The sequence below is a fragment of the Amycolatopsis sp. NPDC004169 genome, assembly GCF_040610315.1.
In the GTDB taxonomy this organism is placed as follows: Bacteria; Actinomycetota; Actinomycetes; order Mycobacteriales; family Pseudonocardiaceae; genus Amycolatopsis.
Genome location: NZ_JBEXMD010000021.1, coordinates 1 through 114990, shown reverse-complemented (window position 1 = coordinate 114990; position 114990 = coordinate 1). Strand labels below are relative to the sequence as shown.

Below are 114990 nucleotides of genomic sequence, written 5' to 3'. Positions count from 1 at the left end.
CGACTCCCCGCGCCGCCTCCGCTGGTTGATCCCGGCCCTCCTGGTGATCGCCTGGCTGGGCCTCGGCGGGTTCGGCGGCCCGTTCGCGGGCAAGCTCAGCGAGGTCGCGAAGAACGACAACGCGGCCTTCCTGCCGCGCTCGGCCGAGGCCACCGAGGTCTCCGACGAGCAGAAGGCGTTCAGCCCGCGCCAGGTGCTGCCCGCCACCGTCGTCGCCGAGCGCACCAGCGGCCTGACCGCCGAAGACCGGCGGTTCCTCGAGGCCAAGGCCCAGGAACTGGGCCGCGTGCCCGGGGTGGCCGGCCCGCTGGGCAAGCCGGAGCCTGCCCCGCGGGACGACCAGGCCGCGCAGCTGGCGGTGCCGATCTTCGCCGACGGCAACCCCGCGGACGTCGTCAAGGAGGTCCGGGCGCAGCTCGGCGGCGCGCCCGCCGGGCTCACCGTGCTCGTCACCGGGCCTGCCGGGCAGATCGCCGACCTGGTCAAGGCGTTCGGCGGGATCGACGGCATCCTGCTGCTCGTCGCCGGCGGCGTGGTCGCGCTCATCCTGGTGGCCGTCTACCGCAGCCCGCTGCTGCCGTTCCTGGTGCTGCTGTCGGCGGTGTTCGCGCTCGGCCTGGCCAGCCTGGTCGTCTACCTGCTGGCGAAGCACGACGTGCTCGCGCTCAACGGCCAGAGCCAGGGCATCCTGTCGATCCTCGTCTTCGGCGCCGCGACCGACTACGCGCTGCTGCTGGTGGCGCGGTTCCGTGAGCAGCTGCGTGACACGCCGAGCCGGTTCGACGCCCTGAAACTCGCTTGGCGCGCGACGCTCGAGCCGATCGCGGCTTCGGCGGGCACCGTGGTGCTCGGCGTGCTGTGCCTGCTGTTCAGCAACCTCAACTCGAACAAGGGCCTCGGCCCGGTGGCGGCAATCGGCATCGGGGCCGCGCTGCTGGCGTCCACCACGTTCCTGCCGGCCGCGCTGGCCCTGTGCGGGCGCGGGGCGTTCTGGCCGTTCAAGCCGGCACTGGGCTCGCCGCACCCGGAGACGTCCGGGATCTGGGGCCGGGTGGCGCGCCTGGTCGGCCGCCGCCCGCGCGCGGTCTGGGTGGTGACGGCGCTGGTGCTCGGTGTCGGGGTCGCGTTCCTGCCGCAGCTCAAGGCGTCCGGGACCGCGCAGTCGGACGTGTTCCTGACCCCGGTCGAATCCGGGACCGGGCAGGAGATCCTCGGCCGCCACTTCCCGGGCGGCCTGGGCGCACCGGCGATCACGATCGCCGACGCGGGCGCGCTGCCCGCGGTGCTCAAGGCGGCCGCCATCGACGGAGTCGCGCAGTCGTTCCCCTTGCCGGGTCCTGACGGCCGCCCCAAGGTGGTCGGCGGGCGCGTCGAGATCCTGTCGGTCCTGACCGACCCGGCGGATTCCGAGGCGGCGGTCGCGACGGTGGGCCGCCTGCGCGACGCGGTGCACGCGGTCCCGCAGGCGAACGCCAAGGTGGGCGGCCCGACGGCGATCCAGCTGGACACGCAGCAGACGTCGAAGCGCGACCGGGCGCTGATCATCCCGATCGTGCTGCTGGTGATCTTCCTGGTCCTGGCGTTGCTGCTGCGGTCACTGCTGGCGCCGCTGCTGCTGATCGCGACCGTGGTCCTCTCGTTCGCGGCGACGATGGGCGTGTCGGCGCTGGTGTTCAACCACCTCCTGGACTTCCCGGGTGCGGACCCGGTGGTGCCGCTGTTCGGGTTCGTCTTCCTGGTCGCGCTGGGGATCGACTACAACATCTTCCTGATGACCCGGGTCCGGGAGGAAGCACTGAGCAGGGGAACGCGGGCCGGGACGCTGCGCGGGCTGTCCCTGACCGGCGGGGTGATCACGTCGGCGGGCGTCGTGCTGGCCGCGACGTTCTCGGCGCTGGCGGTGATCCCGATCCTGTTCCTGGCGCAGATCGCCTTCATCGTCGCGTTCGGCGTGCTGCTGGACACGCTGCTGGTGCGGTCCCTGCTGGTCCCGGCCCTGACGATCGACGTCGGGCGGCGCATCTGGTGGCCGTCGAAGCTGGCCCGCCTCGACGGGTGAGGCGCTACAGCATCGGCACCAGGGCGCGGTACCGGTCGAGGAAGCCTTCGTTGGCGGTGTCGCCGCCGGGGAGGTTCGAGCTCTGCCAGAGGGGGACCGGGACGGCACCGGCCAGCGTGGTCAGCCGGACGAGCAGCAGGTTCCACAGGTAGGTGGCGCAGAGGGTGGACAGCGCGCCGGTGGTGCCGCCGGCCGTGGGGACCACGGCGTCGCCGGGCGGGATGGCGGTGTCGAGCACGGCATCGGCCAGCTCGCCGAGCTTGGCGAAGGAGCGCGCGGGCGCGCTGTCCATGTGCGGCCGCGAGCAGAAGGCGACGACGTAGGCCTCCCGCTTCCGCAGTTCGGCGGCGACCTCGACGGGGAAGGCGTTGACGCCCGAGTTGGAGAAGACGACCCCGACGTCGCCGGGCTGCACCCGCGCCTGGGCGACGAGGGTCGCGGCGAGCCCGGGCACGCGTTCGAGCTGGGTGCTGGCCTGCGCACCGTGCAGCGGCAGCAGGCCGGGGTGGAACAGCGGCCGCACGCAGGCGAGGCCGCCGGCGCGGTAGAAGGTCTCCAGCACGGCAGCGAGGCCGTGGCCCGCGGCCGCGGTGTGCACCAGCCGGCCGGCGCGGACGGCGTCGAGGAGCCGGGCCGCCACCGCGTCGAGGGTGGCGGCGTTGCGGTCTTCGACCAGGCGGAGGTGCTCGCGCACCGCGGTACCGAAGTCGGCGGAAAAGTCCACGGGGTCTCCTTGCTGGGGGACGTCTCCTATGGTCTAGACCATTGCGGGGTCGGTTGTCTTTGCGCTGTGGCGCGTGTCACCTCCGGGCCGCTGGACTTGGTCGTCGCGGCGAGCCGGGGGCGGCCTGGATCGTCGACGCTGCCCCGAGGGAATGTGGCCGACCCCGGCACACCGCGAGGCGGTCGGAGCCGCCGGCCGGCGGCCGAGCGCGGGCGGGCTGATCCGGCCGTCTGCCGCAATCTAGGCCGCGGCGCGCTCGGCGAGTGGACGGCGGCGCAGGCCCGGGTCGTGCACGGCCGGCGGCTGGTAGTTCTGGTCGAGTGCCCCGACGTTGGTCCCCGGCGGCACGATCTCGTCGATGCGGTCGAGGACGTCGTCGGTGAGCCGGACCTCGATGCCCGCCAACAGGTCGTCCAGCTGCGGCATGGTCCGCGGACCGAGCAGTGCGCTCGTGACTCCCGGGTGGGCGATGACGAACGCCATCGCGAGGTGGGTCATCGGCAGGCCCGCTTCGGCGGCCAGCGGGACGAGCTGCTCGACGACGTCGAGCCGGCGTTCGTCGGTGAGGTGCTTGAGCAGGTGGGCGCGGCGCAGGTCGTTCCGCTCGCCCTTGCGGACGCGCCCGGTGAGCAGCCCCTGGCCGAGCGGGCCCCAGATCAGCGTGCCCATGCCGAAGCGCTGGGCCAGCGGCAGCACTTCGCGTTCGACGCCGCGGTTGAGCAGGGAGTAGGCCGCCTGCTCGGCGCGGAAGCGCGCCAGCCCGCGCCGCTCGGCGGTCCACTGGGCCTCGACGATGTCGGACGCCAGGCTCTGGGACGTGCCGATCGCGCGGATCTTGCCGGCACCGAGCAGATCGGTCAGCGCGGAAAGCGTTTCCTCGATGTCCGTCTCGGGATCGGTGCGGTGCAGCTGGTAGAGGTCGATGTGGTCGACCTGTAGGCGCCGCAACGATTTTTCGACGGCGGTGGTGATCCAGCGGCGGGACGCGCCTTGGTGGTGGGGGTCGTCGCCGACCTGGCGGCCGAACTTGGTGGCGAGCACGACGTCGTCGCGGCGGCCCCGCAGCGCTTTGCCGACGACCTCTTCGGAGTCGCCGTAGGCGTCGGCCGTGTCGAGGAAGTTGATGCCCGCGTCGAGTGCCTTGTGGATCATGCGGGCGGAGTCGTCCGGGTCGGGATTGCCGAAGGACGTCGCGAACATCATCGCGCCGAGTGCGTACGGGCTGACCTTGATCCCGGTCCGGCCGAGGGTGCGGTACTGCATGGGTTCTCTCCTGACGGGTGCCGGCCGGCGCGGATGGCGTACGCTGGCCGTAAGTGGAAACCTATTCCGGAACTATACGGAAAGGCTTTCCGGTTAGGCAACCGAGAGGGGCGAAGTGACCCAGGAGACCCGACGGCGGCGCGCCGACGCCCAGCGCAACGTCGAGGCCTTGCTCGAGGCGGCGCGCACGGTCTTCGGCACCTCCGGCGTGGACGCGCCGGCCAAGGAGATCACCGACCTCGCCGGTGTCGGCGTCGGCACGCTGTACCGGCACTTCCCGCAGCGCTCGGACCTGGTCAAGGCCGTCGTGAAGACCGGGATCGACGCCGTCGCCGACGCCGGGTCCGAGCTGAGCGCCGCCCACCCGCCGGTGCGGGCGCTTTCGCTCTGGATCGACCGGTTCGTCGAGCTCCTCGAGACGAAGCGCGGGCTCGCCTCGGCCCTGCACTCGGGCGATCCGGCGTTCGAAGGGCTGCCCGGCTACTTCATGGAGCGCCTGGGCCCCACACTCACCGCCCTGCTCGACGCGGCGGCCGCCGACGGCGCGATCCGCGGCGACCTCGGTGCGGAGGACCTCCTGCACGCGATCGCGTTGCTGTGCCGGCCCGTACCCGGCCGCGAGCCGGGCCACGGCAGGCGCCTGGTCGCCGTCCTCGTCGACGGCCTCCGCTACGGCGCCGGCTGACGGGACGGCCGTGCCACCAGCCGGGGAGTCGCCCGCCGGCCGGGGGAGTGGGCGTCAGGAATCCCGGCGGGCCCGGGTGTCCGCGGCCTCGCCGGTCAGGTACACCGCCGTCCCGGTGCGGAGGAGCAGGCGGTCCAACGCCGGCTGCCGGTTGTCCAGGTGCAGGCGGGCGCCCGCCTCGACCACCACGCGGTGCACCTTCATCAGCTCCGACAGGCCCGACGAGTCGCAGAAGCCGATCTCGCCGCAGTCCAGCCGGACGTCCCGGACGCCGGGGTGGCCGGCCAGGCGCTCGGTGACCAGCCGCAGCAGCGTGCCCGCCGTCGCGAACTCGAGGTCGCCGCTGATCGTCACGGCGGCCGTGGCGTCCTCCGGGGTGGTCCAGGTGCAGGTCAGCCCGGTGGTCATGCCGTCCGCTCCGATCCGGCGGCCGGCTCCGCCAGGTGGGTTCGTGCGGCGCGGAGCAAGCCGGTGGCCCGCGGGAAGTCGTGCAGCTCCGCGCCGAGCAGTTCGAGAGCGGGCACGAGCGAGGCCGCCGGGACGCCCCGCGCGGTCAGGATCCCGGCCGTCCAGCTCAGGAACCCGGTGAACAGCTCGCCGTCGCCGACGTACAGCGCCGTCGCCAGGTACTCCACGATGTGCGCGAGGTCCTCGGCCGTGTACTGGCGCTGGAGGTCGGTGTAGGACCGCATGGCCGGGATCCGCTCCTCCAGCCCGGCCAGCACGGTCTTGACCAGCCGGGCCGAGCTGCGGGTGACCAGCGTGTACTCCTGGTCGGCCAGGTGCGGCAGGTCGTCGAGCGGCTGGTGGGCCGCGTGCGGCCGGGGGAGCGGCTCGGTCAGCCGGTCGGCGGCCGCGCGGGCGTCCGGGGCCCACGCTTCGGCGCCCAGCAGGCGGGCGTACCGGCCGTCGTGGCCGAAGGCGGCGCCGCCCGCGATGACCGGGGTGGCCGCCGCCTGGCACGCCGTGATGGTCGCGTGCGCCGTCGGCAGCCGGGTCGCCAGCGATCCCGACAGCGCCACCGCGTCCGGGCCGGTCCGGTGCAGGTGCGCCACCAGGTGCGGGGCCGGCACCTGCGCGCCGAGGTAGTCGACGCGGAAGCCGCGCAGCCGCAGCACTTCCGACAGCAGCCGGGCCGGCATCGCGTGCCACTCGCCGTCGACGCACGCGACGGTGATCCGGCCCAGGTGCGGCTCCGGTCGCTTCAGCACGTACCCGAAGGAGGCGATGACGCGGTCGTTGATCGCGGTCGCCGCGTGCTCCTGGGCGACGGTGAGGCGGTTGGCCGCCCACTCGCGGCCGACCCGCCGCTGCACGGCGCCGATCACGTCGAGCAGCACGCTCTCCGGGTCGGTCCCGTCGCCGAGCGCCCGGACCACGGCGTCGCCCGCGGCGTACTCGTCGCCGGCGGTGACCGCCTCCCAGAGCCGTTCGGTGTGCTCGGCCACCGCGGAGGAGCGGGTAGCGGTGCTCATGCGGTGTACCTCCCGCGCCCGTGGCCGCCCACCGCGGCCAGGTGCTGCCCGCGCGGCGCGGTGATCGCCAGCACGGCCATGTCGTCGTGGCTGCCGCGCCCGATCCACTGGGAGGCCAGCATCTGCACGCGCTCGACGACGGCGTCGGCCGGCATGTTCGCGCACTCGGCCACGGCCTGCTCGAGCCGTTCCTCGCCGAACATGGCGTCCCCGAGCGGGCCGCCCTTCGCCTCGACGATCCCGTCGGTGTAGAGCAGGCACGTCTCGCCGGGGTGCAGCGTGATCTCCGCGGTCGTCGACTCGATCTCGGGCAGCACGCCGATCAGGCTGCCCTGGCTGTCGACCTCTTCGACGCGGCCGTCGGCCCGCACGATCAGCGGCGGCGGGTGCCCCGCGCAGGTCACGCGCAGCCGGACGGTGGCGCCTTCGCGCCGCGCGGAGGCCAGCACGAGGGTGACGTACCGGGCGTCGGCGTTGTCGCCGAGCGTGCGGTTGAGCAGGTCCAGCAGCCGGTGGTGGTCTTCGGCCATGGGCAGCAGCGCGCGCAGCGTGGTGCGGATCTTGCCGGTCAGCACGGCCGCGTCGAGGCCCTTGCCGCAGACGTCGCCGAGCACGGCCAGCGACTCTTCGCCCTCGGCGGTGATCGCCGAGTGGACGTCGTAGAAGTCGCCGCCGATCCGCTCGCCGTCGCGCGCCGGGCGGTAGCGGCCGGCGTATTCGACGCCGCCGAGCTGTTCGAGGGTCGGCGGGAGCAGTTCGCGCATCAGCGTGTCGGTGATCGACGCCTGCAGCGCGAACACCCGCGCCGCCGACATGGCCGCGCCGGCCCGCGCGGCGAACAGCCGGGCGAAGAGCTCTTCGGAGTCGCTGAACGACGCCCGGTCGCCGCGGCGCAGCAGCACCAGGGCCCCGGCGGGGACGCCGTGGCCGGGCAGCGGCGTCACGACGATCGAGCCGACCGGCCCGAAGCCCTCCGGCAGCACCCAGGACGGGGCCGCGCCGGGGTCGAGCCAGCGCGAGGGCACCGGCGGGAAGCCCTGCAGCGCTTCGCCGAGCCCGGGCAGCTCGTCCGGGTCGATCTCCAGCCGGGTGCGGGTGGGCTCGCCGCCGCGCACGCAGGAGACGGCCGGGAAGGTCGACCCGGTGGTCGGGGCCAGCACCAGGGCGGCGTCGGCGAGGTGCTGCGCGGCCAGCCGGGCGGCGACCTCCATGCACCGGTCCAGGTTGAGCGAGCCCAGCAGCGCGGCGGAGGCGTCGCTGAGGAACGCGGTCCGCTCCTGCTCCCGCGCCAGCGCCTCCCGGGCCGAGCGGGTCTCGGTCTCGTCGATGAGCCACCAGGTCACGGCCTCGCCGTGCGGGACCGGGTGCGCGGCGAACGCGCGCTCGCCGACCTCGCCGCGGGCGACCTCGTCGGAGCCGCGCTCGTGCGCCTCGGCCAGCCAGTCCGCGATCGTGCCCGCCGCCGGGCGCCCGAAGCCGGCGGCCGGGAAGAGCGCGCGGGCGGCTTCGTTGAGGGCCCGGACCGTCCCGGACCGGTCGACCACCACGGCGGCGGCCGGGGCGGCCGCCCAGCCACCGGTGCCGTCGACCGGGGTGATGGCCGCCGTGTGTGCCGGATCAGCCACGGGCGCCCGCCGGATCCGGGTCGGTCGCCAGCTCGGCCCACAGGGTCTTGCCGCTGGGCCGGCGCAGCTGGCCCCAGGCCGCCGCGCAGCGTTCGACCAGCAGCAGCCCGCGGCCGCCGTGGTCGGACGGCGCCCGGCGGCGGGCCGGGTCGGTCCCGCTGTCGTCGACCTCGATGCGCAGCCGGGCGGCGCCGGGCAGCAGGCGGACGTGGTAGGGCGCGCGGCCGTGCCGCAGCGCGTTCGACGTCAGCTCGTCCACCACCATCACCGCCGTGCCGACGAAGTGGGCCGGGAAGCCGCGCAGGACGGTCCGCACCCAGTGCCGCACCCGCGCCAGTTCGGACAGCTCGGGGGAGATGCCCAGTTCGTGCCGGGCAAATCGGAGCTTCACATCCGCCTCCTTCGCCGTGCCACCCCCAGCCGGGAGGCCCTCCCCCTCTTCATGCCCGGAACCGGGCCCGCCCACACGGGTGTCCGAGGTCGTCATGCCGCACCCCAGGCGTCGGCGACCGCCTCGTGGGTCGGGTGCACCGGCAGGACGTCGCCGAGGCGGAGCAGGCCGATGGGCCGGGTCACCGCCGGGGCGGCGGACACGACGGCGAACCGGCCGCCCGCCGCGTGCAGCCCGCGGGCCAGCCGGAGCAGGACCTGCAGGCAGCTGGAGTCGCAGTACTCGACCTCGGCCATGTCCATCACGACCCGGGCGGCGCCCGGAGCGGCGACCAGCAGGTCCGCGAGCTTCGTCGAGGCCGCGAAGTCGAACTCGCCGCGCAGGGTGTAGACGCTGGTCTCGCCGGAGTCGTGGGCCTCGAGCGACCAGCCGTCACCCGAGTACCGCTGCCGCGGCCGCGTTGCGTCGGTGGTCATCACAAGCTCCAGGAAGGGATCGGGACACGGGCTGGCCGGCTCAACCCGTTCCCGACGCAATCTACCAGCGCTGTCGACCAGGGGCAGGCCGGTGTCGCCTACTGTCCTTTAAGGACTTTCTCGGCAGGCGCCGTCACCGGCGCCTGCTCCGGCGTCCCCGGCGGCACGACGGCCGTGTTCACGGTGCGGGTCAGCCGCTCGTAGGGGGCCCGGTGCTCGTCGTCGAGCAGCACGGCCAGCGGCGTCCAGACCCCGACGACGAACACCGACGCGGCCAGCGCGACCGGCAGGAGCAGCCGCTCCGGGTGGTTCCCCAGGTCCCAGTGGTCCAGGTCCAGCACCAGCCAGGTGAGCCACAGCGGCGAGAGCAGGACGCCGTTGCGGACCAGCAGCGCGACCGGTCCGGCCCGGCGGCCGCCCCGGCGGGTCACCCGCAGCAGCATCGCGCGCTTGCCCGGGGTCGACCCGGTGACGGCGGGCAGGACCACGAACCACACGAGGGCGAGGATGACGACCGGCGTGTCGCGGTGGCTCAGGTCCTCGCCGAACAGCGTCAGCAGGCCGAAGAGGAAACCGAGCAGCGCGGCGAACCCCACCAGGTCGGTGGCCAGCGCGAACAGCCGCCGGGTGAAGGTGACCTTCGCGGCGTAACGGCTCCGCTCGTGCTCCGGCTGCGGCGAGGGGAGCAGCCGCCCGAGCGGTCCGGCCACCAACCAGCCCACGACGACGCCGGCGGTGTTGAGGATCAGGTCGTCGACGCTGAAGAGCCGGTACGGGCACGGGTAGACGAACCACAGGCCGGTCAGCTGGGTCAGCTCGAAGAACAGCGACAGGCCGAAGCCGATCAGGGTGGCCGGCAGCAGCCGCACCCGCTGGGCGTACCGGAGGTAGAACCCCAGCGGTGCCAGCATCACGACGTTGAGCGCGGTGGTCCACACCGCCGGGTTGTGCAGCAGCGCGGAGGGACCCCAGTGACCGCGGGCCCGCTGGGAGACCACCTCGACGAAGTAGAACGGCCGCAGCTGCGGCGAACTCGCGTAGGTGTGGCCCGCGCAGTAGGACGGGTCGGCGGGCAGCGGCAGCACCGTCTGGGTGGCGATCGCCAGCAGGTAGAATAGGAACGTGTAGAAGACGAAGGTCGGCCACCCGCCGGCGCGGCCGCGGCGGCGGTAGCTGACGAAGGCGGCCGGCAGCATCACGGCCAGCGCGAGGAGGGGGAACAGGAGCAGCGCGGTCCGGACGGGGACCAGGTAGGTGGCGACCACGGAGCCGGTGGTACCCAGCCGCGGGGGCGGCGAAGCGTGCTTCCCCCGGACGGCTGGGAATCACCGGTGACGGCTCACTGCGGCGGCGCGTCCTGCCCGCCGCCGGTCTGCTTGTGGAGGAACTCCTTCGCCTTCTCCGACCCCTGGTCGATCTTGTCGGAGTGCTGGCCGAAGCGCTGCTTGGCGGCCTCGGCGGCCTTGTCGACGCCCTGGTCGGCCTGGTCGGGGTGCTTCCCGAGCGCTTCCTTCGCCTTATCGAACAGATTCATCGTGGGCCTCCGGTCGGATTCGATCTTGGGACACCCCGAGGAGAACACCGGGGCCGCGGGGGCGCAACGCTCGTTCCCCTGCGCCGGGGATTTCCGGTGTTCCTGCGGGTGAACGGCCCGGCCGGCGGTTTCGGTGCGGCCGTGCCCGGGTACGGCCGATTCCCTTCGGGTGCCCGGTCGGCGCGGAACCGGCGCTGCTGCACGAAACGCCCACGCGACACAAGGGCGGGGCGACGCCGTCACCGGAACTCCGGGAGCATCTCCGGTCCCCGGCGGGTGGCACGTGAACCGCGCGCCTCCGCGCTCCGTATATGTGGTGACGATCGCCGCCCCGCCGCACGGGCCGGCGGCCACCGTGCACCACGACGTGAGGCTCGCCATGGTTGGAAACACCGGTCTGCCGCTGGTGCGGCTCGTCCGCCGCCGCACCCCGGTCACCGGGGCCGCGCTGCCCGACTTCGGCCTGCCCCGGCCCGGACGGGGGCACCACGTCGTCGCGGGCCGGGTCCTGACCGTGCTGGCCGCGCTGCTCGTGCTGTTCGGGCTCCTCGCCCCGGACGACCTCAGCTCGTTCTCCGCCGCGGCGCTCGTGCGGGTGCCGGTCGAGGGCCTCGTCATCGGGGCGGTCCTGCTGGTCCTGCCGCCGCGGCCGCGCCGCGTCGCCGCCGTGCTCGCCGGGCTGGGGCTCGGCCTGCTGACCCTGATGAAGGCCCTGGACACCGGCTTCTACGCGACGCTGGAGAAGCCGTTCGACCCGGTCTACGACTGGAGCTTCTTCAGCGCCGGTGTCGAGTTCCTGGCCGGGCAGATCGGGGACGCGGCCACGGTCGCCGCCCTGATCGGCGCCGGCCTGCTCGCCGTGGCCGTGGTCGTGGTCATGGTGCTGGCGATGCTGCGGCTGAGCCGGGTCGCGGCCGGGCGGCGGACCGGCGCGACCCGCGTGGTGGCCGTGCTCGCCGTGGTCTGGATCGTCTCCTCGGTGTTCGGCGTCGAGATCGCGCCGGGGCAGCCGGTCGCCGCCCAGAGCGCTGCCGCGCTGGCCTACGGGGACCTGCGCCAGGTCGGCGCCGACCTGCGGGACCAGCGGCCCTTCGGGGAGCTGGCCGCCGAGGACGCCTTCCGGGCCACCCCGGGCGCGCAGCTGCTGAACGGGCTGCGCGGCAAGAACGTCGTGCTGACCTTCGTCGAGAGCTACGGGCGGATCGCGCTCGACGACCCGGTCATCGGCGCGAAGATCGGCCCGGCGCTCGACGCGGGCACGGCCGAACTGCGGGCGGCGGGCATCGGCGCGAGGAGCGCCTTCCTGTCCTCTTCGACGTTCGGCGGCGGCAGCTGGCTGGCGCACTCGACCGTGCAGTCGGGGATGTGGATCGACAACCAGCAGCGGTACAACGACCTGCTCGCCGGCGACCGGCTGACCCTCGGCGGGGCGTTCCAGCGGGCGGGCTGGCGGACGGTCTGGGACGTGCCCGCGCACACCAAGGACTGGCCGGAGGGGCAGAAGTTCTACCACCCCGACGCCTACTACGACGCCCGTTCCATCGGCTACCACGGGCCGGGCTACGCCTACGCCACCATGCCGGACCAGTTCTCGCTCTCCATGCTGCAGCGCAAGGAGCTGGCGAACGCGACGCCGCAGCGCCCGGTGATGGCGGAGGTCGACCTGGTCTCCAGCCACGCACCGTGGTCCCCGCGGCCCTGGCTGGTCGACTGGAACCAGGTCGGTGACGGCTCGGTCTTCAACCCCCAGCCCGCGGCGGGCGAAGCGCCGGAGTCGGTCTGGAAGGACCCGGAAAAGATCCGCGAGGCCTACCGCGACGCGACCGACTACTCGCTGAAGACGGTGATCTCGTTCGTCAAGCAGTACGGCGACGAGAACACGGTCCTGGTGTTCCTCGGTGACCACCAGCCGCCGGTGGTCACCCCGCAGGGCGCGGTCCACGACGTGCCGGTCACCATCGTGGCCAAGGACCCGAAGGTGCTCGACCGGATCGCCGGCTGGGGCTGGCAGGACGGCCTGCACCCCGGTGCGCAGGCTCCGGTGTGGAAGATGGATTCCTTCCGCGACCGGTTCCTCAACGCCTTCGCCCGCTGACCGTCCTCTCCGGACGGACGGCAGCGGTTCCGTGCGCCCGGGCGGGGAATCCGCCACCGACCAGTGGCCCGGGCTAGCCCGGATGGAGCAGTGGGGTGACTTTCCGCTGCGCGCCGGTTCACTGGCCCGATGAATTGCCGGTAATTCCCGTGCACTTCTACGCTCGGGAAGTCGGGTTCTCGGCGGTTGAGGAGTGGCCATGTTCAGGAAATGCGCGGTTTTTGCGATCGCGGTGTTTTCCCTTTTCGGTCTGTCGGTCGTGCCTGCGGTCGCGGCGACCGGTGATTTCGCGCCACCCGGCTGCATCGGCGAGCGCTACGGGACCCTGTTCGGCGAAGGGGTCTCCGTCAGCTGTTTTCCCGGCTCCGGCTACGGATACCGCGTTCTCGCGCATTGTTCGAACGGTTCCGCGTACTGGCTGGTGGCCGGGCTCCCGGTGCCCTACGGATTCGGTCCGGCGGTTGCGGAGTGCTCGGGGGCGCTGCTCGTGCCGGCCCGGCTGATCGTCTACCAGGTCGACGAAATCTGATTCGGGCAGGGAACCGCCCGGCCACCGTTTTCCCGGTGGCCGGGCGGTGTCGTGCCCGCATTCCGGTCGGCCGGAGGGACGGCCGGGCACCTCCGGTGCCCGGCAGACTCCCGTTCGCGCCGGTGCCCGGTGCGGCGTGTTCTACTTGGTTCAGACCTTTGCGATGCCGCGACGAAGGGGTGGCGGACACGGCGCGGGCGGCCCGGCGGCTGGTCCGCGGCCTGGTCGTTGTCGGGGAAAACCCTTGCCTCATAGCGGGTTATGACTATCCATAGTGGACTTCAGGGCGGGAAATCCGGACAGAACACCGGACAAATCTGGACCCGGCGCGGGCCTGCCCCGCACACTCGGCGGACGGTGTGTTTCTTTCCCCCGGCCTTGGAGGAGTTCCCATGCGTCGAAGAATCGCCCTGACCCTCGGCAGCGCCGCCGCCGTCCTCACCGCGTCGCTGACCGCGCTCACCCCTGCCGTGGCCCAGGCCTCACCCGGGCTGATCGCCGCCATGCAGCGGGACCTCGGCCTCACCGCCGCGCAGGCGTCGGCCCGGCTCACCCAGGAGATGTCCGCCACCCGGGTGCTGCCCGGCGCGCAGCGGGCCGCCGGCGCCGCGTTCGGGGGCGCGTGGTTCGACCCCGCGCGGGGCAGGCTGGTGGTCGGCGTGACCGACCCGGCCGCGGCCGCCGCCGTCCGGCAGGCCGGGGCCGAACCCGTCGCCGCCCGCACCAGCGCGGCGCAGCTCGACGCGGCCAAGGCCGCGATCGACGCGTCGGCCAAGGCGCAGCCCGCTCCGGCCGCCGTCACCGGCTGGCGCACCGACCCGCGGGCCGGCAGCGTCGTGGTCACCGTGGCGCCCGGCGCACGCGGCGCGGACGTCGACGCCTTCCTGGCCCGGGCGGCGAAGGCCGGCCCGGTCACCGTGGCGACCGCACCGGCGGCCGCGCCCTTCTCGGCCGGGACGGTCGGCGGCGACCCGTACTACATCAACGGCAACACCCGCTGCTCGATCGGCTTCTCCGTGCAGGGCGGGTTCGTCAGCGCCGGGCACTGCGGCGGCGCGGGCAGCTCGGTCGTCGGCTGGGACGGCTCGTGGATGGGCACCTTCGCCGGGTCTTCCTTCCCCGGCAACGACTATTCGTTCATCCGCATCGGCGGCGGCTGGTGGACCGCGCCGGTGGTGCTCGGCTGGGGCACGGTGAGCGACGCGCTCGTACGCGGGTCCTGGGTCGCGCCGGTCGGCACGTCGGTGTGCCGCTCGGGCTCCACCACGCACTGGCACTGCGGCACGGTGCTCGGCCAGAACGAGACGGTCAACTACGCCCAGGGCGCGGTCTACCAGATGACCCGCACCAACGTCTGCGCCGAGCCGGGCGACTCCGGCGGCTCGTTCATCACCGGTGACCAGGCCCAGGGCGTCACCTCCGGTGGATGGGGCAACTGCAGCTCGGGCGGCGAGACGTGGTTCCAGCCGGTCAACGAGATCCTGCAGACCTACGGCGTGTCCCTCGTGACGGCGTAGCGGGTGCTTCCGGCGGCGGTGCGATGAATCCGGCGGCCGCCGCCGGTAGGTACCGGTGCGGCCGCACCACCGGGGTGCGGCGTGAAGGCACCGGGAGCGGACATGAGCGTGATCGTCGTCGAGTTCACCACCCTGGACGGCGTCGTCGAGGACCCCGACGGCTCCGGCGGCACGGCTTCCGGCGGCTGGGCGTTCCGGCACGGTCCGGAAGCGGTGGCGGGGGACAAGTTCCGGCTGGGGTCCCTGCTGGAGACCGGCGTCCTGCTGTTCGGCCGGACCACGTGGGAGCTGTTCGCGAAGCTCTGGCCGGGCCGCTCGGGCGAGTTCCCCGACCGGCTCAACGCGGCGGCGAAACTGGTCGCGTCCCGGACGCTGCCCGACGTGTCGGCGTGGCAGAACTCCGTGTTGCTGAGCGGAGAACTCGCCGACGCGATCGCGGAGGAGGAGCGGGACGTGGTCGTCATCGGGTCGGTCGGGATCGCCCGGCAGCTCGCCCGCCGCGGCCTCGTCGACGAGTACCGCCTGCTCGTCTTCCCGAGCGTCGCGGGGGAGGGCAGGCGGCTGTTCGAGGAGGCGGTGGACTTCGACCTCGTCTCGGCCATCCAGGCCGGGCCGGCGATCCTCAGCACGTACCGGACGCGTTAGGTCCGCAGGAGACTGCCGAGCCAGCCGCCGAGGACCTGCTGGACCTCGGCGCGGGTCCGGGCCGGTTCCCCGGACGCGGCGATCATCCGCGCCGCCTCCATCACCGCGCTGAGCACGAGCTGGGCCAGGGCGCGGACCGGCATCTCGACGATCAGCCCGTCCGCACGGGCCTGCTCCAGCACGGACACGATCAGGCCGAGGCCGTACTCCGCCTCGATCTCGCGCCAGGCCTCCCAGCCGAGCACCGCGGGTGCGTCGGTGAGCGAGATCCGGCGGACCTCCTCGCGCAGGCAGGCGTCGAGGAAGACGCCGAAGCCGGCGAGCATGCCGGCGAGCGGGTCCGCGCCGGCGGCGAACGCGGCCCGGACCTCTTCGGTCAGCTCGCGTTCCAGCTCCTCGACGACGGCGCGGAACAAGCCCTGCTTGTCGGCGTAGTGGTGGTACAGCGCGCCGCGGGTCACCCCGGCGGCGCGGGTGATCTCGTCGGCCGGCACCGCTGGGTAGCCACGGGCGGCGAACAGCTCCCGCGCGGCGGCGACCAGTGCGGCCTTCGTGCCGGCGGAACGGTCCTGCTGGGTACGTCGCACCCGCCTAATCTGCCATGGCGCCCGCGAACTCCACGACGTGGCGGGCCAGCACCGCCGGCTGGTCCTCGGACAGGAACGTGTAGCAGTCCGCCACCTCGACGAGCCGCGCGTCGGGCAGCAGGGCGGCGAGCCGGTGAGCCAGCCGGATCGGGAACAGCCGGTCCTCCGTCGCCCAGGCGAGCAGCACCGGCCGGTCGAACCCGCGCAGCGCCTCGGCGGCCGCGAGCGTGTACCGCGGGTGCACGGCCCGCAGCAGTTTCCGCAGGTCCCGGCGCACCCCGGCGGACTTGCGCAGCGGCGAGAGGTAGGCCTGCGCGACCGCGTCCGGCAGCGGCCGCTTGACCACCCGGCCGAACAGGACCGGCAGCGGGTACAGGGCCCGGATGCGGAGCAGCTGTCCCAGCACCGCCATCGAGCCGGGGATCCGGGCCAGCGGCGGCAGCGCCTTGAAGATCGGCGGGAAGAAGTACTCGAAGCAGTCGGACGGCGTGAGCACGACCCGGCCCACCCGCTCCGGACGGCGGCTGAGCAGGATCTGCGTCAGCGCACCGCCCGTGTCGTTGGCGACGAGGGTGACGTCCCGCAGGTCCAGCGCGTCGAGGAAGTCCGCGATCAGGTCGGCGTGGCCGACGGGGGAGAGGTCGGCGTCCGCTCGCATCGGCAGGTCGTGCGAGCCGAGGGGCAGATCGGGAGCCAGGCACCGGAACCCGGCCGCGGCGACGTCGGGGACGACCTTCCGCCAGAGTTCGGCGTTCGTCAGCACGCCGTGGATGAAGACGACCGGGGTGCCGCTGCCGCGCGCCCAGTAGCGCACTTCGCCGGCGGGCAGCCGGACGCGGTGTTCCCGACCCAGTGCTTTGCTGCGGTTCGTCATGCTCGCAGGTTACATACATGGTGTATGTATGTAAATGTGCCGGGATGGCTCGGGACGTGGGCGTGGCCCGGCGCGGGTTCGGGCTTGGCGGACGCGTTCGGCTCGCAGAGCTGATGGCGGGAGAGCGGCAAGATCGGCCGGCTGATGCGGTGGTGCCCCGGGACTTGGCTTCGGGGAAAGGTCGGATCCGGGGGCACCACCGCCCGCGGGACGGCTGAAGGGTGTCTCGCGGTGGACCCACCCTACGAACGGCCGAACGCCCTGACCAGGGCCTCGATGCGGTGTCGAAGGTTTGTCGCCCGGTCGGTCACCGGGCCTACCGAGAGTGGGTCCCGGTCATCGGTTCCCCGGCTTCGGGCTCGTCCGGCGGCCGGTCGGCGTGGCGGTGGACGATCTTCCACTCGCCGTCTTCGCGGCGGTACACGTGCGTGGCGCGCAGGGTGTACGTCGTCGGCTTTCCGTTGACCGACACCGTGTTGTGCTCGAAGCCGATGGTGTACGCGAGGTCGCCGCTCGCGCCCGCCGCGATCACCTCGAACCGGTAGCCGCGCGAGTCGGAGAACTGGGCCGCGACGCGCTTGAAGGCCGCGCTGACGTCGGGCCAGCCGGTCCGGATCGGCAGCCAGGCCCCGAACAGGCTGACCGGGTCCGCGTGCGACCACAAAGCGGTGCGCGGCTCCGGGTCCCCGCGGTGGATGGCCTGCTCGGCGGCGGTCTGCCGCGGCAGCACGTCGGCCAGGAAACTCTCGGCTGGTGCTGGCATGATGACTCCAATACAGTCGTGCTGTTTTCAATACAGTGAGGATGTATCGGATGAGTGGGCCCGTCAAGCGCCAGTACGACGCGAGCCGGCGCCGGGAACAGGCGCGGGAGAACCGGCGGCGGATCGTGGCGGCCGCGCACGAGCTGTTCGTCACGCGCGGTTACGGCCGGACGACCATCGCCGACATCGCCGCCGAAGCCGGAGTCGCCGCGGAGACGGTGTACGCGGCGTTCAAGAACAAGCCCGCGCTGCTGCACCGCGCGTGGGACGTCGCGGTGGGTGGCGACGACGAGGACGTGCCGCTGCTGGAGCGTCCCGAACTGCGGGCCGTGCTCGCCGAGCCCGACCTGCGGGCCCGGCTCGCGGGATTCGCCGCGGTCAACACCGCGGTGATGCGGCGGACCGCGCGGCTGCACCTGGCCGTGCGCGGCGCGGCGGCGAGCGAGCCCGCGGCGGCGGCGCTGCTGGCCGAGATCGACGGCGCGCGGCTGGAGGCGATGGCCGAGCACGCCAGGGTCGCGGCGGCCACCGGGCAGCTGGCGGTTTCCGAAGAGGAGTGCCGGGACGTGCTGTGGTCCACGACGGACGGGACGCTCTGGCACCGGCTCGTCGAGGGCCGCGGGTGGTCCGGCGAGCGGTACGCGGCCTGGCTCGGCCGGCTGTGGGTGGCGGCCCTGCTGGGTTGACCGGCGTGGGTTGACCGGTGCTGAACGTGCGCTTAACCTTAAGTTGAAACTTCAACCGATCTGCGCGCAGCACGGAGTCGTCGATGTCGATCTTCCGCCTGAACCACGCCGTGCTCTACGTGCGGAACCTGGCCGAAAGCGTGGCCTTCTACCGGGACGTGCTCGGCTTCGGGTACATCGACGGCGGTGACGCGTACCGGGGCGCGGCGTTCCTGCGGGCGCCCGGCTCGGCCAACGACCACGACCTCGGCCTGTTCGAAATCGGGGCGGACGCGGCGGACTCCGGGGCCGGGCGGACTTCGGTGGGTCTCTACCACCTGGCGTGGGAGGTCGACACGCTCGGGGACCTCGAGCGGCTCGCCGCCCGGCTCACCGAAGCGGGCGCGCTGGTCGGCTCGTCCGACCACGGGACCACGAAGTCCCTGTACGCCAAGGACCCCAACGGGCTGGAGTTCGAAGTGGTCTGGATCATCCCGCGCGAGCTGCTGACCGATGAGGACCGCGCGAAGGGCGCGTCGATCGGACGGCTCGACCTCGCGGCGGAGCTGGCGAAGTACGGTCCCGACGCGCGCAGCGGCGTCGGGATCTCGCGCTCCTCCTAGACCGCGGCGCCCGCCCGCGTCGGCTCGGACGACCGCTGCCGGACGGACAGGTTGCCCAGCGCGAAGCGGCCCGGGCCGGTGAACGCGATGAGCAGCAGCGACCAGCAGAACAGCGCGGCCGCTTCGCCGCCGTTCTGGATCGGGAACAGGCCGGTCGGCAGGTGGACGACGAAGTAGGCGTACGCCATCGAGCCGGAGCCGAGCACGGCGGCGACGCGGCTGCCGAGGCCGACGCAGACGAGCACCCCGCAGACGAGCTGGATGACCGCGGCCCACCAGCCGGGCCAGGCCCCGACGGCGATCGTCGACTTCGCACCGAACAGGCCGAAGAGCGACTTGAGGCCGTGGCAGGCGAAGAGGAAGCCGATGACGATGCGGTAGAGCCCGAGGACGTGGTCGCGGGCCGGGTCCAGGCGATGCATGGTGCCTCCGGTGAGCGGGGAGAGGGCGGCATCGAACCGGCCGGCAGTGCGGCCGGCCGTGTGCGAATTCGGGTCACCCAGATATACCGGTCGTGGACTGTTGCCACAAGCTCCAAATGTCGTGTAAAGCAGTTTCGAAACCCATGATCGGCCGGCGGCGATGCGCACGGCAGCGTTGTGGCGCAACGAGAATCCGCCGTACGGGTGATCTTCCTTCAGTGGTCCAGACCTCTGTGTAATCGGGGTCGATGTTACCGCGGTGTTTCGGGATTATTTTCGAGTCTTTCGATGTCGCTGCTTAACGCGCGACTTAACAAAATGGGGGGATCCGAATGTCGTATTCGACGCGTCCGGATGATGTGTGACGGCCAGGGGGAGCCGCTCGCCCCGCGGGCTCCGGATGCGACGTTCGACATGATCGCCGAGTTGCTCCACCGGTTTGAGGTGCCACCCCCTAAGGTGGCTCCATGGTGGACGAAGAAGTCGTCTCGGAGCGCATCCGGCAGATCGCCGCCACCCTCGAGGGCCGCGCGGCCGAACTCACCGGCGAGCTGGTCCAGCTGTACGCCACCGATCTGCCGCAGCTGGTCAACGACGACGAGCGCATGGTGAGCCTGCTGTCGGCGAGTGTGTACCAGAACATCGAGACCGCGCTGCAGATCTTCCGGCACGGCATCGACCCGGCGGGCGTCGAGCCGCCGGCCGCGGCGATCGAGTACGCGCGCCGGCTCGCCCAGCGCGGCACCCCGGTGTTCGACCTGATCCGCGCCTACGACCTCGGGCAGGCCGCGATGCTGGACTTCGGGTTCCAGGAGTGCATCCGGGCGGTGGACGACGCGGCCCTGCTCGGGGCCATGATGCGACGGCTGCTGCGGGTCGCCTACGAGTTCATCACCCGGGTCGTCCGCCAGCTCGTCGGCGTCTACCAGGACGAACGCGACCGCTGGCTGCTCAACCGCAGTGCCGCGCGGGCGGCGAAGGTGGCCGACCTGCTCGACGGCAACGGCGGCCTGATCGATGTCGACGCGGCCGAGGCGGTGATCGGCTACCGGCTGCGGGGCACGCACGTGGGGATGATCGTCTGGCACGCGTCGGCGGCCTTCGTCGACGACGCGCTGTCGCTGCTGGAGTCGGTCGCGGGCGCGGTGTTCGAGCGCGTCCGCGGGCAGGGCCGCCCGCTGTTCGTCCCGCGCGACGAGGCCAGCGCCTGGGTGTGGCTCCCGCTCGCCCCGGGTGCGACGGTCGGCCGCGACCACCTCGACGCGGCGCTCGCCGAGGCCGAAACGGGCGTCCGGGTGACCGTCGGTGACCCCGGCACCGGCGTCGCGGGCTTCCGCGACACCCACCAGCAGGCCCGCCGCGTGCACGCGCTGGCGCTGGCGGCGGGGGAGCACTGCGACCGCGTGCTGACCTTCCGCGAGGTCGGCACGGTGGCGCTGATGACCAGCGACCTGAACGCGGCCCGCCTGTGGGTCGCGAGCACCCTGGGCCCGCTGGCGGCCGACGACGAGAACTGCGCCCGCCTGCGCGAGACGCTGCGGGTGTTCCTGACCACGGGCGCCAGCTACACGGCGGCGGCCGCGGAGCTGACGATGCACAAGAACTCGGTCCAGTACCGCGTTCGCAAGGCCGAGGAGCTGCTGCCCCGCGGCCTCGGCGACGAGCGCCTGGACGTCGAGCTGGCCCTGGCCCTGTGCCGCCGCCTGGGCTCGGCGCTGCTCTCCCCGCCGTGAGCTGGGCGTCTTTGGTGTCCGGGACCACCGGGTCCCAAGATCGTTGGGCCGCGGGCACGAAGCCCGGGAGCCGATCTTCACCTACCGTGCTCGCATGGGTGAGAACGGTGGGATGCTCGCACTGGTGCGGCTACGCCGAGGCGTCGTCGGCGAGAGCAGACGCGTCTGCCACCTGATCCCGGTCCCGGCCGGTCCGGTCCCGGAGCACCTGACGGCCTTGTGCGGCGAGTCGATCTTCCCCGGGGACGCCGAGGTGCTGGACGGGCTGCGGGGGATGCCGTGCCACGCGTGCCTCGTGCGGAGCGCCTCGCCGGAGCCGGGCCGGCTGGCGAACGCGGGCTGACGGCTCCGCACGTCCTTCGCTGAATCGATCTCGTGAAAACGCCACCGGCTTTGCCATCGCGGCGTTCACGGTGAATTGTTTGTCGGTGAATATCCGACCGGACAACTCGACCATTTCTCGCGCGATCACCGCACGTAGTCAATCGACTGTCCACAGTGGCGAACACGGCCGATTCCACTGTGGATGGCGTGGGAAACTGCGGCGACTGGTCCAGGTTCGATAGGTCATTCGGCTGAACTCTGCGAATTACGTACCCAAGTACGGTCTCGTGCCCCTTAACCTTGCGTGATTCTTCGTCAATCGCACTGGGGAGTGAGATGAAGTCCACGTCACCGCCTTGGTTTCCGCGCGCCCATTCGCCGTCGGGGGCCGACCGCCGGCGATGACGGAAGCCGGAACACTCGAACGTTTCGCGGAAATCGCCCGGCGTTCGCCCTCGCGGGTGGCCGTCCTCGGTGATCGGCCGGTGAGCTACGGCGAGCTGGCCGAGCGGGCCGGCGGGCGGGCCGCGCGGCTGCTCGACGCCGGGGTGCGGCCGGGGGAGTTCGTCGGCCTGGTCACCGGGCACGGCACCGCCGCCATCTCGGCGATCCTCGGCACCCTCGCCGCGGGCTGCGCCTACGTGCCGCTGGACCCGACCTTCCCGCGGGACCGGCTGGCCCACCAGGTCGCCGCCGCCCGGGTGTCGGCCGTGCTGGCCGATCCCGAACACCTCGAGCTCGCGGAAGCCCTGTGCCACAACGGGTCCGCTCGTGTGGTCCAGTCGCCATCGGACGACACCGCGCCGCTGCCGGTGCCCGGACCGGACCCGGACGCGCCGGCCTACGTGCTGTTCACCTCCGGCTCCACCGGGACGCCGAAGGCGGTCGCGCAGACCCACCGCAACCTGCTGCACGTCGTGGACAACCAGATCGCCACGCTCGGGATCACCGCCGCCGACCGGGTCAGCCTGCTGGCCTCCTTCGGCTTCGACGCGGCCATCCCGGACCTCTACCCGGCGCTGCTGACCGGCGCCGCCGTGGTGCCGGTCGACGTCCGCGCCCACGGCGTGGCCCACGCGGCCCGGGAACTCGCGCGGCACGCGGTGACCGTCTACCACTCGACGCCCACGGTCTACCGCTACCTGCTCGACGCCCTCGAAGGGGACCTGCCGTCGGTGCGGACCGTCCTGCTCGGCGGCGAGCAGGCCACCTACGCCGACGTCCGCCGCGGCCGGTTCGCGCCGGGGTGCGTGTTCGTCAACGGCTACGGCGCCACCGAGGTGACCTTCGCCGCGCAGTACCGGCTGACCGCCGCGGACGCCGGCGACGACGCCACCGGGCCGCTGCCCATCGGGACCGCGCTGCCCGGCTACACGCTCACCGTGCTCGACGGCGGCGAGCTCGAAGTCAGCGGCGAATACCTGGCCGAGGGCTACTTCGGCCAGGCGAGCCCGGCGTTCGGCACCACCGCCGACGGCGTGCGCAGCTACCGCACCGGCGACCTCGGCCGGGTGCTGCCCGACGGGAACCTCGTCTGCCTCGGCCGGCTGGACCGGCAGGTCAAGGTGCGCGGGTTCCGCGTCGAGCTCACCGAGATCGAGGCCCGGCTCGGCGAACAGCCCGGGGTGGCCGAAGCGCGTGCCGTCGTCCGCGACGGCGAACTGCTCGCCTACGTCACCCCGGCGCCGGGCACCCGGCCGGACGGGACGGCGCTGCGGGCCGCGCTGGCCGAGGTGCTGCCCGGGCACGCCGTGCCGGCGGCGGTCACCGCGGTCGCGGCCTTCCCGCTCACCGTCAGCGGCAAGCTCGACGAGGAAGCGCTTCCGGACCCCCGGCCGGCCGCCGGGCCGGAACCCAGCGGGCCGACGACCCCGGCGCAGCGCCGGGTGCACGCGATCTGGTGCGCGGTGCTCGGCCACGACCGGATCGGCACCACGGACGCGTTCTTCGACGTCGGCGGCCACTCCCTGCTGCTGGGCCGGGTCCAGCAGCGGCTGGCCGCCGAGTTCGGGACCGACGTCCCGCTGCTGAGCCTGCTGGAGCACCCGACGGTCGCGGCGCAGGCCGCCTACCTCGACCAGTCCACTGCGGACGCCGAACCGGTGGGGGAAGCACCGGACGCGGACGAGCCCGGCGGCGACCTGATCGCCGTCGTCGGGCTCGCCTGCCGGTTCCCCGGGGCGCCGGACACGCAGGCGTTCTGGTGGAACCTCTGCGCCGGCGCCGACGCGATCCACGACTACACCGACGACGAGCTGGCCGCGCTCGGCATCGGCCCCGGCCTGCGGGCCGACCCCGCGCACGTGCGGGCCGGGGGCAGGCTCGCGCACGTGGAGGACTTCGACGCCGGGTTCTTCGGGTTCACCGCCGAGGAAGCCGCGCTGACCGACCCACAGCACCGGCTCTTCCTGGAGACCGCGTGGCACGCCCTCGAAGACGCCGGCCGCGACCCGGCACGGGAAGCCGGCCCGGTCGGCGTGTTCACCTCCGCGGGCGTGAACCGGTACTTCCTGTTCCACCTGTTCGGGAACCCGGCCGTCACCGGCAACCTCGACCCCGACGACTGGGAAGGCAGGCTGACCGGCCGCCAGCTCACCGACCACCTGCCCGGCCAGCTCGCCTACCGGCTCGGCCTGACCGGGCCCGCGGTGGCCGTCCAGAGCGCCTGCTCCAGCTCGCTCGCCGCGGTCGGGCTGGCCGCACAGAGCCTCGCCGAATACCGCTGCGACCTGGCGATCGCCGGCGGTGTCAGCGTCACGTGGCCGCGTTACCGCGCCGGGGGGATGGCTTCGGCGGACGGCCGCTGCCGGTCGTTCGACGTGGCGGCCGACGGCGCCGGCTTCGGTTCGGGCGCCGGGGTCGTGGTGCTGCGGCGGCTGTCCGACGCCCTCGCCGACCGCGACCACATCCACGCCGTGCTGCCCGGCTGGGCGATGACCAACGACGGTGGCGACCGGGCCGGCTACGCCGTGCCGAGCCCGGCGGGCCAGGCCGCCGCGGTCGCCGAGGCGCTGGCCGTGGCCGAGGTCGAGCCGGCCGAGGTGCGGCTGGTCGAGGCGCACGGCAGCGGCACCCCGCTGGGCGACGCCATCGAGGTGGCCGCGCTCAACCGGGTGTACCGGGACGTCGCGCCCGGGACCTGCGCGCTCGGCTCGGTCAAGACGAACATCGGCCACCTCGACGCGGCCGCCGGCGTGGCCGGGCTGATCAAGGCCGTGCTTTCGGTGCGCCACGGCGTGATCCCGCCGAACCTGCACTTCACCGCGCCGCACCCGGAGGTCGACCTCGCCGGCGGGCCCTGGTACGTGCCGGTCAAGGCGGCCGACTGGCCCGACGTGCCGCGGCGGGTGGCCGGGGTGAGCGCCTTCGGGATGGGCGGGACCAACGTCCACGTGCTCGTCGAAGAGGCGCCCGCGCCCGGCCCGCGGGTGAGCGCGGCCGGCCCGCACGTCCTGCCGGTGTCCGCGCAGGACCGGACCGCGCTGCGCGAGGCGCTTTCGACGCTGTGGGAACGGCTCGCCGCCGACCCACCGGACCTGGCCGACGCCGCGTTCACCCTCGCCGTCGGCCGCCGGGAGCTCGCCGTCCGCGCCGCCGTGGTCGCTACGACGGCAGCGGAGGCCGTCGAAGCCCTCGGCGCGCTGCTGGCGGAGGACACCGACCTGGCCGGGCCGCCCGGCGCGGCCCGGGAGCTGGCCGCCCGCTGGGTGGGCGGCGCGAGCGTCGACTGGGCTGCCCGCCACGACGGCGCCCGCCCGGGCCGGGTGCCGCTGCCCGGCTACCCGTTCCAGCGCAGCAGGTTCTGGATCGACCCGCCGGCTCGGGGACACCACCCGTGAGCCGCACGCACGACCACACGGCCGCCACCGCGGCCGTGCCGAACTGGGGAGTTCACGTTGACCGACACGTTGCCCGGCACGGGCATCGACGTCCCCGCACTGTCCCGTGTGGACACCACGGTCGCCGCGCTGGTCCTGGCGCAGGCGGAGCGGACGCCGGACGCGCTCGCCGTGCGGCAGGGTGCCACCCGGCTCACCTACGCTGACCTCGCCGCCGCGGCCTGGGGCGTGGCGGCGGCTCTGCGCGAGCGCGGGGTGGGCCCGGAATCCCGGGTCGGGGTGTGCGCCCACCGGACACCCGCCCTGGTGACCACCGTCCTCGGCGTCCTGTTCTCCGGCGGCTGTTACGTCCCGCTCGAACCGGGCGGCCCGCGGGCGCGGCTGGCCGGGATCGTCGCCGACGCCGGGGTCTCGCTGGTCGTCGGCGACGCCGCGGTCGCGGAATTCGGGCCCGCGCTGGGCCTCGACGTCCCGCCGCCCGCCGCGCCCGGCGTCTGCCCGGCCACGCCGGACGCCACCGCGCACGTGCTCTACACGTCCGGGTCGACCGGGCGGCCGAAGGGCGTGCTCACCACCCACCGCAACATCGTCGCGTTCGCGACCGGGTTCGCCGGGCGGCTGGGCGTCGGCCCGGGCACCCGCACGCTCGGCATCGCCTCGCCCGGGTTCGACGCGTTCACGATGGACGTCTTCGTGCCGCTGATGACCGGCGGCTCGGTCCAGCTGGCGAGCTCGGCCGACCGCGCCGACCCGGAACGGCTGCGCCGGTTCGTCGTCGAGCACGACGTCAACTGGGGGTTCATCACCCCGACGTTGCTGGCGCTGCTGGACCCCGACGACGTGCCCGGCTGGCGGATCGTCGCCTGCGGTGGCGAGCCGGTTCCCGCGGACCTGGCCGCCCGCTGGCTGCCCGGGCGCCGGTTCTTCAACGTCTACGGCCCGACCGAGACGACCGTCGTCGTGCTCACCGACGAGGTCACCGGTATCCCGGCCGACCCGCTGCCGCTGGGGACGCCGACGCCGGGCCACCGCGCGCACGTCGTCGACGCCGAGCTGCGGCCCGTCCCGCCGGGCGAGGTGGGTGAACTGGTCATCGGCGGGCCCGGCGTGGCCGCGGGCTATCTCAACCGCCCGGAGCTGACCGCGCGGAAGTTCGTCGAAGACCCGTTCGCCCCGGGGGAGCGGCGCTACCGCACCGGCGACCTGGCCCGGCTGCGGCCCGACGGCAGGCTGGAGTTCGCCGGCCGCGCCGACCGCCAGGTCAAGGTCCGCGGGCAGCGCATCGAGCTCGGCGAGGTCGAGGCCGCCCTCGGCGCGCACCCGGACGTCGACGCGGTCGCGGTCGAAGCCGTGCCGGGGCCCGGCGGCACGCGGCTGGTCGCGTTCCTCACCCCGCTGTCGGCGCCGCCGGACGAGGACATCCACGGGTACGCCGGGGACCGGCTGACCGAGGCGATGCGCCCGGCCGCGATCCGGCGCCTGGCCGAGCTGCCGGTCAGCGCGGTCACCGGCAAGATCGACCGGCCGGCCCTGCGCGCCCTCGCCGAAAGCGGGCCCGTGGCGGCCGAAGCACCCGCGTCACCGGTGGAAGCGGTGTGGCGCAGGGTGCTCGGCCCGGCCGCCGGGCCCGACTTCCTGCTCGCCGGCGGCGATTCGATCTCCGCGATGCGGCTGGTCGCGGCGCTGCGGGCGGAGCTCGCCGCCGATGTGTCCGTCGAAGACGTCCTCGCCGGACGGACTCTGGACGGGCTCGCGCGGCGGGTCGCCGAGGCCGCCCCGCTCACCGGAGCCGGCCTGGCGACCGGGCACGCACCGGCGTTGTCCCCGCCGCAGCGGCGGCTGTGGTTCCTCGACCAGCTCGCCCCGGACGCGGCGCCGTACAACATCGCGATGGCGTTCCGGCTGACCGGACCCCTCGACGTCGCGGCGCTGAAGGCCGCACTGCGCGCGGTGGCCGAGCGGCACGACGTGCTGCGCTGGCGGATCCGGCCGGTCGACGGTGTCCCGCGGGCCGAGTGCCTGCCGCCGGACGACGTGCCCCTGCCGGTCGTCCCGGTGGCCGCCGAAGCGGTGGCCGGCCGGCTGGCCGCCGACGCGGCGACCCCGGTGCGCCTCGACCGCGAACCGCCGTGGCGCGTGCGGCTCTACGCGCTGGGGCCCGGCGAGCACGTCCTCGGCCTCACCTTGCACCACGCGGTGTTCGACGGCTGGTCGCAGGAGCTGCTCTGCGCCGACCTGGCCGCGGCCTACCGGGGCGAGGCGCTGCCGCCCCTGCCGGTGTCCTATGCGGACTACGCGGTCTGGCGCGCCGACCGCGACCGCCGTCGCGAGGCCGTCGACCTGGCCTGGTGGACCGGGCACCTGGCCGGTGCGCCGTCCACTGTGGACCTGCCGCGGGACCGGCCGCGCCCGGCCGTGCAGACCTACCGCGGGGCGAGCCACCACCAGGCGTTCCCGAGCGGCCTCGCCGAGGCCGTCGGCGCGCTGGCGACGAGCACCGGGACCACTCGCGCCGGGGTGGTGCTGGCCGCGTTCGGGCAGCTCCTGCACCGGCTGACCGGCGGGGACGACCACCTGGTCGCCACCGTCGTCGCCGACCGGCAGCTGGCCGAGACCCAGGACGTCGCCGGGTTCTTCGTCGACATCGTCCCGGTGCGGCTGCGGGCCGGCGCCGGCGGCTTCACCGCGCTCGTGCGCCGCAGCGGCGAGGAGCTCCTGGCCGCCACCGCACACCCGGCGGCGCCGATCGACCGGCTCGTGGACGCCCTCGGCGTGCCGCGTGACCCGTCGCGGGCCCCGCTCGTGCAGGTGATGGTCAACGTCCTGAACTTCACCGAGCCCCGGCTGGACCTGCCCGGGGTGCGCGGGGCGTGGCTGCCGGTCGGGAAGCCGGGCTCGCCGTTCGACCTGACCGTCTACGTCCTCGAGCACGGGATCGAACTGCTCTACAACCCGGACCTGTTCGACGCGGCCCGGATGGCCGCGCTGGCCGAGGACTTCACGGCGCTGCTCGCCGCGCTCGTCGCCGAGCCGGACCGGCCGGCCGCGGCCTGCGCGCCGGAGCTCCCGCGGGCGCAGGTCCGGACCGCCTCGCCGGGCGCCGCCGCCCGTGCTCCGGCCCGCGCGGATCCGGCCCCGGCCGCCGATCCGGCCGCGGTGGCCGCCACCGAGGCGGTCGTCGCGGCGGTCTGGCGGGAGGTGCTCGGACGCGAAGCCGTCGGCGTGACCGACAACTTCTTCGACCTCGGCGGGCATTCGCTCGCCCTGGCCCGCGTCCACGCCGAGGTCACCGCCCGGCTCGGCCGCCGCATCCCGATGGTGGACCTGTTCACCCACCCCACCGTCCGCGCCCTCGCCACCCACCTGCACGTGGGGGCCGCACCCAGCCCGGAGCTCGCCCGCGCCGCCGAGCGGGTCGCCGCCCGCCGGGGGCGCACCCCGTCCAGAAGACCCCGCCGCAGTGCCGGCACGACCGGCCAGGAACAGGAGCGACCGCTGTGACCCACGACCTCGAACCCGACCCCGGCACCGAGCCGATCGCGATCGTCGGGATGGCGGCCCGCGTCCCCGGCGCCGGCGACCTGCGCCAGTTCTGGCGCAACCTCGTCGACGGCGTCGAGTCCATCAACCCCGCCACCCGCGAAGAACTGCTCGCCCGCGGCGCGGACCCGGCCACTTTGGACGATCCCAGCTGGGTCAACGCCACCACGGTGGTCGACGGCTTCGACGAGTTCGACGCCGACCTGTTCGGCATGACCAGCCGCGAAGCCGAGATCACCGACCCGCAGCACCGCGTGTTCCTCGAAGCCTGCCACTCGGCGCTGACCGACGGCGGCTACGACCCGGCCCGCTACCGCGGGGCGATCGGCGTCTACGGCGGCACCGGCCGGACCGGCTACCTGATCGAGAACCTGCTGCGCAACGAGCGCGTGATGGCCTCGCAGCACGGCGGCATCGGGATGTCGACCGGCAACCAGCCGAGCTACCTGACGACTTCGGTGTCCTACAAGCTGAACCTGCGCGGTCCGAGCCTGGCCGTCCACACGGCCTGCTCGACGTCGCTGGTTGCGGTGCACCTGGCCTGCGAGGCGCTGCGCAACGGCGAATGCGACATGGCGCTGGCCGGCGGCGTGAACCTGGAGATGCCGCACGGCATCGGGTACATGGGCGTCGAAGGCTTCACCTCGCCGGACGGGCACGTGCGCGCTTTCGACGCCGGCGCCAACGGCACGGTGTGGAGCAGCGGCGTCGGCGTCGTCCTGGTCAAGCGGCTTTCCCAGGCACTGGAGGACGGCGACCACATCCGGGCGGTCGTGCTCGGCAACGCGATCAACAACGACGGCGCCACGAAGGTCGGCTTCTCCGCGCCGAGCGTCGCGGGGCAGACCGAGGCCATCGCGCAGGCGGTCGGCATGGCCGGGGTGAACCCGCGCACCATCGGGTACGTCGAGGCGCACGGCACCGGGACCGCGCTCGGCGACCCGATCGAGATCACCTCCCTGTCCACTGTGTACGGACACGGTGTCGCGGACACCGGCTGGTGCGCCATCGGCTCGGTGAAGTCCAACATCGGCCACCTGTCCCAGGCGGCCGGGGTGGTCGCGCTGATCAAGACCGTCCTCGCCATGGAGCACGGGCTGATCCCGCCGACCATCAACTACGAAGAACCCAACCCGGGCATCGACTTCCCGCGCAGCCCGTTCTACCCGGCGCGGACGGTGACCAAGTGGGAGGCGGCCGACACCCCGCGCCGGGCGGGCGTCAGCTCCTTCGGCGTCGGCGGCACCAACGCCCACCTGGTGCTCGAGGAGGCCCCGGCGCCGCGGCGGCAGCGCCGCCCGCACCCGGCGCACCTGCTGCGCGTCTCGGCGAAGACGCCGGAAACCCTCGCCACCGCGGTCGAGCGGCTCGCCGACCGGCTGGCCGGGGACGTCGACCTCGACCTCGCCGACGTCGCCCACACCCTGGCCGCCGGGCGCACCGAGTACCCGCACCGCGCGGTCGTCGTGGCCCGCGACCCCGAAGACGCGGTCGACGGCCTGCGCGACCCGCGGCGGCTGCAGACCGCGCAGGCGGCCGAGCTCAAGGTCGCGTTCCTGTTCTCCGGCCAGGGCTCGCAGTACGCCGGGATGGGCGCCGAGCTGTACCGCAGCGAACCCGTGTTCGCCGCGGCCGTCGACGAGTGCTGCGAACTGGCCGGCCTCCCGGGCCTGAAGGAGCTGATCTTCGACCGCGGCGGGGACGCGAAGCTGCGGGAGACCCGTTACACCCAGCCGGCCCTGTTCGTCGTCGAGTACGCGCTGGCGATGCTGTGGCGCAGCTGGGGCGTGCGGCCGGGGGCGATGATCGGCCACTCCGTCGGCGAGTACGTCGCCGCGACCCTCGCCGGGGTGTTCACCCCGGCCGACGCGCTGCGGCTGGTCGTCCGGCGGGGCGAGCTGATGCAGTCGATGCCCGCCGGCGCGATGCTCGCCGTCCAGCTCGACGAAGAGGCCGTGGCGAAGCGGTTGCCCGAGGGCCTGGCGATCGCGGGCGTCAACGGCCCCGGCACCTGCGTCGTCGCCGGGCCGTCCGGCGCGGTCGCGGACTTCGCCGCGCTGCTGCGCTCGACTGACGTGCAGTGCCGCGAGCTGGTGACCTCGCACGCCTTCCACTCGCCGATGATGGAGCCGATCCTGGCGGAGTTCACCGAGGCCGTCGCCGCGGTGCCGCGGTCGGTGCCGTCGCTGCCGTTCCTGTCGAACCTGACCGGCGGCTGGATCACCGGCCTGCAGGCCACCGACCCGGCGTACTGGGCCGCGCACCTGCGCCAGGCGGTCCGGTTCGGCGACTGCGTCCGGACGCTGTTCGCGGGCGGCGACCGCTGGGCGCTCGTCGAATGCGGCCCGGGCCACCAGCTCGCCGGGCTTGCCCGCGGTCAGGTGCCGAAGGGCCTGCCGGCACCCCGGCCGAGCCTGCCCGGCCGCACCGACCGCGAAGGCGACGTCGAAACGCTCCACGCCGCCGCCGGTCTGCTGTGGACACACGGAGTTCCCGTCGAGCCCACGAGTCCCGGCTACCGCGTGCCCCTGCCGGGCTACCCCTACGCGCGCAAGCGCTACTGGGTCGACCCCGACCCGGCGGGAACGGTCGCCGCGACGGCCCGGCCGAGCGGGCCGCTGCCCCTCGACGAGTGGTTCGCGGTGCCGTCCTGGCGGCAGGCCGGGCCGGAGCTGCGGCGCGAGCCGTTCACGTCGTGCCTCGCGTTCGTCGACGACGAAGTCCTGCCCCGGCTGCTGCGGAACGCCGGGGTCATGGTCACCGAAGTCCGCCCGGGTGCGGGGTTCGCGGCCGTCGAAGGTGGCTTCACCGTGCGGCCCGGTGTCCGCGAGCACTACGACGCCCTCGTCGCCGCGCTCGGCGACCGCCCGGAGCGGGTGGTGCACGCCTGGGCGCTCACCGGGACCGAGACCGGGATGGCCGCACAGGACCGCGGGTTCTTCAGCGTCCTCAACCTGGTCCAGGCCTGGGGCGAGCCGGTGCGCCTCGACGTGCTGAGCACCGGGACCGCGGACGTCACCGGCACCGACCTGACCCGGCCGGAGCACGCGACCCTCGCGGGCATCGCGCGGGTCGTGCCCCTGGAGGTCCCGGGCACCGTCGTGCGCCGGATCGACGTCGAGAGCGTGTCCGCCGAAGTCGTCGCCGAGCTCTTCGGGCCGGCGGACACCCCCGAGGTCGCTCTGCGCCGCGGCCGCCGCTGGGTCCAGGAACACACGCAGCTCGCGGTGCCCGAGGCGACGTCGCCGGTGCTGCGCGACGGCGGCCGGTACCTGATCACCGGCGGGACCGGCGGCATCGGCATCACGCTGGCCGAGGACTTCGCGCTGCGCGTCCGCGCGAAGCTGATCCTGCTGACCCGATCCGGCCTCCCGCCCCGCGAGGACTGGGCGGCCCACGACGGCGACGACCGGACGGCCCGCGCGATCCGCGCGATCCGGCGGATGGAAGCGGCCGGCGCGGTGGTGCACGTGGTCGCCGCCGACGTCACCGATCCGGCCCGGCTGCGGGAGGTCCGCGAACTGGCCGAACGCGAGTTCGGCGGCCTCGACGGGATCGTGCACGCGGCCGGGCTCCCCGGCGGCGGCGTCGCCGAGGTCAAGGAGCGGGCGGCCGCGGAAGCGGTGCTCGGCCCGAAGATCGGCGGCACACTGGCGCTGGCCGAGGTGTTCGCCGACCTGCCGATGGACTTCGTCGCGCTGTGCTCGTCGGTCACCGCGGTCTCCGGCGACTTCGGGCAGGTCGACTACTGCGCGGCCAACAACTTCCTCGACGCCTACGCCCGCGGCGACCACGGCTGGCGGGCCCGGGTCGTCGCGCACGACTGGGGTGGCTGGGACGAGGTCGGCATGGCCGCCGAGGTGGCCGCGCCGACGACCATCCGGTCCACCCGCACCAAGGCGGACGGCCCGGTCGCGCACCCGGTGCTCACCACCCGCACCGGCGAAAGCTGCCACGGCCTGGTCTCGGCGGCCGGGCACTGGCTGCTCGACGAGCACCGCATCGCCGGCGTGCCGGTCGTCCCGGGCACCGGGCACCTGGAGACCGTGCGGGCCGCGGTCGAGGCGGCCGTGCCGCGTCCGGGCGACGGCCACGTCGTCGCACTGCAGGACGTCGCCTTCCTGGAGCCCTTCTCGGTGCCGGAAGGCACGGTCGCCGAGTACCGGGTCGCCTTCGACGGCGACGGCTTCACGGTGACCAGCCGCGCGGCCGGCGTGACCAAGGTGCACGTCCGCGGCTCCGCGGGCTGGGTCCCGGCTCCGGAAGCGTCCACTGTGGACCTGGCGGCGATCAAGAGCCGGACGAGCGTGCTCGACGACGGCAACGCCTTCGGCACCGGCCGGACCAGCATGGTCACCTTCGGCCCGCGGTGGGCCGCGCTGCGCACCCACCACGTCGGCGCGCACGAGGAACTGGCTTCGCTGGTCGCACCGGACGCCGCGGTGGGGGACAAGGGCTGGGGCCTGCACCCGGCGCTGCTCGACGTGGCGACCGCGTTCGGCCGCGGCCGGGGGAGCGGCACCTACCTGCCGATGAGCTACGGGCGGGTGGTCGTGCACGCCCCGCTCCCGGCGCGCTTCCACAGCCACCTGCGCTACCGGGACTCCGGCGGCGACCAGGTGATCGCCGCCGACCTGACGCTGTGCGCGGACGACGGCCGCGTGCTGGTCGAGATCGAGGACTTCGTGCTGCGGCAGGTCGACGAGAACGCAGTCGGCAACGGGCTGAGCGCCGCGCGGGAGTCCACTGTGGAGTCCACGGGCATCCGGCCGGTCGACGGCGCCGAGGCGTTCCTGCGGGCCCTGACGCCCGGCCTCGGCGGGCAGGTGGTGATCAGCACCCGCCCGGTGGCCGACCTGTTCGCCCGCCGGGTCACCGCCGAAGCGCTCGAGGAGACCGAAGAGACCACTGAACCGGCTTCCCCGCAAGCGCAGGACGACTACCTCGCCCCGCGCACCGACCTCGAAGCGGAGATCGCCCGGCAGTGGGCCGAAGTGCTCGGCGTCGAGCGCGTCGGCGTCCACGACGACTTCTTCGCCCTCGGCGGCAACTCCCTGGTCGCCATCCAGCTGATCGCCCAGGTCCGCAAGACCACCGGCGCCCGGCTGGCCATGAAGACGCTGTTCGAATCCTCCACGGTGGCCGCGCTGGCCGAGCGGATCGAGGAACTGCGCGGCGGCGCCTCCGCCCCCGCCGCCGAACCCGCCCCCGCCGCGACCACCATCCCCAAGCTCGAGCGCTGAAGCAGGAGACATGACCGAAACGAAGGAATGGACGTTCCCGGCGTCGTTCGGGCAGGAGCGGATCTGGCTGTCCAACCAGCTCGACCCGGCGTCCCCGGTGTACAACCTCCCCTGCCAGGTGCGGCAGGACCTGCCGCTCACCGAAGCGCAGTGGCGGGCCGCGCTCGGCGTGGTCGTCGGGCGCCACGAAGCCCTGCGGACGGCGTTCCGGATGGACGGCTCGGACCTCCTCCAGGTGGTGCACCGGGACGTCCCGATCGACTTCGAGGTGCACGACCTGCGGGAGTTCCCCGACCGGGAAGCCCGTGCGGTCGGGCTTTCGGAGGCGATCGCCCGTCGCCCGATTCCCCTCGACACGGCGCCGCCGTGGCGGGCGCAGCTGTGCCGGCTCGGCGACGCGGACTGGCTGCTGACCTTCGTCGTGCACCACACGGTGTTCGACGCCGGATCGGCGGTCGTCCTGGCCGCCGAACTCGACGAAGCCTGCAACGCGGCCGCGGAGGGGCGGCTGCCGAAGCTGCCCGAGCTGGCCATCCAGTACCCCGACTACTCGGCGTGGCAGCGCGGCCGGCTGCCGGCCGTCCGCCCGCAGCTGGACTACTGGCGCGAGCGGCTGGCCGGGCTGCCGCCCGTGCACAGCCTGCCCACCGACCGGCCGCGGCCCGCGGAGTTCGGGTTCGGCGGCGACCAGGTCGATTTCGCGCTGCCGGACGGTCTCCTCGACCGCGTCGGCGAGGTGGGCCGCGAGCTGTCGGCGTCGCCGTTCATGGTGCTGCTCGCCGCCTACACCGCGCTGCTGTCGCGGCTGTCCGGCTCCGGCGACATCGTGGTGGGCGTGCCGGTCGCGGGCCGGGACCTGCCGGAGCTGGCGCCGCTGATCGGGATGTTCGTCAACCAGCTGGCCATCCGCGTGGCCTGCGACGGCGGCCGGCCGTTCGCCGAGCTGGTGGGCGGCGTCCGCACCGCGGTGCTGGACGCCATCGAGCACGGCCGGGTGCCGTTCCAGCTGGTCGCCGACGAGGTCCGCCCGGAGCGTGACGGCCGCGTGCAGGCGGTCTACCAGCTCGGCTTCAACTTCATCCCCGACTCCGGCATCGAGCCGGTGCGCTACGCGACCGCCAAGGACGACGTCGCCATCGACCTCACCGCGACCGGTGGCCGGCTGCTCTACCGCACCGACCTGTTCGACCGGGCCACCGCGGAGTCCATGGTGGACCGGTTCCTCCGGGTGCTGACGGCCGCGGTCGCGGACCCGGCCGTCGCGGTGGCGGACCTGCCGCTGCTGTCGGAGGCCGAACGCGGCCAGGTCCTGGAGGAGTGGAGTGGTTCGTCCACCGAGGACGCTCCGCTGGTGCTCGCCTGCTTCGAAGACCGGGTGCGGGCGACGCCGGACGCGGTCGCCGTCGACCTCGGCGGCGTCCGGCTGACCTACGCCGAGCTGAACGCGCGGGCCAACCGCGTCGCGCACCGCCTCGGCGGTGGCGGCGTGGCCGGGATCTGCGCGCCGAACTCCGCCGAGCTGGTCGTCGGCATCCTCGGCGCGCTCAAGAGCGGGACCGCCTACGTCCCGCTCGACCCGGCGAACCCGCCCCAGCGGCAAGCGCTGATCCTGGCCGACGCCGGGGCGCGGGTCGTGCTCACCGCCGGGGACGTGACCCTCGACGGGGAGACCCTCGCCCTCGACGACCCGGCCGTCTGGGCGGAAGCCCCCGAAGAGAACCCCGCGCCACCGGGCCCGGACGACCTCGCCTACGTCATCTACACGTCCGGCTCCACCGGGCGGCCGAAGGGCGTCCAGGTCGGGCACCGCGCCCTCGCCACCTACCTGGGCTGGGCCCGCCAGGCGTACCCGAGCCTGGCGGCACGCGCGCTGCTGCACACGTCGGCGTCCTTCGACCTGACCGTGACGACGCTGCTCGGCCCGCTCACCGCCGGCGGGTCCATCGTGGACTCCGGACGGCCCGACTTCGTCAAGGCGACACCGACGCACCTCGCCGTGCTGCCGGAGGAGTCGTACCCGACCGGCGATCTGGTCGTGGGTGGCGAGGCGCTGCTGGGCGAAGCCGTCCGGCCCTTCACCGGAATCGCCGTGACCAACGAATACGGCCCGACCGAGGCGACGGTCGGCTGCATCGCCCACCGGCTCGACGGGCCGGTCGACGGGCCGGTCCCGATCGGCCGCCCGATCCCCGGCACCCGCGCCTACGTCCTCGACGACCGGCTGCGGCCGGTCCCGCCCGGCGTCGCCGGCCAGCTCCACCTCGCCGGCGCCCAGCTCGCCCACGGCTACCTCGGCCTGCCCGAGCTGACCGCGCAGCGGTTCCCCGACGGTCCCTTCGGGCGGATGTACGCGACCGGCGACCTGGCCCGCTGGCGCCGCGACGGCACCCTCGAATACCTCGGCCGGACCGACGACCAGGTCAAGCTGCGCGGCTTCCGGATCGAGCCGGGCGAGGTGGAAGCCGCCCTGAAGGAGCTGCCGGACATCCGGGACGCGGCGGTCGCGGTCCGCGAAGGGACGCTCGTCGGGTACGTCGTCGGCACCGCCGACGGCGCGGCCGACGCCCTGCGGGCCACCCTGCCGGAGTACCTGGTGCCCACGGTGTTCGTCACCCTCGACGCGCTGCCGGTCGCGGCCAGCGGCAAGCTCGACCGGGCCGCCCTGCCGGATCCGCAGCTCGACGGCGGCCCGGCCGAATACGTGGCGCCGGGCACCGCGGCCGAAGAGCTGGTCGCCGAGGTCCTCGGCGAGCTGCTGGGCGTGGAGAAGCTCGGCGTGCACGACGACTTCTTCGCCCACGGCGGCAACTCGCTGCTCGCCATCCGCGCGATGGTCCGGATCCGCAAGCAGGTCGGCGTCGACCTGCCGGTGCGCGGGCTGTTTTCGTTCACCACGGTGGCCGAGCTGGCCGCGGAGGTCGAGCGCCGCCTGGAAGCCGACCTCGAGCAGCTCAGCGACGAAGAGGTCCAGGCCCAGCTGGCCGAAGGCGGGCCGGCGTGACGACGATCGACGAAACCGGCCGCGCGGCCGCGCGCCGCGCGTTGCTGGAACAGCGGCTGCGGCGGCGCGCCGAGCCGGCCGCGACCATCACCCGGCGGCCGGACGGCGACCCCGTCCCGCTGTCCTACCAGCAGGAACGCGTCTGGTTCATGGAGCAGTTCGCGCCCGGGACCACGGCGTACGCGATCCCGGTGCCGATCCGGCTCACCGGCCGCCTCGACACCGCCGTGCTCCAGGCGGCGCTCGACGCCCTCCCGGCGCGGCACGAGGCGCTGCGGATGCGGTTCCCGGCCGGGGAGGACGGGCAGCCGTCCGTCCACCTCGAACCGGTCGTCACGGTGCCCTTGTCCATGGTGGACGCGGGCAGTGAAGACGCGGCCCGCGCGGCGGTCGACGCCGCCGCGGCCGAGCCGTTCGACCTGGCCGGCGGGCCACTGCTGCGGGCCACCCTGGCCCGCATCACCGACGAGGAGCACCTCCTCGCGGTGTGCACGCACCACATCGTCGGCGACGGCTGGTCGGTCGACCTGCTGCTGCGCGACCTCGCCGCGCACTACCACGGCACGGCGGCCGCCCTGCCCGCGTTGCCCATCGGGTACGGCGACTTCGCGCACTGGCAGCGCCGGACGCTGACCGGCGCCGAACTCGACCGGCAGCTCGACCACTGGCGGGCCGCGCTCGACGGCGTCGAACCCCTGGAGCTGCCCACCGACCACCCGCGGCCGGCGACCCAGGCCTTCGACGGCGCCATCCACGAGTTCTTCGTCGAGCAGGACCTGGCCCGCGCCCTCGGTGCGCTGAGCCGCGAGCACGGCGTCACCCTGTTCATGACCCTGCTGGCCGCCTACCAGGTCCTGCTGGCCCGGTACTCCGGGCAGGACGACTTCGCCGTCGGGTCGTCCTCGGCCGGGCGCGGCCTGCCGGAGCTCGAAGGCGTGGTCGGCATGTTCATCAACATGCTGCCGTTGCGGGCCCAGCTGGCCGGCGACCCGACCTTCGCCGAGCTGCTGGCCCGGACCCGCCGGCACGTGCTCGACGCGTTCGAGCACGCCGACGTCCCGTTCGAGCGGCTGGTCAACGCCCTCGGCGTGCCGCGTGACGTCAGCCGCTCGCCGGTGTTCCAGGCGATGTTCGTGCTGCAGAACTACGAAATGGGCCGGCTGAGCACCGCCGGAACGTCCGAAGTGGACTTCCGGTGGCTGCCCATGGACCTGCCCTCGACCCGGTTCGACTTCGAGTTCCACGCGATCGAGGTCTCCTCCGGGCTGATCGGCAAGTTCGTGCACAACACCGCGTTGTTCGGCGCGGACACGGTCGCGGGCATGGCCGGGCGGCTGGTGACGCTGCTGCGGTCGATCGTCGCCGACCCCACCCGGCCGGTGTCCGAACTGGACCTCCTCTGCGACCAGCGGGACCTGGTACTGGACCGCTGGAACGACACCGCGGGCGAGATCCCGCCGGGCACGCTGCACTCGCTGGTCGAAGCCCAGGTGGCGCGGACGCCGGAGGCACCCGCGCTGACCTTCCGCGGGGCGTCGCTGTCCTACCGGGAGCTGGACGAGCGGGCCAACCGGCTCGCCCACCGCCTGCGCGAACTCGGCGTCGGACCGGGCACCCTGGTCGGCGTCTTCGCCCAGCGGTCGTTCGAACTCGTCGTCGCGCTGCTCGGGGTGCTCAAGTCCGGCGGCGCGTACGTGCCGCTCGATCCGGAGTACCCGGCCGACCGGCTCGCGTTCATGCTCGAAGACGCGGCCGCGCCGGTGGTGCTGACCCAGGCTGCCCTGCGCGAAACCCTGCCGCCGAGTGACGCCACGGTCGTGGTCCTCGACGACCTGACCGGGCCGGCCACGCCCCTGGAACCCTTGGCGGGCGCGGAGGATCCCGCGTACGTCATCTACACGTCCGGGTCGACCGGGCGGCCGAAGGGCGTGCCGAACGGCCACCGCGGCATCGTCAACCGCCTCGACTGGATGCAGCGCGCATACGGCCTCGACGGCTCGGACGCGGTGCTGCAGAAGACCCCGGCGAGCTTCGACGTCTCGGTGTGGGAGTTCTTCTGGCCGCTGATCACCGGCGCCCGGCTGGTACTGGCCGAACCCGGCGGCCACAAGGACGCCGCCTACCTGCGGGAACTCCTGGACACCGAAGGCATCACCACCGCGCACTTCGTGCCGTCGATGTTGAGCCTCTTCCTCGCGGAGCCGGGCGTCGAGCAGGTGACAGCGCTGCGGCGGGTCGTCTGCAGCGGCGAGGAACTGCCCCTGGACACCGCGCGCGAGTTCGTCCGGCGGCTGCCGCACTGTGAGCTGCACAACCTCTACGGGCCGACCGAAGCCGCGATCGACGTCACCGCCTGGCACTGCACGGCCGAAGCGCTCGCCGAGGTCGCGTCCGTGCCGATCGGGGCACCGATCCGCAACCTGCGCATCTACGTCCTGGACCGGCGCGGCAACCCGTGCCCGGTGGGCGTGCCCGGCGAGCTCCACATCGCCGGTGCCGGCCTGGCGCTGGGCTACCACAACCGGCCGGAACTGACGGCCGAACGGTTCGTCCGGGATCCGTTTCACAGCGGCCGGATGTACCGCACCGGTGACCTCGCCTCCTGGCGTGCCGACGGCACGATCGCCTTCCTCGGCCGGCTCGACCACCAGGTCAAGCTGCGCGGGCTGCGCATCGAACTCGGCGAGATCGAAGCCCGGCTGCGCGAACAGCCCGGGGTGGCCGACGCGGTCGTGCTCGTCCGGGAGGACACGCCGGGGGACAAGCGCCTGGTCGGGTACGTCGTCGGCGACGCGGACACCGGCGCCCTGCGGACGGCGTTGAAGGAGACGCTGCCGGACTACATGGTCCCGCCGTCGTTCGTCACCCTCGACGCCCTGCCGCTGACACCGAACGGGAAGCTCGACCGCAAGGCGCTGCCCGCGCCGGTCGCGGCCCGCGACGCGAGCACGGCCCTGGTCGAAGCCTCGACTCCCCTGGAAGTGCTGCTCGCCGAGATCTGGCGGGACGTGCTCAAGGTGGACGAACTCGGCGTGGACGACGACTTCTTCGACCTCGGCGGGCACTCGATGCTCGCCACCCAGGTCGTCGCGCGGATCGCCAAGGCCGGGCACCAGGCGGGCGTGATGGACCTGTTCCAGCACCGCACGATCCGCGAGCTGGCGGTGTTCCTCGACGGCGACCGCGACGACTCCGGGCACCTGCTGTACGAGCTGACCAAGCCGGTCGCGAAGCCGACGCTCACCTACGTCTGCTTCCCCTACGGCGGCGGCAGCGCGATCGTCTACCAGCCCCTCGCCGACGCCCTGCCCAGCGGGTACTCGCTGTTCTCGGTGGCGATCCCCGGCCACGACGTCGGGCTCTCCGAGGAAGCCGTGCCCTTCGACGAGCTGGTCGAGCGGCTGGCCGACGAGGTCCTCGAGCGCATCGACGGGCCCTTGGCGATCTACGGCCACTGCGGGGTCGGCAACGCCCTCGCCGTCGGTGTCGCCCGGCGTCTCGAAGAGCGCGGCCGGGAACTGGAGGTCGTCCACATCGGGGCGATCTTCCCGTTCGCGCGGATCAAGGGCGCGGTCGGCACCCTGCGCACGCGGCTGGAAAAGCTGCGCAGCAACCGGTACTACGCGAACTGGCTCAAAGGCATGGGCGTCGACACCGACGACCTCGACCCGGCACAGGCCGACCGGATCATCAGCAACATGCGCGCCGACAGCCGCGCCGCCGAGGAGTACTTCAGCGGCCTGCTCGACGCCCGCGTGGCCAAGCTGCGCGCGCCGATCGTCTCGGTCGTCGGCTCGGAGGACCCGGTCACCGACTACTACGCCGAGCGCTACCGGGAGTGGGAGTTCCTCACCGACCGGACCGCCCTGGTCGTGCTGGACCAGGCCGGGCACTTCTTCCTCCGCTACCGCGCGGAGGAACTCGCGGAGATCCTCACCCGGGTGTACCCGGCCCTCGACGAGCCCGGCGACCTGCACGTCTCGGCCCGCGGCGAGGACGCCGGCTGGGCGGTCCACGACACCCACCGCTCCCAGGTGGACGAAAAGCCCGCGGTGAAACCGAGCATGGCCCGGTTCGTCACGGTCACCGTCGGCCAGCTGGTCTCCTCGACCGGCTCCGCGCTGACGTCGTTCGCGGTGCCGATCTGGCTCTACACGAAGACCGGCTCGGTCACCGACCTCGGCCTGCTCTGGGCACTGGCCCTGCTCTGCGGGGTGCTGGTGCTCCCGGTGGCGGGCGCGCTGGTCGACCGCGGCGACCGGCGCCGGATCATGATCGCGGCCAGCGCGATCGCCGGCGTCATCCAGCTGGCGCTGGCGTTGCTGCTGACCGCGGGGAACCTGCAGCTGTGGTTCCTGTACGTGCTGATCCCGCTCGGGTCGGTCGCCGGGTCGATCCAGCGGATCGCCTACCAGTCGTCGGTGGCGCAGCTGGTGCCCAAGCAGTACCTCGGGCACGCGATGGGCCTGGCCCAGCTGTCCAACGGCTTCGCGCAGCTGCTCATGCCGGTGATCGCGGCGGGGCTGCTCGCGGCGATCGAGCTGTCCGGGATCCTGGTCCTCGACATGGCGAGCTACGTCTTCGCCGTCGTCAGCCTGCTGTTCGTCCGGTTCCCCGACCTGCTCGGCTGGCGCCCGCGCGAGCCGCTGCTGACCGCGATCGCGGGCGGGCTGAAGTACTCGTGGAACCACCGCGGCTTCCGCACCATGCTGCTGTACTTCGCGCTGGCCAACGTGTTCCTGGCGCCCGCGCTGGTGCTCGTCTCCCCGCTGGTGCTGTCGTTCGGCACGGTCACCGACGTCGCCCAGGTGGCGCTGGCCGAAGCCGTCGGCGCGGTGGCCGGCGGCATCGGGATGGCGCTGTGGGGCGGCCCGCGCAAACGGCGGATGGTCGGCGTCCTGTCCGGCAACGTCGGCATCGCGCTCGGCAGCCTGGTGATGGGCCTGCGGCCGTCGCTGGTCGTCGTCGCGGCCGGGGTGTTCCTGCTGGCCGCGGCGATGGCGGTGTCCCAGGGCATCTACGCGACGCTGGTGCAGGTCAAGGTGCCGCAGCGCTACCACGGCCGGGTCTTCGCGATCAACCAGACGATCACCTGGTCCACCCTGCCGATCGGGTTCGCGGTGCTGGCGCCGCTGGCCGTCGGCTGGTTCTCGCCGCTGCTTGCCCCCGGCGGGGCGCTGTCCGGGACGGTCGGCACGGTCCTCGGCACCGGCGAAGGCCGCGGTGTCGGGCTCGCCTACGTCGTCTACGCGCTGATCCTGCTGCTGATCAACGCCGGCGGGTTCAGCATCCGGCTGCTGCGCCGGTTCGACACCGAAGTCCCCGATTCGCTGCCGGACGACCTCGTCGGCGCGCAGGAACGGGAGCGCAAGCTCGCCGGGAAGGAGGCCGCGTGAGTGTCGTGGTGCTGATCAGGGAGGCCCGTGGGCACTGGGTCGGCGAGGTCGCCGCGGCGGTGCACGCGGCCGGCCACCGTGCGGTGCTGCTCGCCCCGCCGGTGGACGAGACCGAGCGCGCGTCACTGGCCGCGCTGGTGGACGAAGTGGTCGCGGTCGACGACGTCTACGACGCTGTCGCCGTCGCCTCGGAAATCCGGTCCCGGTTCGGGACACCGGCCGCCGTGCTGACCGGCTCGGACGGCGCCATCGCGAGCACCGCCCGGGTCGCCGAGCTGCTCGGCGTCGCGCGGTGCCCGGCTTCGGTGTTCGCCCGGTGCGCGAACAAGTTCGCGGTCCGCGAGGTGCTGGGCGGGACTCCGGCCGCGTTGATCTCCTCGGCGGCGGAGGCCGCGGAGGTGGCGGCGCAGGTCGGGCTGCCGGCGATCGTCAAGCCGGTCAACGGGGCCGGCAGCAACCTGGTGCGCACGGTGTCCACTGTGGAAGAACTGGCCGCCGCGTACGAACTGCTGGCCGCGCGGCTGCCCGAGTCCGCGGACCCGCGCTACCACCGCCGGTTGGGGACACTCGACCCGGCCACGACGTTCCTCGTCGAAGGGTTCCTCGACGGGCCCGAGTACGCGGTGGACGTGCTGATCCGCGACGGCGTCGTCGAACCGGTCGAGGTCCTCGACAAGCCGCTGATCGACGAGCGCAAGTTCGAACTGGCGCTGTCCTGCCCACCGGCCGGGCTCACCGGGGAGCGCATCGCGCTGATCACCGCCGCGGCCGCGGAGGCGGTACTGGCGCTCGGGCTGGACAACACGGTCGCGCACGTCGAGGTGATCGACGACGTGCGGCGCGGCCCGACCATCGTCGAGGTCAACGCGGGGCGCCCGGCGGGCTCGATCATGCCGCTGCTGGGCAAGCTGCGCACCGGCATCGACGTGTTCGCCGAGCTGACCGCCCTGGCCCTCGGTGCGCCGCCGCCCCCGCGGGAACCGGCGAAACTGCCGATCCCCCTCGCGATGCTGATCCTCTACGCGGCCGGCTCCGGCACCCTGACCGGGATCGGCGGCCTCGACGAGGTCGCCGCGCTGCCGGAGGTGATCGACGTCGTCACCACCGTCTCACCCGGTCAGGTGCTCAGCGACGAGCAGGAGACCTACGCGGTGAACCTCGTCGTCGCCGGGTTCGCCGACCACGAGGACCTCGCCGCCCTGCACGCCGAAGCGAGCAAGCTGATCCGCCTGGAGGTCGCGTGAAGACCGCGTTCATCGTGCGGGAGACGCACGGGCAGTGGATCGGGGACTTCGCGGCCGCCGTCCGGGCGTCCGGGTGGCGGGCCGAACTCGTCACCGAGCCACTGGAGGACGCCGAGCGGGCCGCCCTGGACCCGCTCGTGGACGGGTTCGTCGTCGTCGAGGACGTCCGGGACGTTCCGGCCGTCACCGAGGCGCTCCGGGGCCGGCAGCCCGCCGCGGTGCTGACCGGGGCGGAGGGGATCATCGCGAGCACCGCCCAGGTGGCCGAGCTGCTCGGCGTCGCGCGCTGCCCGGCGTCGGTGTTGACGTTGGCGCACAACAAGTTCGCCGTCCGGGAGAAGCTCGCCGAAGCGGGCCTGCCGGGGCCCCGGGCCGCGTTGTTCGCCGACCCGGCCGAGGCCGCCGCGATCGCGGAGCGGGTCGGGCTGCCGGCGATCGTCAAGCCGGTCAACGGCGCCGCCAGCACCCTGGTCCGCACGGTGTCCACAGTGGAGGAACTGGCGGCGGCCCACGAGGTGCTGGCCACCCGGCTGCCGGAGAACGCGGACGCGCGCTACCACCGGGTGCTGCCCGGCGGCCTCGACCCGCTGCGCGTGTTCCTCGTCGAGAGCCTGCTCGACGGACCGGAGTACGCGGTGGACGTCCTGGTCCGCGCCGGGGCCGCGGAGACCGTCACCGTGGTCGGCAAGCCGCTGATCGACGAGCGGAAGTTCGAGCTCGGCATGGTCTGCCCGCCGTTCGGGCTGTCCGCGGAGCGCGCGGCGGCGATCCGCGCGGCCGCGGCCGACGCGGTGCTCGCCCTCGGCCTGGACGACACGGTCGCGCACGTCGAGGTGATCGAGGACGCCGCGCTGGGGCCGGTGGTCGTCGAGGTCAACGCCGGCCGGCCCGCCGGGGGAGCGCAGCCCGCGCTGCTGAAGCTCGCCACCGGGATCGACGTCACCGCCGAGACGGTTTCGCTCGCCCTCGGCACCCCGCCGCCCGCGCGGGGCACCGGGCTGCCGGTGCCGGTCGGGTACCTGATCGTCTACGCCGAGGGCTCCGGGCGGCTGGTGCGCGTCGAGGGCGCCGGCGAGGTCGCCGACCTGCCCGAGGTCCTCGACGTCGTCACCATCGTTTCCCCCGGCCAGGTGCTCACCGACGACCAGGAGATCTACGCGGTGAACGTCCTCGTCGCCGGCTTCGCCGACCTGGACGACCTGGCCGCGCTGCACGCCGAGGCCACCAAGCTGATCCACTTCGAACTGGAGGAAGCATGACCGCCGTACTCGCGGAGCTGCAAGGCAACGAGCACACGAAGATCGCCGTCTTCCCGGCCGCGGACTTCGCGGCGGTGGAAGCGCAGCTGCCGCCGCTGCAGGACCACCTGCGTGACCACGGCGCGGTCCTGCTGCGCGGCCTGCCCGCCGACCTCGACCTGTTCAACCGGGTCACCGAGACGATCGGCGGCGCGCTGCTCACCTACACCGAGCGGTCCACCCCGCGGTCGAACGTGGCGGGCAACATCTACACCTCGACCGAGTACCCGCCCGCCGAGTCGATCCCGATGCACAACGAAAACTCCTACTCGGCGAGCTGGCCGGCGCGGCTGTTCTTCCTGTGCGACACCGCCGCGGAAACCGGCGGCGCGACCCCGATCGCGGACAGCCGGGCGGTGTACCGGCTGCTGCCGGAAGACCTGCGTGAGCGGTTCGCGGGCGGCGTCACCTACACCCGCGCGTTCCGCGAAGGGCTCGGGCTGACCTGGCAGGAGGCGTTCCAGACCGAGGACCGCGCGGTCGTCGAGGACTACTGCGCCAGTCACGGCCAGACCTTCGAATGGACCGAAGAAGGGTTGCGCACGCGGCACGTGCGGCCGTCCTTCGTGGACGAGCCGCACACCGGCGGCACCGTGTGGTTCAACCAGGCCAACCTCTTCCACGTCTCCAGCCTCGGCGAAGAGGTCAGCGAGGCACTGCTGGAGCTGTACCCGGAGGAGGACCTGCCGCGCAACGCCTACTTCGCCGACGGCAGCCCGATCCCGGGCGCGGACCTGGAGCGGATCCGGGCGGTCTACGACGAAGTCAGCTACGCGTTCCCGTGGCAGGCCGGCGACATCATGGTGATCAACAACATGCTGATGGCCCACGGGCGCGAGCCGTTCACCGGCAAGCGGCGCATCCTGGTGGCGATGACGGGATGACCGCGCCGGTGGTGGTGCTGCTCGCCCACCCGCGGCCGGGCAGCCTCAACCACGCGCTCGCCACGCGAGTGGTCGGCACGCTGGAGGCGGCCGGGGTGCCGGTGTGGTTCCACGACCTCTACGCCGAAGGCTTCGACCCGGTCCTGACCGCGGAGGAGGCCTACACCAGCGGGGACCGGGCGGAGGCGTTCCTCGCCGCCGAACCGGACCCGCTGGTGCGGCGCCACCGCAGTGAACTGCGCGAGGCGGGTGGGCTCGTCGCGATCCACCCGAACTGGTGGGGCAAGCCGCCGGCGATCCTCAGCGGCTGGCTCGACCGGATCCTCGTCCCCGGCGTGGCCTACCGCCTCGACGACGCCGGCGGCGCACCCGAATCGCTGCTGTCACTGCGGCGGCTGCTCGTGGTCAACACCTCGGACACGACCGAGGAACGGGAGCGGACGCTGTTCGGCGATCCCCTGGACGCGATCTGGCGGCGCTGCCTCGCGCCCTACCTCGGCGAGCCGCAGGTGCGCCGTCTGGTGCTGCGGGTGGTGGCCGACGCCGGTGCGGCGCAGCGGGCCGCGTGGCTCGCCGACGTCGCGGCCGAGGTGGAGCGGCTCTTCGGCTAGCTCGTGCGGAAGGCGTCGAGCGCGAGCTTCGCCGCCTGCGCGATCAGGCGGTCGTCGTGCTCGGCGTCCTTGTCCCGGCGGCTGGACAGGACCACCAGCACGATCGGCGCCCGTCCCGGCGGCCAGACGACGGCGATGTCGTTGCGCGTGGCGTAGCTGCCGGTCCCGGTCTTGTCGGCGACGGCCCAGCCGGCCGGCGCACCCGCCCGGATCAGGGCGGCGCCGGTCGTGTTGGCGCGCATGATGTCCGTCAGGACGGTCTGCTTCTCCGGCGGCAGCGCGGGGCCGAGGGCGAAGGCGCGCAGGCTGCCTGCCATCGCGCGCGGGGTGCTCGTGTCCCGGACGTCGCCGGGCGCGAGGTCGTTGAGCCCGGGTTCGATCCGGTCGACGTGGGTGGTCGTGTCACCGGCCCCGCGCAGCGCGGCGGCCAGCCCGGCCGGGCCGCCGAGCTCGCGGAACAGCAGGTTCGCGGCGGTGTTGTCGCTGTAGCGCAGGGCCGCGTCGATCGCCTCGCGCAGCGACAGGCCGGTGGTGACGTGCTTTTCCGTGACGGGGGAATTCGGCTGCAGGTCGGCGCGGGTGTAGGTCAGGTGCTTCGTGAGCCCGTCGAGGCCGGTGCGCTGGAGGACGGCCGCGGCGGAGAACGCCTTGTGCGTCGAGGCGTAGCCGAACCGTTCGTCGGGCCGGTGGGTGATCTCGCGGCCGGAGCCGGTGTCGACGGCGTACACGCCGAGGCGGGCGTCGAAGCTGCGTTCCAGCGGGGCGAAATCCGGCTGCGGGGCCGAGGTTGTCGTCGGCTGGGGCGTTTCCGCGGTGCAGGCGGCGAGCGGGACGAGGAGCAGCGCGGCGAGCGCGAACCGCCGGAGGCGGGGGAACGGCACGGGGACTTCCTTCCGGTTTCTTGATCGTCCTCCGCAGTCTCACGGCGTTCGTTCATGCTGTCCAAGACGGAATTGCGCGTTTTGATGCCGAACTGGCATAAGCTGAGGTGGTGGACCTGGTCGGTGGCTGCAGGGCGTTCGTGTGCGTGAGCGAGACGGGGAGTTTCACGGCGGGCGCGGCGCTCGCGCGGATCCCGCAGCCGGTGGCGAGCCGGCGCATCGCGGCGCTGGAGCGGCACTTCGGGGAGCGGCTGTTCGACCGCTCGACCCGCCGGGTGCGGCTCACGCCGTTCGGCCGGGACGTGCTGCCCTCGGCCCGCCGCCTGGTCCGGCTGGCCGAGACGCTGGAACACGACGCGAAGCGCGCCCGGCTGCGGCCGGTGCGGGTGGCGGTGCCGGCCACGTGCGGGGTGCGGGAGCTCGCCGGCCTCGCCGCGGAGGCCAGGGCGCTGGAGATCCACCTCGAGTTCCGCCCGGCCGGGCCGGGGGAGCGGGCCGAGCTGGTCCGCACAGGCGAGGTGCGTGCCGCGCTGACGGCGGTCCCGGCGGAGGAGGCGGTGTGGTCGGTGCCGCTGGGGGTGGCGGCGGTGGCCCCGCCGCCGAGCCGTGTCGTGCACCTGGAGACGTTGCGCACGGGCCGCTCGGCGGGGGTGCGCCGTCGCGTGTGGATCCAGCCGGAGGACGACGTCCCGCACGTCCGCGACCGGGTCCTGCGGGTCCGGGACGCGGTGGGCCTGCCACCGGCCCAGGTGACGGTGGCCGAGTCCCTGACCGCGGCGGCCGCGGAGGTGTACGCGTCCGGGGACTTGCTGCTGTGCTCGGTGGCGCAGGCGGAGGAGCTGGGGTTGTCGTGGCGCCCGATCGGCGAGCTGCAGCCGGCGAGAGGGTTCGGGGTGAGCGCGGCATTGGCGGAGGACGCGGACCGGCTGCGGACGACGCTGCGCGCGGCGGTCGGCCGGTGTTTGGGGGCGGACGGGTGAAGGTTGTGCTGGTGGGCGCCGGGTGTTTTGGGGTGGTCCGGTGAGCGCCGCCTTGCTGCGTGACTTGCGGGCGGCTCTGGAGGAGGGTGGCCTGCGCGGCTCGTTCCTGGTCCGCGATCTGCGCTCGGGTGCCGAGCTCGGCATCGAGCCGGACCGGGAGTACCCGATCGCGTCCCTGGTCAAGGTCCCGCTGGCGGCGGCCACCCTGGACCGCATCCACCGCGGCGAGCTCGACGCGGCCACCCCGCTGGAGGTCGAGCCCGGCGGCGTCACGACACCGGGCCCGACCGGCTTGACCCGGTTCCGCCACCCGGCCCGCATCGCCCTCGGCGACCTGCTGTACCTGAGCACGTCCCTGAGCGACGGGACGGCCGCGGACGTCCTCTTCGGACTGACCCCGCCGCCGGAAATCACGCGGCGGCTGGGGGAGTGGGGCCTGCCAGGGATCGCGGTCCGCCACGTCATGCGCGACCTGGTGGAGACCCCGGCCGAGCGGTTCGACGCGGCCGAAGCGGACCTCGCCCAGGCCCTGGCGATCGGAGCGGCCACGCCCGGAGGTCACCGCCTGCCCCAGCTGGACGTGACCCGCGCGAACGCGGCGTCGGCCCGCGCGTTGCTCGGGCTGCTGCAGGCACTGTGGACACCGTCGAAAATCGCCCCGCCGGTGGCAGCGGGCGTGCGCGAGCTGATGGCCGACAACGTGATCCGCCACCGCTTGACGCCGGACTTCGCTTCCGACGCGGCCCGGTGGTCGTCGAAGACGGGAACGCTGCTGAACATGCGCCACGAGATGGGCGTGGTCGAGCACGCGGACGGCGGCGCGTTCGCGGTGGTGGCGTTGACGGAATCGAGCGTCCCGGCGGCGATCCAGCCGGAGGCGGAGGTGCTGATGTCCCGGGTGGCCCGAGCCCTGCGCGACGAACTGCGCGGAGGCTGAGAAAACCGGTTGGGGTTCGGTTTCGGGGGCGCTTAGGCTCCGGCGGTGTCGTTCACGAGACCGGAGCCGCCGTACTACGCGGTGATCATCACGAGCGCGCTGGACGCGGACAACCTGGACGGGTACGCGGAGATGGACGCCCGCATGGGAGAGCTGGGCCGGGCCCAGCCGGGCTACCTGGGCCGCGAGTCCCGGACGGACGCGGAGGGCCGCGAGCTGACGGTCCTGTACTACCGCGACGCCGAGTCGATCACGGCGTGGAAGCAGCACCCGGAGCACCTGGAGGCCCAGCGCCGCGGGCGGGAGCAGTGGTACGCGGGGTACCACATCGAGGTGGCCAGGGTGGAGCGAGCGTACGGCTTCGACCGCAAGTAGCGGCGCACCCCAGCGGGATTCGCCTGGCTCGCGCCGACCAACGCAACCCGCGCACACCCGGCCCGCGCAGGGGCTCGCCTCGCTCAAGCTTGCGGGGGACCGTCCGGCCCGGCACGCTGAGGACCCGGCCCGGCACGCGGAGGACCCACCCCAGCGGGGCCCGCGTGGGCCCCGCTCGGCGGCCGTATTCCTCGCGCGGGTTGCCCGGTTCGCCTGGCCCACCCATGGTCGCTTCGCTCAGACGGATCACTCGAACCGGCTCTGCCCAACCCCGACCCGCGGCCCCGCCGAACCCTCACCCCGGCCCGGAAACCCGGCTTCGCGCAGGCCATCCTCACCCGCGCCCCCGGCCCAACCTGCCTCGCCCGACCCTCACCCCGGTCCCCCGCCCGACCCATCCAGGACAAACCCCTCAAGCCGGCGCCTTCACCCCGAACTCCACCTCGGCAGTCGCCAAAGTCCCCGCCGTCCGCCCCGGCGCGGTCTGGTACTTCCAGTACAGGTTCGTGTGCGCGATCACCTGCCCCGGCGGCGGTGCCCCATAAGCCGACAGGTCCTCCGTCGAGTGCGCGTCCGCCACCAGCGCCACGTCGTACCCCCGCGCCAGCGCTCCGTGCAGCGTCGAGCGGATGCACGCGTCCGTCTGCGCCCCGGCCACCACCAGCGAGCCGATCCCCCTGCTCGCCAGCACCTCCTCGAGTTCGGTGTCCTCGAACGAGTCGCCGTACCTCTTGTGCACCAAGGGCTCCGCGTCCCGGCGCACGAGCTCCGGCACGTACTCCCACGCCTGGCTCCCGTGCGGCAGCTCGTCGCTCGAATGCTGGACCCACACCACCTCGGTGCCGGCCGCGCGGGCGCGGTCCACCAGCGTCACGATGTTGGCCAGGACGGATTCGCGTTCGTGTGCCGTCTCCATCACGCCGTTCTGCACGTCGATGACGAGCAGCGCGGTGTGCGGACGGCCGGTCAGTGTGGTCATGGCGTCACCCTAGCCAGCACCACCGACAATTTCCGGACCGTCAGGGTGCCCCGCCGATGTGCTTGGCGGACACCGCCTCCCACACCGCGTCGAAGTTCTCGTACCGGTCGCTGTCCGGCAGGCCGCCGAGGGAACCCAGCACCGAGTCACCGCCGCCTGCCGCCGCCGCGCGGCGCAGGAGCTCGTCGCGGCCGCAGGGGTACTCGGTCTCGGTCAGATGCTGCTCGAGGCTGGTCCGGTCCGGAGCGGGCATCACACACCTCCTGATCGCTGTCCCGGCCCGCGTACCCGGGACAGCCGGGCCGGAAACTCAGCCGACGACGATCGTGTGCTCCGACCGCGGCTCCAGCACCCCGATCACCGGGTGGCCCGGCAGCTCCCCGGCCACCAGCAGCCCACCGGAGGTCTGCGCGTCGGCCAGCAGCAGCGCTTCCTCCTCCGAGACCCGGGACAGGTCCGCGTGCGGGCGCACCCAGTCGAGGTTCCGCCGGGTGCCGCCGCTGACGTACCCCTCGCGCAACGCCTCCCGCGCCCCCTCCAGGTACGGCACCGCCGCCGGGTCCAGCCGGGCCGTGACGCCGCTCGCGCGCGCCAGCTTGTGCAGGTGCCCCAGCAGGCCGAACCCCGTCACGTCGGTCGCGCACACCGCCCCGGCGGCCAGCGCGGCCCGGGACGCGGGCGCGTTCGAGGTCGTCATCGCCTCGATCGCCTGCGGGAACCGCTCACCGGTGGCCTTATGCCGCGAATTGAGCACGCCGACGCCGAGCGGCTTGGTCAACGTCAGCGGCACGCCCGCGCGGCCCGCGTCGTTGCGCAGCAGCCGGGCCGGGTCCGCGACGCCGGTCACCGCGAGCCCGTACTTGGGCTCCGGGTCGTCGATGCTGTGCCCGCCCGCCAGGTGACAGCCCGCCGCGGCACAGACGTCGAGGCCGCCGCGCAGCACCTCGGCGGCCAGCTCGAACGGCAGCGTCTCCCGCGGCCAGCCGAGCAGGTTGACCGCCACCACCGGCGTGCCGCCCATGGCGTAGACGTCGGACAGCGCGTTGGCCGCGGCGATCCGGCCCCAGTCGTAGGCGTCGTCGACCACCGGGGTGAAGAAGTCCGTGGTGGCGATCAGCGCGGTGCCGCCGGAAATCCGGACCGCGGCCGCGTCGTCGCCGGTTTCCAGGCCCACGAGCAGCTCACCCGGTGGGGAAACGGGCGCCGCGCCGGTCAGGCCGGCCACCGCCGCCTCCAGCTCGCCGGGCGGGATCTTGCACGCGCAGCCGCCGCCGTGCGCGTACTGCGTCAGTCGGTAACCCACCCCCTCATCCTGCCCATCGGGCGCGGACTTGGCAGGATGGCAGCCATGGTGCAGGGAGGCGTATCCGGCCTGGTGACCGGCGCGGTCTTCAAAACCGTCGAACGGCAGGTTCTGCCGCTGGCGGGTTCGATTCCCGTCCGCCTCCGCCATGCCTGACCCGCGCCGCGCGATCCCGCGGACCGACGCGGTCCTGGCCGAGCCCCGGATCGCCAAGGCCGCCGGGACGCTCGGCCGGGACCTGGTGAAATCCGTGGTCACCGAAGTCCAGCGGGCGGCGCGGGCCGGGGAGATCGCCCCGGACGCGATCGTCGACGCCGTGCTCGCGCGGCTCCCGGCGGGTGCGTCCTCGCTGCGGCCGGTGGTCAACGCGACCGGTGTCGTCGTGCACACCAACCTCGGGCGCGCCCCGCTGTCGGCGGCGGCGCTCGACGCGCTCGCCGCGGCCGGGGGCGCCACCGACGTCGAATTCGACCTCGTGACCGGCGACCGCGCCCGCCGCGGCCGCGGGGCCCTCGCGGCCCTGCAGGCGGCGGTGCCGGACGCCGGCGGCGTGCACGTGGTCAACAACAACGCCGCCGCCCTGCTGCTCTGCGCGCTCGCCCTCGCCCCGGGCCGCGAGATCGTCGTCAGCCGGGGCGAGCTGGTCGAGATCGGCGACGGCTTCCGCATCCCGGACCTCCTGGAATCGGCCGGCGCCCGGCTGCGCGAGGTCGGGACGACGAACCGGACTTCGGCCCGCGACTACGCCGCGGCGATCGGCCCGGAGACCGGGTTCGTGCTCAAGGTCCACCCGTCGAACTACCGCGTCACCGGGTTCACCGCGGAGGCAGCGCTCGGCGAGCTCGCCGGGCTCGGCGTCCCGCTGGTCGCCGACATCGGCTCCGGCCTGCTCGCCCCGCACCCGCTCCTGCCGGACGAGCCGGACGCGGCGAGCGCGCTGCGGGCCGGCGCCACGATCGTCACCGCCAGCGGCGACAAGCTGCTCGGCGGCCCGCAGGCGGGCCTGCTCCTCGGCGACGCGGCCGTGGTCGAACGGCTGCGGCGGCACCCGGCCGCGCGGGCCCTGCGCGTCGACAAGCTCACCCTCGCCGCTCTCGAAGCGACGCTGCGCGGGCCGCGGCCCCCGGTGCTCGCCGCGCTCGAAGCGTCCGTCACGAGCCTGCGGGAACGCGCCGAAGCGCTGGTCGCCGCTCTTGGCGACGTCGATGCCCTGGTGGTCGCGTCGGTGGCGGCGGTGGGCGGCGGAGGCGCGCCGGGCGTCGAGCTGCCCAGCGTCGCGGTGAGCCTGCCCGCCCGGTACGCGGCCGCGCTGCGCACGGGCGAGCCCGCCGTGGCCGGCCGTGTCGTCAAGGACCGGTGCCTGCTCGACCTGCGGACCGTGCGCCCGGAAGAGGACGCGAAGCTGCGGGAGGCCGTCCGCCGATGCGGGTGATCGTCACCGCCGGGCACGTCGACCACGGCAAGTCCACGCTCGTGCGGCGGCTCACCGGGATGGAACCGGACCGGTGGGCCGAGGAACGCCGCCGCGGCCTCACCATCGACCTCGGCTTCGCCTGGACCCGGATCGGCGACGAGGACGTCGCGTTCGTCGACGTGCCGGGCCACGAGCGGTTCGTGCCGAACATGCTCGCCGGCGCCGGGCCCGCCCCGGCGGTGCTGTTCGTCGTCGCCGCCGACGAGGGCTGGATGCCGCAGTCGGCCGAGCACCTCGCGGCGCTGGACGCGTTCGGCGTCCGCCGCGGCCTGCTGGTCGTCACCAAGGCCGACCGGGCCGACCCGGCCGCGGCGACGGCCCTCGCCCGGGAAGAGATCGCGAAGACGTCGCTGGGGGCGGTCCCGAGCGTCGCCGTCAGCGGGAAGACGGGCGCGGGCCTCGACCTCCTGCGCGCGGCGATCGGCGCACTCACCGCCGGATTGCCGTCCCCCGAGCCGGACGCGGACGTCCGGCTGTGGATCGACCGCGCGTTCACGGTGTCCGGAGCCGGGACGGTCGTCACCGGCACCCTCGCCGCCGGCACGATCGCCGCGGGCGACGAGCTGCAGCTGGGCCCGGCGCGGGTGAAGGTCCGCGCGTTGCAGGCCCTCGGCGAGCCCCGCGACCGGGTGAGCGCGGTGGCCCGGGTCGCGGTGAACCTGCGCGGCACGGCCCGCGGTGACGTCGGCCGCGGCGACGTCCTGCTCACCCCCGGCCGGTGGCGCACGACGGCCGAGTTCGACGTCCGGCTGCGCGGCGCGGACGCCGCCGACCTGCACCGCGAACTGGTGCTGCACCTGGGCACGGCGGCGGTGCCGGTGCGTGTCCGTCCACTCGGGACGGACACGGCCCGGCTCACCACGGCCACCGCGCTGCCGCTGCGCACCGGCGACCGCGGCCTGCTGCGCGACCCGGGCGAACACCGGATCGCCGCCGGTTTCGACGTCCTCGACGTCGACCCGCCCGCGCTGTCCCGCCGCGGTGCGGCGCGGGTCCGCGGCCGGGAGCTCGCCGAGCCCGACCTGGCCCGGACCTACCTGCGGCGCAAGGGTTTCGTGCGCGCCGAGGACTTCGTCGCGATGGGCCTGGCGGAAACGGGGGAGCGGCTGGGCGAGTGGTGCGCGGACGAGGAGCGGTTCGCGGAGCTGCGCGCCCAGGCGGCCTCGGTGGTGGCGGCGTGGGACAGCACGGCGGCGGGCGTGCCGGTGGAGGCGTTGCGGCAGCGGCTCGGGCTGCCCGCCCCGGAACTGGTCGTCCCGGTGCTGCGGGGCACCGGCTTCGAGGTGACGGGCGGCCTGGTCCGCCGCCCCGGCGCCGGCCTCGCCGCGGCGGTCGAGGAGGCGCTGGCGGTGGTGGTGAAGCGGCTCGCGGAGCACCCGTTCCGCGCACCGGAGGCGGACGAGCTGCGCGAGCTGGGCCTCGGCCGCCGCGAACTGGCGGCGGCGGTCCGCCTGGGCCGGCTGACGGCGGTGGCCGAGGGGGTGGTGCTCGGTCCGGACGTGGCGGAGCGGGCGGTGGAGCAGCTGCGGGGAATACCGCAGCCGTTCACGGTGTCGGAGGCGCGCAAGGCCCTCGACAGCACGCGCCGGGTGATGATCCCCCTGCTGGAACGCCTGGACGCGGCGGGGCAGACCGAGCCTCTCGGCGACGGCACGCGCCGCACCCGGGGCTAACCCCGGTCCTCCACGAGCGACTGCGTCCCGATCACCTCCAGCAGCGCCAGCCGGTCGGCTGCCTCGCTGCCCGGCTCCGCCGTGTACACCATGATCCGCAGGTCGCTGCCCGCGACGCCGAGGACGTCGCAGTCCAACGCCAGTGCGCCGACCTCCGGGTGGTCGATCGTCTTGCGGGCGGACTCGTGGTGGCCGACCGCGCCCGATTCCCACAACTCGGCGAAACGCGGACTCTGCCGCTTCAGGTCGGTGATCAGCGTGCGGAGGTCCGCGTCATCCGGGTAGCGGCCCGCCGTGCCGCGCAGGTCGGCGACCAGTGCCGCCTGCAGGGCGTCCCGTTCCTCCGGGGTGTCGCGCACCCGGGGGTTGCCGCCGAGGAAGTTGCGGCGGACGCCGTTGAGGTCGCTGGGCCCCATCAGGGCCGTGTACAACGGGTTGGCCAGCAGCTGGTTCCAGGCCGCGTCGAACACGGCGACCGGGGTGCCGGCGAGCCGGTCCAGCATGCGGTGGACGCCGGGGGTGATGTGCCGCGGGACCGTGCCGGCACCCGGGGGTGCGAGCCCGGCCAGGCGGAACAGGTGCGCCCGCTCGTCACGGGTCAGGCGCAGGGCCCGGGCCAGCGCTTCGACGACCTGGGCCGACGGGCTGGTCGCGCGCCCCTGTTCGAGCCGCACGACGTAGTCGGCGGAGATGCCGGCCAGCTGGGCCAGCTCCTCCCGCCGGAGCCCGGCGGCGCGGCGGCGGGTGCCCGCGGGCAGGCCGGCAGCCTGGGGCGAGACGCGGTCGCGCCAGTGGCGCAGGGCCGTGCCGAGTCCGGTGTTCGCCATGCCCTCGATTGTGCAAGCCGCACGGCCCGTTGTCCTGGTACTGCCGGTCCCCGGAAAACCCGGCACTCCCCGGCCCGGCCGTTTCAGCCGATCGTGGTGGCAGACCCACTCGGAAGGACTGTCACCATGACCCCGCTCGCCCTCGTCACCGGCGCCACCTCCGGCATCGGCCGGGCCTTCGCCGAACGCCTCGCCGCCGACGGTTACGACCTGATCCTCACCGGCCGCCGCGAGGACCGCCTCGCCGAATTCGCCGCCGCGCACCCGGAGCGCCGGGTGCGCACGGTCGTCGCCGACCTGGCCACCGACGACGGCATCGGCACCGTCGCCGCCCTCTGCGCCGCCGAGCCGCTGACCATGCTGGTCAACAACGCCGGTGTCGCGCACTACATGCCGCTGGCGCAGCTGCCCGCGGCGAAAGCGCACGAACTCGTGCACGTGAAGGTCGCCGCGCCGACCATGCTGACCCGGGCCGCGGTCGCGGGCATGCAGGAACGCGGCACCGGGAAGATCGTCAACGTGGCCGGGATGATCGCGTTCAGCGGTCCCGCCGACACCTCCGTGATGCCCCGCCGGGCCGTCTACGCCGGCTCACTGGCCTACCTGGTCGCGCTGTCCCAGACCCTCAACGCCGAGCTGGCGGACACCGGCGTCCGGGTGCAGGTCCTGTGCCCGGGTGTCGTCGCGACCGAGTTCCACGAGCGGCAGGGGCTCGACCTGAGCGCGGTGCCCCGGATGTCCGCCGAAGACGTCGTGACGGCGTCCCTGCGCGGCTTCGAGCTCGGGGAAGCCGTCACCGCGCCGGGAGTCGAGGACGCCGGCCTGCTCGACGCCGTCTTCCGGGCCGATTTGGCCGCGTTCGGCGGCCAGCGCCCGGAGCTCGCGTCCCGCTACCGCTGAGGCCCTCCGAAGAACTCGCTCAACGCGTCCGCGAGGGCTTCGGGGTTCTCCTCGGCCACGTGGTGGCCGGACTTGATCGCGTGGCCCCGCAGGTCCGTCGTCCACGGCCGCCACATGGCCAGGACGTCGCCGTAGAGGTCCTCCATGTCGTCGTCGCTCGACCAGAGGACCAGGGCGGGACAGGCGATCCGCCGCCCGGCGGCGCGGTCGGCCTCGTCGTGCGCCCGGTCGATGCCCAGGCCCGCGCGGTAGTCCTCGAGCATCGCGGTCACCGTGGCCGGGTCGTGGATCGCGCGGTGGAAGTCGGCGAAGTTCTCCGCCCCGAGCCGTTCGGGCGTGTTCTTCGTGCCGACGTCGTACCAGGCGTCGGGGTCGGCGGTGATCACCCGCTCGGGTTTTTCCGGCTGGGCGAAGAAAAACCAGTGGTACCACTCGCGCGCGAAGGTGGCGTCGCAGCGGTCGAGGGCTTCGGCGATCGGGACGGCGTCGAGGATCGCCGCGCCGCGGACCGCGTCCGGGTGATCGAGCGCGAGGCGGGTGGCCACGTACGCACCGCGATCGTGACCCGCCACGAAAAACCGCTCGTGGCCCAGGCGCCGCATCAGTGCGACGCAGTCCGCGGCCATGGCGCGTTTGCTGTAGGGCGTGTGGTCTTCGTCGGTCGGCGGCTTGCCGGACTCGCCGTAGCCGCGCAGATCCGGGCACACCACGGTGAACCGCTCCGCGAGCCGCGGCGCGACCCGGTACCACGTCGTGTGCGTGCGGGGGTGCCCGTGCACCAACAGGACCGGTGGTCCCGAACCGCCGTGGCGCACCCGCAGGGTCACGTCACCGACGTCGACCCGGTCCAGCGTGAAGTCTTCGAACACCGGCAGCCCCCGGACGTGAACCCGCTGCCGCGCCCCGGAAACCGGGGCGCGGCAGCGGAAAGCGGGTCACTTCTTGTCCGTGACACCCTTCACGGCGTCCTTGATCTTCTCGCCTGCCTGCTTGAGCGAGCCCTTGGCCTGGTCGGCCTTGCCCTCGGCCTGCCACTGCTCGTTGCCGGTGGCGTCGCCGACGGCTTCCTTGGCCCGGCCCTTGAGCTCTTCGCCCTTGTTCTCCAGCTTGTCGTTCATCGGCGTGCACCTTCCGTCGCGGCGACATTTCCGGTTCGGCCAGTCGCCAAAAGGGCCTTGCCGTACACATACCCACTTCGCGCGCGGCTACACATCGGCCGGCAGGTGACCGCCCGTCCGCTCGATCCGCTGGATCGCCGGTTCGGCGAGGACACCGTGCACGAGCACCGAGACCGCGACGGCGATCGCGCCGACCCGCCACAGCACGTCCTGCTGCGCCACGGGAAGCCGGTTCAGAGCGTAGGCCAGGTAGAACAGCGTGCCGATGCCGCGCACGCCGAAGAACGCGATCGCCGCGGTGGCGGGCCGTCCCGGGGAGGGCGCGCCGAGCAGGGAAAGCCAGCCGACGAGCGGCCGGACCACCAGCACCGCCGTGACCGCGATCACCACTTCGAGGGGCTGCAGCCCGCGCAGCAGGCCGTCCCCGACGGCCAGGCCCAGTCCCAGCAGCGCGACCGGGACGAACAGTCGTTCCAGCTGGTGGCCGAAGGCGTGCAGGACGCCGTGGTAGTCGTGTTCCCGCTCCTGCGTGCGGACCGCGACCGCCGCGGTGAACACGGCGACGAACCCGTTGCCGTGGACGGTTTCCGCGAGCGCGTAGGGCACGAACGCGAGCGCCAGCAGCACGAGCCCGTCGGCGTACTCGGCCAGGCGCAGCCGGTCCGACGGCGCCCGGAAGATCGCCCAGCCGAGCACCCGGCCGCTGACCAGACCGGCCACCACGCCGACCACCAGCGGCAGCAGCAGGTCCACCAGCACCCAGGACAGCTCCAGCCGGGGCTGCCCGCTCGCCAGTGCCAGGCCGAGGAGGACGAACGGCATGGTGAGACCGTCGTTGAGGCCGGCCTCGGTGGTCAGGGTGAAGCGGATTTCGTTGTTCCTGGCCAGGTCCGGTTCGACGTCGGGGTGCGGGACGCCGATGTCGCCCGCCAGCACCGGGTCGGTCGGCGCCAGCGCCGCGGCCAGCAGCAGCGCCACACCGGGAGCGAGCGCGAGCCACCAGTACCCGAGCACGGCGATCAGCAGGATCGAGACCGGCATGGTGATGCCGAGCAGCCGCCACGTCGTGCCCCACCGGCGCAGGCCGAACGGGCGGTCCACGGACAGTCCCGCCCCGGCGAGCGCGACGAGGATGCCCAGCTGGGTGAACGATTCCACCCCCTGCAGGTGGGCGGCCGGATCACTCCAGCCGTTGCCGTAGGGCGCGGGCAGCGGCAGCAGCCCGAGCACGATCCCGGCCAGCAGCATCACCAGCGGCACCGAGAACGGCCGGTCGGCGACCAGCTTCGGCACGATCGCCGCGGCCAGCGCGATCAGCCCGGCCACCCCGAACAAGACGGTCAGCGACGACAAAGGGACTCCTCCGGCCCGCCCGGACCCGCGGCGGGGAGGCCCGGCCGGGCGTGCTTCCGGGGTCCACCGGGCGCACCGTGCTCGGCCGGGTACCCGGAAGCCGGGTAGCGTTGCGGGAAGAGGCGCGCCGCGGCGGGGATTCCCGGCGCGCGGGCGGCGAAACCGAGGAGGCCGCGGTGACGGCGATGAACGGGGCGGGCGGGCCGTGCCGGTTCTGCGGCAGGCGGCGGGACCCCCGCGTGCCGGGCCGGAACGGGCCGATCTGCGTCGACTGCGTCCGCGCCGGCCTGCGGGTGGTGCGCGACGGCGCGGACAGGGAGAGCGGCGCGGGCGACGTGCTGGCCGCGGTGACCTCGCCGCTGGCCGCGGTGTGCGACTTCTGCGGCCGCCGCGAGCGTCGGACGTTCCTCGGGCTGCGGCGCCCGCTGCTGCGCGTGGACTGCGCCGCCCGTGACGCGGTGATCTGCGTGGACTGCCTGGACCGCGCGGGTGACGTGCTGAACGTCGCCCTGCGCGGCTGAGGCGTTTCCCCACCCCGGCCCGCGGGTAGCCGGGCGCCATGACGTCCACTCGGGAACACCGCACGCGACCGGAGACCGCTTCGGTCGCCGAAACCCTGCGGGTCGCGATCGAGGTCGCCCTGCCCACGCTGGCCGGCGGCGTCATCAAGCGCCGTCCCGCGGCCATGGCACTGGCCGGGAAGCTGCAGTTCGACCGCCCGGCCATCCGCCTGCTGCGCCGGTTGCGCGACCGCCACTACGGCCATCCGCTGAAGCTGCGCGTTCCCGGCCGGTCGGTGGAGCTGGCGCTCTCCGGCGCCGACGTGAAGCGGCTGCTGGCCGGCGCGCCGACGCCGTTCAGTCCGTCCACAGTGGAGAAACGGGCCGCGCTGGGGCACTTCCAGCCGCACGGCGTGCTGGTCTCGGACGCGGCCGACCGGCCGGCCCGCCGGCGGTTCACCGAAGCCGTGCTGCAGCCCGGCCGCCCGCTGCACGAGCTGGCGGAGCCGTTCGCGGAAGCCGTCGCGCAGGAGACGGCCGTCCTGCTGGGCTCGGTGACCCGCGAGCTCGACTGGGACACGTTCAACGTCGCCTGGTGGCGGCTGGTCCGCCGGGTCGTGCTCGGGGCGGCCGCCCGTGACGACACCACGCTCACCGACCAGCTGGAACGCCTGCGGCTCGACGCGAACTGGGCGTACCTGCACCCGAAGCGCCGTCAGCTGCGCGAGGAGTTCCGGCAGCGCCTGGCCGGGCACCTCGAGCGCGCCGAGCCCGCCAGCCTGGCGGCGGTGATCGCGGCCGCCGGTCCGGCGGAGGAGGTCGCCGCGCCCGACCAGGTGGCGCACTGGCTGTTCGCGTTCGACGCGGCGGGCATGGCGACGTTCCGGACGCTGGCCCTGCTGGCCGGCCACCCGGCGGCCGCGGACCGCGCCCGCGAGGACGTCGGGGGCACCGGCCCGGCCCGCCTGAGCTACCTGCGCGCGTGCGTGCTGGAAGCGGTCCGGCTGTGGCCGACCACGCCGATGATCCTGCGGGAGACCACCGAGGAGACGTCCTGGGGCCCGGCCGGCACGACGGTGCTGGTCTTCACCCCCTTCTTCCACCGTGACCCGGACCTGCCGTACGCGGACCGCTTCGAGCCGGACCTCTGGCTCGACGGCCGGGCGGCGGAGAACCCGGCCCTGGTCCCGTTCAGCGCGGGCCCGGCCGTCTGCCCCGGCCGGGACCTGGTCCAGTTCTGCGCGAGCACGATGCTGGCCGGACTGCTGCGCGAGCACCGGTTCGAGCAGGCGGCCGGCCCGGTGCTGTCCCCGGACCGGCCGCTGCCCGCGACCCTCGACAACTTCCACCTGCGCCTGCGGCTCCTGGCGGGCTGAGCCCGGCTACACCGGAGCCGTGAAGACGTACGAACCCGCAGGCAGGAAGTACGTTCCCGGCGCCGACGGCACCGCCTCGGGCGGCGCCGCCACGCGGGTGGGCTGCGACGTCGGGACCACGACCGTCGCCGACGAACCCGCCGGGACGGTCACCCGCAGCGTCAGCCGTCCGTTGGCGGCCGACCAGTCGCTGACCGCGCTGCCGTAGGGCGTTTCGTACGCCGCCTTCGCCGAGGTGAGGCCGCCGCCCGGCACGGGTGCGATCCGGAGCGACGCGTAGCCGGGGGACGCCGGGGCCAGGCCGCCCACCGACCGGTAGAGGAAGTCGCCCACCGAGCCCAGGCCGTAGTGGTTGAACGAATTCATCTTCGGGTCGTTGAACGAGCCGTCCGGCTTGATGCCGTCCCAGCGCTCCCAGATCGTCGTCGCGCCGCGGCCGATCATGTAGCCCCAGCCGGGGAAGCCCGGCTGCAGGAGCACCTGGTAGGCGACGTCGGCGTGCCCGTGCGCGGCCAGCACCGGCAGCAGGTTCTCCACGCCGAGGAAGCCGACGCTCAGGTGCCCGCCCGCCGCCGCGACGCGGGCCGCGAGCTTGTCCGCCGCCGGCTGGACCAGCGAGGACGGCAGCAGCCCGAACGCCAGCGCCAGGACGTACTCGGTCTGCGAGCCCGACCCGATCGTGCCGTCGGCCGCCACGAACCGCCCGGTGAACGCCGCCGCGACCTGGTCGGCGAGCGTCCCGTACCGCGCGGCTTCGGCGCTGTGGCCGGTGGCCGCCGCCATCCGCGAAACCAGCCGGGACGACCACGCGAAGAACGCCGTCGAGATCAGGTCCTGCCCGGTGTTGTCGTTGACATTGAGCCAGTCCCCGTAGGTCTGGTGGTCGCGGATCAGGTCGGCGCCCGACGTCGACCGCAGGTATTCGACCCACTTCACCATCGCGGCGAAGTGCTCCTGGACGACGCCGGTGTCGCCGTACCGCTGCCACAGCGTGTACGGCACGATCACGCCCGCGTCGCCCCAGCCCGCCGTGCCCGAGCCGCCCAGCACGCCCGGTGCGACGTCGGTGAACGAGCCGTCGTCGTGCTGGGCGTCGACCAGGTCGTCGCTGAACTTGCCGAGGAAGTTCGCGACGTCGAGGTTGAACGTGGACGTCCCGGCGAAGATCCCGATGTCCCCGGTCCAGCCGAGCCGCTCGTCGCGCTGCGGGCAGTCGCTCGGCACCGACAGCATGTTCGAGCGCTCACCCCAGAGTATGTTGTGCTGCAGCTGGTTCACCAGCGGGTTCGACGTCGTGAACGTCCCGGACTGCGCGGCCGACGTCCACATCGCCCGCCCGGTGAGGGTCGCCGCGGTCGGGGCCGACGGCAGGCCGGTGAGTTCCACGTACCGGTAGCCGTGCACGGTGAACCGCGGTTCGTAGGTCTCGGCGCCGCCGGTGCCTGCCAGGGTGAACCGGTCGGTGGCCTGGGCCGCGCGGAGGTTGGTCGTGTAGATCGTGCCGTCGGGGTTGAGCACTTCGGCGTGCCGCATGGTGACCGTCGTGCCGGCCGGGCCGGTCACGCTCAGCCGGTTCCGGCCGCCGAAGTTCTGGCCGAGGTCGGCCACCCACACGCCGGGTTTCGGCTGGGTCCACGCGATCGGCTTGAACTCCTGCTGGACCGTGACGCCGTTGTCCGCCTGGGACACCAGGTTCGGCGGTGCGCCGCCGCGCACGCGGGCCGCCGCCCAGCCGCGGTCGTCGAAGCCGGGCCGGTCCCAGCCGGCCGCGGCGAGCCGGGCGTCGTAGGTTTCGCCCTGGTACAGGTCGTCGGCGCGGATCGGGCCGTCGCCCGCCTTCCAGGTGCCGTCGGTCGCGATCGTGGTGCTGGTGCCGTCGGTGAACGTCAGCCGCAGCTGCGCGGAGTACCACGGCTCGGTCCCGTACTTCTGGCTGCCGGCGATGCCGACGCTGCCGGAGTACCAGCCGTTGCCGACGAGCGCGCCGAGGACGTTCTCCCCGCTCCGGAGCTGCCCGGTGACGTCGGAAACCCGGTACTGCAGGCGTTTCGTGTAGTCCGTCCAGCCCGGCGCGAGAACTTCGGAACCGACCTGCACGCCGTTGAGGTGGGTCTCCTGCAGCCCGAGCGCGGTCGTCAGCAGCCGCGCGCTCGCGACCGGCTTGGTGACGGTGAAGCTCTTGCGCAGCAGGGGAGCCGGGGCGCCGACGACGACGTTCACGCCCCACGGGCCGGTGCCGTAGGCGGTCAGCGCCCGCGCGGCGGGCCAGGCGCTGTCGTCGAAGCCGGGCTGCGGCCAGCCGTCCGGGCCGCTCTGGCTCGCCTTCCAGGAGCCGTCGGTGACCACGGTGGGTCCACCTTGGACGGTCAGCTTGGCGATCGTCCCGGCCGGGCTCTGGGTGGTGTTTTCGGTGCTGACCGCGATGGTGTTGGACCCGGCCTTGAGGAGACCGCCGACCTCGACGACGGCGGCCGTCTTCCACGAGTCGGCGACGCGCGGCGAGTCGCTGACGCGGGTGCCGTTGACCCAGACGGTCGCGGTGTCGTCCCCGGTGACGACGAGGGTGGCCTTCGCCGGGGCCGCGGCCAGGTCCAGTGCCTTCCGGAAGAACCGGGTCGACGGCGGGACGCCGCCGGCCGGGTCGCCTTCGGGGTACCAGATCCAGTTCGCCCCGGCGAGGTCCGGGCCGGTCGTGGCCCGGCCGAGGAAGGCACCGGTCCACTCGGCCGACGGCGTCCGGAGTGCGGTTTCGAAGCGCTGCACCGGGCTCCACCCGCCCGCGCGGCCCTGGCCGTCCCAGACGCGGACGCGCCAGGTGTAGGCGGTGAGCGAGGCCAGCGGCGGGCCGCCGTAGGGGATGTCGGTCTGCTGTGCCGAGGCGATGCGGCCGCTGTCCCAGACGTCCTTCCCGCCGGTGGACACGACGAGCTGGTAGGCCGACTGCCGTTGCTGCAGGGCGGCGGAGGCCAGCTTCCAGCCGAACCGCGGCTGCGCGGGGTCGACGCCGAGCGGGTTCACCCGGTTCGCGACCGTGGCGCTCGCGACCGACAGCGGGGAGGCGTCCGACGGGCCGGGGGTGGTGACGCCGGTGCCCCACGGCGCCGTGCCGTACGCGCCGAGGTCCGCGGCCGGGCGCCAGGCCGCGTCCGCGAAGCCGGGCTGTTCCCAGCCTTCCGGCGCGGTCGTCGCGCTCTTCCAGGCGGTGCCGGTGGCCAGGTCGGTGGTGCCGGCCGTCGTGGTCACCCGCAGCCGGCCGAGCAGGCCCGCCGGGCCGCCGTCGTTGCGGACGGCGACGGCGAGGGTGTTGCCGCCGGGGACGAGCGCGGGCGCGAGGTCCACCGGCAGTGCCCGGCGCCACGAGTCCGCGGTGCGGGCCGAGGAGGCGAGCGGGGTGCCGTTGAGCCAGACGTCGGCGGTGTCGTCCCCGGTCAGGACGAGCCGGGCGTCGGTGACCGCGCCGGCGGGGACGGTGAACGTGGTGCGGAAGTACCGGGTCCCGGCCGGCGCGGCGACGCGGGCGTCGCCCTCGGGGTACCAGATCCAGTGCGCGCCGGCGAGCGGGGGCGGCGGCGCGGCACCGGCCGGGGGAGCCGCGGCGGCCGCCATGGCCAGGATCGCGGCGAACGTGGTCGTGGTGGCGCGCCAGAGCTTCGAGGGCAGCATGCAGGCTCCCTTGCGGCGGGGACGGGCGCCGGATTTAGAACGTTTCAACCCGGCGTGCCTGGTGACTGTAATCACAAGCTCACGCCGAGGCAATACGCCAGTGGTATGCCCCGGGCTGGCCGGGGCATACCACCTAAATCGTTTCAGGCCAGCGGCTTCCGCCGCAGCCGGACGACCAGCACCACCGCCGTCGAGCCCAGCAGGACCAGCACGACCGGCAGCGCCGTCGGCAGCCACGGCCACGCGCTGCCCTCGAAGACGATCCCGTCGGTGGGCAGCTCCAGCACTTTCGCCGTCCAGCGCGCGGTGGCGACGTCGGTGCGGCGGGACAGCCCGCTGACCGCGAGGTCGTACGGGAAGCCCGGCCGGTCGTGGACGTACTCGGGCGCCGGTCCGCCGGGTGGCGGCGTGACCCCGCGCGTGGCGCCGGGCACCAGCAGCCGGTCGAGGTCCGGGGCGGCGGCGAGGGCCGCACGGGGCAGGAACGTCAGGCCGTGCCGGGACCGGATCGGGCCGCCGTCGACGCTCACGGCGAGGGTGCGCGAGGACAGCGACTGGCCTTCGGTGTCGAACACCGACGCCAGCTCGACCTCGCCGACGCCGTTGGCGAGCAGCACGCCGATGTCGTCGGGGTTCCACCGGAAGCCGGCGTTGACGATCGCGGCCGCGTCCGGCGTCCCGGCCGGCGGGGTCACCGGCACCGCGGTGCCGTAGTGGCGCCAGCCGATCGCCGCCGCGGCGTCGGCCGCCACGGCGCGTCCGGCCAGCCGCTCGACCCAGTGCAGGGTGCCGTCGATGCCGGAGAGGATCCCGGCGGTGGTGACGACGGTGCCGTCGTCGACGAACCGTTCCCCGCGGACCCACCGCACCGCCGGGTACTCGGCGGCCCAGGCGTCGACCTTCAGCCAGTGCGCGGTGGCCGGCCGCCCGTCCAGCAGCCCCGCGGAGGCGAGCACCGCGCCGCCGTTGCAGACGCTCAGCAGCTTCGAGCCGTGCGCGGCCTGCGCCCGCAGCCACGAGGTGACCGGTTCGGTGCTCGGCTCGCCGACGTCCGGGAACGCCGGCACGACGACGAGGTCCGGCGCCCGCGAACCGAGCCGGGTGGCGAGGCCGGCGAAATCGAAGTCCGGCACCAGGTCCAGACCGCCGGTCAGCGGCTTCGGCGCGCGGTGCGGCGCAACGGTGTAGACGTTGAACCGGCCGGTCGCGGCCAGGATCTCGTAGGGGGCGAGCGCGTCGGAGACGACGGCGCCCCGGTCGCCGACGACGACCACCGCGGTCGGCTTGGCCGGGTCGTGCGGAACCGGTGCCGCCGGCGGGACGGGCCGCGGCGGGCCCGCGGCATAGAGGGCGTCGATCGCGCCGAGCGCGGAAACGGTCGCGCCCGCGGCGGGGACCACCAGCACGGCGGCCACCGCGGCGAGGAGGAAGGCGATGCGCTTGAGCACGATCAGTGCCAGTACTCGGCGCGGCGCCACACCATGGCGGCGAGCATCAGCGGGAACATGATCACGTGCCCGGCGACCATCAGCGTGGTGCCGGAGATCGCGCCCAGCCGGTACGGCACGAGCAGAGCCACGAACGGCAGGTACATCGCCGCGGCCATCTCGGCGATCCGCGGCCACGAATGCCGGCGCAGGACCATCGCGAGCACCATGGCGACGGTCATGTTCGTCGCCATCACGAGCGCGTCGACGCCCGCGCGTTCGAGCCAGGCCGGCGGCCACAGCGGGCCGAGCGCCACCATGCCGATCAGCATGGCGACGACCATCTCGGCGTAGTGGCCGGTGAACCGGGCGAGTTTGCGGCCGGTGGTCCGCGGGGTTTCGGTGGTGGTCATGGGTTCCCTCCAGGTCGTTCCCGGAAGGAGGATCGCGGGTTCTCCTCGTGCGGCCAGGTGCCGGAAGTCATGACCGGGGGTCACGGTCTAGAGCAGGCCGAGGTCCCTCCCCCGCAGGGCGGCCTGGGTCCGGTCCCGCGCGCCGAGCTTGCCCAGCACGTTCGTGACGTGGTTCTTCACCGTGCCCTCGGCGAGGAACAGCGCCGCGGCGATCTCCCGGTTGCTGCGGCCGTCGGCGAGCAGGCGCAGCACGTCGAGTTCGCGCTCCGACAGCGGCACCACCAGCGGCTGGGGCCGCGGCTGCGGCGCGTCCGGCAGCTGCGCGAACCGCGCGACGACCTTCGCCGCCACCGAGGGCTGCAGCACCGATTCCCCGCGCGCCGCGGCCAGCACCGCCTCGACCAGCCGCGCCGACGAGACGTCCTTCAGCAGGTAGCCGACCGCGCCCGCGCGCAGGGCGGCGAAGACGTCTTCGTCGTCGTCGAACGTGGTCAGCGCGATGACCCGCACGCCGGGGTGTTCGACCCGCAGCCGCCGGGTCGCGGCCACGCCGTCGAGGACCGGCATGCGCAGGTCCATCAGGACGACGTCCGGTGCCAGGGAAGCGGCTTCGCGCAGGGCTTCGTCGCCGTTGCCGGCTTCGCCGACGACGTCGATGCCGTCGTGCGTGGCGAGCAGGGTGGCGAGGGCTTCGCGGAACAGGGCCTGGTCGTCGACAAGCAGGACGCGGACCGGCGTCATCCGGGGATCTCCATGGTCAGGGCGCTGCCGCCGCCGGGGGTGGACGTGAAGGCCAGTTCGCCGCCGAGGTGCTCGGCCCGCTCCCGGAGGCCGACCAGGCCGAAGCCGGCCGACGGGGTGCCGTCGCCGCCGCGGCCGTCGTCGCGGACCTCGACCCGGACCGCGGTGGCCGTGTAGCCGAGCACCACGTCCGCCGTGGCGGCGTTGGCGTGCTTGCGCACGTTCGTCAGGCCCTCCTGCGCGGCCCGGTACAGCGCTTCGCGCCGCTCGTCCGGCAGGGGACGTTCGGTGCCGGTCACCGTGAGCCGGGTCGGGACCCCGGTCGCCGACGTCTCTTCGGTGAGGGCCTTGAGCGCCTCCGGCAGCGGCGGCACCACCCGCGGTTCGCGCAGCGTCCGCACCGAGCGGCGGACCTCGGCGAGCGCGGCTTCGGCCTGCTCCTGAGCTTTCGCCAGTACCGCGTCGGCCTTGCCGGGGTCGGTCGGCAGCACCGCCCGCGCGGCCTTCACCTGCATCTGCACGACGGTGAGCGAATGCCCGAGGCCGTCGTGGATGTCGCGGGCGACGCGGTTGCGCTCCTGCGCCGTCGCGAGCCGCTCCGCCTGGCTCGCGTGGTCACGGAGTTTCGCGTACGCCTCGGCGAGTTCGCTGCGCGAGCGTCGTTCCCGCAGCGACAGCTCGGTGATGATCGCGGCGAACAGCACCGACATGAAGGTGCCGATGCCTTCCCGCAGGCCCTCGCCGAGCGACATCCCGAGGTGCACGAGCGGGACCACGGCGATGACGAGCGCGACCGCCGGCCGCGGCAGGCGCAGCAGCACGCACTGGCTGACCAGCACGACCAGGAACAGCGTCGTCCCGACCCCGGCGTCGACGGTGAACAGCACGAAGGCCAGCGGCAGCTGGACGGCGACGTACGCCGCGCTCCAGCCGAGCTGCCCGCGGCCACGCACCCAGCCGAAGCCCGCCGTCGCGAGCACCGCGAACACCGCACCGAGCACGAGCGCGAGCCGGGGCTCCCCGGAACCGAGGACCCCGAGCACGATCGAAAGGAGGGCGCCGCAGGTCAGCACCCCGAGGGCCCGGTTCATGCGGTCACTGTGCGGCCCGGCCCGGCCCGCGGTCAACCGGGAAAGCGCTCACACGGCCATCCGACACCCCGGCGCTTACGCTGGAGTCGAGGCCGAAGCCGATTCGGGGGTTTGACATCGATGTCAGTGCTCTGGGGCGTGTCGTTCGACGCCACTCCGCTGTCCGGGGTCGTGGTGGAGTTCCTCAAGACGGCGCAGCGGTTCGCCGCTCGCGGGCACCGCGTCCACCTCGACCTCGGCTACGACATCAAGGCCGACAAGGGCGCGTTCTTCCGGCCCTACCGCGACGAGGCCCGGCTGCTGCCGTCGTGGGTCACCCTCGCCCGCGTCGACGGGGTCGAGCGGATCCCCGGCTACGACCGCGGATTCGTCGAGCGGGTGCTGACCCGGGTCGTCCAGGCGGGCGACGAGTCGCTGCGGCCCGAGATCGACCGGATCGCCGGCGAGCTGGCCGACCGGATCGTCGCCACCTGGGAACGCCTCGGCGTCACCGTGGTGATGGTGGAAAACGGGACGCTGCCGGAAAACCTCGCCTACACCGAGGCGCTGTACACCGCGATCGACCGCTACGGCGCACGCCACCGGCTCGGCCGGTTCGTGTTCTGGCGCGACCACGACCTGATGTGGCAGAGCGAACCGGGGATCGCCAAGTACGGCACGTTCCCGTACCCCGGCGTCCCGGCACCGAGGAACTCCCCGCACATCCACTACTTCGCCCTCCACGAGCAGGCGCTGGCACGGACGCTGGAGTGGGTGCCCGGCCTGACGAGCATCGACGTCCTGCCCAACTCCTTCGCCATCGCCCCGGCGCGCATCGACGAGCGCAACGCGGCGTTCCGGCGCGACCACGGGATTCCCGAGGACGTCCCGCTGCTGGCCCGGATCACCCGGATCATCCCGCAGAAGCGCATCGACCGGGACCTCCACCTGCTCGCGCTGCTGCCGGACGCGTGGCTGTTCGTCGCCGGCGACACCGGGGAGACGCCCACCGAGCACGCCCGGCTCACCGCGCTCGCCACGCACCTGGGCGTGCGCGAGCGCGTCGTGTTCGGCGGCTGGCTGACCCCGTACGACACGACGGTCCCCGGCCGGTACTCCGTGCGCGACCTGCTGGCCCACGCGACCGTCGTGTCGTTCCTGACCTCCTACGACTACGAGAGCTACGGCAACCCGATCAGCGAAGCGATCGCGTCCGGGACGCCGTACATCACCAGCGGGTACGAGCTGTACGACGTCGTCTACGGCCGCCAGGGCTTCCGGGCCCCGGTGCTCGACATCCGGGCCCGCGACCTGCCGGACGCGGCGTTCGCCCGCGAGGTCGCCGAACTGATCACCGACGAAGGGAGACGGGCGGAAGTGGTGCGGGTGAATTCGGAACTCGGGCAGGCGCGGTTCGGCGCGCGGGTCGTCGACGACCTGGTCGACCGGCTGTACCCGCCGCCGATGGGCGCGGCGACGCGGCTGAGCGTGGTGCTGCCGGTGTACAACGAAGCCGCGAACCTCCCGGAGGTGCTGCGGACCCTGCACGACCAGCGCGACGGCGACGCGCCGCTGGACAAGAGCCGGTACGAGGTCGTGCTCGTGGACAACAACTCCACCGACGACACGGTGGCCATCGCGCAGGCCTTCGCGGCCGCGCACCCCGACCTGGCGCTGCACGTCGTCCACGAGCCCGAGCAGGGCGTCTCGTGCGCGCGGCGGGCCGGGATGGACTTCGCCGCGGCCCGCAGCCGCAACCGGCCCGAGTCCGACCCGGGGGAGCGGTTCTACCTCGTCTCCGCCGACGCCGACTGCCGCGTCGACCCGCACTGGCTGAGCGAACTGTTCGCGGCCATGGAGTCGAGCAAAGCCGCCATCGGCGTCTGCGACTACTACTACAACGAAGACCACTTCGAGGGGCGGCCGCGGCTGTGGGACGCGATCCAGCGCACGCTGCGGTGCCGCGCGGTCACGTTCTCGCTCTTCGGCGGGTTCCCCGACGGCAAGGGCTTCGCCGTCGAGCGCGACGCCTACGAGCGCGCCGGCGGCATCGAGATCTTCTACCAGCTCCAGGACGGGAAGTTCGTCAACCACCTTTCCGACGACTGGGACTTCGGGATCAAGGTGGCCAGTGGCGGTGACGCGATCACCTACGCACCGCGCTCGCGCGTCGAGATCAACCCCCGCCGGGTCGACCACGCCATCGACGAGGTCATCGCCGGCCGGGCCTACGGCTCGGACGGCATCATCGTCATGCGCGACATCCGGCCCACAGCGCCGTCGGTGCCGTCCGACCTCACCGAGGCCGAAGCGCGGCAGGCGTGGGAGTTCTCGATCAAGGACTTCACGCCGAAGAACACCATCCTGCCGGTGCTGCTGACCCCGGCGCTGCTGGAGGACGACGCCGTCGTCGCGTTCTTCGGCGCGGACCTCGCCGCCCGGCTGGCGCGGCGGATCGCCGAGATCCGGCACGAGATGCGGGTCGTCGACTTCACCCCGATCCACGCCTACAAGACACCCTCGTACCGGCTGTACTTCGAGTTCGCCGACGAGCTGTTCGCCTGCCTGCGCAAGCACGTCGGCGATGACATCGGGGACCCGCCGCCGCTGCCGCCGTGCCTGGCGGAGGTCCCGGCCGCGCGGTTCGCGGAGTTCGTCCGCTACTACTGCGAAGACCGCGAGTCGGGCGAGGCCCACAACTACTTCGGCAACGGAGGGGTGTTCTGATGAGCCTGGGCTACGAAGAGGCGGTCGGCTCGCTGCACGCGATCGACCCGGCCTGGCCGCGGCCGGCCGTGCTCGACGTCCTCGAAGCGCCGGAGAATCGGCACCTGCTCGACTTCGTGCAGGAGGACCCGTTCGGGGCGCACGTGTTCCCGGGCAACGTCCCGGGTACGCCGCAGGAGTTCCTGCGCGACCTGGACACCCAGCTCTCCTCGAGCGGCCCGATCCACCTGTGGTCCTACATCCCCACGTGCGCCTACCGCTGCCGGTTCTGCCAGTACCCGGTCGTGCTGGTCAAGGGGAAACCCGAAGTGGCGTACGAAAAGGCGAAGTCGTGGGTCGACCTCAACATCGCCGAGGCGCGGCTGTGGCTCGACGCCGTGCCGCACCTGCGCGGCGCGGAAGTGGGGGAGTTCAACGTCTTCGGCGGCACGCCGTCGCTGCTGCCGGAACCCGAGATCCGCCGGCTGCTGGAGTTCTACCGGTCGAACTTCGGCTTCACGTCCGCGACGACGATCCGGTTCGAGGGCGACCCCAGCACGTTCACCCCGGCCAAGCTCGAGCTGCTGCGGGAACTGGGCTGCACCAAGCTTTCCAGCGGCGTCCAGTCGTTCGACGACCACGTCCTGCAGCTGTGCGGGCGCGAGCACACGTCGCAGATGTGCGTCGACTTCGTCCGCACCGCCCGGTCGCTGGGCTTCGAGTGGGTCAGCATCGACCTGATGTACGGCCTGCTCGACCAGACGCTCGACAGCGTCCGCCGCGACCTCGACGTCGTGCTGGAGAACGAGGTCACCGCGGTGGTGTGCACGAAGCTGCACCTGGCGTCCTACAGCGACACCCGCACCGGCGTGACCGGCGAGAAGCCGGCGGCGTGGCAGCTGCCGTCCTACCGGGACAAGCTCGTGCGCGACGGCCACCGCTGGCCCCCGCTCGGCGAGCAGTACCAGATGCGGGAGCTGCTCACCGAGGGACTGCGCGCGGCGGGCTACACCGAGCACCCGACGATGTACTTCGCGCGGGACGGCCGCGGGCCGGAGAAGTGGAAGTCCATCATGGTCGACCAGGACAAGCAGGAGGCCGAGGTCGCGATCGGGCTGGGCGGCAGTTCGAGCTGCCGGGCGTCGGAAGCGATCACGGACGTGAACTCCCGCCGCTACACCGAAACCGTGCTGGCGGGGCGGATCCCGCTGGGGTCGGCGACGCGGTTCACGCCCGAAGCGCAGGAAGCCCGCGCGGTGAAGATGGCGCTGACGACGTTGCAGCCGGTCCGGGACTCCCTGCACCGCGCCCGTTTCCCCGGACGCTCCCTGTTCGCCGAGCCGTGGCTGGGCAAGTTCCGTTCGCTGGCCGCGCGCGGGCTCGTCGAGCTGCGGCCCGGCGAGGGCGTGATCGCCCTGACCCCGGCGGGGGAGTCGCTCGTCGAGGCGATCATCACCACCGAACTCTGAAGATCACTGCATCGGGTGACACCAGTCGCGCGAGAACCGCGCCGGGCAGGCAGCATGGGCTCCGGACCTGCTCCCAACGTGATCGGAGCCCGGATGAACCGGACCGTGGCGGGACAACGGCTGTCGGGCGCGGTCGCGCTGGCGGTGCTCGCGGCCGTGGTGGTCGCGACGCCGGCGCGAGCCGACTACTCGCTGGCGGAGGAGAACTACGCCGGCACGCAGATCGCGCGGCACGAAGGCGTCCAGGGCACGCCACGCGCGGACGCCGCCGGCCAGACGCTCGGCCACGACGTCAGCGGGCACCAGGGCCCGGTCGACTGGCCGGCCGCGGCCGGCGCCGGCGCGAAGTTCACCTACGTCAAGGCGACCGAGGGCACCGGGTTCGTCAACCCGCAGTACGGCCAGCAGTACGACGGCGCGCACGCGGTGGGCATCATCCGCGGCGCGTACCACTTCGCCCGCCCGGACGTCTCGGGCGGAGCGGAGCAGGCGGAGTACTTCATCGCCCACGGCGGCGGCTGGCGCGCGGACGGGACGACGCTGCCGGGCGCGCTGGACATCGAGTACAACCCGTACGGCGACGTCTGCTACGGCAAGAACCCGGCGGACATGACGGCGTGGATCACCGACTTCACCCGCACGTATCTGGCGAAGGTCAAGCGCAGCGCGCTGATCTACACGAGCACGGCGTGGTGGAAGCGCTGCACCGGCAACACCGATCGCTTCGGCGGAACCGACCCGCTGTGGCTGGCGCGTTACGGCCCGGACGTGGGAGAACTCCCGGCGGGCTGGACCAAGCACAGCATCTGGCAGTTCGCCCGCGGCGGCGGGCTTCCGGGCGACCAGAACTACTACAACGGCCCGCTGGGCCGGGTGCAGGCGCTGGCGAAGGGCTAGCGCGTGTCCGACAAAGGGTTGGTCCAGGTGATGACGACATGGAGGACTACCGCTGATCGGTAGACGATGGCGAGCTTGTCTCAGCGAGGAGCCAGACTCCGCCGTTGCTTGAACAGGTTGAACCGTCGCTCGACAACGTTGCGGCCGCGGTAGTCCACCGGGGCGAAGACAGGCGGACGACCGCCGCGGGAACCGCGGCGCCTTTGCCAGACACCCCCTAGGCGAACCGCTCCCACGCCGACTGGCGGGTCATCCCCAGTGCCTCGCCGATCTGCGACCACGTGCCGCCCAGGGCTCGCGCCTTGGCCACCCAGGCCGCCAGGTTCTCCTGGACCTGGGTGCTCGCCGCCGAGACCGGGCTCAGGTTGGACAGCACCTGTTCCAGCGGGAGGTCGTGCTCCCACGGCGCGATCAGCGGGGCATCCGCCGGTTTGCCTTCGATCACCGACACGCACAGCCGGACGCAGCCGTCGCAGATGAACACGCCCGGGCCGGCGACCAGCGTGTCCACCTCCGTGTTGGGCTTGGCGCAGAAGGAACAGCGCGCGAACACCGCAGTACTCATGAGCGAAACCTCCTTGTCAGGCGGGACCTTACAGCCGTAAGGGAGCGCCTGACAAGAGGAACGCCGCCGTCCACTCGGACAGCTCGGTCAGCCGGCCGGTCAGCTCTTCGATCTCCGCCCACCGGCGGTGCTCGCGCTCGAGGTCCGGCACCAGGAAGTCCTCCACCAGCAGCAGGAGCGTCGCGATCTCGTGGGCGACGTCGGCGAGCTGCAGGAACGGCCGGTACTGCGCTTCCGCGCCCCCGCCGTGCCGCGCGGCCCAGTCGCGCGCGCCGTGGCCCGCCGTGCGGCACACCGACACCACCGTCCGCCGCAGGTCACCGCGGCGGGAGCCCGGCGGTTCCTCCGCCAGCGGGGCGACCTTCCAGGCCACCGAGAGCAGGCAGCAGCCGGCGTCGTCCATCGACTCGTTCATCACCGGACGTACTCTGCTGACCGGCACGCACAGCCGAGGCGCTCCGACTCGCCGGCTCACCTCATCGTGTGGACAACCGGCCCGGAACGGGTGAGCATCGGCACGGAGACGAAGTCCGCGAGCGCCTGCTGGCCGGCCGCGTTCGCGTGGATGCCGTCGCCGTTGTCGTACGCCGGCAGGATGCTGTTCGGCTTCAGCGGATCCGCCAGCACCGCGTCGAAGTCCACCACGCCCGAACACGTGCCGCCGCAGGTGTTCCAGCGCTTCACGAACAGTGCGATCTCGTGGCGCGCGAGGTTCGCCTGGTCGTCGTACCCGGGGCGCGGCGTGCTGGGCGTGACGTACACCGGGATCCCGGCCGCGCGCAGCCGCGCGAACACCGCGCGGTAGCTGTCGAGGATCGCCGTCGCGTCACAGCCGTAGGCCAGGTCGTTGGTCCCGTAGTAGTAGATGACCGCCGTGACGCCGTGCAGCGCCAAGACGTCCCGGTCCAGCCGGCTCGACGCGTCCAGGCCCGCGACCGACGGCGGCATGCCCGGGCAGGACCGCGCGCTCGTCGTGCCCGAGACACCGGCGTTGGCCACCGCGAGCGGCGCCGACGCGGCGACCAGCCGCCGCGCCAGGTCGTCGGTCCACCGGCGGTTCGCGCCGGGCTGCGTGCAGCCCGGGCCGCAGTTGGTGCTGCCGATGCCGTCGACGACCGAGCTGCCGAACGGGACGACCACACCCGTCAGCGCCTTGTTGTGCACGTCGACGGCGCTCACGACGTAGGTGGACCCCACCGTGGCCGTGAACGCGGCACCCGTGGCGTCGCCGGCGTGGTCGCCCGAGCCCGGCGGGGTGAGGTAGTTGTCGCGCAGGGCCGCGCCGTGGCGGCCGGGCACCGCGGTGCCGTCGATCGCCATGCTCACCGCGAGGTCGGAGTCCGGGCTCGTCACCAGCCGGACGTCGTCGCTCCACACCTCGCCGCCCGCGGGAACGGTCACGCCCCGTTGTCCGCCGAAGGTCAGGTCACGCGCGAAGGCGACCGCGGCCCCGCCCGCGCTCGGCCCGGCGGTGGCGTGCCCGATGGTCAGCGGGCCGGTGCCGAAGGTGTTCTGGAACCGCACGCGCACGGCGTCGCCGCCCTGGCTGAGGTGGGTGATCATCCGCAGCGACTGCGTGGTGACCGCGGTGTCGGCCCGGCCGTCCTGCGACTGCGCCCACGACGTGAACCACGAGCGCGCGGCCCCGGCGGCACCGGGAGCGGAGACGACGACGGCCGCGGCGACGGAAACCGCGGCGAGAACGGCGAACCTGCGCACGGCGCCTCCCGAGTCCACAAAGGACCAGCGACGAACAGTTGCCGGCCGATCGTAAGCAGCCGGTCACGGAAACGACAGGATTCTGTCCGATCTTGTCAGCGGCGGCGGATTTCGATTCGATGGCGGGCATGACCGAACCCCGCCTCTTCGGCGACCCGTACGAAACCCCCGACGGGACGACGGTGATCCCGGTCCACCGGCCGGTCGGCGTGTTCGCCGTCCGCGAGGGCAAGGCCCAGTGGGAACCGGCGGTCGACGCCACCCGTGTCGCCCTGCTGGGCGTCGGCATCGGGCTGGTCGCCGCCACCCTCGCGGGGATCGCGATGGTGCACCGGCCGCCGTGGCCGGACCTGCGGGCCTGGCCGGCCCGGCTGCGGCCCTAGGTCCAGATCGTCTGCCAGGCACCGAACACCGCGGGCACGTCTCGCCAGGCGATGCCGCACCGGTACCGGTAGATGATTCCTTCGACCATCGAGCAGGCACCGTCGAACGGTCGGCCTTGTTCGCCGGTTCGGACCGGAAGCAGGTCCTCGATCAAGCTCCCACTGATCGTCTGAAAGCAATTGAAACCGCGGGCAGCATCCAGCAACCAGTTGGAACCTTTGTCAGACACGCTCCAGCGGCGCCGCGGCGGTGAGCCACCCGGACGCGGGCAACATTGCCGGTCACGGGGCGGCACCTCCCGGCATCCGGGCACGTCACCGGCGAGCGGCCGGAAGTCGTCCTCCGGCGGTCCCGCGCCGATAGCGTTGCGCGGCATCGGAACGCCGGGAACCGGCTTTCCGCGACGAGAGGGGATCGCCGTGCACCGGATCACGCGGATGTTCACCATCGGCACCGTGGCCGCCGCAAGCCTGCTCACCGCCTTCGAAGCGTCCGCGGCCCCGGCGGCCGCGGAATACTGCGCCGTCCTCGTCGGCCCGGCCGGCACGCCCGACGGCGTTTCCCCGGAGCTGGACCGGTACTGCTCCTCGGTGTCCGGCGACGACGCCCGCCGTCACCTGACCCGGCCCGGCGCCCGGACGGCGGACGAAGCCGCGGTGGCCGCGAGCACCCTCCTGATGACCTGGTACGAGAACGCCGATTACGGCGGCGGTTCGAAGGAGATCTACGGCAGCAGCGGAACCTGCGACCACAGCGGGTACCGCGTGACCCCGAACAGCGAATGGCGGGGCAAACTCAGTTCCGCCACCGGATTCCTCTCCTGCAACTGGGCCGAGTTCGCCAACCCGACCCAGATCGTCAAGTTCTCCCACCAGCTCCCGGTCAGCTACATCGGCCCGGAAGTGAACGACAACGTCGGGCTGGTCAAGGTCTACCACGTCGGCTGACCGGGATCCTCTTACGGCACAGGCAGTTCTGCGCTACCGTCGGGTTGCCGCAGACACCGGGGGGATTCATGCGCCGACTCGTCGTTTCCGCAGCCTGTGCCGTGCTGCTGGTCGCCGGCACCGGTACCGCCGCCGCCGTCACGGATCCGCGGCAGACCGCTCTGGACGTCGCCGTGCAGGCCGGGAACGCCGGGATGGTCGCGGTCGCCGCGGACCCGGCCGGGCGGTGGCGCGGGCGGGCCGGAGTCGGTGACGTCGTCACCGGCGCGAAGCCGGACACCGGCGGACGGTTCCGGGTCGGCAGCGTCTCCAAGACCTTCACGGCCACGCTCGTGCTGAAGCTCGCCGCGCAAGGGCGGCTGGGGCTGGACGAACCGATCGCGGAATACCTGCCCGGCCTGCTGCCCTACCCGGAGCCGATCACCGTCCGGCAGCTGCTGCAGCACACCAGCGGCCTGCCGCGGGACCTGGCGCCCCCATACACCTGGACGACGGCGGAGGAGGTGGACACCGAACGGTTCGTGCACTTCGGCGAGGTCGAGGCGATCCACGACAGCACCGTGCAGCCGCTGCTGTTCCCGCCGGGCACGGGCTGGTCGTACTCCAACACCGGCTACAACGTGCTGGCCCTGCTGGTGGAGAAGCTCACCGGCCGCCGGTTCGAGCGGGTGCTGGCGGACTGGATCACCGGTCCGCTGCACCTGGCCGACACCTTCCTGCCGCGGGACTTCCCGCTGCTCCCGCGCCCGGCCGTCCGCGGCTACGAGCAGCTCTACCCGGCGCCCCGTGGCCTGACCGACGTCACCGTCTACAACCTCAGCCGCTACTTCGGCGCCGGCAACATCGTGTCCAGCGCGGCCGACCTGAACCGCTTCTTCCGCGCGCTGCTCGGCGGCGAGCTGCTGCCGGACGGCCTGCTCGCGCAGATGAAGACCACGGTCCCGTGGCCGGGCCAGGGCGGGGTCCTCGGGTACGGCCTCGGGCTGATGCGCCTCTCGCTGTCCGCGTTCTGCGGGCCGGGCGCCCCCGACGTCTGGGGACACGCCGGGGACGTGCCCGGCTACAACACCTGGAGCATGAGCGACGAGACGGCCACCCGCGGCATCACGGTCGCCTCCACCCCGGACCTGACCGCGTCGGCCCAGGCGGCGGGCCGCCGCGTCCTGGCGATGGTGACGGAGTTCTGCACCCCCGGCGGGGCCGGGGCCACCGACCGGGCCACCCGGCTGCACGCGGCGCTGCGCTGAAATTTCCCGCCGGTGCGTGTCGAGAACGGGCGGCCGGCTCCGACTGAGGGGCAGACCGGCGGCCGCAGGGGCCGCCGCCAGCAGTGGAGCGTGGACGATGACCCAGGTGACCGCCCAGATGTCGGTGTCACTCGACGGCTTCTACACCGGGCCGCGGGATCCCCGTGGCGAGCAGGACATGCGGGGCTGGATGCGGGGCCCCGAAGCACCCGGGTTCTTCCGGGTCACCCGCTGGGCCGTGGACGCGACGGCCTGGCGCGAGCGGCAGGGCTTCGCCGGCGGCGAGCAGTCGGTCGACTCGGAGATCATCGCCGAGACGTTCGCGGCGGCCGGGGCCTACGTCATGGGCCGGCGGATGTTCGACGCCGGCGAGGTGCCCTGGGGCGACGAGCCGCCCTTCCGCGCGCCGGTGTTCGTCGTGACCCACCGGCCCCGGGAGGTGCTCGAACGCCGGGGCGGCACGTCCTTCACCTTCGTCACCGAAGGCCCGGAACGGGCCGTCGAGCTGGCCAGGGCCGCCGCCGGGGGCAAGGACGTCGCGGTGGCCGGCGGCGGGGAACTGCTGGGCCGGGTGCTGGCCGCGGGGCTGCTCGACCGGCTCGAACTGCACGTCGCCCCGGTGCTGCTGGGCGAGGGCCAGCGCCTGTTCGGCGGGCTGGGCCTCGGCGCGGACGAGGGGGTCGAGCTGGTCCCCGATCGGGTCGTCGGGACGCCCGCGGTCACCCACGTCCGCTATATCGTCACGGGACGGTCGAAGCTGGTGCTGGACGATCGCGGCGCCAGTGGCGACCTGGTCGGGCCGGCCCGGCACTGAGAGGAGCGCCCGTGAAGTACATGCTGCTGATCTACGGCAACGAGGAAGCCTTCACCTCGGTGGGCGCGGAGACCCTGGCGGAGATCATCCGCGAGACCGACGCCCTCAACCGGGAGCTGTTCGAGTCGGGGGAGCTGGTCGGCGCCTACGGCGTCGCCGACGAGGTGAACACCAAGATGGTCCGGGTCACCGGCGGGACACCGGTGGTGACCGACGGCCCGTACGCGGAGGCCAAGGAGTTCCTGGGCAGTTTCATGATCGTCGACTGCGACGGCCTGGACCGGGCACTGGAGATCGCGGCCCGCACCCCGTCGGCGCGTTACTGGGGGGTCGAGGTCCGGCCCCTGATGCACGAGGCCGCCGTCGAGCCGTGACGAGCTGGCAGGACGTCCGGCGGCTGGTCCCGGAGGTGCTCGGCGTGCTGGTGCGCCGCCACGGCCGGTTCGACGCGTGCGAGGACGCCGTCCAGGAGGCGCTGCTGGCGGCCGCGGCCCAGTGGCCGGTCGAGGGCTGGCCGGAGCACCCGCGGGCGTGGCTGGTGACGGTGGCCTCGCGCCGCCTCACCGACCAGGTGCGCGGTGACGCCGCCCGCCGGCGGCGGGAGGAGGCGGACGCCCTCCGCACGCCTCCCGCCGGCGGCGAGGTCGAGGCCGGCGACGACACGCTGACGCTGCTGTTCCTGTGCTGCCACCCGGCGCTGACACCGTCGTCGCAGATCGCGTTGACGCTGCGGGCGGTGGGCGGCCTGTCGACGGCCGAGATCGCGCGGGCGTTCCTGGTGCCCGAGGCGACCATGGCCCAGCGCATCAGCCGGGCCAAGCACCGCATCAAGGCGGCCGGGGCCGGGTTCGAGCTGCCGCCGCCGGCCGAACAGGCGGCCCGTCTCGGCGTCGTGCTCCACGTCGTCTACCTCGTCTTCAACGAGGGCTACACGGCGACTTCGGGGACCCGGCTGGTGCGGGCGGAGCTGGCGGCCGAGGCCATCCGCCTGGCCCGCGAGCTGCACCGCCTGGTCCCCGGCGACGGCGAGGTGGCCGGCCTGCTGGCCCTGTTGCTGCTGACCGACGCCCGCCGCCCCGCCCGCACGGCGCCGGACGGCTCGCTGGTCCCGCTGAGCGAGCAGGACCGGACGCGCTGGGACGCCGAAGCCATCGCCGAGGGCGTGGCGCTGGTGACCGCCGCGCTGGCGAAGGGGCCGGTCGGCCCGTACCAGCTGCAGGCGGCGATCGCCGCGCTCCACGACGAGGCACCCACGGCCGCCGAGACCGACTGGCGGCAGATCCTGGCCCTGTACACGGTGCTCGAACGCGTCGCGCCCAACCCGGCGGTGACGCTCAACCGGGCGGTGGCGCTGGCGGAGGTCCACGGCCCGGCGGCGGGCCTGTCCCTGCTGGCCACCCTCTCGGCCGACGACTGCATCGCCGCGTCCCACCACGTGGTGTCGGTCCGCGCCCACCTGCAGGAAATGGCGGGGGAGACCGAGGCGGCCCGCGCGGGTTACCAGGAGGCGGCCCGCCGCACGACAAGCGAACCCGAGCGGCGCCACCTGCTGGCCCGCGCCGCACGCTTGGGCTGAGCGGCCGGTATCAGCGAGTCCTGAGAGGACTCCGCCTAGCCTGCGGGAGGGGGACGGCCCCTGCGCAGGCGCTTCCAGGCCGCCACGCCCGCCGTGGTGAGGGCGCCGACACCGCCGGCCGCGGCCGCACCGGTGGGGCCGCCGAGGTAGAGCACGGCCAGCACCGGGATCAGGGCGACGGCCATCGACACGGCCGCGGCCAGCAGCAGGCACACCGCGCGGCGCGTGCGCGCCGCATCGCCCAGGACGCTGTCGAGCAACGCAATCCCGGTCTTCGGTGGCTCTGGCTTGGCGGGCATCGCCTGTCCCTTGCTTGGGCGCGGAGAAGGTCCGACCTCCGACGTGCAGCGGACCGAGCGGGAAGTGGGTCACACCTTCCGCCAGAGCAGTGTGCTCCGAAACGGAGCAAAATAGCAAGTGACCTGCTAGATTGTGCTGACACGCGGAGCTTCGGAAGGAATCCATGGCAACTGCTCCGGTAGCGAGGCTGGTCGCCGAGCGCGTCCGGCAGCTGCGGCGGCGGCGGAACTGGTCCGCTCAGCAGCTCGCCGACGCGTGCGCGGACGCCGGGATGAAGACGCTCACCCGGGGGACCATCGCGAAGATCGAGTCGGGCGTGCGCAAGTCGGTCAGCGCCGCCGAAGTGCAGGTCCTGGCGAAGGTTTTGGGCGTGACCCCGAACGAGCTGCTGGCCCCGGGGAGCAGGCAACCGGACCGGCGGCTGTCGCTGTCGGAGAGCCTGCGGCCGCTGGTGGACGTCCTGGAGCAGGTGCCGTTCCTGCAGGAGCCCGCCGGCGTGTCGCTGTACCTCGACCTGCTCGCGGACCAGCTGGGGGAGCCACTGGACCTGCCGGAACACGCCGAGCTGAGGCACCTCCTCTACGCCCTGGTGTTCGCGTGCGCGCAGATCCCCGGTGGCCTGCGGGCCCTGGCCGAGGTGCTGCAGATCCTCAACCCCGGCTCGTCGCACGCAGCCGAGGCCCGCGACCTCGCCGCCGAACTCGACGTCGCGGACTTCCTGGCACCCGGCCAGCGGGAGCAGTTGCTCACCCTGCTGGCCGGGCAGGACCGGCGGTGGCTGGCGGCGCTCTACCGGACCGCGGCGGCGCCGTACGGAGCCGACGTGCACCCGGATGTCGACGACGCCCGGCGACTGGTCGTGCGGCTCGAGCAGATGAACATGGCGCCGGGCGGGGTGCCGCCGTTGCTGCTCTTCGCCGAACTGGTGGCCGCCGGCGCGGAGCCCTCCGTCGCCGCCGGGTTGCACGAGTGGTCCGGCACCGTGGCCGGCCGGCTGGGCCTGGGGGATCGCCTGCGGGAGGTCCGGCGGCGAGCGGCCGAGCAAGCGCTGTCCGTGCCGGGCATGGCCGACGCCTACCTGATCATCAAGCTCGAAGCCGACGCCTTGGACGACGAGCGCTACCGCGTCCGGACGTGGCGGCAGTTCGGCGCGCCGTGGCAACCGGAGCCCAGCGAGGAACTCGAGGGTGACATCGACGCGGTCCAGCGGCACGTTGCCGACGTGCTGGCGGACGCGGAAGGCGGGTGGGCTGCCGAAGCCGAGATCATCCGCCTCGAATTCCTGCTGCCGCGGGAGCTGCTGTCCTTGCCGGTCGACCAGTGGCCGACCAGCGTCGAAGAGGTCCCCATCCGGCCCCTCGGGATGAACTACCAGGTCGTGGTGCGCAGCCTGGACCGGATGCAGGCGAAGAAGTGGCATCGGGAATGGCGGCAGCGGTGGGCGGTGTTCGCCGGACCCCGGTGGGAGGCGCCGCGCAGCGCAGGACCGGCGTCCTGGGGCGTTGACCCGGCACCGGCCGCCGAGCTCGTCACCCCGTCGCACCCGCCGAGCCTCGCCGAACTCCGCCGTCTCGACGTCGCCCTCGCGGCCCACCACCAGCCGTTGCTGGTGCTCGAACGTCCGCTGGTCCATCCGGCCGGAGACCGGCCGGACGAGATCTCGGTCGGCCTGCGCGCCGGTGTCCCGCTGATGCTCTGGCAGCGGGACGAACGCCTCACCGAAGACTTCGAGTCCGTACTCGGGGATCTTCTCTCGCCGGATCGGGACCTGCGTGAGAGTGCGCGCATGCTCCGGATGGAAGCGGCCGGCGCCGATGACCCCGAACGCCACGTGGGAAGTCACATCACCTTGCTCTGGGACGATCCGCACCGGCTCGTGGAGCCGGCCGGATCGCTCAGTGCTCCGAGGTAAAGGATGCCGCATGACAAGCACACCCGCAGACCCCGCGCCCCGGCCCGAGTGGCGGCTCTACCGCGGCACCGGTCAGCCGATCGACGGCGATCTCGCCGACATCCTGCCGCCGCCTCCGCCGTGGCGGCTGTTCGCCGGGGGTCCCGTGCTGCCCGACCCCGTCGACGACCCGCAGGAAGCCACGCGTCGGCTGGGGACACCGAGGGCTGTCCCGCCGGCGGACGCCGCCCAGGTCAACGCGGTGAACGCCGCGCTGTACCTGCGCCGCCCGTTGCTGGTCACCGGCCGTCCCGGTACCGGCAAGTCGTCCCTGGCCTACCGGATCGCCCGCGAGCTGAAGCTCGGCCGGGTGCTGCGGTGGCCGGTGACCAGCCGCACCCGGCTGCTGTCCGGGCTTTACGACTACGACGCGATCGGGCGCGTGCAGGCTGCCGGAGCCAGGCAGGCGGGTGCGTCGGATCTGCCGCCCGAGGCCGACACCCACATCGGGACCTTCGTTCGCCTCGGCCCGCTCGGCACCGCGTTGCTGCCGCACCGGAAACCGCGTGTCCTGCTGATCGACGAGCTCGACAAGGGCGACGCCGACCTGCCGAACGACCTGCTGTCGGTGTTCGAGGAAGGGGAGTACCTGATCCCCGAGCTGGCGCGGCTGGCGAGCTACGAACCGGACGTCACGGTCTTCACCGCCGACCCGGACGGGCGGGCCGAGGTGCACCACGGCCTGGTGCGCTGCCGGGAGTTCCCGGTCGTGATCATCACCAGCAACGGGGAACGCGAGTTCCCGCCCGCGTTCCTGCGCCGGTGCCTGAGGCTGGAGCTGCCGGCACCCGGTGTCCAGGACCTCGTGAGCATGGTGTCGGCCCATTTCCCGCACGAGCGCCCGCCCGGCGTGGACAACCTCGTCGAAACCTTCGTGGCCCGTGACCGCTCCGAAGGAGGACTGGCGGCGGACCAGCTGCTCAACGCCGTGCACCTCGCCACGTCGGGGGCCTACCAGCACGATGACGTCTGGCCACAGCTGAGGGACTCGCTGTGGCGCCGGCTTTCTTCGGAGTGAGCCTGCCATGAACCAGCCCCTCCCGGGGAAGCCCACCGCCGCCCGGCCGGACTCCGCCGAGCTGTCCTGGAGCGAGCTCGCGGACGCCCTCTGGCTGGCCGCCCACGTCCAGCTGCCGGTCCCCCCGGGCGCCGAGCCTGCGCCGGACGCCGGTCGCGACGCCGCTCGGCCACCCGGAGAACCCGCCCCCGGCCGGCCGCCGTCACCGCCCTCGCCGCTGCCCGAGAGCGCGCCCGATGCTGCTGCGCACGAGTCCGTCGCGCAGCCGCGGCCGGAGGCGGCCACCGGCGACGGTGTCCGGCGAGGGGGGCCCGCACTTTCGGGCAAGCTCACGATCGCCCGGGCGCTGCGGGGCCTGGCCAGAGCGGACGAGTCGCACGGCGAGCGGGTTCTGGACGCAGAGGGCACCGCGATCGGCGCGGCGGAGACCGGGCTCTGGCTGCCCATGCTGACGCCGGTACCCGAACCGCAGCTCGAGTTGGTGGTGCTCGCGGACGAAAGCGCCTCGATGGCGTTCTGGACGCGCACGGTGCACGATTTCCGGATCCTGCTGGAACGGCAGGGGGTCTTCCGCAACGTCCGGACCGTCCTGCTGAACTCCGACGACCTCGCCCAGCCGGGCTACCGCACCGTGGCGGGGACGGGGTGGCACCGGTTCGCCGAGCTGCGGGATCCCGGGGGCCGCCGGCTCTTCCTCGTGGTCACCGACGGGGTCGGTCCGGCCTGGCGGGACGGGGCGATCCGGGGCGAGCTGGGCGAGCTCGCCCGCTCCGGCCCACTGGCCGTCGTCAACGTGCTGCCCCACCGGTTGTGGGCGCGAACGCACCTGGACACCCATCCCTTGGTCCTGCGGGCCCCGGCGCCCGCCGCGCCCAACCACCGGCTGAACTACACCGCCCGCAGCCGGTTCGCTCCCGTCGCCGAGGGACTGCCGGTGCCGGTGCTCGAACTCGACGGCCGCTGGCTCGTCCGCTGGGGGAAGCTGACCGGCGCCGTCGAGCCGGTGCGGCTCCCGGCTCTGTTGCTCGGGGCGGGGGAAGAGCAGCCCGATGGCTGGGAGGAACCGGCGTTCGAACCCGAGCTGTCCGCGCGCGAACGGGTGCTCAGGTTTCGGGCCGCGGTTTCGCCGCACGCCTTCCAGCTGGCCAGCCTGTTCGCGGCGGCGCCGCTCAACCTCGACGTGATGGTGCTGATCCAGCGCACCCTGCTGCCGGAGTCGGAGTACCCGGCGTTGCTGGAAGTCGTGCTGGGCGGCCTGCTCACCCGGGTGAGCGACGGTGCTGCGGGAGAGCCGCACGCCGTCGAGTTCGACTTCACACCGGGCGTGCGCGGCGAACTGCTGGCTGCCGGGGAACGGCGGGCGACCGCGCGGGTGGTGCGGATCGTGTCCGACCACCTCGGGCCCCACGTGCCCGTCATGCGCGCCGCGCGGGCGATGCTCGGGGATCCCGCGTCGGTCCCGCTCCCGGACGGCGACCCCGCCGACAGGCCGCACACCGAGGTCGTGCGGGCGGTCATGGACGCGCTCGGTGGTCCGTATCTCCGGTATTCCCAGCGCAAGGCACGAATCCACAGGCGCGGCGGGCCGGCCGACGGGGCGTCCGCGATGAGGTCGGCCGAGGCCGATCCGGTGCCGGGCGGGCCGCCGGTGGTCTTCGAGGGTGTACCGGCCCGGGACGGCGTATTCACCGGTCGCGAGCGCGCCTTGTCGGCCCTGGCCGACGGTTTGGAGGACACACCGTCGACCGTCGTCGTGGTGGGCGAGGCGGGCACCGGCAAGAGCGCGCTCGCGGCCGAGTACGTGCACCGGCGCCGCGCGGACTACGACCTGGTGTGGTGGATCCAGGCCGGCGACGCGGCGGAGGTCGTGGCGTCGTTCGCCGCGCTCGGCCGCCGGCTGGGCGTGGCCGGCGACGGTGACGGCGCGCGGGACGCGATGACGGCGGCGAAAACGGCGCTGCGCAACCGGCCGCGCACCTTGCTCGTCTTCGACGCGGCCGGGCCGCCGGACCTGATCCGTCCGCTGATCCCGGCCCACGGCCACAGCATCGTCACCGCACAGGATCCGGGGTGGGCCGCGGAACCCGGCGCTGTCGAGTGCGCCGGATTCACCCGCGAGGAACGTCGTGCCTTCGTCGCGCGCGTGCGGCCCGGTCTTCCCGACCTGTTCGGTGACCGGCCGGCGGTGCTGCACCACGTGGTGACCTTCCTCGCCGGATCCGGGACGAACGTGTCTGCGTACACCGCCCGGCCGTCCGAGGGCGGTACCGATGGCGACGGGCGCCCGACGGCACCGGAAATCTGGGAGGTGGCCTTCGGCCACCTGCGCCGGCACGAGCAGGACGCCTTCCGGCTCGCCGAGGCATGTGCGTTCTTCGCCGACGGCTTCGTCCCATCGGCGATAGTCCAAGCAGCACAGGACGTTCTGGGAATGCCCGACAGTGCCGCCGCGTCCCGGGCGCTGGTCCGGCTCGGGTTCGCCCGGATGGCCGGAGACACCGGTCCGGTCGAATTCCTGCCCTTGGTGCAAGCGGCATTGCGGGAGTGGCGGGGAAACCCGGCACGGACCGCGGCCCGGCGGCTGCTGACCGCGGCTTGGCGTACCTCGCCGGAACAGCGTCCCGCGGCCGCGAATCTCGTCCGCCACCTCCGTGCGTGCGACGCCGTCGACAGCGGTGACGGCCAGACGCGAGAGCTGGTCCTCGACGTCGCGGCGGCGCTGGCCACTTCGGGTGATCCGGTGAGCGCGGCGGAACTGGCCCGGGAAGCCGGGCAGCGCTGGAGCTCCCGGTGGGGAGCCGACCACCGGGACACGCTGGCGGCCGCTCTGGTCCTGGCGACCAGCCGGCACGCAGCCGGCGAGCACGAAGCCGCGCTGGCGCTCGACACCGACGTTGCCGATCGGGCCGGCCGCTTGTGGGGTGCGGACGACCCGATGACATTGGCGGCGCTCCGGAACAGGGCATCGGACTTGGCGGCGCTCGGCCGGCACGCGGAGGCTGCAGGCCTGCACGAGGCGGTGGTGACGGCTCACGACCGGCTGTTCGGCGCCGACCATCCCCGATCGCGGTCGGCGCGAAGGCAGGAGCGCGCCGGGTTCGCGGACGGCCGCGAGATCGGTCGCCGGTAGCCGAACGGACGCGGCGCCGTGACCGCTCTCTCGCCGAAGTCGGGTTTGCGCGGGGCGCTCGTGCGGGTACCGGAAGGGCAGCCGAGCCGGATGGGGGTCTGCCGATGACGAACGAGCTGCCGGACGTGGTCGGCGGGCGGTACCGCCTCGGGACCCCGCTCGGCCGGGGTGCCACCGCCCAGGTCTTCCGGGCCGTCGACCTGGAGCTGGGGCGCGAGGTGGCCGTCAAGGTCTACGACAGTCACGTCGTGGCCGTGGAACAGCTGCGCCGGGCGCGGGAGAAGACCCTGCTCGCCAGCGTCCAGCACCCCGGGGTCGTCGCCGTGTTCGACAGCGGTACCGCGGGGGAGCGGCCGTACCTGGTGATGCAGCTGGTCGACGGGGGGAACCTCGCCGAGCGGTTGTGCGCGGGGCCGTTCACGCCGGCGGAGGTCGAACAGCTGGCGGTCCGGCTGGCGGACGCGCTGGCCCACGTGCACGCCCGGCAGATCGTGCACCGCGACCTGAAGCCGGCGAACGTCCTGCTCGGGCCGGGTGGCCCGCTGATCACCGACTTCGGCATCGCGCACGCACTCGACTCGACCCGGATCACCGGCACCGGCCTGGTCACCGGCACGGCCGCGTACCTGGCGCCGGAGCAGATCCTGGGCGAGCTAGCCGGGCCGGCCGCCGACATCTACGCGCTCGGCCTGATCCTGCTGGAGTGCCTGACCGCGCAGCTCGAGTTCCCCGGCACCCTCGCGGAGTCGGCGGCAGCCCGGCTGCACCGCGCACCCCGCATCCCCGACGGCACCCCGGAACCGCTCGCCACCCTGCTGACCCGGATGACCGCCCGCGAGCCCGGGGACCGGCCGGGTGCGGCGGAAATCCCGCGGTTGCTGGCCGAACCGCCTGCCGTCGTTCCGGCGCCGCGGCGGCGGCGCGCGCTGGCCGCCGCCGGCGGCCTCGCGACCGTGACCGCGGCGGCCGTGCTCACGGGGGTGCTGACCCAGCCGGCCGACTCGCAGACCGCGCCCGCGCCGTTGCCCGCGGCCGCGCCGCCCAGCAGCTCTGTCGTGGTCCCGTCGCCGGTCACCCTGCCGACGGCCTCGGCGGTCGTGGTGGCTTCGTCGCCGGCCGCGAAGCCGGTGGCAGTGGGTGTGGTCGACGCCGAACGCCCGAAGGCGGGCCGGGGAAAGTCCGGCCCGGACGCGGCGCTGCCGGGCGATGGCCCGGCGAAGCCGCCGCGGCCGAAGGGCGGGAAGGGCGAGGGCCCGGGGAAACGCTGACCGTGGGTGTGGTCGTCGCTGGGCGCGGGAGGTCCGGTCCGGACGCGGCGCCGCTCGGCGAAGCCGCCGCGCCCGAAAGCCGGGAAAGCCAAGCCGAGCGCCGGAACCCCTGACCGCGCCGGGCTCACGTCACCTTGATGACGACCTTGCCCGCGGTGTGGCCGTTCTCGACGGTCGCCAGAGCAGCCGGCGCGTCGGCGAGCGGGTGGATCGCGGTGATCACGGGCGCGAGCACCCCGTCGAGCGCCAGCCGTGCGGACCGCTCCAGGTTCTCGCGGTCCAAGCGGCGCTCGACGAACCGGCCGCCGAGCTCGGCGACCGACGCGTCACCCACCGCGATGACGTTCCGCGCCGTACGGGCGAGCGGGGCGACCGTCCGCAGCGACGGGCCACCGACCAGGTCGACGATCCCGTCGAAACCGTCCGGGGCCAGCTCGCGGGCCGCGGCGGTGACGTCCCCGGCGGCGTAGTCGACGAACCGCACCCCGATGGCCTCCGCGGGCTCGCGCTTGGCCGCGCTGCCCGTGCCGACCACGTCCAGCCCGCGGGCGACCGCCAGCCGGGCGACGGCGTGGCCGACTCCGCCGCCGACGCCGTTGACCAGGATCGTCGCCCCGGCCGGGAGGGCGAGCTGGTCGAGCGCGTCCACCGCTGTCGTGCCGGCGATAGGCAGCGTCGCCGCCACCGTCGCGGACAGCCCGTCCGGGATGCGCGCGGTGTTCGCCGCCGACAGCACCGTCGTCTCGGCGTACGTGCCGCCCCCGGTGAGCGCGAAGCCGAAGACCGCGTCCCCCACCTCGAGCCCGTCGACGTCCGGGCCCAGTGCGAGCACGGTGCCCGCCGCCTCCATGCCCAGCACGCGGGGGAACGGCCGCCCGCCGTCGAGTCCGGGGACCACGCCCGCGCGCAGGAGGTGGTCGAGCGGGTTCACGCCGGCGACGCCGACCCGGATCAGCACCTCACCGGGGCCCGGGACGGGATCGGGCCGATCGAAGAACTCCTGCACCTCCGGCCCGCCGTGCCTGCCGAAACCCCATGCCTGCCCCATGTCCTGCCGCCTTCCGGTTGACCGGCCCGGTGGTTCCGGGCCCGGTCGCCATCCTCGGAGCTGACACCGGTGTCAGGGGCAAGCGGCTGAGGTGCGGGTCACACGGTCAGGCCCCGGCGGGTCTCCAGCTCCGCCCGGTGGCGACTGTTGATTTCGAGCAGCTTGTCGAGGGCGTCGCGGGTCTGCGTCAGGTGCGCGATGTCGGCGTCGATCCGGTCGCGCTCGCGCAGCATCGCCGCGAACGTCTCTTCGGCGATCACGAGGTCGCCGGGGACGTCCACGCACGGCAGGACGGTCGCGATCACCCGGCTGGACAGGCCCGCGTCGAACAGCCGCCGGATGAGCCGGACCCGCTCGGCGTCGGCCTCGGCGTAGTGCCGCTGGCCCGCCTCGGACCGCGAACTGGTCAGCAAACCCTGCTCTTCGTAGTACCGCAGCGAGCGCGGGCTCACGCCCGTGCGCTGGGCCAGTTCACCGATCCGCACCCTGGAAAGCCTACGCCGCAAGCGATCAGGCCGTGTGCGCTGCGCCGGTGAGGCACTGCTGGACCACCGGGCCGAACCGGGTCACCAGTTCGTCCACCGGGGCCGAGGCGATCGGCTCGAGCCGGACGATGTAGCGCGCCACCGCGAGACCCAGGATCTGGACGTTGACCATGCCGGCCCGCAGCGCGGCGTCCGGCGTGCCGAGCATCCCCGCGAGGCGGCCGGTGATCTCCCGGTCGATGAACTCGCGCAGCAGCGCCTGGGACCGGTCGTGCGTGGGGGCCGAGCGGGTGAGCAGCACCAGCGGGGTGCGGTCGGACCGGTCGAGGCTCTCCACCAGCGTCCGGACGATCCGTTCGCCGATGCCGTCGACGTCACCGGTGAAGATCGCCTCGATCGCCGGGGGCACCTCGGCGGACATCTCCAGCGCCGCGCTGAACAGGCCCTGCTTGGTGCCGAAGAAGTAGAAGACCATGGCCGGGTCGACCTCGGCCCCGGCGGCGACCGCGCGCACGGTGGTGCCCCCGTAGCCGTGCTCGCGGAACAGCTCGCGGGCGGTGTCGAGGATCCGCTGCCGGCTCTGCGCGCCGGAGCGCCAGCGGCCGGGGCGAGCGTGTTCCGTCATGACCGCGGTAGTCTAGCCGACGGTTCTTCATCACTTGGTGGAGATTACCGCCGGGAGTCCGTAGGGTGTTCTTCATCGGTTGGTGAAGAAAGGTGTCCCGGATGCGCGTGCTCGTGATCGGCGCCGGAATCGGCGGCCTGACCCTGGCCCAGGGGCTGCGGCGGGAGGGGGTCGACGTCGTGGTGTACGAGCGGGACGGGCCCGACGGCCGGCCGCAGGGGATCAGCCTGCACCTCGACGACCGGGGCACGACGGCGCTGCGGGCGTGCCTGCCGCCGTCGCACGCGGAGATGGTGGCGGCGACCACGGGCGGGCCGCGCGAGCAGGCGCTCACGCTGTCCGAAGTGGACGGAGAACTGGCGGTGGCGGGCGCGCGGCCGCTGGACGGCCCGGCCCGTCCCGGCCGCCAGACGCACCGGCCGCTGCTGCGGGCGGTCCTGCTGACCGGGCTTGCGGACGTGGTGCGGTTCGGCTCGCGGTTCACCCGCTGCGAGCGCCAGCCCGGCGGGACGGTGAAGGTGTGGTTCGCCGACGGCCGCACGGACACCGCGGACGTGCTGGTCGGCGCGGACGGCATCGGCTCGGCGGTCCGCGGCGCGTGCCTGCCGGACGTGCGCGTGGTCGACACCGGCCGCCGCATGCTGATGGGGGCGACGCCGCTGCGGGCGGTGGCCGGGACGGGGCTGCCCGGCCTGATCGGCCACAGCGCCACCCGGGTAGAGTCGGGCGGCCGGACGATGGTGCTGGGCGTGCTGCGCTTCACCCGGCCGCCGTCGGTGGCGCGGCGGGAGTTGTTGCCTGCCATGGATTCCCGAGTCGTCGCCGAGGCCGAGGACTACGTGATGTGGGCCCTGCCGACCGAGCAGCACCGGCTCGCCTCGGCCGGATCGCCGGCCGGCTTGTGGCGGGCGGCAGGCGAACTGGCGGCCGGTATGCACCCCACGCTGAGGCTGATCGTGGCGTCGGGATGGCCGGAGGTCACGGCCGGGCTGCGGATCGGGACGATCCCGGCGATGCCGGCCTGGCCACCGGGCCCGGTCACGCTCCTCGGGGACGCGATCCACCTGGCGCCGGGCTTCGGAGGGAACCTGGCGATGCGGGACGCCCACCGCCTCCGCGACGCCCTGTTGACCGCACACCGAGGCGAGCAGGACTTGGCGACGGCGATCGGCGGCTACGAGGAGACGATGCGCGGGGACAGCTTCCCGCCTGCCGCCGATTCGGCGGCCGGCGGTTCCGCCGGTTCGGTGCCCGTTGGTTCGGCGCCCGCCGGCTCCGTGCCCAGGGGCTCGGCGCGCGTCGGCTCGGCGCCCAGGGGCTCGGCGCCTACCGGCTCCGCACACACCGGTTCGGCGCCCGCCCGGCCGGCGCCCGCTAGCTCGGCGCCCGGCGTTGCCCCGGCCGCTGGCTCACAATCCGCCGGCCCAGTGGGGACCGGTGCCGAATGAACCTGGCCGCGCTGATCGCGAAACCGTCCTCCCTCTTCGCCGCCATGGGTGGCTGGCACACCCTCGGCGAGGTCATCGCCTCCCGGGCCCTCTTCCTCATCGCCTACCTGCTGACCGGCCGGGTCCTCACCGCCGCGCTCGTCGCGGCCGGCGGGGTGGTGATCTCCGCGCTCGTCCGCGTCTTCGCCGACCGCCGCTACTGGCAGGCCGCCCTCAGCCTGGTCACCGTGGCCGTGTCGGCCTCAGTCGCCGGCGGTACCGGGCACAGCGTCGACTTCTACCTCCCCGGCGTCGTCACCAATGTCGCCGGCGCCGCGGTGTTCGGCGGCTCCCTGCTCCTCCGGCGACCGCTCATCGGCGTCGTCCTCGCCCGGACCCACGGCGAAAGGGATCGAGCGCACGGACGGCGCTACGAACTGTGCACCGCGGTCTTCCTGGCCAAGTTCTGCTTCGCCACCGCTGTCCTCCTCCCGCTGTACCTGACCGGCCGCCTGGTCGCCCTCGGGATCGCCGAAACCCTCCTCACCCTCCCGGCGCTCGGCGTCTGCGGCTACCTGAGCTGGCGAATCCTCCGAACGCACGACCAGCCGGCCCGGTGCGTTTGACGACCCGGCAGCGCGGGTATCTCGCGGCGCAGGTCAACGGTCGAACGGCAGGACGAGGAGCAGGTTCGTGGTCGCACTCGGTGTCACCCTCGGCGCAGGCGGGATCGCCCTCAACGCCGGTGTCCTCTTCCTGCTCGGCGTGCTCTTCGTCGTCTGCGGCCTCGTCCTGCGGCTGCTCGCCGCCGGGCCCGGGGCGGCCTGAGCGTTCTACGCCTCGGGGTCCGCCCCCAGCGTGAACCACACCGTGGTGCCCTCGCCCGGCCCCGAATCCAGCCACAGCCGGCCGCCGTGGCGGTCGACGATCCGGTCGACGATCGCCAGCCCGGCACCGTGGCCGCCGCCGTAGGCGTCCTTCGCGTGCAGGCGGCGGAACAGCTTGAGGACGTCGCCGTGGTGGATCTCCGGGATGCCGATCCCGTTGTCGCGCACGAAAACCGCCCGGTCGGTGTACCCGATTTCGGCGGTGCGCGGCTGCTCGGGCCGGGCGTACTTCGCCGCGTTCACGAGCAGGTTGATCAGGATCTCCTCGAGCCGCGCCGGGTCGGCGGAGACGATCGTGCCCGACGGCGGCAGGGTGAGCCGGACGTCGTTCTCCACCAGCCGGGCGCCGGCGATCTCCACGGCGCGGGCGGCCGCGTCACGCAGGTCGACCGGCTCCCGCCGCAGGTCGCCCTGGCCGAGCTGCGCGAAGTGCAGCAGCGAGTTGACCAGCTCGTCCATCCGGTTGGCGAGGCTCTCGACCGTCTCCAGCCGGCGCAGGGTGGTCGCGTCGAGGCCGTCGCCGGCGTCCTCACCGATGAACGCGACCGTGGCCGCGATCCCGCGCAGGGGTTCCTTCATCTCGTGCGCGGCCGCGTGGGCGAAGGTGTCGAGGTCCTGGTTGGCCCGCCGCAGCTGGGTGTTCAGCTCGGTGAGCCGCGCCGCCTGCCGCAGTGCGATGCTCGAGACGGCGCGGCCGAGGTCGGCCGCGACCGCTTCGTCCGCGGCCGTCCACGGCAGGCTGTGCCCGCGGACCACCGCCTGGTAGACGGCGGACGAGCCGCGCGGGGTGAGCCGCTCGCCGCGCGGTCCGACCCGGACGGGCACGGCGGGGTCGGTGGCCCAGGTCCGCTTGGCGCGCCGCTCCCGCCGCGTCCAGGCGATCAGGTCGCCGTCGCCGAGCGACAGCACCAGCACCCCGCTCAGCGTGTCCGCGTGCCCGGCGAGCACGGGCGCGTGGTCGCCGAGGCATTCGGACGTCCAGATCTCGCCCGCGGGCAGCGCCGGCAGCTCCGGCCACAGCGTGTCGAGCGCGGCCGCGGAGACGTCGCCGTGGACGGCCGGGGCGGCGCCGCCGAGGCGGACCACCACGGCGTCGGACGGTACCAGCGCGGCCAGCAGCTCCGCGTGCTCCGGCAGGGAATGCAGCGGATCGGGCTCGAGCGTGCCGATCAGCTGCGCCAGGGCGGTCCGGGCCTGCTGGCGGGCGCGGGCGGTTTCCGCCTCCTGGAGCGCCGCCAGCTGCAGCGACAGCGTCACGCCGAAGAACTCGCACGCCGCACGGATCTCGGGGTCGAGCCGGCGCGGGGTCAGGCCGTGGCAGGCGATCAGCCCCCACAGCGTCCCTTCGTGCAGCAGCGACACCGACATCGACGACGCCACGCCGATGTTGCGCAGGTACTCCAGGTGGAACGAGGAGACCGTGCGCAGCGTCGAGTCCGACAGGTCCAGCGGGACGCTGCCGCCGGGCAGGGCCGGCGGGTGCAGCGCGGCGGTGTCGTCGTCGACGTCGTTGATCACCCGGATCCAGTTGCGCTCGTAGAGCCGGCGCGCCTGGGGCGGGATGTCGCTGGCCGGGAACCACAGCCCGGTCCACGGCTCCAGACCGTCCACGATGGACTCGGCGATCACCTCGCCGGGCCCGGAGCGGCCCTCGAACCGGTAGGCGACGACGCGGTCGTACCCGGTGAGCGCGCGGATTTCGGCGACGGCGGCGGCGCAGACGTCGACGACGCTGCGCTCGTGCTGCAGCCGAGTCAGCGCGGCCCGCACCGACGGGTAGAACTGCGAGAACCGGAACGGCCGCGGGGCGGTCGCGGGCTCCAGCTCGAGGACGAGACGCCCGTCGGCCCGGTAGACGGTGACGTCGAACTCCGGCCCGCCGGCCGGGACGGGCAGCGGGAGCAGGCCGCGGTCGCCGGTCGGGGCGGCGAGGGTCTGCTCGACCGCCGCGACGCCGTCGGCGCCGAGCAAGTCGGCGAGCGGGGTGCCGAGCAGCTCGCCGGGTGCCCGGCCGAGCAGCCGGGTGGTGGTGGAGCTGGCGACTTCGATGCGCCCGTCGTCGCCGGCGGCCAGCAGGGCCCCGTAGGACTGGATGCCGCCGAGCCGGTGGATCGGCTCGTTCACGCACACCGAAAGGTCGAACGCCGTCTCGGCCGCCCGCTCGCGTTCGGCCGGTTCGAACGCCGCCGTGTCGCCCATTACGTCCCTTTCCGGTCGTGGCGCGCGGCCACGACCGAGGCCGAACCTTACAGTGGGCTTCGCCGCAGACGCGGTACCTCTGACGAGCGGAGCCACTGACGTGTCCAGCACCCCCGAGGACTCGTGGACGGCGCGGCTGCACGCGCTGTGGCGTGCCGCGTTCGACGCGGTGAATACGAAGGGGCTGTCGGACGAGCTGTACTCGGGCCTGCTCACCCTGCCGTCGGCGTGCGCCGTGCTGGGGGCCCGGCTGGCGGCCGACGGAACGGCGCCGGTGGTCCGCTGGGCCGACCACGCCGGCCTGCGCACCCAGCCGCCCGGCCTGGCCGCCGAAGCCCTGACGTGGGTCGCCGGGCACCCGGCGGGGGACGACGCCGCGATCGCGCAGGTCCCGCTGGCCGAGGTGGCCGTGATCGCGCCCGCGCTGGCCACCCGGCTGGCCGCGGCCGGGGCCACCGGGTTCCTGGTGGTGGAGTTCGCGGTCGCGGCGGGGGAGCGGGGCCTGCTCGGGCTGGGGACGTCCGCGGCGTTGCCCGCCGACCCGGCCGTGCTCACCGCGATGGACCAGGTGCTGGACGTGATCGTGGCGACCGACCACCACGCCAGCCAGCTGCGCGAGCTGGACGACCGCCAGGCCCAGGACGCGATCCTCGCCGAGGCCTCGCTGCAGATGAGCGCGTCGCTCGACATCGACGACACCCTGCGCGCGGTGGTGCGGATGGTGGTGCCCGGCCTCGCCGACGGTGCCGTCCTGCACGTCCACCGGGACGGCCGGATGGTGCCGATCGCGGTCGCCCACGTCGACGCCCACCGCGAACAGGCGCTGGCCGACGCGGTGCGGGCCGGGTGCTGGGCGGGCCAGGAGGTGGTGCGCGGCACGGACCCGGCGTCCTGGGACGAGCGGCCGCGCGCCTCGGAGCTGCCCGCGGAGATCCGGCTGCCGCTGCTGACGATCAGCGCGCTGCGGGCGCACGGCCGGGACGTCGGCCTGCTGAGCTTCTTCCACGGCGCGGGTTCGCGGCGCCGTCCCGACCGCAGCTTCCTGCGCAACCTGGCGGGGCGGGCGGCGCTGGCGATCGACAACGCCACGCTCTACGACCGCCGCCGCCGGGACGTGCTGTCCCTGCAGCAGCACCTGCTGCCCGCGGTGCTGCCGACCGTGCCGGGGCTGGAACTGGCCGCGAAGTACAACGTCGCCGACCACAGCCTGGAGGTCGGCGGCGACTTCTACGGCGTGGTGCCGCGGCCCGACGGCACCGTCACCGCCTTGATCGGGGACGTCTGCGGCCGCGGCGCGCCGGCCGCCGCGCTGACCGGCCTCGCCCGGCACACCCTGGAGACGGCGCTGGAGGAGGGCGGTTCGGCCGAGCACGCGCTGGTCGGGCTGAACACGAAGCTGTTGCGCCACGGCGTTTCCCGCTTCCTCACCCTGGCGACGGCGACCTTCGAGCCGGTGAAGCCGGACGGTGTCGAGCTGACCCTGCTCGCGGCCGGGCACCCGCCACCCATGGTCCTGCGCCGCGACGGGACGGTCGACGAGCCGGACTGCACGGGGCGGCTGGTCGGGGTGCTGCCGGAGCTGCGGCTGCGGCCGGCCGCGGCCCGGCTCACCCCCGGCGACACACTGGTGCTCTACACCGACGGGCTCACCGAGGCCCGTGACGACGACGGCAAGTTCTTCGAGACCGATCTCGCCCCGACCCTGGCCGGGTTGTCGGGCCTGGCGCTGCCGGACCTGCTGGAGGCACTGGTCGCCGGCGGCGGCCGGTACCGGGTCGGGGACGACGCCGCGGTACTGGCGATCCGGCACACCGGAGCGGTCGCGTGAGGCCGGACGAGCGGCTCGTCCTGGTGGTCGAGGACAGCGCCGAAGACCAGGAGGCGATCCGGCGCGCGCTGGCCCGCACCCACCCCGAGCTGGAGCTGCAGTTCGCCGCCGACGGCGACACCGCGATCGCCCGCCTGGCCGACCCCGCCGCCGCCCGGCCGTCGCTGGTGCTGCTGGACCTGAACCTCCCGGGCCGGGACGGCCACCAGGTGCTCGCCGACCTGCGCGCGAACCCGGACCTGGCCGAGGTGACGATCATCGTGTTCACCTCGTCCACGACCCCGGCGGAGATCGACCGCTGCTACCGGCTCGGCGCGGACAGCTACGTGTTCAAGCCGGTGAACTTCCACCTGTTCCGCACGGTGCTGCAGGGCGCCATCGACTACTGGCAGGAATCGAAGTCGGGAGAGGGAGCGTGACCGCGCTCCCGCACCTGCGGCCGTACCACCCGGACGACCGCCCGGCCCTGTTCGACGTGTGCGTCCGCACCGGGCACGAAGGCGGCGACGCCCGCGGGGTGTACCCCGACCCCGACCTGCTGCCTGCCGTCTTCCTGGCGCCGTACCTGGAACTGGAACCCGAGCTGGCGTCCGTCCTCGACGACGGCGGCGGCACGGCCGTGGGCTACCTGGTCGGCACGGCCGACACCGCCGCCTTCGCCGCCCGCTTCCGCACCGGGTACCTGCCCGGTGTCGCCGCCCGGTTCCCCGCACCGGACGGCGAGCCCGCGACCCCGGCCGAGCAGCTGCGGGCCCTCCTGCACACGCCCGAGGCGATGGTCCGCCCGGAACTGGCGGGGCACCCGGCCCACCTGCACATCGACATCCTGCCGTCCCACCAGCGCGGCGGCCACGGGCGCGCGCTCATCGAGACCTCCCTGGCCGTGCTGGCCGGGCGCGGGGTGCCGGGGGTGCACCTGGCGGTGGCGAAGGCGAACGGCCCGGCGCGGAAGTTCTACGACCGGCTGGGGTTCCGGGACCTCGGCGTCGCCGACCCGGCCGTCACCTACCTGGGGCGTGCCATCCCCCGGGGAGCCTGAACCCTTCCGGTTCCGGCCGGGACCCCGGAGGTGGCCGCGCTTCAGCCTTCGCGTCCGCCGGGCAGGTGCTCCCGGAGGAAGCCGGGCAGCCGGTCCGCCGTTTCGGCCATCCGGCGCAGCTCGACGCCGTGCTGCTCGACGGCGGCCAGCAGGCCGGAACCGACGAGCCGGGTCCGGCTCGGCAGCTCTCCCGCTCCGGCCGTGGCCTGGTCGAACGCCGCGTGGTAGCCCGAGATCACGGCGCCGAGCACCACTTCTTCCGGCGGCCACGGGAACTCGATCCAGTCCCGCGGCCACAGCGGGAACGGCCAGACGAGCTGGGTGATCGTGCACTGGCCGGCCACCCGGCCGAGCACGTCCAGTGCGGTCTGACCGAGCACGGTGAACGAGGCGCCCTTGACCATGTGCACCGCGGGGTGGACCGCGAGCTGCCACCAGAACCAGCAGCGCATGGCGGCTCGTTTGGCCGACGGCGTCAGCCACGCCGCGAGGTTCGCGTAGTAGTCGCCGATCGCGTCGCGCTCGGCGCTGCCCGGGGCGAATCCGGCCAGGTTGATGTTGAAGTAGTGGTGCCAGGTGGAGTCGGCGACGATGCGCCCGACCGAGGCGAGGGCACCGTCGTAGGCGCTGACCAGGTCGTAGGTCGCGGGGAACCGTTTGTCGGTGCCGCGGGCGACGACCTCCGGCACGGGCTGGCCCCACGGCCCGGACGGCCAGTCCGCCGCCGGGTAGCCGGCCGGGAAGGCCAGCGCCCCCTCGTGCATGTGGTCGGGGAACACCTCGATCGGGCCGGTGCGGCCGCAGAAGAGCGGGTGCGGGCGGTACCGGCGCAGCCACCAGGGCCACGACCAGCCGAGCGGGTACTTCGTCAGCAGCAGCCGCTGCGGGAACTGGTCGTCCTGCAGCGTCAGGTCGTCGAGGACGTGCACTCCGTCGGGCACCTGGGTGTTGTGCGTGTGGTGCGGATCCGTCGTGACGTCGCTGCTGGGCAGGCCTTCCCAGACACGCAGCTGCCCGGCGCGGGGCACCCGGTGGCCGAGGGCGCGGCCGAGGTTCACCAGCGGGTCCAGTGCACCGTCGACGGCGTCGAACGGCCGCGGGTTGGAATGGTCTCCGGTGATCAGCACGCCGCCTTCGCGGTCGTCCATCCACGTGCGCAGCGCGGCGACCTCGTCATCGGTGAGCTCGTTCTCCGGTGCCGACTGCTGGTTGCACTGCAAAACACCGAAGAACCACACCTGGTCGTATTTCGCCAACAACTCCGGCGTCAGTTTTTGCCGGGCGTGCCCTCCGTCGTGGCGGTTCAGCAGATCGATCCGGAAATCGGCGTGGAAACCGCTGCGCTGGTGCAGCAGGTCGCGCATCGCGTCGACGCCGAAGCTGGCTGCCGGGTTGAAGGCGACGGACGTGTCGTCGGTGTAGAACAGGATGTCCACCTGCGGTTTCGGGCAGAAGAAGGGAAACCACGGGTGGCGCTTGTCGGGGATGAAGATCTCGCCGTGGTAGGCGTCTTTCGGGCTGGGCATGGGGTACCTCCCGGTCGCTGTGGCTGTCGTGGACTGGGAGAGGCCGGTCCGGTGCGGCGGATACATCGATTTTCCGTGACCGTTTCGTGACCGCGGACGTGAATCTCGGTGCTCTTGTAGCACTCTGTGCGGGACGAACGACTTCGCTGCTGCAGGAGGAGGCCGCCAATCATGGTCAAATACCGCATGCTCGCCCGATCGGACGTATCCGCGTACCCCGAAACGCCGATACCGGATTGGCCGCAGTCCCTGCTGGACCAGTACGAAGCCAAAATACTTCGGCCGGGAGAGGTTGTCCTCGGCAATCTTCCCTTCGTGCGTTCGACCGTCTACCGCACCCGCTTCCTGCTGATTCCGGAAGACGTCATTTCCGACGATGATTCCTTCGGATCGATCCGGGACGCGCTCGGCGAGATCGACATCGACGTCGAACCGCCCGCGCCGCTGACCGAGGTCGTGGCCGACGGCCCGTTGCGCGAACACCTGGGCGGGCTGCCGCGTCCCGTCCGGCTCGCCGGGCGGCCCGGCCGTCCGGCGGCCGACGCCTGGGTCGCGCTGCAGTACCTCAGATCGAGGTTCGCGGCGAACGGAGGGGAGGAGGGGCAGCAGCCCACGCTCGCCGACCGGATCTCCCTCGAGCACCTGCTGTGCGGCACGCTGCTCGGCTGGGGCGGCGCTCCCACCTACGATCCGCACGGCCTGACCGACACCGCGGCCGCCAACTACGCGCCGCCGCCGGTCCGCGCCCCGGTCGAGCTCGCCGGTGAGCCGCCGTGGCGCGACCCGGCCTGGGACGCGAACCGCCGACGGCCGGTGGTCGCCGTCGTCGACACCGGGGTGCGGGACCACCCGTGGTTCGGCGACCTGAGCACCGCGGCGACCCCCGGCCACCGCGGGTTCCTCCGGCTGTTCCAGCCGAGCGAGGTCGCCATCGCGGCGCAGGAGCAGAAGGTCGCCGGGCTGCCGCGGTCCCTCGTGCTGGAAGACTCGCTCGACGCGCCGACCACCACCAACCCGCTGACCGACGTCGTCAACCCGGCGACCGGCCACGGCACGTTCATCGCCGGGGTGATCCACCAGCACGCCCCCGAAGCCGACGTGCTCATGGTGCGGGTGCTGCACCCGGACAACGTCGGCCTCGAAGGCGACGTGCTGCTCGCCCTCTGGTTGCTGCTGGCGCGGATCCGCGACGCCCGCACCAAGAACCACCGCGACTGGGTCGACATCCTGTCCCTGTCGATGGGGTTCTACGACGAAGACCCCGGCGACGGCAAGCGGTCGCGGCTGGCCGAGATCATCAGGGCGCTCGTCGCCGAAGGCGTCGTGGTCGTCGCCTCGGCCGGGAACGACTCCACCGAACGCCCGTTCCTGCCCGCCGCGCTGGGCGTGCTCGACCCCCCGCCTGCTCCCGGGCAGCCCGTGCTCGGCGTCGGTGCGCTGAACCCGAACGGGACCACGGCCTGGTTCAGCAACGGCGGGCCGTCCGCGACCTGCTACGCCCCGGGGGCGCGGATCGTCAGCGCGTTCCCGCCCGACGTCAACGGGTCCGCCCGGCCGGGCCGGTACGTGCCTGCCAAGGGTCGCGAGCAGGCGGACCTCGACGACTTCAGCTCGGGTTTCGCGGTGTGGGACGGCACGTCGTTCGCCGCGCCGTACATCGCCGCCGAACTCGCCAACCTGATGCTCGACATCGGCACGGACGCCGTCGCCACCCGCGAGGACACCACCGCGCGCGCGGCACAGGCGGTCACCCGGTTGCGGAAGAACGCGGAGCGCCGATGACCGGGTCGCCGCGGCCGTCGGCCACCAGCGTCCGGGTCGGGCAGCTGCTCGAAGCCGCCCGGGCGGGGGATCGGGGGAGCCTGGCGGAGATCGTCCGCGAGCTCACCCCGCTGCTCTGGCACGTCGCACGGGCCCAGGGCCTGGACACCGAGGCCAGCAGCGACGTCGTGCAGAGCACCTGGCTGGCTCTGCTGCGGTCCCTGTCCGACATCCAGAACCCCGCGGCGCTCACCGGCTGGCTCGTGCAGGTGACCAAACGGGAAGCGTGGCGGGTCGCCAGGGCCCGGCGCGCCGAACGTCCGGTGGACACCGCGGTGTTCGGCGACGCACCCGACCCGGCGCCGGATCCCGAGCAGGAAGCCGTCACCGCGGACGGCAACCGTCGCTTGTGGACCCTGCTGCGGCGGCTGCCCACGCGGTGCCAGGCGCTGCTGCGCATCGTGGCGTTCGTCCCCCGCCCCGACTACGCCGAGATCAGCGCCCAGCTCGGCATGGCCAGGGGGACGATCGGGCCGACCCGCGGGCGGTGCCTCGCCCGGTTGCGGGCCCTGCTGGAGACCGAGGGGAGGACGCCGTGACCGGCCCCGATCCCCGCGGGCCGCTGGAGGAACGCGACCACGCCGTGCTCGACGAGGTCCGCCGGTTCTGGGAGCTCGCCGACCCGCCGCCACCGGGCCTGGCCGAGCTCGCGGTGTTCGCGATCCAGCTGGCCGGACCGGACACCGACATCCTGAGAGCCGGTGACCGGCAGCTGCTCGCCGGGGCCCGCGGCGACGAGCGGAGCCGGTCGATCACCTTCGATGGCGTCCGGCTCACGGCCGTCGTCACCCTCACCCCGGCCACGGACGGCAGCGTGCGGCTGGACGGCTGGATCAGCCCGCCGTCGGCGTTGCCGATCGAACTGCGCACCGCCGGCGGCACGCTGTCGACCACCGCGGACGAGCGGGGGCGGTTCACCTTCGAACGGGTCGGCCGCGGCGTCGTCCAGCTGCTCGTCCACGACAACGGCACGACGATGACCCCCTCGATGGAGGTGTAGCGCGCACCCATGACCCGACCACGGCCGACCGTCGACGCCCGGGCGGAAAACCTGCACCGGCGCGGGCTCGCCGCGATCGGCAGCGGGCACCCCGGCAACGGCGCCCGGCTCCTGCGCACCGCGCTGCGCCTGCTCGGGCAGCCGGACGGTCCGGCCGAGCAGGTGCAGATCTCGAAGAACCCGTTCCTGGCCCGGATCCTGATCAGTCTCGCCGCCGCGGAGGTGCAGCTGGGGCACGGCGAGGCCGGGTTCTCCCTGCTGGACCGCGCCGAGGTGCTCGCCGCACCTGCCGACCTCGGGATCGTCCTGCAGCAGCGCGGCCTGATGCTGATGCTCGTCGGCCGGCTCGACGAAGCGTTGCGGTGCATGAACGACGCCCAGCCGCTCATCGAGGCCGCCGGCGACCCGGCCCGGACCGCCCGGAGCCTGCTCAACCGCGCCATGCTGCACGACCTCGCCGGGCGCATCCGGGCGGCGCTGGCCGACCTCGACGCCTGCGAACGCATCGCGCTGACCGATGACCTGCAGCTCCTGCTGGCGAAGGCGCGCCTCAACCGCGGGCACTGCCACACGCTCACCGGGGACATCCCGGCCGCGCTGCACGCCTTCGACACGGCCAAGGCCGGGTTCGCCCGGTACGCCCCCGGCCTGCTGCCCGTGCTGGCCGTGGACAAGGCGCGGGCCCTGCTCGCCGCCGGCTTGGTCGACGACGCCGCCGCCGAGCTGGACACCGCGCTGGAGCTGCTGGCCGCGGGCCACAGCACCCACGAGCGCGCCGAAGCGGAACTGACCCGCGCCCAGGCCGCGATCGCCCAGGGCGACTCGCCGTCCGCCCGCACCTGGGCCCGGCGGGCCGAACGCCGCTTCCGGCGGCGCGGCAACGAGACCTGGGCCGCCGTTTCGGCACTGACCGTCCAGCTGGCCGGTTTCCGGGACGGCAGGCACTCTTCCGCGCTGGTCGCCGAGGTGACCGGGCTGGCGACGCGGCTGGACGACCTCGGGCTGCACTCCGACGCCCGGCTCGCGCGGCTGCTGGCCGCGCGAGCCTGCGTCGCCGCCGGACGGCCGGCCGAGGCGCGTGAACACCTGGCGCGCCGGGCGGGCGGCCGGGGCAGCATCGAACTCACCCTGTCCCGGCACCTCGCCGTCGCGGAGCTGTGCCACGCGGAAGGCGATCCCGGCGGGGTCTTCCGCCACGCCCGTGCTGGGCTCGCCGCGCTCGACGAACACCGGAGCCGGTTCGGCAGCCTCGATCTGCGCACGGGTTCGGCGACGCTGGGCGTCGAGCTCGCCCGGCTGGCCACGGCCACCGCCCTCGCGTCCGCCCCGCCCGCGCGGGTGTTCGCCTGGGCGGAACGTTCCCGCGCACAGGCGTTCCGGCTGCACCCGGTCCGCCCTCCCGCCGACGAGGTCACCCTGGACCTCGTCGCGGAGCTGCGGAGGCGGGCGCTGACCGCGCGGGCAGCGGAGCTGGGTGGCCGGGCCGACAGCGCGGCCGAGCGCCGCTGCGCCGAACTCGAACGGGAGATCCGGGCCCGCGGGTGGACCGCCAGGGGCGAGGGGGGACGGGCCACCACCGCGACCTTCCCGGAGGTCGCGGCCGAACTGGCCGCCGCACGGAGCACGCTGGCGGTGTTTCTCGACGACGGCGGCGATCTCGTCGTGCTCACCATCGCGGACGGCCGGGCCCGCCTGGTCCGCGCCGGCCGCCTCGCCACGGCCGCCGAACTGGCCGCGCGGCTGCGCGTCGACCTCGACACCCTCTGCGGCAGGCGGCTTCCGGACCGGGTGGCCGCGGTGATCACGGAATCAGCCCGCTACCACGTCGAAGCCCTCTCCGCGGAGCTGGTCGCCCCGCTGCGACCCGTGCTCGGCGACCGCGACCTCGTCGTGGTGCCCACCGGGCAGCTGGCCGCGGTGCCCTGGGGCCTGCTGCCCGAGCTGCGCGGGCGACCGGTCTCCGTCGCACCCTCGGCGACGGAGTGGGTGCGGGGCCGCCGTCGGGCGAACCGGGCGGTTTCCCGCGGCACGGTGGTGGTCGCCGGTCCCGACCTCCGGCACGCCGACGAGGAGGCGCGGCACCTCGCCCGTCTGCTGCCCGGGAGCGTGGTGCTGACCGGGTCCGACGCCTCGGTCTCGCGCACGCTCGGCGCCCTCGGTGCGGCCCGGACCGCCCACCTGGCCGCGCACGGCCACCACGAGCCGTCTAACGTCCTGTTCTCCCGGCTCGACCTCGCCGACGGCCCGCTGCTGGCCCACGACATCCAGCAGCTCCCGGCCGTGCCCGAGCACGTCGTGCTGTCCGCCTGCGACGTCGGCCGGGCGGTCGTCCGGGCCGGCGACGAGCTGCTCGGCTTCACCGCGGCGCTGCTCTACAGCGGCACCCGCAGCGTGATCGCCGGCGTCGCCCGTGTCCCGGACGAGGCCGTCGTGCCGCTGATGGTGCGCTACCACCGCATCCACTCGGCAGGCGTACCGCCGGCGCGGGCCCTCGCCGAGGCCGCGGGAAGCGAGCCGTTCATCCCGTTGGTGTGCTTCGGTTCCGGCTGAGCCCGGCCCGGGCGAAGGCGAGCACCTCGTCCACGAGCTCGGACAGCTCGCCCGCTGCCGGCCGGGCGCGGCCTTCCCGCGTCACGTAGATCTCGCGGAGCCCCGTCACGACGGTGACCGCGGCGAGCCGGGGAACCAGCGCGTCCGGCGCGAGGCCCAGGTCCTCGCCGATGCCCTCGGCGATCAGCACCTCGAGGTCGTGGTACCCGGCGCGGGCGCGGCCGCGGAGGTCGTCGTCGGCCATCAACAGGGCGGCGCGCAGGGCCCGGCGCCGCCAGATGTGCGCCGGATCGACGCCCGAGGCGTGGTCCCGCTCGTCGAGTTCGCGCATCGTCGCGTGCATCCAGTCGCGCACCGCGTCGAGGGTGCTCTCGGCCTTCCGGGCCCGCAGGCGCGTGGCCAGGGACTCGGCGGTGAACGGGTCGTCGGCGAAGAGCAGGTCGTCCTTGGCCGGGAAGTGCAGTGTGACCGTGCGCGTCGCGACGTCGGCGCGCGCCGCGATCTGCGCGATCGTCGTTTCGCGGTAGCCCTGGCTCGCGAAGAGGTCCAGGGCCGCTTCCCGGATGCGGGTCCGGGTCTGGGCCTTCTTGCGCTCACGGCGACCGTCACTCACGGACGGTAACTTACCACGCGAGGAAATAATGCAGTCCATGCTACTGTTGCATCAGGACGTAGCGATCGAACGACGAAGGAGAAGTCGTGACGAAGAACTGGTTCATCACCGGGACGTCCAAGGGCTTCGGCCGGGAGTGGGCCGAAGCGGCGCTCGCCCGCGGCGACCGGGTCGCGGCCACCGCGCGGGATCGGGAAAGCCTGCGGCCGCTCACCGACCGGTACGGCGACGCCGTGTTGCCCCTGCGGCTGGACGTCACCGACCGCGCCGCCGCCGCCGAAGCGGTGGAGCGGGCGGCGGCCGCCTTCGGAACGCTGGACGTGCTGGTCAACAACGCCGGCTACGGGCACTTCGGGATGGTCGAGGAGCTCACCGAGGAGGAGGTCCGGGCCGAGCTCGAAACGAACTTCTTCGGCACGCTCTGGCTGACCCAGGCGGTGCTGCCGGTCATGCGCCGCCAGAAGCACGGCCGGATCATCCAGGTCACCAGCGAAGGCGGCGTCCGCGCGTTCCCGGGCATCGGCGCCTACCACGCGTCGAAGTGGGCCGTGGAAGGGCTTTCCGACTCCCTGCGGCAGGAGGTCGCGGCCTTCGGGATCGACGTGGTCTGCCTGGAGCCGGGCCCGTACCGCACGGACTTCGGGGGCGGCAGCGTCCGCACCAGCACGCCGAACCCGGACTACGACCCGGTGCGCGAGGCGACCCGGATCGAGTGGGACCTCGGCGACCCGCGGGCGACCCGGGCGGCGGTCCTGGAACTCGCGGACACCGACGACCCGCCGCACCGGATGTTCCTCGGCAAGTCGTTCGCCGCGGTGGAAGCCGAGTACCACGCCCGGCTGGAGGACTGGCGCAAGTGGGAGCCGGTCGCGCTGGCCGCGTTCGGCTGAGGCGCACCGCTACCCGGTCACCGCAGGTTGCCGAGCACGAACTCCGCCATCTCGCGACCCCGCCGCAGCGGTCGGTGTCCCAGTAGCTGCCCGGGAGATCCTTGCCGTCGATCTCGAAGGTCAGCATCTCCTTCGCGGTCACCTCGACGGAAACCAGGCACTCCTCCGTGATCCCGAACTGGTGGTGGACGACCGCGGGGAGACCGCCGATCGACGTTTCGGTCCACGGCTCCAGAGCGCGGCTCTTCTTCAGCGGGGACGTCGAGAGCTCGGTGAGGGTTCTCGGGCCTTGGATCGGCTTCGTCGCCACCCACAGGGCGCCGGGCGGACTCGACCAGGCGCACCCGAACCCGGGGAGCTGGTCGACCCCGCTCGCGCGGATCCCGTTCGGCGGGTCGGCCACCACGGCCGCGGCCTGCTCCTTGGTGAGCAGGCTGCACGGGTCGGAGTCGAACTTCGCGAGGTCGACGGGTGCGTCGACCTGGTCGAGCGGCAGCCGGGCGCCGGTCTGGGCCGGTGACGGCGGCTGGGAGAGAAGCCGTTGCGGTTTCGACGGTCCGCAGCCGGCCGGCAAGCTTGCCGCCGGCAGCGTCGCGCACACGATCACCGGTGTCCTCATGCCGGCGCCGCCGAGGGGCCGATCCGCCACTGTCGCCGGTCGTCGATCCCGGAGTTGCCGGGCATCGGTGGCATGTCCGGGAAATCGGTGTTGCCCTGCACCAGCGCGAGGGCTTGCCGCTGGAAGCCGCTCAAGGTCTTCAGCGACTCGGCGAACAGATCGCTGACCGACTGGACCGGATCGAACACCGCGTCCGCGACCGTGTCGACCACGTCCTTGGAGGTGAAGACGTTCCTGACCGGTCACGGTCGCGGTCACGAGCTGGTCACCCGAGCGCGCGCTGTGCCGTGTCGCCGCCAGCCGCGCGTCGAGTTCGCCTGCCTGCCGCTGCACCTGCCGCAGGTCGCGGTGCGGCGCGGTCATGACGGCGCCACCAAGTCCATCACAGTTCCCCTCCTCCAGGTCCTGTCGAAATGACAGAACGTGCCCGGCGAGCCCCATACGGCGACCACGCACCGGTGCAAGGGAAAACCGGCAAGGAGCGGCACAGGTCACGGCGGCCGCCTTTCCCGGCCCGGGTGGGCCGGGCCTCGTTTCCCGGTGCCGATACGCTGCCGCGGCCCGGGCACGCGAACCGATGGGGGACAAGCGATGGACAGCACTTCCGGCGTGGGCAGAGTCCGCGTTCACGAACCCATTCCGAATGTGCCGTCCGGGGCCGAACCGTTGTTTGCCGGGTTTGTCCAGAAATTGACCGCGCTGACCATTGTCCGCATGGGACTCACCGGTGCGCTCGTCCTGCTGGGGGTGCTGCTTTCGGTCATCGACGGGTGGGGGCGCGCGCTGCCCTACGTCTACTTCGGCACCTTCGGGGGCCTGCTGGTGATCTGGACCTACGTCCTGAGCCTCTACCTGAGCGTCCGAGGCCTCTTCGGGGAGCCGTACCACCGGCTCGACGTCGCTCCCGACGGGTTGCGCACGAAGGGATCGCGGGTGTCGGTGCGGCTGCCGGACGGGCGGTGGCTGCGGACCCGGCTCACCGGCGGACCGCGCGTCCAGCTGGCCGGCGAGCGACGGCTGTGGGTGCTCGGCACGGGCCGCCGCGTGTTCGTCCGCCCGCCGGGGGCGATGTGGCTGCGGTCCGGGCGGATCGAAGACGCCCCCGTCTCCGGTTCGGTGCCCGCCGCGTTCGTCGCCCGCCACCCGGCGCCGCCGTCGCGTGATCCGGTGCTCACCGCGCACCGGGCGTTCCAGGCCCGGCGGGCCGCCGTCACCGGGGTGACGTTCGCGGTGCTGGGTGCGGCGGGGATCGCGGTCGTGTCGTCGGTGGAGGCCGGCTCCGCGGGCCTCGCCGACGCGGCCGGGCTGGGCGGCATCGCCGGGGGCGGCGCGGTCTTCCTCATGCTGGGGCTGCTGACGATCGTCGGCAGCCTGCGGATCCGCCGCCCGATCACCGAGGACACCTGGTCGGAGCTGCGGGTCGCGCTCGACACGCCGTTCGTGCCACGCGCCCGCACCGCGGTCCGGTTGACGGGCTGGGCGTCCTACCCGGACGGACGGCAGACGCGGTTCCGGCTCGTCGCCGACATCTCGCTCGCCGCGAACGTCGCGGTGACCGGGCAGCTGTGGCTGATGGGGTGGCCGCCGCCGGGCAAACCGGCCAAGGCGGGCGTTCCGGGGTACCCCTGCCTGGGCAGCTTCCGCCCGGTCTGAGTGCCGAGGGGCTCTCCCGGTACCGGTATCACCAGGATCTCCCCGACGTCGAGGAAGCCTGCCAGCCTTTCGGTCGTCAGCCTCCACGACAAAGGGACGAAGACCGACAGTGGACAACCCATTCACCGCTCACGCAGACCTTTTCGATTTGAGCGGCAAGCACGCACTCGTCACCGGCGGCACCAGTGGCATCGGAATGATGATGGCCCGCGGCCTGCTGCAGGCGGGCGCCCGCGTGGTGATCAGCTCCCGCAGTGCGGGCAAATGCGCGGAAGCGCAGCGCCTGCTTTCCGAATTCGGCGACGTGCGGGCAATTCCCGCCGACCTGTCCGGCCACGACGAGTGCCGGCGCCTCGCCGATCTGGTCGAGGACGGCCGGGGACGCCTGGACATCCTCGTCAACAACGCGGGAGCGATGTGGCGCGAGCCGCTGGAGACGTTCCCGGACCAGGCGTGGGACGAGGTGCTCGACCTCAACCTCAAGGCGCCGTTCTGGCTGGTGCAGGCGCTGCTCCCGGCCCTGCGCCGGGCGGGCACCGTCGATGATCCCGCGCGCGTGGTCAACATCGGCAGCATCGCCGCGATCCACGTCGCCGAGGCGCCCAACTACTCCTACGCCAGCAGCAAAGCGGGCCTCCACCAGCTCACCAGAGTGCTCGCCAGGGAACTGGGCCCGCAGCACGTCACGGTGAACGCCGTGGCCCCGGGACCGTTCCCGTCGCAGATGATGGCGACCACGCTCGAGACGATGGGCGACCGGATCGCGGCGAAGGCCCCGCTGCGCCGCCTCGGCCGCGACGACGACATGGCCGGCATCGCCGTGTTCCTCGCCAGCCGGGCCGCGGCTTACGTCACGGGCACCGTCATCGCGGTCGACGGCGGCATCGCCACGACCGCGACCGGCACGTAGGCGCCGGGGGGTACCGGCAGAACCTCCCTCCGCCCGCGGACCCGGCCTAGGGTGGCGGGGTGGCCGTGATCGACTTGCGCACCGAGATCAAGGAGTTCCTGGGGTCGCGTCGGGCGCGGATCACGCCCGAGCAGGCCGGGCTGCCCGCCTACGGCGGCCACCGCCGGGTCAAGGGCCTGCGCCGCGAAGAGGTCGCGATGCTGGCCGGCGTCTCGGTCGACTACTACGTCCGCATGGAGCGCGGCAGCCTCGCCGGCACGTCCGACGGGGTGCTCGACGCGCTGGCCACGGCCCTGCACCTCGACGAGGCCGAGCGCGACCACCTGTTCCACCTGGCCCGGCGGTCCGGGGCGCCGGGCGGCCCCCGCCGCCGGCGCCCCGCCGCGACGGTCCGCCCGCCACTGCAGCAGGTGCTCGACGCCATCACCGCCGCGCCGGCGTGGATCTGCAACAGCCGTTACGACGTCCTGGCCACGAACCACCTCGCCCGCGCGCTGTATTCGCCGCTGCTGGCCGACCCGCGCCGCCCGGCGAACACCGCGCGGTTCGTGTACCTGGAACCCGAAGCGGCGAGTGCGTTCTTCGTCGACTACCCCCGGATCGCCGTCGACGTGGCCGCGAAACTCCGCATGGAGGCCGGCCGCAATCCGCACGACGAGGAACTGATCGCCCTGGTCGGCGAGCTGTCGACCCGCAGTGAACTGTTCCGGCGGCGGTGGGCGTCCCAGGACGTCCGGCTGCACCGGTCCGGCCGCAAGCGGCTGCACCACCCGGTCGTGGGCCGGCTGGACCTGGACGTCGAGTCGATGGAGCTGTCCGCCGAACCCGGCCTGCTGCTCAACGTCTACACCGCACCCACCGGCACGGCGGCGGCGGACGGGCTGGCCCTCCTGGCGTCCTGGGCGGCGGACCAGGAGAAGCCGGCTCCGGGGGGACGTGCCGACGCCGGGGGTCCTCGCAGGGCCCCCTGAGCGCCCGGGCTTCCGGCTTACCGTCGAGCCATGGACATCACTTCCCGCACCGTTTTCGTCGCCGGCGCCACCTCGGGCATCGGCCTCGAGCTGGCCCGCCGCTTCCGCGCCGCCGGCAGCACCGTGATCGTCGGCGGCCGGCGCACCGGCCTCCTCGCCGGGCTCGCCGGCGAAGGGTTCGCCACCGTCGAGATCGACGTCGCCGACGCCGGGTCCGTGACCCGGGCGCGTGACGAGGTGCTGCGCGCCCACCCGAGCGTCGATACCGTCGTCACCATGGCAGGCACCGGGGCGCCCGAGGACCTCCACGACCCGGCCCACTTCGACACGGCCAGGACGACCATCGAGGTCAACGTCCTGGGCACCATCCGGGTCGTCGACGCGTTCACGCCGCACCTGCTCGCCCGCGGCGGCGGCGCGATCGTCACGGTCAGCTCGGGGATCGGGTTCCTGCCGTTCCCGCTGATGCCCAGCTACGGCGCCTCGAAGGCCGCCGTGCACGCCTACACCGAGGCCCTGCGGGCGCAGCTGGCCGGCACCGGGGTGGAGGTCGCCGAGCTCGTCCCGCCGGCCGTCGCGACCACGCTCGGGGGCGGCAACCCGCACGCGCTCGCCCTCGACGCCTACGGCGCCGAGGTGATGGATCTCCTGGCGCAGAACCCGACGCCGCGCGAAATCCTGGTGCAGCGGGTCCTCATGCACCGGTGGGCCGAACGCGACGGGACCTACGACGAGCTCGTGGCCCAGCGCTCACAGGCCCTTGCGACGCTGCCCGGCCGCGCTTCATGACGACGAGCGCCGACGGGAACCGGCTCGGAGCGTACCTGCGCGCCCGCCGCGGCCTCGTCACGCCCGAGCAGGCCGGTATCCCGGCGGGCGGCACCCGCCGGGTGCCGGGCCTGCGCCGCGAAGAGCTCGCGATGCTGGCCGGCATCAGCGCCGACTACTACCTCCGCCTCGAGCGCGGCCGCGACACCCACCCCTCGCCCCAGGTGCTCGACGCGCTCGCGCGCGTGCTGCGCCTCGACGAGGTCGAGCGCGAACACCTGCACAGCCTGGCCACACCACCACCCCGCGGCCGGCGGCGCCGGTCGCCCGAGCGCGTGCCGCCCCGGCTGCACCACCTGCTGGCGACGGTGGGCGTGCCGGCGTTCGTGGAGGGCCGGGCCTTCGACGTCCTCGCGGCCAACGAACTGGCGACGGCGTTCTCGCCCCGCCTGCGGCCCGGCGAGAACCGCCTGCGCTCGCTGCTGCTGGACCCGGAGGAGCAGGCGTTCCACGAAGACTGGGCCACGGCCGCGGCGGGCTTCGTCGCGGCGCTGCGGGAGTCGATCGGCGTCGACGTCGACCACCCGAGGTTCGTGGAGCTGGTCGGCGAGCTGTCATTGACGAGCGGGCGCTTCCGCGAGCTGTGGGCCCGCCACGACGTCCGGCTCCTGGAGGGCGGCACCGCCACGGTGCACCACCCCGTCCTCGGGCGGTTGCACCTGCATCGGGACAAGCTGCCGGTGGACGGGGTCCTTCTGGTGCTCTACTACGCCGACGCGGGCAGTGAAAGCGCCGAGAAGCTCGCGCTGCTGGCTTCGCTGGTGGAACCGGGCAGCTGACCGTCGACTTGCTCAGCGCTCGGCGGCAGGGGAGTAGACCTCGGCGTTCAGGATCGTCCGCGTGGGCACCGTGTGGCCGCGGTGCATCTTGACCAGCAGGTCGACGGTGGCCACGGCGAGGCGGTGGGTGTCCTGGACGACCGTGGCCCGGAAGGGGCTGCTGCCGGAGTCGATGAGCGCCTTGGCTTCGAGCACCCCGTCGATGCCGATCACCAGGGTGGCAGCGGTGGCGGCCGAGCGGGACGCCGAGAGGGCGTCGACTGCGCCGAGGGCCATCTCGTCGTTGGTGCAGAAGATGGCGTCCAGGTGCTGCCGGGGCTCGAGGTGCCGGAGGTGGTTTCGCGTCGCGGTGTAGGCCCGTGACCGCATGAAGTCGCCTTGCTCGTCGATCGTGATCCTGACGTCGGGCAACGTGGAGCGCAGCGCTTTTTCGCACCGCCGTTGCCGATCGCTGTGCTCGCAGCTGGCGACGATGAGCACCTGAGGGCTTTTCTTCCCGTGCAACTGCCGGACCAGCCACTGACCGGCCAGTTCGCCGAGTTCGCCCGTGTCGTACCCGACGAACGCACTGTTGTCCGGGTAATCGGATTCCGCGGGGAACGGTTCGATGTCGGTGAACACCACCGGCAGGCGGAGTTCGCGGCAGAACCTCGTCAGGTCGTCGCGCAGCCGTGCCACGTCGCCGGCGATGACGATTCCGCCGAGGTAGGACCGTTTCTTGGAGAGGATGCGACGCAGGTGATGCGCTTGCGCGCCGGCGTCGTAATCCCGGTCCGGCACCTTGAGCGCCAGGTCGATGTTGTCCCGGTCGAGGGCGCTGTGGATCCGTTGGATGAGGGCGGCAACGTAGTATTTCTGGCTGAACGCCGAGGTGATGAGAAAAGCGGTGGGCGAAGGCTTTCCGAAGCGGCGCGCTGCGGCGAACCCCGCCAGGCAGGCAATCGCGGCCGCGGCGGACCATATCACCGTGGTTCCTGCCGAAATGCCGGCCTGCAGTCCTTTGGTGAGAATGACCAGGATGACGCCGCTGATGACGGAGGTCGTCACCGCGAACAGCGCCGGGGTTCGATCCCGGTCCAGCCGAACCATCTGGATCCTCCCCCTCGGCGACGTCATATCTTCCGCATCGAAAAAGATCTTTCTCGGACGAGCAGGGAATTCTATCCCATCCGGCGCGCTGACCGGTCTGTCACGACGGGTTCGATCATTGATCGGACAGAAGAGTGAGAGCGAGCGATCCGGCGCGAACCCGGCGGCGCCCCGGTCACAACCCGGCTGCAACCGGGGCGCGGTAGGCATTCCCGGTGGCACGCTCCACCGCGGGCCCGGACGCAAGGGGGACTCCGATGAAAACAGCGGTGCTCGCAGCGGTCGTGCTCCTGCTCGGCCCCGGAACGGTGGTGCCCGCCGGTACCGTGGCCTCCGGCTGCGGTCCCGCGGCGGTGGCGGTTGCCGACCGGACGCTCTACGAGGGCACCCCGGCTCCCGGGGAACGCGGCTACACCACCTTCGAGTTCACCGTCTCCGTCACGGCGGCGGCGGGGTGCGCGCCCACCGGGTCGGTCGCCTACAAGACCGAGGACGGCGTGCCCGGCGCGACCACCCCGGCCGACTACGTCCCCGCCGAAGGACGGCTGACCTGGACCGGTGACGCCGGCCCGCGCACGGTCGCCGTCCAGGTCGTCAAGGACGCCGCCGGGGAACCGGACGAGGCCTTCCTGCTGCGGCTGTCCGATCCGGTCGGCCTGGTCCTCGGCGACGACCTGGCCGCGGGCGGGATCCTCGACGACGACGGTGCCGCCGCGCTCCCGATCAAGGTCTCCACCGACGGCGGCAAGATCTGCTGGCACGTCTGCACGGTCGGGGTGGGGCTCGACAGCGGCGGTCCGGCCAAGGCGCCGGTCACCGTGCACTACCGGACCTTGCCCCTCGGCACCGGCGAACCGGCGTACGTGCCGGTCAAGGACGCGGTCGTGACGATCCCGGCCGGCGCGTCCGGCACCGGTGCCGTGGTCAAACTGCTGGACCCCCGACCCGGCCAGGTCGAATCCGGGTTCGTGCTGGAGCTGTTCTCCCCGTCGGCAGGCACGTTGGGCAACGCGCGGACGGAGGTGACGATCAAGCCCGGCGGTTAGCCACTTCGCGGGCCTCTGCCGTCGCGTTGGCCTGGGAGTACAACGCGGCGGCCGCGGCCCACTGCCGGGCCGCGTCCGCGGGCCGGCCGAGCCGCGCCTCGAGGTCGCCGAGATCGCGGTGCAGGTGCGCCTGCTCGTAGCCGTCGGGCACCGTGGCCCGCACGGCCAGCGCCCGTTCCAGGTGCTCGCGGGCGGCGGCCAGGTCGCCCGCCCCGAGCCGGGCGCGCCCGAGGTGTTCCAGCGCGGCCGCCTCGCCGTGCCGGTCGCCGACGTCGCGGCTGAGGTCGAGGGCCTGCCCGAAGTGGTCCGCCGCGGTGGCGAAGTCGCCCCGGTCCAGGTGGACCCGGCCGGTGTCGAGCAGCGCCTCCCACTCCAGCCAGCGGTCGCCGAGCACCCGGCTGACCGCGAGCGCCGCACGGAGGTGCGCCAGCGCCGCCCCGTGGTCGCCGCGCTGCAGGTGCGCTTCGCCGAGCGTGTCGAGCGTGGCGGCCTCCAGCCGGGCGTTGCCCAGGGCGCGGAAGGTCGTCAGCGCCGCCGTCAGCGGGGCCAGGCTTTCCGCGGCGCGGCCCATCCGGACGTAGGTGTGGCCGAGGTTGCGCTGGGACAGGGCGTGCCCGAGGTCGTTGCCGGCCGCGGCGTTGCGGGCCACCGCGAGCCGGTGCGCGGCAATGGCTTCGTCGAAGCGGCGCAGTTCGGCGTAGGCGTTGGCGGTGTTGTTGTGGATGTGCCCTTCGCCCTGGACGTCCCCGGCGGCCTGGGCCGTCCGCAGCGCGGCCGCGTTGGTTTCCAGGGCCTCCGGCAGCCGCCGGGTCATGAAGTAGGCGACGCCCAGCGCGCGCAGCATCTCCGCCTCGGCCAGCGGGTCGCCGAGCCCGGTCGCGGCGGCCGCGCCCTCGCGGCACAGCTCGACGCGGGTGTGCCAGTGGCCTGCCGTGTCGTAGAAGCTGGTCAGCAGGTACGTCAGCTGCCACGCGGCCTCGGCGCGGCCGTGTTCGCGGGCGAACCGCACGACGGGCAGCAGGTTGTCGCGCTCGGCGGTGAGGAAGGTCAGCGCGGCGTGGGGGGGGGCGGCGGGGGGGGCCGCGCGGGGCCGGCGGCGCCGGGCCGCCGG

General features: G+C 73.6%; 98 protein-coding genes, 1 tRNA gene and 1 pseudogene (1 of these 100 only partly in view). 59 read left to right on the top strand and 41 right to left on the bottom strand.

The features are described from left to right. Positions 1 to 2059, top strand: partial view of an MMPL family transporter gene (locus tag ABZX11_RS26810; protein ID WP_354917773.1) — the 3' portion only. 5 nt of this gene lie to the left of the window's left edge; only the last 2059 of its 2064 coding nucleotides appear in the window; the start codon falls outside the window, past its left edge; the stop codon is at positions 2057 to 2059. Between the two features lie 4 nt (positions 2060 to 2063). On the opposite strand, the gene ABZX11_RS26805 is transcribed toward ABZX11_RS26810, so the two are convergent. After that, positions 2064 to 2783: a sugar isomerase domain-containing protein gene (locus ABZX11_RS26805; protein ID WP_354917770.1), complete on the bottom strand. Its 720-nt coding sequence runs from the start codon at positions 2781 to 2783 to the stop codon at positions 2064 to 2066. A gap of 240 nt (positions 2784 to 3023) precedes the next feature. After that, a complete protein-coding gene (locus ABZX11_RS26800; protein ID WP_354917767.1) occupies positions 3024 to 4046 on the bottom strand; it encodes an aldo/keto reductase in 1023 nt (340 codons plus the stop codon). 115 nt (positions 4047 to 4161) lie between these two features. On the opposite strand from ABZX11_RS26800, the gene ABZX11_RS26795 reads away from it, so the two are divergent. Next, entirely contained in the window at positions 4162 to 4731 is a 570-nt protein-coding gene (locus ABZX11_RS26795; protein ID WP_354917764.1) for a TetR/AcrR family transcriptional regulator, read from the top strand. Positions 4732 to 4785: 54 nt separating this feature from the next. On the opposite strand, the gene ABZX11_RS26790 is transcribed toward ABZX11_RS26795, so the two are convergent. From ABZX11_RS26790 to ABZX11_RS26760, 7 genes are all read right to left on the bottom strand, one after another. Further along, positions 4786 to 5139, bottom strand: coding sequence for an STAS domain-containing protein (locus ABZX11_RS26790; RefSeq protein WP_354917761.1), 354 nt, complete (start codon positions 5137 to 5139; stop codon positions 4786 to 4788). Beyond that, a complete protein-coding gene (locus ABZX11_RS26785) occupies positions 5136 to 6206 on the bottom strand; it encodes a cobalamin-dependent protein (protein ID WP_354917758.1) in 1071 nt (356 codons plus the stop codon). Before ABZX11_RS26785 ends, ABZX11_RS26790 begins: the two co-directional genes overlap by 4 nt. Continuing rightward, positions 6203 to 7753: a PP2C family protein-serine/threonine phosphatase gene (locus ABZX11_RS26780; protein WP_354917856.1), complete on the bottom strand. Its 1551-nt coding sequence runs from the start codon at positions 7751 to 7753 to the stop codon at positions 6203 to 6205. The genes ABZX11_RS26785 and ABZX11_RS26780 overlap by 4 nt, the downstream gene beginning before the upstream one ends. A 70-nt stretch (positions 7754 to 7823) precedes the next feature. Further along, complete coding sequence (locus ABZX11_RS26775) at positions 7824 to 8222, bottom strand: ATP-binding protein (protein WP_176177577.1); 399 nt, start codon at positions 8220 to 8222, stop codon at positions 7824 to 7826. Positions 8223 to 8314: 92 nt separating this feature from the next. Continuing rightward, positions 8315 to 8698 (bottom strand): STAS domain-containing protein, encoded by a 384-nt coding sequence (locus ABZX11_RS26770; RefSeq protein WP_354917754.1) that lies wholly within the window; start codon positions 8696 to 8698, stop codon positions 8315 to 8317. 98 nt (positions 8699 to 8796) lie between these two features. Further along, the gene (locus tag ABZX11_RS26765; RefSeq protein WP_354917751.1) at positions 8797 to 9963 is read right to left on the bottom strand and encodes a VanZ family protein; all 1167 of its coding nucleotides are present in this window, start codon (positions 9961 to 9963) and stop codon (positions 8797 to 8799) included. Between the two features lie 74 nt (positions 9964 to 10037). Next, positions 10038 to 10232, bottom strand: coding sequence for an antitoxin (locus ABZX11_RS26760; protein ID WP_176177579.1), 195 nt, complete (start codon positions 10230 to 10232; stop codon positions 10038 to 10040). Between the two features lie 379 nt (positions 10233 to 10611). Here ABZX11_RS26760 and ABZX11_RS26755 point away from each other — a divergent pair, with 379 nt between their 5' ends. The 4 genes from ABZX11_RS26755 (at position 10612) to ABZX11_RS26740 (ending at position 15018) form a co-directional block, all read left to right on the top strand. Continuing rightward, positions 10612 to 12327: a sulfatase-like hydrolase/transferase gene (locus ABZX11_RS26755; RefSeq protein WP_354917854.1), complete on the top strand. Its 1716-nt coding sequence runs from the start codon at positions 10612 to 10614 to the stop codon at positions 12325 to 12327. Positions 12328 to 12526: 199 nt separating this feature from the next. After that, positions 12527 to 12856, top strand: coding sequence for a hypothetical protein (locus tag ABZX11_RS26750; protein ID WP_254897539.1), 330 nt, complete (start codon positions 12527 to 12529; stop codon positions 12854 to 12856). Between the two features lie 392 nt (positions 12857 to 13248). Then, the gene (locus ABZX11_RS26745) at positions 13249 to 14373 is read left to right on the top strand and encodes a S1 family peptidase (protein WP_176177581.1); all 1125 of its coding nucleotides are present in this window, start codon (positions 13249 to 13251) and stop codon (positions 14371 to 14373) included. A gap of 102 nt (positions 14374 to 14475) precedes the next feature. Continuing rightward, complete coding sequence (locus ABZX11_RS26740; protein ID WP_354917747.1) at positions 14476 to 15018, top strand: dihydrofolate reductase family protein; 543 nt, start codon at positions 14476 to 14478, stop codon at positions 15016 to 15018. Here the strand turns inward: ABZX11_RS26740 and ABZX11_RS26735 are convergent. The 3 genes from ABZX11_RS26735 to ABZX11_RS26725 form a co-directional block, all read right to left on the bottom strand. Next, positions 15015 to 15605 carry a TetR/AcrR family transcriptional regulator gene (locus ABZX11_RS26735; RefSeq protein WP_354917744.1) on the bottom strand — a complete coding sequence of 197 codons (591 nt, stop codon included), beginning with the start codon at positions 15603 to 15605 and terminating at the stop codon, positions 15015 to 15017. The genes ABZX11_RS26740 and ABZX11_RS26735 overlap by 4 nt on opposite strands. A 4-nt stretch (positions 15606 to 15609) precedes the next feature. Then, positions 15610 to 16479, bottom strand: a complete 870-nt coding sequence (locus ABZX11_RS26730) for an alpha/beta hydrolase (RefSeq protein ID WP_354917741.1) — start codon at positions 16477 to 16479, stop codon at positions 15610 to 15612. A gap of 316 nt (positions 16480 to 16795) precedes the next feature. Continuing rightward, positions 16796 to 17242 carry a nuclear transport factor 2 family protein gene (locus ABZX11_RS26725; protein ID WP_354917738.1) on the bottom strand — a complete coding sequence of 149 codons (447 nt, stop codon included), beginning with the start codon at positions 17240 to 17242 and terminating at the stop codon, positions 16796 to 16798. Positions 17243 to 17292: 50 nt separating this feature from the next. Here ABZX11_RS26725 and ABZX11_RS26720 point away from each other — a divergent pair, with 50 nt between their 5' ends. Together ABZX11_RS26720 and ABZX11_RS26715 are read left to right on the top strand one after the other, a co-directional pair. Further along, on the top strand, positions 17293 to 17928 hold the full coding sequence (locus tag ABZX11_RS26720; protein WP_354917735.1) for a helix-turn-helix domain-containing protein: 636 nt from the start codon (positions 17293 to 17295) through the stop codon (positions 17926 to 17928). A gap of 83 nt (positions 17929 to 18011) precedes the next feature. Next, positions 18012 to 18530 carry a VOC family protein gene (locus tag ABZX11_RS26715; protein WP_176177587.1) on the top strand — a complete coding sequence of 173 codons (519 nt, stop codon included), beginning with the start codon at positions 18012 to 18014 and terminating at the stop codon, positions 18528 to 18530. Here the strand turns inward: ABZX11_RS26715 and ABZX11_RS26710 are convergent. Further along, complete coding sequence (locus ABZX11_RS26710; RefSeq protein WP_354917731.1) at positions 18527 to 18952, bottom strand: DoxX family protein; 426 nt, start codon at positions 18950 to 18952, stop codon at positions 18527 to 18529. The two genes, ABZX11_RS26715 and ABZX11_RS26710, sit on opposite strands and share 4 nt — an antisense overlap. A 467-nt stretch (positions 18953 to 19419) precedes the next feature. Between ABZX11_RS26710 and ABZX11_RS26705 the strand changes: the two genes are divergently transcribed. From ABZX11_RS26705 to ABZX11_RS26655, 11 genes are all read left to right on the top strand, one after another. Continuing rightward, entirely contained in the window at positions 19420 to 20685 is a 1266-nt protein-coding gene (locus tag ABZX11_RS26705) for a helix-turn-helix domain-containing protein (protein ID WP_176177589.1), read from the top strand. Positions 20686 to 20779: 94 nt separating this feature from the next. Further along, a complete protein-coding gene (locus tag ABZX11_RS26700) occupies positions 20780 to 21028 on the top strand; it encodes a hypothetical protein (RefSeq protein ID WP_254897411.1) in 249 nt (82 codons plus the stop codon). A gap of 382 nt (positions 21029 to 21410) precedes the next feature. Beyond that, positions 21411 to 24848, top strand: coding sequence for an amino acid adenylation domain-containing protein (locus ABZX11_RS26695; protein WP_354917727.1), 3438 nt, complete (start codon positions 21411 to 21413; stop codon positions 24846 to 24848). Positions 24849 to 24905: 57 nt separating this feature from the next. Then, entirely contained in the window at positions 24906 to 28349 is a 3444-nt protein-coding gene (locus ABZX11_RS26690) for an amino acid adenylation domain-containing protein (RefSeq protein ID WP_354917724.1), read from the top strand. Next, positions 28346 to 33631: an SDR family NAD(P)-dependent oxidoreductase gene (locus ABZX11_RS26685; protein WP_354917721.1), complete on the top strand. Its 5286-nt coding sequence runs from the start codon at positions 28346 to 28348 to the stop codon at positions 33629 to 33631. Before ABZX11_RS26690 ends, ABZX11_RS26685 begins: the two co-directional genes overlap by 4 nt. A 10-nt stretch (positions 33632 to 33641) precedes the next feature. Continuing rightward, positions 33642 to 36632, top strand: a complete 2991-nt coding sequence (locus ABZX11_RS26680; RefSeq protein WP_354917718.1) for an amino acid adenylation domain-containing protein — start codon at positions 33642 to 33644, stop codon at positions 36630 to 36632. Then, on the top strand, positions 36629 to 42028 hold the full coding sequence (locus tag ABZX11_RS26675) for an amino acid adenylation domain-containing protein (protein ID WP_354917715.1): 5400 nt from the start codon (positions 36629 to 36631) through the stop codon (positions 42026 to 42028). Before ABZX11_RS26680 ends, ABZX11_RS26675 begins: the two co-directional genes overlap by 4 nt. Beyond that, a complete protein-coding gene (locus ABZX11_RS26670) occupies positions 42025 to 43272 on the top strand; it encodes an ATP-grasp domain-containing protein (protein ID WP_354917712.1) in 1248 nt (415 codons plus the stop codon). The genes ABZX11_RS26675 and ABZX11_RS26670 overlap by 4 nt, the downstream gene beginning before the upstream one ends. Next, entirely contained in the window at positions 43269 to 44531 is a 1263-nt protein-coding gene (locus tag ABZX11_RS26665; RefSeq protein WP_354917709.1) for an ATP-grasp domain-containing protein, read from the top strand. Before ABZX11_RS26670 ends, ABZX11_RS26665 begins: the two co-directional genes overlap by 4 nt. Further along, positions 44528 to 45454: a TauD/TfdA family dioxygenase gene (locus tag ABZX11_RS26660; protein ID WP_354917706.1), complete on the top strand. Its 927-nt coding sequence runs from the start codon at positions 44528 to 44530 to the stop codon at positions 45452 to 45454. Before ABZX11_RS26665 ends, ABZX11_RS26660 begins: the two co-directional genes overlap by 4 nt. Beyond that, entirely contained in the window at positions 45451 to 46065 is a 615-nt protein-coding gene (locus tag ABZX11_RS26655) for an NAD(P)H-dependent oxidoreductase (RefSeq protein ID WP_354917703.1), read from the top strand. The genes ABZX11_RS26660 and ABZX11_RS26655 overlap by 4 nt, the downstream gene beginning before the upstream one ends. Here the strand turns inward: ABZX11_RS26655 and bla are convergent. After that, a complete protein-coding gene (gene bla, locus ABZX11_RS26650; protein WP_354917700.1) occupies positions 46062 to 46946 on the bottom strand; it encodes a class A beta-lactamase in 885 nt (294 codons plus the stop codon). The two genes, ABZX11_RS26655 and bla, sit on opposite strands and share 4 nt — an antisense overlap. Before the next feature lie 110 nt (positions 46947 to 47056). Between bla and ABZX11_RS26645 the strand changes: the two genes are divergently transcribed. From ABZX11_RS26645 to ABZX11_RS26635, 3 genes are read left to right on the top strand one after another with little or no spacing between them, the layout of a single operon-like run. Further along, entirely contained in the window at positions 47057 to 47926 is an 870-nt protein-coding gene (locus ABZX11_RS26645; protein ID WP_354917697.1) for a LysR family transcriptional regulator, read from the top strand. Between the two features lie 40 nt (positions 47927 to 47966). Further along, the gene (locus tag ABZX11_RS26640) at positions 47967 to 48863 is read left to right on the top strand and encodes a serine hydrolase (protein WP_354917694.1); all 897 of its coding nucleotides are present in this window, start codon (positions 47967 to 47969) and stop codon (positions 48861 to 48863) included. Positions 48864 to 48908: 45 nt separating this feature from the next. Continuing rightward, positions 48909 to 49238, top strand: a complete 330-nt coding sequence (locus tag ABZX11_RS26635; RefSeq protein WP_354917691.1) for an antibiotic biosynthesis monooxygenase — start codon at positions 48909 to 48911, stop codon at positions 49236 to 49238. 412 nt (positions 49239 to 49650) lie between these two features. Here the strand turns inward: ABZX11_RS26635 and ABZX11_RS26630 are convergent, their stop codons facing one another. Genes ABZX11_RS26630 through selD form a run of 3 tightly spaced genes read right to left on the bottom strand, consistent with a single transcriptional unit; the run spans position 49651 to position 51520 of the window. Further along, on the bottom strand, positions 49651 to 50217 hold the full coding sequence (locus tag ABZX11_RS26630) for a cysteine hydrolase family protein (RefSeq protein WP_354917688.1): 567 nt from the start codon (positions 50215 to 50217) through the stop codon (positions 49651 to 49653). Between the two features lie 40 nt (positions 50218 to 50257). Further along, positions 50258 to 50470 (bottom strand): DUF2795 domain-containing protein, encoded by a 213-nt coding sequence (locus tag ABZX11_RS26625; protein WP_176169291.1) that lies wholly within the window; start codon positions 50468 to 50470, stop codon positions 50258 to 50260. 57 nt (positions 50471 to 50527) lie between these two features. Beyond that, positions 50528 to 51520, bottom strand: coding sequence for a selenide, water dikinase SelD (gene selD, locus ABZX11_RS26620; protein WP_354917685.1), 993 nt, complete (start codon positions 51518 to 51520; stop codon positions 50528 to 50530). Positions 51521 to 51574: 54 nt separating this feature from the next. Here selD and ABZX11_RS26615 point away from each other — a divergent pair. The 3 genes from ABZX11_RS26615 to ABZX11_RS26605 all read left to right on the top strand — a co-directional run bounded on the left by ABZX11_RS26615 (position 51575) and on the right by ABZX11_RS26605 (position 54667). Next, positions 51575 to 51669 (top strand) — tRNA-Sec (locus ABZX11_RS26615). Further along, entirely contained in the window at positions 51669 to 52952 is a 1284-nt protein-coding gene (selA, locus tag ABZX11_RS26610) for an L-seryl-tRNA(Sec) selenium transferase (protein WP_354917682.1), read from the top strand. The genes ABZX11_RS26615 and selA overlap by 1 nt, the downstream gene beginning before the upstream one ends. Further along, entirely contained in the window at positions 52943 to 54667 is a 1725-nt protein-coding gene (locus ABZX11_RS26605) for a SelB C-terminal domain-containing protein (RefSeq protein ID WP_354917679.1), read from the top strand. The genes selA and ABZX11_RS26605 overlap by 10 nt, the downstream gene beginning before the upstream one ends. On the opposite strand, the gene ABZX11_RS26600 is transcribed toward ABZX11_RS26605, so the two are convergent. Then, complete coding sequence (locus tag ABZX11_RS26600; protein ID WP_176169295.1) at positions 54664 to 55494, bottom strand: helix-turn-helix transcriptional regulator; 831 nt, start codon at positions 55492 to 55494, stop codon at positions 54664 to 54666. The two genes, ABZX11_RS26605 and ABZX11_RS26600, sit on opposite strands and share 4 nt — an antisense overlap. Positions 55495 to 55620: 126 nt before the next feature. Here ABZX11_RS26600 and ABZX11_RS26595 point away from each other — a divergent pair, with 126 nt between their 5' ends. Then, positions 55621 to 56394: an SDR family NAD(P)-dependent oxidoreductase gene (locus ABZX11_RS26595; protein WP_354917676.1), complete on the top strand. Its 774-nt coding sequence runs from the start codon at positions 55621 to 55623 to the stop codon at positions 56392 to 56394. Here ABZX11_RS26595 and ABZX11_RS26590 read toward each other — a convergent pair. The 3 genes from ABZX11_RS26590 to ABZX11_RS26580 all read right to left on the bottom strand — a co-directional run bounded on the left by ABZX11_RS26590 (position 56385) and on the right by ABZX11_RS26580 (position 58865). Then, on the bottom strand, positions 56385 to 57263 hold the full coding sequence (locus ABZX11_RS26590; RefSeq protein ID WP_354917673.1) for an alpha/beta hydrolase: 879 nt from the start codon (positions 57261 to 57263) through the stop codon (positions 56385 to 56387). The two genes, ABZX11_RS26595 and ABZX11_RS26590, sit on opposite strands and share 10 nt — an antisense overlap. Positions 57264 to 57329: 66 nt before the next feature. Next, positions 57330 to 57512: a CsbD family protein gene (locus ABZX11_RS26585; protein WP_354917670.1), complete on the bottom strand. Its 183-nt coding sequence runs from the start codon at positions 57510 to 57512 to the stop codon at positions 57330 to 57332. 87 nt (positions 57513 to 57599) lie between these two features. Beyond that, on the bottom strand, positions 57600 to 58865 hold the full coding sequence (locus ABZX11_RS26580; protein ID WP_354917667.1) for a cation:proton antiporter: 1266 nt from the start codon (positions 58863 to 58865) through the stop codon (positions 57600 to 57602). 50 nt (positions 58866 to 58915) lie between these two features. Between ABZX11_RS26580 and ABZX11_RS26575 the strand changes: the two genes are divergently transcribed. Next, positions 58916 to 59386 carry a hypothetical protein gene (locus ABZX11_RS26575; RefSeq protein ID WP_354917664.1) on the top strand — a complete coding sequence of 157 codons (471 nt, stop codon included), beginning with the start codon at positions 58916 to 58918 and terminating at the stop codon, positions 59384 to 59386. A 38-nt stretch (positions 59387 to 59424) separates the two neighbouring features. Beyond that, positions 59425 to 60741: a cytochrome P450 gene (locus tag ABZX11_RS26570; protein WP_354917661.1), complete on the top strand. Its 1317-nt coding sequence runs from the start codon at positions 59425 to 59427 to the stop codon at positions 60739 to 60741. A 6-nt stretch (positions 60742 to 60747) separates the two neighbouring features. Here ABZX11_RS26570 and ABZX11_RS26565 read toward each other — a convergent pair whose 3' ends face one another. The 5 genes from ABZX11_RS26565 to ABZX11_RS26545 form a co-directional block, all read right to left on the bottom strand. After that, a complete protein-coding gene (locus ABZX11_RS26565) occupies positions 60748 to 64404 on the bottom strand; it encodes a family 78 glycoside hydrolase catalytic domain (protein WP_354917658.1) in 3657 nt (1218 codons plus the stop codon). Positions 64405 to 64547: 143 nt separating this feature from the next. Further along, the gene (locus tag ABZX11_RS26560; RefSeq protein WP_354917655.1) at positions 64548 to 65852 is read right to left on the bottom strand and encodes a DJ-1/PfpI family protein; all 1305 of its coding nucleotides are present in this window, start codon (positions 65850 to 65852) and stop codon (positions 64548 to 64550) included. A gap of 2 nt (positions 65853 to 65854) precedes the next feature. Further along, positions 65855 to 66244, bottom strand: a complete 390-nt coding sequence (locus tag ABZX11_RS26555; RefSeq protein ID WP_354917652.1) for a hypothetical protein — start codon at positions 66242 to 66244, stop codon at positions 65855 to 65857. 87 nt (positions 66245 to 66331) lie between these two features. Further along, the gene (locus ABZX11_RS26550; protein ID WP_354917649.1) at positions 66332 to 66985 is read right to left on the bottom strand and encodes a response regulator transcription factor; all 654 of its coding nucleotides are present in this window, start codon (positions 66983 to 66985) and stop codon (positions 66332 to 66334) included. Further along, complete coding sequence (locus tag ABZX11_RS26545; RefSeq protein WP_176169304.1) at positions 66982 to 68076, bottom strand: sensor histidine kinase; 1095 nt, start codon at positions 68074 to 68076, stop codon at positions 66982 to 66984. The genes ABZX11_RS26550 and ABZX11_RS26545 overlap by 4 nt, the downstream gene beginning before the upstream one ends. A gap of 120 nt (positions 68077 to 68196) precedes the next feature. On the opposite strand from ABZX11_RS26545, the gene ABZX11_RS26540 reads away from it, so the two are divergent. From ABZX11_RS26540 to ABZX11_RS26530, 3 genes are all read left to right on the top strand, one after another. Next, a complete protein-coding gene (locus ABZX11_RS26540) occupies positions 68197 to 70782 on the top strand; it encodes a glycosyltransferase (protein ID WP_354917645.1) in 2586 nt (861 codons plus the stop codon). Next, positions 70782 to 72230 carry a radical SAM protein gene (locus ABZX11_RS26535; protein WP_354917642.1) on the top strand — a complete coding sequence of 483 codons (1449 nt, stop codon included), beginning with the start codon at positions 70782 to 70784 and terminating at the stop codon, positions 72228 to 72230. Before ABZX11_RS26540 ends, ABZX11_RS26535 begins: the two co-directional genes overlap by 1 nt. 93 nt (positions 72231 to 72323) lie before the next feature. After that, positions 72324 to 73127, top strand: coding sequence for a GH25 family lysozyme (locus tag ABZX11_RS26530; RefSeq protein ID WP_354917639.1), 804 nt, complete (start codon positions 72324 to 72326; stop codon positions 73125 to 73127). Positions 73128 to 73344: 217 nt separating this feature from the next. Here ABZX11_RS26530 and ABZX11_RS26525 read toward each other — a convergent pair whose 3' ends face one another. Genes ABZX11_RS26525 through ABZX11_RS26515 form a run of 3 tightly spaced genes read right to left on the bottom strand, consistent with a single transcriptional unit; the run spans position 73345 to position 75411 of the window. After that, on the bottom strand, positions 73345 to 73692 hold the full coding sequence (locus ABZX11_RS26525) for a ClpX C4-type zinc finger protein (protein WP_176169309.1): 348 nt from the start codon (positions 73690 to 73692) through the stop codon (positions 73345 to 73347). Between the two features lie 28 nt (positions 73693 to 73720). Continuing rightward, entirely contained in the window at positions 73721 to 74107 is a 387-nt protein-coding gene (locus ABZX11_RS26520; RefSeq protein WP_354917635.1) for a hypothetical protein, read from the bottom strand. Between the two features lie 56 nt (positions 74108 to 74163). Next, positions 74164 to 75411, bottom strand: coding sequence for a GDSL-type esterase/lipase family protein (locus tag ABZX11_RS26515; protein WP_354917632.1), 1248 nt, complete (start codon positions 75409 to 75411; stop codon positions 74164 to 74166). A 128-nt stretch (positions 75412 to 75539) separates the two neighbouring features. Here ABZX11_RS26515 and ABZX11_RS26510 point away from each other — a divergent pair, with 128 nt between their 5' ends. Beyond that, positions 75540 to 75794 (top strand): hypothetical protein, encoded by a 255-nt coding sequence (locus ABZX11_RS26510; protein WP_254896583.1) that lies wholly within the window; start codon positions 75540 to 75542, stop codon positions 75792 to 75794. On the opposite strand, the gene ABZX11_RS26505 is transcribed toward ABZX11_RS26510, so the two are convergent. Beyond that, on the bottom strand, positions 75791 to 76240 hold the full coding sequence (locus tag ABZX11_RS26505; protein WP_354917629.1) for a transposase: 450 nt from the start codon (positions 76238 to 76240) through the stop codon (positions 75791 to 75793). The genes ABZX11_RS26510 and ABZX11_RS26505 overlap by 4 nt on opposite strands. 10 nt (positions 76241 to 76250) lie before the next feature. On the opposite strand from ABZX11_RS26505, the gene ABZX11_RS26500 reads away from it, so the two are divergent. The 5 genes from ABZX11_RS26500 to ABZX11_RS26480 all read left to right on the top strand — a co-directional run bounded on the left by ABZX11_RS26500 (position 76251) and on the right by ABZX11_RS26480 (position 80379). Continuing rightward, positions 76251 to 76742: a hypothetical protein gene (locus ABZX11_RS26500; RefSeq protein ID WP_354917626.1), complete on the top strand. Its 492-nt coding sequence runs from the start codon at positions 76251 to 76253 to the stop codon at positions 76740 to 76742. Between the two features lie 68 nt (positions 76743 to 76810). Continuing rightward, on the top strand, positions 76811 to 77989 hold the full coding sequence (locus tag ABZX11_RS26495; RefSeq protein ID WP_354917623.1) for a serine hydrolase domain-containing protein: 1179 nt from the start codon (positions 76811 to 76813) through the stop codon (positions 77987 to 77989). Positions 77990 to 78086: 97 nt separating this feature from the next. Then, positions 78087 to 78803 (top strand): dihydrofolate reductase family protein, encoded by a 717-nt coding sequence (locus ABZX11_RS26490; RefSeq protein ID WP_354917620.1) that lies wholly within the window; start codon positions 78087 to 78089, stop codon positions 78801 to 78803. A gap of 20 nt (positions 78804 to 78823) precedes the next feature. Then, on the top strand, positions 78824 to 79177 hold the full coding sequence (locus tag ABZX11_RS26485) for a YciI family protein (RefSeq protein WP_354917850.1): 354 nt from the start codon (positions 78824 to 78826) through the stop codon (positions 79175 to 79177). Further along, positions 79174 to 80379, top strand: coding sequence for a DUF6596 domain-containing protein (locus ABZX11_RS26480; protein WP_354917617.1), 1206 nt, complete (start codon positions 79174 to 79176; stop codon positions 80377 to 80379). Before ABZX11_RS26485 ends, ABZX11_RS26480 begins: the two co-directional genes overlap by 4 nt. Positions 80380 to 80414: 35 nt before the next feature. Here ABZX11_RS26480 and ABZX11_RS26475 read toward each other — a convergent pair whose 3' ends face one another. Continuing rightward, complete coding sequence (locus ABZX11_RS26475) at positions 80415 to 80678, bottom strand: hypothetical protein (RefSeq protein WP_176169316.1); 264 nt, start codon at positions 80676 to 80678, stop codon at positions 80415 to 80417. A 164-nt stretch (positions 80679 to 80842) separates the two neighbouring features. On the opposite strand from ABZX11_RS26475, the gene ABZX11_RS26470 reads away from it, so the two are divergent. From ABZX11_RS26470 to ABZX11_RS26455, 4 genes are all read left to right on the top strand, one after another. Further along, complete coding sequence (locus ABZX11_RS26470) at positions 80843 to 82591, top strand: helix-turn-helix domain-containing protein (RefSeq protein WP_354917614.1); 1749 nt, start codon at positions 80843 to 80845, stop codon at positions 82589 to 82591. Positions 82592 to 82601: 10 nt separating this feature from the next. Continuing rightward, positions 82602 to 83648 carry a MoxR family ATPase gene (locus ABZX11_RS26465; RefSeq protein WP_176169319.1) on the top strand — a complete coding sequence of 349 codons (1047 nt, stop codon included), beginning with the start codon at positions 82602 to 82604 and terminating at the stop codon, positions 83646 to 83648. Positions 83649 to 83655: 7 nt separating this feature from the next. Beyond that, positions 83656 to 86778 carry a tetratricopeptide repeat protein gene (locus tag ABZX11_RS26460; RefSeq protein WP_354917610.1) on the top strand — a complete coding sequence of 1041 codons (3123 nt, stop codon included), beginning with the start codon at positions 83656 to 83658 and terminating at the stop codon, positions 86776 to 86778. A 104-nt stretch (positions 86779 to 86882) separates the two neighbouring features. Further along, a complete protein-coding gene (locus ABZX11_RS26455) occupies positions 86883 to 88046 on the top strand; it encodes a serine/threonine-protein kinase (RefSeq protein WP_354917607.1) in 1164 nt (387 codons plus the stop codon). A gap of 124 nt (positions 88047 to 88170) precedes the next feature. Here ABZX11_RS26455 and ABZX11_RS26450 read toward each other — a convergent pair whose 3' ends face one another. The 3 genes from ABZX11_RS26450 to ABZX11_RS26440 form a co-directional block, all read right to left on the bottom strand. Next, positions 88171 to 89094, bottom strand: a complete 924-nt coding sequence (locus ABZX11_RS26450) for an NADP-dependent oxidoreductase (RefSeq protein ID WP_354917604.1) — start codon at positions 89092 to 89094, stop codon at positions 88171 to 88173. Positions 89095 to 89192: 98 nt separating this feature from the next. Continuing rightward, entirely contained in the window at positions 89193 to 89579 is a 387-nt protein-coding gene (locus tag ABZX11_RS26445; RefSeq protein ID WP_354917601.1) for a MerR family transcriptional regulator, read from the bottom strand. 25 nt (positions 89580 to 89604) lie between these two features. Then, positions 89605 to 90204, bottom strand: a complete 600-nt coding sequence (locus tag ABZX11_RS26440) for a TetR family transcriptional regulator (protein WP_354917598.1) — start codon at positions 90202 to 90204, stop codon at positions 89605 to 89607. A 101-nt stretch (positions 90205 to 90305) separates the two neighbouring features. Here ABZX11_RS26440 and ABZX11_RS26435 point away from each other — a divergent pair, with 101 nt between their 5' ends. The 3 genes from ABZX11_RS26435 to ABZX11_RS26425 all read left to right on the top strand — a co-directional run bounded on the left by ABZX11_RS26435 (position 90306) and on the right by ABZX11_RS26425 (position 92459). Then, positions 90306 to 91652, top strand: coding sequence for an FAD-dependent monooxygenase (locus ABZX11_RS26435; protein WP_354917595.1), 1347 nt, complete (start codon positions 90306 to 90308; stop codon positions 91650 to 91652). Then, positions 91649 to 92257, top strand: a complete 609-nt coding sequence (locus tag ABZX11_RS26430; RefSeq protein WP_354917592.1) for a DUF3159 domain-containing protein — start codon at positions 91649 to 91651, stop codon at positions 92255 to 92257. The genes ABZX11_RS26435 and ABZX11_RS26430 overlap by 4 nt, the downstream gene beginning before the upstream one ends. Before the next feature lie 67 nt (positions 92258 to 92324). After that, positions 92325 to 92459: a hypothetical protein gene (locus ABZX11_RS26425; RefSeq protein WP_303246932.1), complete on the top strand. Its 135-nt coding sequence runs from the start codon at positions 92325 to 92327 to the stop codon at positions 92457 to 92459. Between the two features lie 5 nt (positions 92460 to 92464). Here the strand turns inward: ABZX11_RS26425 and ABZX11_RS26420 are convergent, their stop codons facing one another. Beyond that, on the bottom strand, positions 92465 to 94717 hold the full coding sequence (locus ABZX11_RS26420; RefSeq protein ID WP_354917589.1) for an ATP-binding protein: 2253 nt from the start codon (positions 94715 to 94717) through the stop codon (positions 92465 to 92467). Positions 94718 to 94817: 100 nt separating this feature from the next. Between ABZX11_RS26420 and ABZX11_RS26415 the strand changes: the two genes are divergently transcribed. Genes ABZX11_RS26415 through ABZX11_RS26405 form a run of 3 tightly spaced genes read left to right on the top strand, consistent with a single transcriptional unit; the run spans position 94818 to position 97584 of the window. Further along, positions 94818 to 96545 carry a SpoIIE family protein phosphatase gene (locus ABZX11_RS26415; protein WP_354917586.1) on the top strand — a complete coding sequence of 576 codons (1728 nt, stop codon included), beginning with the start codon at positions 94818 to 94820 and terminating at the stop codon, positions 96543 to 96545. Beyond that, complete coding sequence (locus tag ABZX11_RS26410; protein ID WP_354917583.1) at positions 96542 to 96964, top strand: response regulator; 423 nt, start codon at positions 96542 to 96544, stop codon at positions 96962 to 96964. The genes ABZX11_RS26415 and ABZX11_RS26410 overlap by 4 nt, the downstream gene beginning before the upstream one ends. Beyond that, positions 96961 to 97584: a GNAT family N-acetyltransferase gene (locus ABZX11_RS26405; RefSeq protein ID WP_354917580.1), complete on the top strand. Its 624-nt coding sequence runs from the start codon at positions 96961 to 96963 to the stop codon at positions 97582 to 97584. Before ABZX11_RS26410 ends, ABZX11_RS26405 begins: the two co-directional genes overlap by 4 nt. Before the next feature lie 41 nt (positions 97585 to 97625). On the opposite strand, the gene ABZX11_RS26400 is transcribed toward ABZX11_RS26405, so the two are convergent. Next, positions 97626 to 99110, bottom strand: coding sequence for a hypothetical protein (locus tag ABZX11_RS26400; RefSeq protein ID WP_354917577.1), 1485 nt, complete (start codon positions 99108 to 99110; stop codon positions 97626 to 97628). A gap of 315 nt (positions 99111 to 99425) precedes the next feature. Between ABZX11_RS26400 and ABZX11_RS26395 the strand changes: the two genes are divergently transcribed. From ABZX11_RS26395 to ABZX11_RS26380, 4 genes are read left to right on the top strand one after another with little or no spacing between them, the layout of a single operon-like run. Continuing rightward, positions 99426 to 100892, top strand: a complete 1467-nt coding sequence (locus ABZX11_RS26395) for a S8/S53 family peptidase (protein WP_354917574.1) — start codon at positions 99426 to 99428, stop codon at positions 100890 to 100892. Then, positions 100889 to 101470: a sigma-70 family RNA polymerase sigma factor gene (locus tag ABZX11_RS26390; protein ID WP_354917571.1), complete on the top strand. Its 582-nt coding sequence runs from the start codon at positions 100889 to 100891 to the stop codon at positions 101468 to 101470. The genes ABZX11_RS26395 and ABZX11_RS26390 overlap by 4 nt, the downstream gene beginning before the upstream one ends. Next, entirely contained in the window at positions 101467 to 101931 is a 465-nt protein-coding gene (locus ABZX11_RS26385) for a hypothetical protein (protein ID WP_254896588.1), read from the top strand. The genes ABZX11_RS26390 and ABZX11_RS26385 overlap by 4 nt, the downstream gene beginning before the upstream one ends. A gap of 9 nt (positions 101932 to 101940) precedes the next feature. Beyond that, the gene (locus tag ABZX11_RS26380) at positions 101941 to 104481 is read left to right on the top strand and encodes a CHAT domain-containing tetratricopeptide repeat protein (protein ID WP_354917568.1); all 2541 of its coding nucleotides are present in this window, start codon (positions 101941 to 101943) and stop codon (positions 104479 to 104481) included. Here ABZX11_RS26380 and ABZX11_RS26375 read toward each other — a convergent pair. After that, on the bottom strand, positions 104450 to 105094 hold the full coding sequence (locus tag ABZX11_RS26375; protein WP_354917565.1) for a helix-turn-helix domain-containing protein: 645 nt from the start codon (positions 105092 to 105094) through the stop codon (positions 104450 to 104452). The two genes, ABZX11_RS26380 and ABZX11_RS26375, sit on opposite strands and share 32 nt — an antisense overlap. 86 nt (positions 105095 to 105180) lie before the next feature. Between ABZX11_RS26375 and ABZX11_RS26370 the strand changes: the two genes are divergently transcribed. After that, positions 105181 to 105984, top strand: a complete 804-nt coding sequence (locus ABZX11_RS26370; RefSeq protein WP_354917562.1) for an SDR family NAD(P)-dependent oxidoreductase — start codon at positions 105181 to 105183, stop codon at positions 105982 to 105984. A gap of 73 nt (positions 105985 to 106057) precedes the next feature. On the opposite strand, the pseudogene ABZX11_RS26365 reads toward ABZX11_RS26370, so the two are convergent. Both ABZX11_RS26365 and ABZX11_RS26360 read right to left on the bottom strand, forming a co-directional pair. Beyond that, positions 106058 to 106603: pseudogene (locus ABZX11_RS26365) on the bottom strand (DUF3558 family protein); the annotation flags it as partial. Beyond that, positions 106600 to 106815 carry a hypothetical protein gene (locus ABZX11_RS26360; RefSeq protein ID WP_354917559.1) on the bottom strand — a complete coding sequence of 72 codons (216 nt, stop codon included), beginning with the start codon at positions 106813 to 106815 and terminating at the stop codon, positions 106600 to 106602. The gene ABZX11_RS26360 and the pseudogene ABZX11_RS26365, both read right to left, overlap by 4 nt. 10 nt (positions 106816 to 106825) lie before the next feature. On the opposite strand from ABZX11_RS26360, the gene ABZX11_RS26355 reads away from it, so the two are divergent. The 6 genes from ABZX11_RS26355 to ABZX11_RS26330 all read left to right on the top strand — a co-directional run bounded on the left by ABZX11_RS26355 (position 106826) and on the right by ABZX11_RS26330 (position 111744). Beyond that, positions 106826 to 107020, top strand: coding sequence for a hypothetical protein (locus ABZX11_RS26355; protein WP_354917556.1), 195 nt, complete (start codon positions 106826 to 106828; stop codon positions 107018 to 107020). A 297-nt stretch (positions 107021 to 107317) separates the two neighbouring features. Then, entirely contained in the window at positions 107318 to 108256 is a 939-nt protein-coding gene (locus tag ABZX11_RS26350; protein WP_354917553.1) for a hypothetical protein, read from the top strand. A gap of 148 nt (positions 108257 to 108404) precedes the next feature. Next, positions 108405 to 109166 (top strand): SDR family oxidoreductase, encoded by a 762-nt coding sequence (locus ABZX11_RS26345; RefSeq protein ID WP_354917550.1) that lies wholly within the window; start codon positions 108405 to 108407, stop codon positions 109164 to 109166. A 59-nt stretch (positions 109167 to 109225) separates the two neighbouring features. Next, positions 109226 to 110137, top strand: coding sequence for a helix-turn-helix transcriptional regulator (locus ABZX11_RS26340; protein ID WP_354917547.1), 912 nt, complete (start codon positions 109226 to 109228; stop codon positions 110135 to 110137). Positions 110138 to 110167: 30 nt separating this feature from the next. Continuing rightward, the gene (locus tag ABZX11_RS26335) at positions 110168 to 110926 is read left to right on the top strand and encodes an SDR family NAD(P)-dependent oxidoreductase (RefSeq protein ID WP_354917544.1); all 759 of its coding nucleotides are present in this window, start codon (positions 110168 to 110170) and stop codon (positions 110924 to 110926) included. Further along, positions 110923 to 111744, top strand: a complete 822-nt coding sequence (locus tag ABZX11_RS26330; RefSeq protein WP_354917541.1) for a helix-turn-helix transcriptional regulator — start codon at positions 110923 to 110925, stop codon at positions 111742 to 111744. Before ABZX11_RS26335 ends, ABZX11_RS26330 begins: the two co-directional genes overlap by 4 nt. Positions 111745 to 111756: 12 nt before the next feature. Here the strand turns inward: ABZX11_RS26330 and ABZX11_RS26325 are convergent, their stop codons facing one another. Beyond that, positions 111757 to 112833, bottom strand: a complete 1077-nt coding sequence (locus ABZX11_RS26325) for a sugar ABC transporter substrate-binding protein (protein WP_354917538.1) — start codon at positions 112831 to 112833, stop codon at positions 111757 to 111759. Between the two features lie 257 nt (positions 112834 to 113090). Between ABZX11_RS26325 and ABZX11_RS26320 the strand changes: the two genes are divergently transcribed. Continuing rightward, complete coding sequence (locus ABZX11_RS26320) at positions 113091 to 113879, top strand: Calx-beta domain-containing protein (RefSeq protein WP_354917535.1); 789 nt, start codon at positions 113091 to 113093, stop codon at positions 113877 to 113879. Here the strand turns inward: ABZX11_RS26320 and ABZX11_RS26315 are convergent. Then, positions 113863 to 114990 (bottom strand): tetratricopeptide repeat protein (locus ABZX11_RS26315; protein WP_354917532.1); only part of this gene is annotated, 1128 nt, incomplete at its 5' end. The genes ABZX11_RS26320 and ABZX11_RS26315 overlap by 17 nt on opposite strands.

Coding starts and splice junctions, on each gene's coding strand:
- ABZX11_RS26695 (WP_354917727.1), top strand. CDS start 21,411: ATGACGGAAGCCGGAACACTCGAACGTTTCGCGGAAATCGCCCGGCGT.
- ABZX11_RS26740 (WP_354917747.1), top strand. CDS start 14,476: ATGAGCGTGATCGTCGTCGAGTTCACCACCCTGGACGGCGTCGTCGAG.
- ABZX11_RS26510 (WP_254896583.1), top strand. CDS start 75,540: ATGACCGAACCCCGCCTCTTCGGCGACCCGTACGAAACCCCCGACGGG.
- ABZX11_RS26350 (WP_354917553.1), top strand. CDS start 107,318: ATGGGACTCACCGGTGCGCTCGTCCTGCTGGGGGTGCTGCTTTCGGTC.
- ABZX11_RS26380 (WP_354917568.1), top strand. CDS start 101,941: ATGACCCGACCACGGCCGACCGTCGACGCCCGGGCGGAAAACCTGCAC.
- ABZX11_RS26330 (WP_354917541.1), top strand. CDS start 110,923: ATGACGACGAGCGCCGACGGGAACCGGCTCGGAGCGTACCTGCGCGCC.
- ABZX11_RS26475 (WP_176169316.1), bottom strand. CDS start 80,678: ATGCCCGCCAAGCCAGAGCCACCGAAGACCGGGATTGCGTTGCTCGAC.
- ABZX11_RS26630 (WP_354917688.1), bottom strand. CDS start 50,217: ATGACCACACTGACCGGCCGTCCGCACACCGCGCTGCTCGTCATCGAC.
- ABZX11_RS26790 (WP_354917761.1), bottom strand. CDS start 5,139: ATGACCACCGGGCTGACCTGCACCTGGACCACCCCGGAGGACGCCACG.
- ABZX11_RS26700 (WP_254897411.1), top strand. CDS start 20,780: ATGGGTGAGAACGGTGGGATGCTCGCACTGGTGCGGCTACGCCGAGGC.
- ABZX11_RS26540 (WP_354917645.1), top strand. CDS start 68,197: ATGTCAGTGCTCTGGGGCGTGTCGTTCGACGCCACTCCGCTGTCCGGG.
- selA (WP_354917682.1), top strand. CDS start 51,669: ATGCCTGACCCGCGCCGCGCGATCCCGCGGACCGACGCGGTCCTGGCC.
- ABZX11_RS26550 (WP_354917649.1), bottom strand. CDS start 66,985: ATGACGCCGGTCCGCGTCCTGCTTGTCGACGACCAGGCCCTGTTCCGC.
- ABZX11_RS26390 (WP_354917571.1), top strand. CDS start 100,889: ATGACCGGGTCGCCGCGGCCGTCGGCCACCAGCGTCCGGGTCGGGCAG.
- ABZX11_RS26595 (WP_354917676.1), top strand. CDS start 55,621: ATGACCCCGCTCGCCCTCGTCACCGGCGCCACCTCCGGCATCGGCCGG.
- ABZX11_RS26450 (WP_354917604.1), bottom strand. CDS start 89,094: ATGGGGCAGGCATGGGGTTTCGGCAGGCACGGCGGGCCGGAGGTGCAG.
- ABZX11_RS26770 (WP_354917754.1), bottom strand. CDS start 8,698: ATGACCACCGACGCAACGCGGCCGCGGCAGCGGTACTCGGGTGACGGC.
- ABZX11_RS26440 (WP_354917598.1), bottom strand. CDS start 90,204: ATGACGGAACACGCTCGCCCCGGCCGCTGGCGCTCCGGCGCGCAGAGC.
- ABZX11_RS26745 (WP_176177581.1), top strand. CDS start 13,249: ATGCGTCGAAGAATCGCCCTGACCCTCGGCAGCGCCGCCGCCGTCCTC.
- ABZX11_RS26490 (WP_354917620.1), top strand. CDS start 78,087: ATGACCCAGGTGACCGCCCAGATGTCGGTGTCACTCGACGGCTTCTAC.
- ABZX11_RS26555 (WP_354917652.1), bottom strand. CDS start 66,244: ATGACCACCACCGAAACCCCGCGGACCACCGGCCGCAAACTCGCCCGG.
- ABZX11_RS26535 (WP_354917642.1), top strand. CDS start 70,782: ATGAGCCTGGGCTACGAAGAGGCGGTCGGCTCGCTGCACGCGATCGAC.
- ABZX11_RS26725 (WP_354917738.1), bottom strand. CDS start 17,242: ATGCCAGCACCAGCCGAGAGTTTCCTGGCCGACGTGCTGCCGCGGCAG.
- ABZX11_RS26625 (WP_176169291.1), bottom strand. CDS start 50,470: ATGCCCGCTCCGGACCGGACCAGCCTCGAGCAGCATCTGACCGAGACC.
- ABZX11_RS26715 (WP_176177587.1), top strand. CDS start 18,012: ATGTCGATCTTCCGCCTGAACCACGCCGTGCTCTACGTGCGGAACCTG.
- ABZX11_RS26430 (WP_354917592.1), top strand. CDS start 91,649: ATGAACCTGGCCGCGCTGATCGCGAAACCGTCCTCCCTCTTCGCCGCC.
- ABZX11_RS26600 (WP_176169295.1), bottom strand. CDS start 55,494: ATGGCGAACACCGGACTCGGCACGGCCCTGCGCCACTGGCGCGACCGC.
- ABZX11_RS26495 (WP_354917623.1), top strand. CDS start 76,811: ATGCGCCGACTCGTCGTTTCCGCAGCCTGTGCCGTGCTGCTGGTCGCC.
- ABZX11_RS26760 (WP_176177579.1), bottom strand. CDS start 10,232: ATGAATCTGTTCGATAAGGCGAAGGAAGCGCTCGGGAAGCACCCCGAC.
- ABZX11_RS26565 (WP_354917658.1), bottom strand. CDS start 64,404: ATGCTGCCCTCGAAGCTCTGGCGCGCCACCACGACCACGTTCGCCGCG.
- ABZX11_RS26335 (WP_354917544.1), top strand. CDS start 110,168: ATGGACATCACTTCCCGCACCGTTTTCGTCGCCGGCGCCACCTCGGGC.
- ABZX11_RS26605 (WP_354917679.1), top strand. CDS start 52,943: ATGCGGGTGATCGTCACCGCCGGGCACGTCGACCACGGCAAGTCCACG.
- ABZX11_RS26710 (WP_354917731.1), bottom strand. CDS start 18,952: ATGCATCGCCTGGACCCGGCCCGCGACCACGTCCTCGGGCTCTACCGC.
- ABZX11_RS26435 (WP_354917595.1), top strand. CDS start 90,306: ATGCGCGTGCTCGTGATCGGCGCCGGAATCGGCGGCCTGACCCTGGCC.
- ABZX11_RS26465 (WP_176169319.1), top strand. CDS start 82,602: ATGACAAGCACACCCGCAGACCCCGCGCCCCGGCCCGAGTGGCGGCTC.
- ABZX11_RS26485 (WP_354917850.1), top strand. CDS start 78,824: ATGCTGCTGATCTACGGCAACGAGGAAGCCTTCACCTCGGTGGGCGCG.
- ABZX11_RS26520 (WP_354917635.1), bottom strand. CDS start 74,107: ATGAACGAGTCGATGGACGACGCCGGCTGCTGCCTGCTCTCGGTGGCC.
- ABZX11_RS26525 (WP_176169309.1), bottom strand. CDS start 73,692: ATGAGTACTGCGGTGTTCGCGCGCTGTTCCTTCTGCGCCAAGCCCAAC.
- ABZX11_RS26320 (WP_354917535.1), top strand. CDS start 113,091: ATGAAAACAGCGGTGCTCGCAGCGGTCGTGCTCCTGCTCGGCCCCGGA.
- ABZX11_RS26705 (WP_176177589.1), top strand. CDS start 19,420: ATGGTGGACGAAGAAGTCGTCTCGGAGCGCATCCGGCAGATCGCCGCC.
- ABZX11_RS26400 (WP_354917577.1), bottom strand. CDS start 99,110: ATGCCCAGCCCGAAAGACGCCTACCACGGCGAGATCTTCATCCCCGAC.
- ABZX11_RS26455 (WP_354917607.1), top strand. CDS start 86,883: ATGACGAACGAGCTGCCGGACGTGGTCGGCGGGCGGTACCGCCTCGGG.
- ABZX11_RS26585 (WP_354917670.1), bottom strand. CDS start 57,512: ATGAACGACAAGCTGGAGAACAAGGGCGAAGAGCTCAAGGGCCGGGCC.
- ABZX11_RS26785 (WP_354917758.1), bottom strand. CDS start 6,206: ATGAGCACCGCTACCCGCTCCTCCGCGGTGGCCGAGCACACCGAACGG.
- ABZX11_RS26420 (WP_354917589.1), bottom strand. CDS start 94,717: ATGGGCGACACGGCGGCGTTCGAACCGGCCGAACGCGAGCGGGCGGCC.
- ABZX11_RS26680 (WP_354917718.1), top strand. CDS start 33,642: ATGACCGAAACGAAGGAATGGACGTTCCCGGCGTCGTTCGGGCAGGAG.
- ABZX11_RS26570 (WP_354917661.1), top strand. CDS start 59,425: ATGACGTCCACTCGGGAACACCGCACGCGACCGGAGACCGCTTCGGTC.
- ABZX11_RS26545 (WP_176169304.1), bottom strand. CDS start 68,076: ATGAACCGGGCCCTCGGGGTGCTGACCTGCGGCGCCCTCCTTTCGATC.
- ABZX11_RS26460 (WP_354917610.1), top strand. CDS start 83,656: ATGAACCAGCCCCTCCCGGGGAAGCCCACCGCCGCCCGGCCGGACTCC.
- ABZX11_RS26750 (WP_254897539.1), top strand. CDS start 12,527: ATGTTCAGGAAATGCGCGGTTTTTGCGATCGCGGTGTTTTCCCTTTTC.
- ABZX11_RS26720 (WP_354917735.1), top strand. CDS start 17,293: ATGAGTGGGCCCGTCAAGCGCCAGTACGACGCGAGCCGGCGCCGGGAA.
- ABZX11_RS26655 (WP_354917703.1), top strand. CDS start 45,451: ATGACCGCGCCGGTGGTGGTGCTGCTCGCCCACCCGCGGCCGGGCAGC.
- ABZX11_RS26800 (WP_354917767.1), bottom strand. CDS start 4,046: ATGCAGTACCGCACCCTCGGCCGGACCGGGATCAAGGTCAGCCCGTAC.
- ABZX11_RS26755 (WP_354917854.1), top strand. CDS start 10,612: ATGGTTGGAAACACCGGTCTGCCGCTGGTGCGGCTCGTCCGCCGCCGC.
- ABZX11_RS26660 (WP_354917706.1), top strand. CDS start 44,528: ATGACCGCCGTACTCGCGGAGCTGCAAGGCAACGAGCACACGAAGATC.
- ABZX11_RS26325 (WP_354917538.1), bottom strand. CDS start 112,833: ATGGTTCGGCTGGACCGGGATCGAACCCCGGCGCTGTTCGCGGTGACG.
- ABZX11_RS26470 (WP_354917614.1), top strand. CDS start 80,843: ATGGCAACTGCTCCGGTAGCGAGGCTGGTCGCCGAGCGCGTCCGGCAG.
- ABZX11_RS26730 (WP_354917741.1), bottom strand. CDS start 16,479: ATGACGAACCGCAGCAAAGCACTGGGTCGGGAACACCGCGTCCGGCTG.
- ABZX11_RS26530 (WP_354917639.1), top strand. CDS start 72,324: ATGAACCGGACCGTGGCGGGACAACGGCTGTCGGGCGCGGTCGCGCTG.